This window comes from Acinetobacter sp. 24-47-39, assembly GCF_056783825.1.
Genome location: NZ_JBWYIP010000005.1, coordinates 57,672 through 173,014, shown reverse-complemented (window position 1 = coordinate 173,014; position 115,343 = coordinate 57,672). Strand labels below are relative to the sequence as shown.

107 protein-coding genes and 1 tRNA gene (2 of these 108 cut by a window edge) are annotated in these 115,343 nt (G+C 38.6%); 38 read left to right on the top strand and 70 right to left on the bottom strand.

Going from position 1 to position 115,343, the window contains the following annotated elements:
* Positions 1 to 310, top strand: partial view of a DUF1615 domain-containing protein gene (locus AC1M9C_RS06730; RefSeq protein ID WP_481587803.1) — the 3' portion only. 896 nt of this gene lie to the left of the window's left edge; 310 of the gene's 1,206 nt are visible here — the last part of the coding sequence; the start codon falls outside the window, past its left edge; the stop codon is at positions 308 to 310.
* Complete coding sequence (locus AC1M9C_RS06725; RefSeq protein ID WP_481587802.1) at positions 277 to 924, top strand: HAD-IB family hydrolase; 648 nt, start codon at positions 277 to 279, stop codon at positions 922 to 924. The genes AC1M9C_RS06730 and AC1M9C_RS06725 overlap by 34 nt, the downstream gene beginning before the upstream one ends.
* A gap of 23 nt (positions 925 to 947) precedes the next feature.
* On the opposite strand, the gene proB is transcribed toward AC1M9C_RS06725, so the two are convergent.
* Entirely contained in the window at positions 948 to 2,081 is a 1,134-nt protein-coding gene (gene proB / locus AC1M9C_RS06720; protein ID WP_035265485.1) for a glutamate 5-kinase, read from the bottom strand.
* A 28-nt stretch (positions 2,082 to 2,109) separates the two neighbouring features.
* Positions 2,110 to 3,321: an Obg family GTPase CgtA gene (gene cgtA, locus AC1M9C_RS06715; protein WP_092767039.1), complete on the bottom strand. Its 1,212-nt coding sequence runs from the start codon at positions 3,319 to 3,321 to the stop codon at positions 2,110 to 2,112.
* 257 nt (positions 3,322 to 3,578) lie between these two features.
* On the opposite strand from cgtA, the gene AC1M9C_RS06710 reads away from it, so the two are divergent.
* Complete coding sequence (locus tag AC1M9C_RS06710) at positions 3,579 to 4,760, top strand: MFS transporter (RefSeq protein WP_481587801.1); 1,182 nt, start codon at positions 3,579 to 3,581, stop codon at positions 4,758 to 4,760.
* 55 nt (positions 4,761 to 4,815) lie between these two features.
* Here AC1M9C_RS06710 and AC1M9C_RS06705 read toward each other — a convergent pair whose 3' ends face one another.
* Positions 4,816 to 5,190: a winged helix-turn-helix transcriptional regulator gene (locus tag AC1M9C_RS06705; protein WP_179997917.1), complete on the bottom strand. Its 375-nt coding sequence runs from the start codon at positions 5,188 to 5,190 to the stop codon at positions 4,816 to 4,818.
* A gap of 117 nt (positions 5,191 to 5,307) precedes the next feature.
* Here AC1M9C_RS06705 and AC1M9C_RS06700 point away from each other — a divergent pair, with 117 nt between their 5' ends.
* Positions 5,308 to 6,171 (top strand): SDR family oxidoreductase, encoded by an 864-nt coding sequence (locus tag AC1M9C_RS06700; RefSeq protein ID WP_481587800.1) that lies wholly within the window; start codon positions 5,308 to 5,310, stop codon positions 6,169 to 6,171.
* 28 nt (positions 6,172 to 6,199) lie between these two features.
* Here AC1M9C_RS06700 and AC1M9C_RS06695 read toward each other — a convergent pair whose 3' ends face one another.
* The 7 genes from AC1M9C_RS06695 to uvrB all read right to left on the bottom strand — a co-directional run bounded on the left by AC1M9C_RS06695 (position 6,200) and on the right by uvrB (position 15,210).
* On the bottom strand, positions 6,200 to 6,880 hold the full coding sequence (locus AC1M9C_RS06695) for a hypothetical protein (RefSeq protein ID WP_481587799.1): 681 nt from the start codon (positions 6,878 to 6,880) through the stop codon (positions 6,200 to 6,202).
* An 11-nt stretch (positions 6,881 to 6,891) separates the two neighbouring features.
* The gene (locus AC1M9C_RS06690) at positions 6,892 to 7,650 is read right to left on the bottom strand and encodes an MFS transporter (RefSeq protein ID WP_481587798.1); all 759 of its coding nucleotides are present in this window, start codon (positions 7,648 to 7,650) and stop codon (positions 6,892 to 6,894) included.
* 189 nt (positions 7,651 to 7,839) lie between these two features.
* Positions 7,840 to 9,297, bottom strand: coding sequence for a glyceraldehyde-3-phosphate dehydrogenase (locus tag AC1M9C_RS06685; RefSeq protein ID WP_180028420.1), 1,458 nt, complete (start codon positions 9,295 to 9,297; stop codon positions 7,840 to 7,842).
* Positions 9,298 to 9,542: 245 nt separating this feature from the next.
* Entirely contained in the window at positions 9,543 to 11,255 is a 1,713-nt protein-coding gene (locus tag AC1M9C_RS06680; protein WP_481587797.1) for a hypothetical protein, read from the bottom strand.
* A gap of 157 nt (positions 11,256 to 11,412) precedes the next feature.
* On the bottom strand, positions 11,413 to 12,357 hold the full coding sequence (gene rarD, locus AC1M9C_RS06675; protein ID WP_481587796.1) for an EamA family transporter RarD: 945 nt from the start codon (positions 12,355 to 12,357) through the stop codon (positions 11,413 to 11,415).
* Positions 12,358 to 12,463: 106 nt separating this feature from the next.
* Positions 12,464 to 13,066, bottom strand: coding sequence for a lipocalin family protein (locus tag AC1M9C_RS06670; RefSeq protein ID WP_179997910.1), 603 nt, complete (start codon positions 13,064 to 13,066; stop codon positions 12,464 to 12,466).
* A gap of 122 nt (positions 13,067 to 13,188) precedes the next feature.
* Positions 13,189 to 15,210, bottom strand: coding sequence for an excinuclease ABC subunit UvrB (gene uvrB, locus AC1M9C_RS06665; protein WP_180028424.1), 2,022 nt, complete (start codon positions 15,208 to 15,210; stop codon positions 13,189 to 13,191).
* Between the two features lie 190 nt (positions 15,211 to 15,400).
* Here uvrB and AC1M9C_RS06660 point away from each other — a divergent pair, with 190 nt between their 5' ends.
* The 4 genes from AC1M9C_RS06660 (at position 15,401) to AC1M9C_RS06645 (ending at position 22,423) form a co-directional block, all read left to right on the top strand.
* Positions 15,401 to 16,186 (top strand): A1S_2505 family phage non-structural protein, encoded by a 786-nt coding sequence (locus AC1M9C_RS06660; RefSeq protein WP_092767050.1) that lies wholly within the window; start codon positions 15,401 to 15,403, stop codon positions 16,184 to 16,186.
* 76 nt (positions 16,187 to 16,262) lie between these two features.
* Complete coding sequence (locus AC1M9C_RS06655) at positions 16,263 to 17,678, top strand: sensor domain-containing diguanylate cyclase (protein ID WP_092767051.1); 1,416 nt, start codon at positions 16,263 to 16,265, stop codon at positions 17,676 to 17,678.
* A 146-nt stretch (positions 17,679 to 17,824) separates the two neighbouring features.
* Positions 17,825 to 19,267 carry a sensor domain-containing diguanylate cyclase gene (locus tag AC1M9C_RS06650; protein ID WP_481590307.1) on the top strand — a complete coding sequence of 481 codons (1,443 nt, stop codon included), beginning with the start codon at positions 17,825 to 17,827 and terminating at the stop codon, positions 19,265 to 19,267.
* 261 nt (positions 19,268 to 19,528) lie between these two features.
* Positions 19,529 to 22,423 carry a calcium-binding protein gene (locus tag AC1M9C_RS06645; protein WP_481953413.1) on the top strand — a complete coding sequence of 965 codons (2,895 nt, stop codon included), beginning with the start codon at positions 19,529 to 19,531 and terminating at the stop codon, positions 22,421 to 22,423.
* Positions 22,424 to 22,464: 41 nt separating this feature from the next.
* Here the strand turns inward: AC1M9C_RS06645 and AC1M9C_RS06640 are convergent, their stop codons facing one another.
* The gene (locus AC1M9C_RS06640) at positions 22,465 to 22,647 is read right to left on the bottom strand and encodes a hypothetical protein (protein WP_179997905.1); all 183 of its coding nucleotides are present in this window, start codon (positions 22,645 to 22,647) and stop codon (positions 22,465 to 22,467) included.
* A gap of 215 nt (positions 22,648 to 22,862) precedes the next feature.
* Between AC1M9C_RS06640 and AC1M9C_RS06635 the strand changes: the two genes are divergently transcribed.
* Positions 22,863 to 24,089, top strand: a complete 1,227-nt coding sequence (locus tag AC1M9C_RS06635; RefSeq protein WP_481953412.1) for a pyridoxal phosphate-dependent aminotransferase — start codon at positions 22,863 to 22,865, stop codon at positions 24,087 to 24,089.
* Positions 24,090 to 24,594: 505 nt separating this feature from the next.
* On the opposite strand, the gene AC1M9C_RS06630 is transcribed toward AC1M9C_RS06635, so the two are convergent.
* Entirely contained in the window at positions 24,595 to 25,038 is a 444-nt protein-coding gene (locus tag AC1M9C_RS06630) for a hypothetical protein (RefSeq protein WP_481953411.1), read from the bottom strand.
* 239 nt (positions 25,039 to 25,277) lie between these two features.
* Here AC1M9C_RS06630 and AC1M9C_RS06625 point away from each other — a divergent pair.
* Positions 25,278 to 25,353: transfer RNA gene (locus AC1M9C_RS06625), tRNA-Asn, on the top strand.
* Positions 25,354 to 25,440: 87 nt separating this feature from the next.
* Here the strand turns inward: AC1M9C_RS06625 and AC1M9C_RS06620 are convergent.
* The 11 genes from AC1M9C_RS06620 to AC1M9C_RS06570 form a co-directional block, all read right to left on the bottom strand.
* Positions 25,441 to 26,094 (bottom strand): MiaE family protein, encoded by a 654-nt coding sequence (locus tag AC1M9C_RS06620; protein ID WP_180028430.1) that lies wholly within the window; start codon positions 26,092 to 26,094, stop codon positions 25,441 to 25,443.
* Between the two features lie 14 nt (positions 26,095 to 26,108).
* Positions 26,109 to 26,834, bottom strand: coding sequence for a pyridoxine 5'-phosphate synthase (gene pdxJ / locus AC1M9C_RS06615; protein WP_035267175.1), 726 nt, complete (start codon positions 26,832 to 26,834; stop codon positions 26,109 to 26,111).
* A 9-nt stretch (positions 26,835 to 26,843) separates the two neighbouring features.
* Positions 26,844 to 27,557, bottom strand: a complete 714-nt coding sequence (gene recO, locus AC1M9C_RS06610; RefSeq protein WP_092767057.1) for a DNA repair protein RecO — start codon at positions 27,555 to 27,557, stop codon at positions 26,844 to 26,846.
* Positions 27,558 to 27,569: 12 nt separating this feature from the next.
* Positions 27,570 to 27,761, bottom strand: coding sequence for an NF038104 family lipoprotein (locus AC1M9C_RS06605; protein WP_180028433.1), 192 nt, complete (start codon positions 27,759 to 27,761; stop codon positions 27,570 to 27,572).
* Positions 27,762 to 27,784: 23 nt separating this feature from the next.
* The gene (era, locus tag AC1M9C_RS06600; protein WP_035267178.1) at positions 27,785 to 28,813 is read right to left on the bottom strand and encodes a GTPase Era; all 1,029 of its coding nucleotides are present in this window, start codon (positions 28,811 to 28,813) and stop codon (positions 27,785 to 27,787) included.
* Positions 28,810 to 29,511, bottom strand: coding sequence for a ribonuclease III (gene rnc / locus AC1M9C_RS06595; protein ID WP_035267179.1), 702 nt, complete (start codon positions 29,509 to 29,511; stop codon positions 28,810 to 28,812). Before rnc ends, era begins: the two co-directional genes overlap by 4 nt.
* Positions 29,483 to 29,857, bottom strand: a complete 375-nt coding sequence (locus AC1M9C_RS06590; protein WP_035267180.1) for a DUF4845 domain-containing protein — start codon at positions 29,855 to 29,857, stop codon at positions 29,483 to 29,485. Before AC1M9C_RS06590 ends, rnc begins: the two co-directional genes overlap by 29 nt.
* A 25-nt stretch (positions 29,858 to 29,882) precedes the next feature.
* On the bottom strand, positions 29,883 to 30,737 hold the full coding sequence (gene lepB / locus AC1M9C_RS06585) for a signal peptidase I (RefSeq protein ID WP_481591419.1): 855 nt from the start codon (positions 30,735 to 30,737) through the stop codon (positions 29,883 to 29,885).
* A 16-nt stretch (positions 30,738 to 30,753) separates the two neighbouring features.
* Positions 30,754 to 32,571: a translation elongation factor 4 gene (gene lepA / locus AC1M9C_RS06580; RefSeq protein WP_035267184.1), complete on the bottom strand. Its 1,818-nt coding sequence runs from the start codon at positions 32,569 to 32,571 to the stop codon at positions 30,754 to 30,756.
* A gap of 163 nt (positions 32,572 to 32,734) precedes the next feature.
* Positions 32,735 to 33,196 carry an acyl-CoA thioesterase gene (locus AC1M9C_RS06575; protein ID WP_481953410.1) on the bottom strand — a complete coding sequence of 154 codons (462 nt, stop codon included), beginning with the start codon at positions 33,194 to 33,196 and terminating at the stop codon, positions 32,735 to 32,737.
* A gap of 112 nt (positions 33,197 to 33,308) precedes the next feature.
* The gene (locus tag AC1M9C_RS06570) at positions 33,309 to 34,694 is read right to left on the bottom strand and encodes a Do family serine endopeptidase (RefSeq protein ID WP_481953409.1); all 1,386 of its coding nucleotides are present in this window, start codon (positions 34,692 to 34,694) and stop codon (positions 33,309 to 33,311) included.
* Between the two features lie 234 nt (positions 34,695 to 34,928).
* On the opposite strand from AC1M9C_RS06570, the gene nadB reads away from it, so the two are divergent.
* On the top strand, positions 34,929 to 36,560 hold the full coding sequence (gene nadB / locus AC1M9C_RS06565) for an L-aspartate oxidase (protein WP_481597361.1): 1,632 nt from the start codon (positions 34,929 to 34,931) through the stop codon (positions 36,558 to 36,560).
* A gap of 35 nt (positions 36,561 to 36,595) precedes the next feature.
* Here nadB and AC1M9C_RS06560 read toward each other — a convergent pair whose 3' ends face one another.
* From AC1M9C_RS06560 to pabC, 4 genes are all read right to left on the bottom strand, one after another.
* On the bottom strand, positions 36,596 to 37,015 hold the full coding sequence (locus AC1M9C_RS06560; RefSeq protein ID WP_481953408.1) for a PaaI family thioesterase: 420 nt from the start codon (positions 37,013 to 37,015) through the stop codon (positions 36,596 to 36,598).
* A 62-nt stretch (positions 37,016 to 37,077) separates the two neighbouring features.
* A complete protein-coding gene (gene tmk, locus AC1M9C_RS06555) occupies positions 37,078 to 37,701 on the bottom strand; it encodes a dTMP kinase (RefSeq protein WP_035267194.1) in 624 nt (207 codons plus the stop codon).
* A gap of 14 nt (positions 37,702 to 37,715) precedes the next feature.
* Positions 37,716 to 38,765: an endolytic transglycosylase MltG gene (gene mltG, locus AC1M9C_RS06550; RefSeq protein ID WP_481953407.1), complete on the bottom strand. Its 1,050-nt coding sequence runs from the start codon at positions 38,763 to 38,765 to the stop codon at positions 37,716 to 37,718.
* A gap of 5 nt (positions 38,766 to 38,770) precedes the next feature.
* Positions 38,771 to 39,580 carry an aminodeoxychorismate lyase gene (pabC, locus tag AC1M9C_RS06545; RefSeq protein ID WP_481953421.1) on the bottom strand — a complete coding sequence of 270 codons (810 nt, stop codon included), beginning with the start codon at positions 39,578 to 39,580 and terminating at the stop codon, positions 38,771 to 38,773.
* 156 nt (positions 39,581 to 39,736) lie between these two features.
* Between pabC and AC1M9C_RS06540 the strand changes: the two genes are divergently transcribed.
* The 7 genes from AC1M9C_RS06540 (at position 39,737) to AC1M9C_RS06510 (ending at position 46,418) form a co-directional block, all read left to right on the top strand.
* A complete protein-coding gene (locus AC1M9C_RS06540) occupies positions 39,737 to 40,741 on the top strand; it encodes a sulfate ABC transporter substrate-binding protein (RefSeq protein ID WP_481953406.1) in 1,005 nt (334 codons plus the stop codon).
* 175 nt (positions 40,742 to 40,916) lie between these two features.
* Positions 40,917 to 41,933 carry a sulfate ABC transporter substrate-binding protein gene (locus tag AC1M9C_RS06535; protein WP_481953405.1) on the top strand — a complete coding sequence of 339 codons (1,017 nt, stop codon included), beginning with the start codon at positions 40,917 to 40,919 and terminating at the stop codon, positions 41,931 to 41,933.
* Between the two features lie 15 nt (positions 41,934 to 41,948).
* The gene (locus tag AC1M9C_RS06530; RefSeq protein ID WP_481587784.1) at positions 41,949 to 42,554 is read left to right on the top strand and encodes an alpha/beta hydrolase; all 606 of its coding nucleotides are present in this window, start codon (positions 41,949 to 41,951) and stop codon (positions 42,552 to 42,554) included.
* A gap of 84 nt (positions 42,555 to 42,638) precedes the next feature.
* Positions 42,639 to 43,472 (top strand): sulfate ABC transporter permease subunit CysT, encoded by an 834-nt coding sequence (cysT, locus tag AC1M9C_RS06525; protein ID WP_035267202.1) that lies wholly within the window; start codon positions 42,639 to 42,641, stop codon positions 43,470 to 43,472.
* Positions 43,469 to 44,359, top strand: a complete 891-nt coding sequence (gene cysW / locus AC1M9C_RS06520; protein ID WP_481589027.1) for a sulfate ABC transporter permease subunit CysW — start codon at positions 43,469 to 43,471, stop codon at positions 44,357 to 44,359. The genes cysT and cysW overlap by 4 nt, the downstream gene beginning before the upstream one ends.
* Before the next feature lie 12 nt (positions 44,360 to 44,371).
* A complete protein-coding gene (locus AC1M9C_RS06515; protein ID WP_035267206.1) occupies positions 44,372 to 45,433 on the top strand; it encodes a sulfate/molybdate ABC transporter ATP-binding protein in 1,062 nt (353 codons plus the stop codon).
* A 55-nt stretch (positions 45,434 to 45,488) separates the two neighbouring features.
* Positions 45,489 to 46,418 (top strand): CysB family HTH-type transcriptional regulator, encoded by a 930-nt coding sequence (locus AC1M9C_RS06510; protein WP_092767071.1) that lies wholly within the window; start codon positions 45,489 to 45,491, stop codon positions 46,416 to 46,418.
* A gap of 94 nt (positions 46,419 to 46,512) precedes the next feature.
* Here the strand turns inward: AC1M9C_RS06510 and carO are convergent, their stop codons facing one another.
* Positions 46,513 to 47,256, bottom strand: coding sequence for an ornithine uptake porin CarO (carO, locus tag AC1M9C_RS06505; RefSeq protein WP_179997890.1), 744 nt, complete (start codon positions 47,254 to 47,256; stop codon positions 46,513 to 46,515).
* Positions 47,257 to 47,554: 298 nt separating this feature from the next.
* On the opposite strand from carO, the gene dapD reads away from it, so the two are divergent.
* Positions 47,555 to 48,376: a 2,3,4,5-tetrahydropyridine-2,6-dicarboxylate N-succinyltransferase gene (gene dapD / locus AC1M9C_RS06500; RefSeq protein WP_179997889.1), complete on the top strand. Its 822-nt coding sequence runs from the start codon at positions 47,555 to 47,557 to the stop codon at positions 48,374 to 48,376.
* 111 nt (positions 48,377 to 48,487) lie between these two features.
* Complete coding sequence (queE, locus tag AC1M9C_RS06495; protein WP_481587783.1) at positions 48,488 to 49,198, top strand: 7-carboxy-7-deazaguanine synthase QueE; 711 nt, start codon at positions 48,488 to 48,490, stop codon at positions 49,196 to 49,198.
* A 72-nt stretch (positions 49,199 to 49,270) separates the two neighbouring features.
* Here the strand turns inward: queE and filA are convergent, their stop codons facing one another.
* The gene (filA, locus tag AC1M9C_RS06490; protein WP_481587782.1) at positions 49,271 to 50,146 is read right to left on the bottom strand and encodes a putative pilus system protein FilA; all 876 of its coding nucleotides are present in this window, start codon (positions 50,144 to 50,146) and stop codon (positions 49,271 to 49,273) included.
* A gap of 289 nt (positions 50,147 to 50,435) precedes the next feature.
* Here filA and queC point away from each other — a divergent pair, with 289 nt between their 5' ends.
* The 3 genes from queC (at position 50,436) to AC1M9C_RS06475 (ending at position 52,089) form a co-directional block, all read left to right on the top strand.
* On the top strand, positions 50,436 to 51,104 hold the full coding sequence (gene queC, locus AC1M9C_RS06485) for a 7-cyano-7-deazaguanine synthase QueC (protein ID WP_180028449.1): 669 nt from the start codon (positions 50,436 to 50,438) through the stop codon (positions 51,102 to 51,104).
* A 16-nt stretch (positions 51,105 to 51,120) separates the two neighbouring features.
* A complete protein-coding gene (locus AC1M9C_RS06480) occupies positions 51,121 to 51,534 on the top strand; it encodes a hypothetical protein (RefSeq protein WP_481587781.1) in 414 nt (137 codons plus the stop codon).
* A 93-nt stretch (positions 51,535 to 51,627) separates the two neighbouring features.
* On the top strand, positions 51,628 to 52,089 hold the full coding sequence (locus AC1M9C_RS06475) for a peroxiredoxin (RefSeq protein WP_481587780.1): 462 nt from the start codon (positions 51,628 to 51,630) through the stop codon (positions 52,087 to 52,089).
* A 57-nt stretch (positions 52,090 to 52,146) separates the two neighbouring features.
* Here the strand turns inward: AC1M9C_RS06475 and AC1M9C_RS06470 are convergent, their stop codons facing one another.
* Both AC1M9C_RS06470 and AC1M9C_RS06465 read right to left on the bottom strand, forming a co-directional pair.
* Positions 52,147 to 54,267, bottom strand: a complete 2,121-nt coding sequence (locus tag AC1M9C_RS06470) for a TonB-dependent receptor (RefSeq protein WP_481953404.1) — start codon at positions 54,265 to 54,267, stop codon at positions 52,147 to 52,149.
* Between the two features lie 392 nt (positions 54,268 to 54,659).
* Positions 54,660 to 55,262 carry a LysE/ArgO family amino acid transporter gene (locus tag AC1M9C_RS06465; protein WP_481587778.1) on the bottom strand — a complete coding sequence of 201 codons (603 nt, stop codon included), beginning with the start codon at positions 55,260 to 55,262 and terminating at the stop codon, positions 54,660 to 54,662.
* A 101-nt stretch (positions 55,263 to 55,363) separates the two neighbouring features.
* Between AC1M9C_RS06465 and AC1M9C_RS06460 the strand changes: the two genes are divergently transcribed.
* Positions 55,364 to 56,245 (top strand): LysR family transcriptional regulator ArgP, encoded by an 882-nt coding sequence (locus AC1M9C_RS06460; RefSeq protein WP_481587822.1) that lies wholly within the window; start codon positions 55,364 to 55,366, stop codon positions 56,243 to 56,245.
* A 27-nt stretch (positions 56,246 to 56,272) separates the two neighbouring features.
* Here the strand turns inward: AC1M9C_RS06460 and AC1M9C_RS06455 are convergent, their stop codons facing one another.
* Both AC1M9C_RS06455 and AC1M9C_RS06450 read right to left on the bottom strand, forming a co-directional pair.
* The gene (locus AC1M9C_RS06455; RefSeq protein WP_481587777.1) at positions 56,273 to 56,830 is read right to left on the bottom strand and encodes a YceI family protein; all 558 of its coding nucleotides are present in this window, start codon (positions 56,828 to 56,830) and stop codon (positions 56,273 to 56,275) included.
* A gap of 32 nt (positions 56,831 to 56,862) precedes the next feature.
* Complete coding sequence (locus AC1M9C_RS06450) at positions 56,863 to 57,444, bottom strand: nicotinate-nicotinamide nucleotide adenylyltransferase (RefSeq protein WP_481587776.1); 582 nt, start codon at positions 57,442 to 57,444, stop codon at positions 56,863 to 56,865.
* 103 nt (positions 57,445 to 57,547) lie between these two features.
* Between AC1M9C_RS06450 and AC1M9C_RS06445 the strand changes: the two genes are divergently transcribed.
* The 4 genes from AC1M9C_RS06445 (at position 57,548) to AC1M9C_RS06430 (ending at position 61,581) form a co-directional block, all read left to right on the top strand.
* Positions 57,548 to 58,348 (top strand): enoyl-CoA hydratase-related protein, encoded by an 801-nt coding sequence (locus tag AC1M9C_RS06445; RefSeq protein WP_481587775.1) that lies wholly within the window; start codon positions 57,548 to 57,550, stop codon positions 58,346 to 58,348.
* 56 nt (positions 58,349 to 58,404) lie between these two features.
* Positions 58,405 to 59,154, top strand: a complete 750-nt coding sequence (locus AC1M9C_RS06440) for a nitroreductase family protein (RefSeq protein WP_481953403.1) — start codon at positions 58,405 to 58,407, stop codon at positions 59,152 to 59,154.
* A gap of 159 nt (positions 59,155 to 59,313) precedes the next feature.
* Complete coding sequence (locus AC1M9C_RS06435; RefSeq protein ID WP_481587773.1) at positions 59,314 to 60,330, top strand: DUF6670 family protein; 1,017 nt, start codon at positions 59,314 to 59,316, stop codon at positions 60,328 to 60,330.
* Between the two features lie 180 nt (positions 60,331 to 60,510).
* The gene (locus AC1M9C_RS06430) at positions 60,511 to 61,581 is read left to right on the top strand and encodes a helix-turn-helix domain-containing protein (RefSeq protein WP_481587772.1); all 1,071 of its coding nucleotides are present in this window, start codon (positions 60,511 to 60,513) and stop codon (positions 61,579 to 61,581) included.
* Here AC1M9C_RS06430 and AC1M9C_RS06425 read toward each other — a convergent pair.
* Both AC1M9C_RS06425 and AC1M9C_RS06420 read right to left on the bottom strand, forming a co-directional pair.
* Positions 61,530 to 61,847, bottom strand: coding sequence for an NGG1p interacting factor NIF3 (locus AC1M9C_RS06425; RefSeq protein WP_481587771.1), 318 nt, complete (start codon positions 61,845 to 61,847; stop codon positions 61,530 to 61,532). The two genes, AC1M9C_RS06430 and AC1M9C_RS06425, sit on opposite strands and share 52 nt — an antisense overlap.
* Positions 61,840 to 62,748, bottom strand: a complete 909-nt coding sequence (locus AC1M9C_RS06420) for a LysR family transcriptional regulator (protein ID WP_481587770.1) — start codon at positions 62,746 to 62,748, stop codon at positions 61,840 to 61,842. The genes AC1M9C_RS06425 and AC1M9C_RS06420 overlap by 8 nt, the downstream gene beginning before the upstream one ends.
* 159 nt (positions 62,749 to 62,907) lie before the next feature.
* On the opposite strand from AC1M9C_RS06420, the gene AC1M9C_RS06415 reads away from it, so the two are divergent.
* Positions 62,908 to 64,650: an FAD-dependent monooxygenase gene (locus AC1M9C_RS06415; protein WP_481587769.1), complete on the top strand. Its 1,743-nt coding sequence runs from the start codon at positions 62,908 to 62,910 to the stop codon at positions 64,648 to 64,650.
* 122 nt (positions 64,651 to 64,772) lie between these two features.
* Here the strand turns inward: AC1M9C_RS06415 and AC1M9C_RS06410 are convergent, their stop codons facing one another.
* A complete protein-coding gene (locus AC1M9C_RS06410; RefSeq protein WP_481587768.1) occupies positions 64,773 to 64,994 on the bottom strand; it encodes a hypothetical protein in 222 nt (73 codons plus the stop codon).
* 700 nt (positions 64,995 to 65,694) lie between these two features.
* On the opposite strand from AC1M9C_RS06410, the gene AC1M9C_RS06405 reads away from it, so the two are divergent.
* Complete coding sequence (locus tag AC1M9C_RS06405) at positions 65,695 to 66,171, top strand: hypothetical protein (RefSeq protein ID WP_481953402.1); 477 nt, start codon at positions 65,695 to 65,697, stop codon at positions 66,169 to 66,171.
* An 87-nt stretch (positions 66,172 to 66,258) separates the two neighbouring features.
* Here AC1M9C_RS06405 and AC1M9C_RS06400 read toward each other — a convergent pair whose 3' ends face one another.
* Both AC1M9C_RS06400 and AC1M9C_RS06395 read right to left on the bottom strand, forming a co-directional pair.
* The gene (locus AC1M9C_RS06400; protein ID WP_373687177.1) at positions 66,259 to 66,366 is read right to left on the bottom strand and encodes a KGW motif small protein; all 108 of its coding nucleotides are present in this window, start codon (positions 66,364 to 66,366) and stop codon (positions 66,259 to 66,261) included.
* 280 nt (positions 66,367 to 66,646) lie between these two features.
* Positions 66,647 to 67,084 carry a hypothetical protein gene (locus tag AC1M9C_RS06395; protein ID WP_481953401.1) on the bottom strand — a complete coding sequence of 146 codons (438 nt, stop codon included), beginning with the start codon at positions 67,082 to 67,084 and terminating at the stop codon, positions 66,647 to 66,649.
* A gap of 226 nt (positions 67,085 to 67,310) precedes the next feature.
* On the opposite strand from AC1M9C_RS06395, the gene AC1M9C_RS06390 reads away from it, so the two are divergent.
* Complete coding sequence (locus AC1M9C_RS06390) at positions 67,311 to 67,946, top strand: hypothetical protein (RefSeq protein WP_481953400.1); 636 nt, start codon at positions 67,311 to 67,313, stop codon at positions 67,944 to 67,946.
* A 44-nt stretch (positions 67,947 to 67,990) separates the two neighbouring features.
* Here AC1M9C_RS06390 and purL read toward each other — a convergent pair whose 3' ends face one another.
* The 15 genes from purL to hcaE all read right to left on the bottom strand — a co-directional run bounded on the left by purL (position 67,991) and on the right by hcaE (position 88,030).
* Positions 67,991 to 71,824: a phosphoribosylformylglycinamidine synthase gene (gene purL, locus AC1M9C_RS06385; RefSeq protein WP_481953399.1), complete on the bottom strand. Its 3,834-nt coding sequence runs from the start codon at positions 71,822 to 71,824 to the stop codon at positions 67,991 to 67,993.
* Positions 71,825 to 72,054: 230 nt separating this feature from the next.
* Positions 72,055 to 73,101 carry a M20/M25/M40 family metallo-hydrolase gene (locus AC1M9C_RS06380; protein ID WP_481586385.1) on the bottom strand — a complete coding sequence of 349 codons (1,047 nt, stop codon included), beginning with the start codon at positions 73,099 to 73,101 and terminating at the stop codon, positions 72,055 to 72,057.
* A 116-nt stretch (positions 73,102 to 73,217) separates the two neighbouring features.
* On the bottom strand, positions 73,218 to 74,141 hold the full coding sequence (pstB, locus tag AC1M9C_RS06375) for a phosphate ABC transporter ATP-binding protein PstB (protein WP_035267112.1): 924 nt from the start codon (positions 74,139 to 74,141) through the stop codon (positions 73,218 to 73,220).
* A gap of 12 nt (positions 74,142 to 74,153) precedes the next feature.
* Positions 74,154 to 75,542, bottom strand: a complete 1,389-nt coding sequence (gene pstA, locus AC1M9C_RS06370; protein WP_481586386.1) for a phosphate ABC transporter permease PstA — start codon at positions 75,540 to 75,542, stop codon at positions 74,154 to 74,156.
* Positions 75,542 to 76,921, bottom strand: a complete 1,380-nt coding sequence (gene pstC, locus AC1M9C_RS06365) for a phosphate ABC transporter permease subunit PstC (RefSeq protein WP_035267115.1) — start codon at positions 76,919 to 76,921, stop codon at positions 75,542 to 75,544. The genes pstA and pstC overlap by 1 nt, the downstream gene beginning before the upstream one ends.
* A 99-nt stretch (positions 76,922 to 77,020) precedes the next feature.
* Entirely contained in the window at positions 77,021 to 78,046 is a 1,026-nt protein-coding gene (locus AC1M9C_RS06360) for a substrate-binding domain-containing protein (protein ID WP_035267165.1), read from the bottom strand.
* 353 nt (positions 78,047 to 78,399) lie between these two features.
* Positions 78,400 to 79,932, bottom strand: a complete 1,533-nt coding sequence (locus AC1M9C_RS06355) for a pyridoxal phosphate-dependent decarboxylase family protein (protein WP_481586387.1) — start codon at positions 79,930 to 79,932, stop codon at positions 78,400 to 78,402.
* A 3-nt stretch (positions 79,933 to 79,935) separates the two neighbouring features.
* Positions 79,936 to 81,309: a diaminobutyrate--2-oxoglutarate transaminase gene (locus AC1M9C_RS06350; RefSeq protein WP_035267118.1), complete on the bottom strand. Its 1,374-nt coding sequence runs from the start codon at positions 81,307 to 81,309 to the stop codon at positions 79,936 to 79,938.
* 432 nt (positions 81,310 to 81,741) lie between these two features.
* On the bottom strand, positions 81,742 to 82,647 hold the full coding sequence (locus tag AC1M9C_RS06345; RefSeq protein ID WP_481953398.1) for a DMT family transporter: 906 nt from the start codon (positions 82,645 to 82,647) through the stop codon (positions 81,742 to 81,744).
* 88 nt (positions 82,648 to 82,735) lie between these two features.
* Positions 82,736 to 83,965: a 3-phenylpropionate/cinnamic acid dioxygenase ferredoxin--NAD(+) reductase subunit gene (gene hcaD / locus AC1M9C_RS06340; protein WP_481953397.1), complete on the bottom strand. Its 1,230-nt coding sequence runs from the start codon at positions 83,963 to 83,965 to the stop codon at positions 82,736 to 82,738.
* 4 nt (positions 83,966 to 83,969) lie between these two features.
* Positions 83,970 to 84,935, bottom strand: a complete 966-nt coding sequence (locus AC1M9C_RS06335; protein ID WP_481591390.1) for a 3-carboxyethylcatechol 2,3-dioxygenase — start codon at positions 84,933 to 84,935, stop codon at positions 83,970 to 83,972.
* A 68-nt stretch (positions 84,936 to 85,003) separates the two neighbouring features.
* Positions 85,004 to 85,819, bottom strand: a complete 816-nt coding sequence (gene hcaB, locus AC1M9C_RS06330; protein ID WP_481586390.1) for a 3-phenylpropionate-dihydrodiol/cinnamic acid-dihydrodiol dehydrogenase — start codon at positions 85,817 to 85,819, stop codon at positions 85,004 to 85,006.
* A gap of 2 nt (positions 85,820 to 85,821) precedes the next feature.
* Positions 85,822 to 86,148 (bottom strand): 3-phenylpropionate/cinnamic acid dioxygenase ferredoxin subunit, encoded by a 327-nt coding sequence (gene hcaC / locus AC1M9C_RS06325; RefSeq protein WP_005181999.1) that lies wholly within the window; start codon positions 86,146 to 86,148, stop codon positions 85,822 to 85,824.
* Entirely contained in the window at positions 86,148 to 86,666 is a 519-nt protein-coding gene (hcaF, locus tag AC1M9C_RS06320; RefSeq protein WP_035267127.1) for a 3-phenylpropionate/cinnamic acid dioxygenase subunit beta, read from the bottom strand. The genes hcaC and hcaF overlap by 1 nt, the downstream gene beginning before the upstream one ends.
* A complete protein-coding gene (gene hcaE, locus AC1M9C_RS06315; RefSeq protein WP_035267128.1) occupies positions 86,663 to 88,030 on the bottom strand; it encodes a 3-phenylpropionate/cinnamic acid dioxygenase subunit alpha in 1,368 nt (455 codons plus the stop codon). Before hcaE ends, hcaF begins: the two co-directional genes overlap by 4 nt.
* Positions 88,031 to 88,312: 282 nt before the next feature.
* Here hcaE and hcaR point away from each other — a divergent pair, with 282 nt between their 5' ends.
* Positions 88,313 to 89,212 (top strand): DNA-binding transcriptional regulator HcaR, encoded by a 900-nt coding sequence (hcaR, locus tag AC1M9C_RS06310; RefSeq protein WP_035267131.1) that lies wholly within the window; start codon positions 88,313 to 88,315, stop codon positions 89,210 to 89,212.
* A gap of 332 nt (positions 89,213 to 89,544) precedes the next feature.
* Here hcaR and AC1M9C_RS06305 read toward each other — a convergent pair whose 3' ends face one another.
* The 5 genes from AC1M9C_RS06305 to AC1M9C_RS06285 all read right to left on the bottom strand — a co-directional run bounded on the left by AC1M9C_RS06305 (position 89,545) and on the right by AC1M9C_RS06285 (position 95,108).
* Positions 89,545 to 90,405 carry an alpha/beta fold hydrolase gene (locus AC1M9C_RS06305; RefSeq protein ID WP_035267132.1) on the bottom strand — a complete coding sequence of 287 codons (861 nt, stop codon included), beginning with the start codon at positions 90,403 to 90,405 and terminating at the stop codon, positions 89,545 to 89,547.
* Between the two features lie 262 nt (positions 90,406 to 90,667).
* Entirely contained in the window at positions 90,668 to 91,960 is a 1,293-nt protein-coding gene (locus AC1M9C_RS06300) for an OprD family outer membrane porin (RefSeq protein ID WP_481953396.1), read from the bottom strand.
* 397 nt (positions 91,961 to 92,357) lie between these two features.
* A complete protein-coding gene (gene dmpG, locus AC1M9C_RS06295; RefSeq protein ID WP_092767099.1) occupies positions 92,358 to 93,377 on the bottom strand; it encodes a 4-hydroxy-2-oxovalerate aldolase in 1,020 nt (339 codons plus the stop codon).
* A gap of 11 nt (positions 93,378 to 93,388) precedes the next feature.
* Positions 93,389 to 94,285 (bottom strand): acetaldehyde dehydrogenase (acetylating), encoded by an 897-nt coding sequence (locus AC1M9C_RS06290; RefSeq protein WP_481953395.1) that lies wholly within the window; start codon positions 94,283 to 94,285, stop codon positions 93,389 to 93,391.
* A 25-nt stretch (positions 94,286 to 94,310) separates the two neighbouring features.
* The gene (locus AC1M9C_RS06285; protein ID WP_180028836.1) at positions 94,311 to 95,108 is read right to left on the bottom strand and encodes a 2-keto-4-pentenoate hydratase; all 798 of its coding nucleotides are present in this window, start codon (positions 95,106 to 95,108) and stop codon (positions 94,311 to 94,313) included.
* A 542-nt stretch (positions 95,109 to 95,650) separates the two neighbouring features.
* On the opposite strand from AC1M9C_RS06285, the gene AC1M9C_RS06280 reads away from it, so the two are divergent.
* Entirely contained in the window at positions 95,651 to 96,352 is a 702-nt protein-coding gene (locus tag AC1M9C_RS06280; RefSeq protein ID WP_481953394.1) for an SIMPL domain-containing protein, read from the top strand.
* A 50-nt stretch (positions 96,353 to 96,402) separates the two neighbouring features.
* Here the strand turns inward: AC1M9C_RS06280 and AC1M9C_RS06275 are convergent, their stop codons facing one another.
* Both AC1M9C_RS06275 and AC1M9C_RS06270 read right to left on the bottom strand, forming a co-directional pair.
* Complete coding sequence (locus AC1M9C_RS06275; RefSeq protein WP_035267144.1) at positions 96,403 to 97,497, bottom strand: fatty acid desaturase family protein; 1,095 nt, start codon at positions 97,495 to 97,497, stop codon at positions 96,403 to 96,405.
* A 12-nt stretch (positions 97,498 to 97,509) separates the two neighbouring features.
* Positions 97,510 to 98,580, bottom strand: a complete 1,071-nt coding sequence (locus AC1M9C_RS06270) for a flavin reductase family protein (protein WP_481953393.1) — start codon at positions 98,578 to 98,580, stop codon at positions 97,510 to 97,512.
* A gap of 139 nt (positions 98,581 to 98,719) precedes the next feature.
* Between AC1M9C_RS06270 and fabR the strand changes: the two genes are divergently transcribed.
* A complete protein-coding gene (gene fabR / locus AC1M9C_RS06265) occupies positions 98,720 to 99,400 on the top strand; it encodes an HTH-type transcriptional repressor FabR (protein ID WP_035267148.1) in 681 nt (226 codons plus the stop codon).
* A 43-nt stretch (positions 99,401 to 99,443) separates the two neighbouring features.
* On the opposite strand, the gene AC1M9C_RS06260 is transcribed toward fabR, so the two are convergent.
* A complete protein-coding gene (locus AC1M9C_RS06260; RefSeq protein ID WP_481953392.1) occupies positions 99,444 to 101,150 on the bottom strand; it encodes an AMP-binding protein in 1,707 nt (568 codons plus the stop codon).
* 318 nt (positions 101,151 to 101,468) lie between these two features.
* On the opposite strand from AC1M9C_RS06260, the gene AC1M9C_RS06255 reads away from it, so the two are divergent.
* Both AC1M9C_RS06255 and AC1M9C_RS06250 read left to right on the top strand, forming a co-directional pair.
* A complete protein-coding gene (locus AC1M9C_RS06255) occupies positions 101,469 to 102,671 on the top strand; it encodes an iron-containing alcohol dehydrogenase (RefSeq protein ID WP_481953391.1) in 1,203 nt (400 codons plus the stop codon).
* 79 nt (positions 102,672 to 102,750) lie between these two features.
* Positions 102,751 to 103,554, top strand: coding sequence for an enoyl-CoA hydratase-related protein (locus tag AC1M9C_RS06250; protein ID WP_481953390.1), 804 nt, complete (start codon positions 102,751 to 102,753; stop codon positions 103,552 to 103,554).
* Between the two features lie 29 nt (positions 103,555 to 103,583).
* On the opposite strand, the gene rapA is transcribed toward AC1M9C_RS06250, so the two are convergent.
* The 8 genes from rapA to AC1M9C_RS06210 all read right to left on the bottom strand — a co-directional run bounded on the left by rapA (position 103,584) and on the right by AC1M9C_RS06210 (position 112,458).
* Positions 103,584 to 106,421 carry an RNA polymerase-associated protein RapA gene (gene rapA, locus AC1M9C_RS06245; RefSeq protein ID WP_481586399.1) on the bottom strand — a complete coding sequence of 946 codons (2,838 nt, stop codon included), beginning with the start codon at positions 106,419 to 106,421 and terminating at the stop codon, positions 103,584 to 103,586.
* A gap of 202 nt (positions 106,422 to 106,623) precedes the next feature.
* Positions 106,624 to 107,268 (bottom strand): RluA family pseudouridine synthase, encoded by a 645-nt coding sequence (locus AC1M9C_RS06240; RefSeq protein WP_481586400.1) that lies wholly within the window; start codon positions 107,266 to 107,268, stop codon positions 106,624 to 106,626.
* Between the two features lie 160 nt (positions 107,269 to 107,428).
* A complete protein-coding gene (locus AC1M9C_RS06235) occupies positions 107,429 to 108,145 on the bottom strand; it encodes an acyl carrier protein (RefSeq protein WP_481953389.1) in 717 nt (238 codons plus the stop codon).
* Position 108,146: 1 nt separating this feature from the next.
* On the bottom strand, positions 108,147 to 108,563 hold the full coding sequence (locus AC1M9C_RS06230) for a GlcG/HbpS family heme-binding protein (protein ID WP_035267160.1): 417 nt from the start codon (positions 108,561 to 108,563) through the stop codon (positions 108,147 to 108,149).
* Between the two features lie 89 nt (positions 108,564 to 108,652).
* On the bottom strand, positions 108,653 to 109,951 hold the full coding sequence (gene hemL / locus AC1M9C_RS06225; RefSeq protein WP_481953388.1) for a glutamate-1-semialdehyde 2,1-aminomutase: 1,299 nt from the start codon (positions 109,949 to 109,951) through the stop codon (positions 108,653 to 108,655).
* Positions 109,952 to 109,982: 31 nt separating this feature from the next.
* Positions 109,983 to 110,603: a thiamine phosphate synthase gene (thiE, locus tag AC1M9C_RS06220; RefSeq protein WP_481953387.1), complete on the bottom strand. Its 621-nt coding sequence runs from the start codon at positions 110,601 to 110,603 to the stop codon at positions 109,983 to 109,985.
* A 502-nt stretch (positions 110,604 to 111,105) separates the two neighbouring features.
* Positions 111,106 to 111,780 carry an HAD family hydrolase gene (locus tag AC1M9C_RS06215; protein ID WP_481953386.1) on the bottom strand — a complete coding sequence of 225 codons (675 nt, stop codon included), beginning with the start codon at positions 111,778 to 111,780 and terminating at the stop codon, positions 111,106 to 111,108.
* Positions 111,781 to 112,077: 297 nt separating this feature from the next.
* Positions 112,078 to 112,458 carry an Mpo1-like protein gene (locus AC1M9C_RS06210; RefSeq protein ID WP_035268687.1) on the bottom strand — a complete coding sequence of 127 codons (381 nt, stop codon included), beginning with the start codon at positions 112,456 to 112,458 and terminating at the stop codon, positions 112,078 to 112,080.
* Between the two features lie 216 nt (positions 112,459 to 112,674).
* On the opposite strand from AC1M9C_RS06210, the gene AC1M9C_RS06205 reads away from it, so the two are divergent.
* Positions 112,675 to 114,141 carry a CYTH domain-containing protein gene (locus AC1M9C_RS06205; protein WP_481953385.1) on the top strand — a complete coding sequence of 489 codons (1,467 nt, stop codon included), beginning with the start codon at positions 112,675 to 112,677 and terminating at the stop codon, positions 114,139 to 114,141.
* Between the two features lie 39 nt (positions 114,142 to 114,180).
* Here the strand turns inward: AC1M9C_RS06205 and AC1M9C_RS06200 are convergent, their stop codons facing one another.
* Positions 114,181 to 114,828 carry a TetR/AcrR family transcriptional regulator gene (locus AC1M9C_RS06200; RefSeq protein ID WP_481953384.1) on the bottom strand — a complete coding sequence of 216 codons (648 nt, stop codon included), beginning with the start codon at positions 114,826 to 114,828 and terminating at the stop codon, positions 114,181 to 114,183.
* Between the two features lie 117 nt (positions 114,829 to 114,945).
* Between AC1M9C_RS06200 and AC1M9C_RS06195 the strand changes: the two genes are divergently transcribed.
* Positions 114,946 to 115,343 carry the 5' portion of an MFS transporter gene (locus AC1M9C_RS06195; RefSeq protein ID WP_481953383.1) on the top strand. 841 nt of this gene lie beyond the right edge of the window, so 398 of the gene's 1,239 nt are visible here — the first part of the coding sequence; its start codon is at positions 114,946 to 114,948; its stop codon lies beyond the right edge, outside the window.

The following is a 115,343-nucleotide window of genomic DNA, read 5'->3' as shown; positions in this document are numbered from 1 at the left end:
TGAAAAGAGTCAATCTGAACAAGAACTTATCAATGTATTTGCCGCAAATAATGTATTTATTACACCTCGTCAAATTCGAGCTGATTTAAAGAAAGAAAAAGAGAAAAAGTTTGAAGATACGCAAACCTATAAAGCTGTGACTGAGCTTTACGAAAAGAAAATTGGAAAAGAAAAATTTTATGCCATTATGCCTGAAGTGGTTATTTCAGGTCCTAAGCTTAGTCGCGACTACAATACCAACTGGTTTGCTACGCGAGTTAACGGTCGATATCAAACATGTATGCAGAAAGCAAAAAGAATCAAAACCTAGCGTTATTTGATTTTGATGGAACACTGTGTGAAAAAGATAGTTTTACGAGCTTTATCTTTTACGCCTTATCAAAACGACATATTGTTAAGCAAGGACTAAAAACCCTGCCTTGGATTCAAGCCTATTTTTTAAATATTTACCCCGCGCACGCAATGCGCCCTAAGCTATTCAAGGCAATGTTTACTGGATTTTCTAGGTCTGATGCAGATCCGATTGCACTTGAATACGCCCATTCATTACAACAACACTTAAACTCACCCATTTATGAACAATTGATCAAGCATCAACTCCGTGGTGACCGCATTGCGATTGTCTCTGCATCCATTGATATTTATTTAAAACCCATTTCTCAGATTTTAAATGTAGATTTGATTTGTACTGAAACTGAAGTGCTCAATCAGTTTTATACGGGTCATTATTCTTCTCCTGATTGTAGTGGCGAAGAAAAAAGACAGCGCATACTCAAGCAATATGATGTAGACCAATTTCAATCAATTTATGCTTATGGAAATTCTTATGAGGATCAAGCGATGTTAGACATGGCTGATTATCCTTATATGGTCGGATCATCTCATCAATTACCCGATCTTGACCCACAAAAAAAGCTCGCCTAAGCGAGCTTTTATTAAATAAGAAATTAATAGATCGCCATATGATTGCGATGGATCATTTCTAATGAACGTGCTTCACCTAAAACTTGGTGTACCTTATCTGAGGGTAAGCCTTTGACAATTTCAGCGCTACGTGAACTAAAGTTGACACGACCAACTGCGACGCGATGCCGTTGCTGATCCACACACTCCACCACATCACCACGCTCGAAATGCCCTTCAACTGCTTTCACACCTACAGGCAATAAACTCCGATGATTTTCTTTGATCGCTTTCACAGCACCATCATCAATCACCAATCGCCCTGCAGTCTGCAAATGCGCAGCTAACCATTGTTGGTGAGCAGTGATTCGATCATTATCAGTGATAAACAACGTACCTAGCATCTCACCCGACATTAATCGAGTTAACACATGATTACTGTCTCCACTGGCAATCAGTGTAGGACATCCTGATTTCGCAGCTAAACGAGCAGCACGTACTTTGGTCAGCATTCCACCTCGACCAAACTTACCACCACCACCTGCCATATCAAACAAACTTTCATCTAATGCGCGAACTGTATGAAACAACTTCGCATTAGGATTTGAGCGAGGATCTGAATCAAACATCCCCTCTTGGTCTGTCAAAATAATCAATAAATCAGCATGAACTTGGCCTGCAACCATTGCAGCTAAAGTATCATTGTCTCCGAATCGAATCTCATCAGTAGATACAGTGTCATTTTCATTAATCACTGGAATCACTTTCCAATCGATTAAATGTTGTAAAGCATCACAAGAATTCAAATAACGGCGACGGTCAGCCAAGTCATCATGAGTCAATAAAACTTGTGCAGACTGAATATTGTGATTCAACAATACACTAGACCAAGTTTGTATCAGCCCCATTTGACCAATAGCAGCACAAGCTTGAAGACTGGGTAGATCCGTGGGTCGATTCTCAAGTTTCATTCGAACCATACCTTCAGCCACAGCACCGGAAGACACGAGAATAATCTCATGCCCTGCATTGTGTAGATCTGCAATTTGCCCCGCCCAATGCGAGATTGCATCTATATCTAAACCTTTTCCGTTTGCTGTGAGTAAAGATGATCCGATTTTAACAACGATTCTTTTGCAACCCTTGAGCTGACGTTGCCCATCTACCACTTCTATCATCTTGTCCTCTGTCTCTTATATAAAGAGATTAACGTACGTAGTACACTTCCATTTCGCCATCATCTTCATCATCGTCAAAATCGTCATCCTCTTGACTGGCAAGACGTTGTTTACGACGCATTTCACGATAAGCCTCTTTAGCTGCAATGGTTTGTTCACGTGTTTCAGCTTCAAGCTGATCACGGAATGCTTGCATTTCTGCTGCATACTCTGGATCTTCAACTTCGCGTTCGCGCTGTTGTTCAATTTGATCCATTAAATAATAAACGACTTCTTTGGTTCCCTCAGACATCAAGCCTGAAGTCTTAAATACTGGACCCTCCCATTTCAACTCTTCAAGGATGTGATTGCACCACTCATCTCTTGAGTCTTCAGGCAACTGATCTACTTTATTTAAAACCAACACCACTGGGAGTTTTGACAATGTTGGAGAGAACTTTAAAAGTTCATTTAAAATTGCCTTAGCATTATAAGCTGGATCTGATCCATCAATTGGCTGTACATCCACGATATGTAGAAGAATACGAGTACGCGCCAAATGTTTTAAGAAGCGAATACCAAGACCTGCACCTTCTGCAGCACCTTCGATCAAACCTGGAATATCAGCCATTACAAATGAACGGTGACGATCTGCATCTACAACACCAAGATTAGGTACCATAGTTGTAAATGGGTAATCTGCTACTTTTGGTTTTGCTGCAGAGACAGCACGAATAAATGTTGATTTGCCCGCATTTGGCATACCTAATAAGCCAACATCTGCCAAAACTTTCAGCTCTAGGCGAATTTCGCGGAACTCACCTTTGTTACCATGTGTACATTTACGTGGAGCACGGTTCGTTGATGACTTAAAGTGAGTGTTACCTAAACCACCGTCACCACCTTGAGCAACAAGAACACGTTGACCATTTTCAATTAAATCACCAATGATGTCGCCAGACTCAGTATCTACAATTGTTGTTCCTACTGGAACATATAGTGTTACGGATTCACCACCGCGACCTGCACAGTTTGCGCCAGCACCATTTTTACCACGTTCAGCACGAAATCTACGGGTATAACGATAATCTACAAGCGTACTGGTGTTGTCATCAGCTTGAATATATACGCTGCCACCACGACCACCATCACCACCATCTGGACCACCAAATGGTACGAATTTTTCACGGCGAAAACTGGCTACGCCATTGCCACCGTCGCCAGCCTCTACGGTAATGACTGCTTCATCAACAAAGCGCATAATGCCAATCCTCTAAAAACTTTAAAACCGCCTATTCTGCCATATTTTAAATTATTTCTCGACTATATTTATGCTGGTTGAGAATAAGTTAGCGACTTTTTTCATAAATTGAGTCTTTAATATTTTGGTGTATCACTGCATTAAATTTGATTTATTCATTACTCATTGTTTTATCAAATAACATCATTGGTTTTATTTATTTCTGAAACCACAAAATAATGCCTATAGTGCATTAAATTGCACTCTAAGATTTTGACATGGATCGCTCTGCTACCCCTTTATCCTCACAATTCGTGCTTATTATGGCTTTGGCCTGTGGTGTCTGTGCAGGTTCAGCCTATTTCAATCAACCACTGATTTATTCAATCGAAAGAAGTTTAGAAATTTCGACCAGCCAAGCTGGATTTACCGTGGTTATCGCTCAAGTGGGTTATATGCTCGGACTCATGCTTTTGGTACCCCTTGGAGATTTTTTTAATAAACGAAAACTCATTGTGAGTTTAATGATATTTGCGGCAATTTCGCAGATCCTTTTGTCTTTCAGCTCAGATATTAGCACTTTATATATCTTTACCCTTTGTGCAACATTTGGAGCCATATCAGCACAAGTATTAATTCCATTTGCTTCTTCCATTAGCCCACCAGAATTAAGCTCGGCAGTTGTAGGTAAACTCATGAGCGGATTGGTCATGGGGATTATTTTATCTAGGACATTTGCCGGCTTTGTTTCAACTTATTGGTCTTGGGAAAGCGTTTATTTCATTAGTGGTATTTTGACTTTATGTTTTGCATGTTTAATGTGGAAAAAACTCCCCAACACTCAACCTGCTTCGCATTTACAAGTCACCGATATTTACAAATCACTTTGGAGCATCTCAAAGCATAATCCGCATCTCATACGCCGTGCCTGCGCGGGTGCTCTAGGATTTGGCATTCTCTCAATGGTGTTTACATCGATGACTTTTGTTTTAGGGAGTGCCCCATATCAATTTACTGATTTTCAAATTGGTCTATTTGGTCTGTTAGGTATTATCGGAATTTATTCCTCGAGTTGGTCTGGTAAAACAGTTGGCAAAGGGAAAGAAGAATTTGTCGCTCAATTATGTATCACCTTGATGCTGTTCTCTTGTATTCCATTATATTTCGCGCAACAGAACATCTTCATTTATGCACTTGGCGTATTGATGAGCTATTTTGGTCTCACTGCATTTCATGTTTTGAATCAAAATCTAGTCTATCGTATTGATGGTCAAGCACGCTCACGAATTAATGCTGTATATATGACCATTTACTTTTCAGGCGCTGCATTAGGTTCTTTAGGTGCTGTCTATGCTTGGGAACATTATGCATGGATTGGTTGCGTTGCTTTGGGACTGTTTTTCTCAATTTTAATTTTATGTATTGATCGTTATGATTTTAAGATCATGAAAACCATATAAACATCTCGCTCAGCACACACTTTAAACTGAGCGATAACGAAATGATGAAGTATAACTATCGCGTAATAAGTGCCTTACTTTCCAAAATTTCGGGTAAATTTCGCTCAATCCAATGGATCAACTCATTTAATTTCATCGCTGCATTTGAACCCAATACAGTGAGTTGATACTCCACCTTTGGAGGAACTACTGGATAAACAGTGCGCAAAATAAAACCATCTTTTTCTAAGGTTTTTAGTGTCTGAGCCAACATTTTTTCGCTCACCCCCTCAATTCTTTGTTTTAGCTCACTAAAACGATGCACACCATCACTCAAGCAACTTAGGACGAGAACTGACCATTTACTGGTGAGATGCTCCAAAATTTCACGAGAAGGACATTCACTGGATAAAACTTGACCTAATAAATCACTATGCGCATATGTATTCATCATTTTTCTCTTAACAGTTAATAACTTACTTTTAGGTACGTACTTTCATTAAGTAAGTTAACAGATTAATATGCCTGCATCAAGTTTATTTTTTAGCCACAATGAGAGGAAATTAAAATGAAAATTGCGATTACAGGTGCAACTGGTGAATTAGGTCGTTTAGTCGTTCAAGAACTTGAAAAACTTCATAGCGAGCATGAAATTATTGCTTTGGTTCGCAACCCAGAAAAAGCTAAAATTTTATTTTCTGAAGATATTCTAGTACGCAAATTTGATTATGATCAGCCAGATGATCTCGCAAATTCCTTTCAAGATGTTGATAAACTCCTGCTCATTTCTGCCAATGAGATTGGTCGTCGTACTCCACAACACAAGGCTGTTATTGATGCTGCGATTCAAGCTAGAGTTCCTCACTTGATCTATACCAGCTTACTGAATGCAGATCACTCTCCGCTTGGCTTAGCCAATGAACATCGAGAAACAGAAAAACTAATACGAGAAAGTTCTATTACCTACACCTTTTTAAGAAATAATTGGTATAGCGAAAACTATTTATCTGCCCTCACCCATCAAATAGAAACAGGCATGGTATACGGAGCTGCTCAAGATGGTTTAATTAGTTCAGCTTCTCGTTTGGATTATGCCACTGCTGCAGCTCAAATATTAAATGTTGAATCAGCTCAACATTTGAACAAAATTTACGAGCTTGCTGGTAGCGAAAGCTTTAGCTTAAATGATTTTGCAACCCTACTTTCTGAGTTTTCACAACAGCCTGTGAAATATCAAAACTTATCCCCAGAAGATTATCGTCAAGGATTAATTCAAGCTGGTTTACCACTAGGTCTCATTGACGTTATTGTAGATGCAGATATTCACACTGCCCATGGTGCGATGTACAGTGTACGCAAAGATCTTGAACATTTAATTGGTCGAAAAACCACATCGATTCGTGAAAGCATTCAGCAAGCCCTGAATGCTTAGAGAATAGACTCCCCTTAAAGGGGAGTTTTTACTTTTTAATATTGCGCAGAGGTAAATCCAAGTTCATATCTAAATTTGCTTTTGTTTCACGCTCCAAGTTGTACATTGTTGCTCTAAAACTAGATACATCCTTCATCAAAATTGGATCATTTAAATGTAATACCGGTTTAAAAACATGATCAATATCCACATCAAGCTGCTCATGCAAATCTAAATACACAGGACCATCAAAATCAATCGTAATCGGAACCTGATAAGTACGCTTTAAATGAAATGGAACTTCAAGCTGAATAGGCAAATCTAAATTTAACGGAAATTTAGGTAAAAATCGTGTTTTATACACCAAATCTGTTGTTGCACTAATTGGAATCGTTTGATCGATTTTTACTTTCGTTTGATAATCCACACTCACAGAAACAGGGACTTCGACTTTAAACTTGAGATTGGTTTTGTATTTACCTTGCAAATCTAAATCAATATTTTCCTGCACTTTAATTTCTGTATTTAATGCGCCAATCGCTTGTACCTCAAGATAATTCCCAACATCAATTTTGGTCGGCAATGATTCTGACAACTGTACACTTGCATTCTTCGCACTGACATGAACAGATGCTTGAATATTGAGATATAGCCAAAAACCTACGGCGACAATGCTTGCCACGATAATAAATAAGAGCGAACCATATCCCACGATTTTTTTAGCACTCATGCTTCTCGAGCTCACTGGGCTTTTACCGATTCAGCAGATTGATCATCCTTCTGAACTTTAATGGATGATGCTACTTCCACTTTTTGATTTTTTTGTAATGTTAAGGTATTGAGTGGGATAACCAACTCACCTTTTTGTATTTTTATTGGCAAAGTATTTTGTACTTCGACTGAAGCCTCTAGTGCAGTTTTAATGGGTGCATTCAAGTGACCTTGTACTGGTATATCCACATCTAAATCCGTTTTTAATGGGATGCGTAGATTCTCTTTTAAATCAGCTTGAACAGGTGCTTGAAATTTCAAGTGAACCATTTGATCTAAGGGAACATCCATTTCAACAGGTACATCAAGTTTAATTGGAATCGTCCCTTTCAATGGCAATGTAATATCTTTGCCCAAAATGCGAACCTTAACTTTAGTATCTACTGCTAAATTTTGATCTACAATCAAATTTTCACGGACTGGAATAACCGTTTTAATTGGTACTTGATTGTCGAAATGAACCATAGGATTCAATGTCTGTTGTACAGGAATAGAAAGATTTTCACGTATTGGAATGGTCGTTTTAACACGACCTGTCACATTTACATCCAAAGCATCATGGATTTGAACTTTCGCTTGCAATGGCTCCTGAAGATCAATATTCACGGCTTGATCTTCAAGTGGAATGTAAATTTTAAAATGTTGAAAAACCCATAAGGCAATTGCTATACCACTCGCGGCAGCCAAAGCAATCAGCACGAAGCCAATGACAAGATATTTGATGCGCAAAAATATAATCCTTTAACACTTATTTTTTTAATCACCTGCTCACAATCCATATTTTATGTGAACAAATACGCAATTTTTCAATATTAAACCACTTATTTCGAAGAAACCATATTGCTCTAAAGTCTTAATTACGTAAATTTAGGCAAATAAAAAAGAGCCTCGAAAGAGGCTCTTTTTATGCTTTACAAATTATGCATTTGTTTCAGCAGGTACTTTTGGATAGCTTACGCCGCCCATTTGTTCAGCGATACGCAGAACTTGGCAGCTATAACCAACTTCGTTGTCGTACCATACATATGCTGTTAAACGGTTACCAGACGTAATTGTTGCTTGTGCATCAAAAACACCTGCAGTGCGTGAACCGATAAAGTCAGATGATACAACTTCAGTAGAGTTTGTATAACCAATTTGACCTTGGAGATTAGAGTTAATAGAAATTTGACGAATATATTCGTTCACTTCATCACGATCAACTTCTTTATCTAAAGTCAGGTTAAGGATTGCTAAAGACACGTTAGGTGTTGGTACACGTACAGAGTTACCAGTTAATTTGCCTTTAAGCGCTGGAAGTGCTTTAGCAACTGCTTTAGCAGCACCCGTTTCAGTGATCACCATATTCAATGTTGCAGCACGGCCACGACGGTCAGCTTTATGATAGTTGTCGATCAAGTTTTGGTCGTTCGTGAACGAGTGAACTGTTTCAACGTGACCATTAATCACTGTATATTTGTCATGAAGTACTTTCAACGTCGGTGTGATCGCGTTAGTAGTACAGCTTGCAGCAGAGATGATTGTGTCTTCATCAAGAATGTCAGCTTGGTTTACACCAAACACAACGTTCTTCATGTCACCTTTACCAGGTGCAGTTAAGATTACACGTGCAGCGCCTGGGCATTTAAGGTGCTGAGCAAGACCTTCAGCATCACGCCATTTACCAGTGTTATCAATCACCAATGCATTTTCGATACCATATGCAGTGTAATCCACTTCTGATGGGTTCGATGCATAAATCACTTTGATGAATTGACCATTCGCAATAATTGCTTCGTTCTCTTCATCTACAGAAATCGTACCTGCAAATGGACCATGAATAGAGTCACGACGAAGTAAAGAAGCACGTTTCTCTAAATCACCATCAGATGATTTACGAACAACAATCGCTTTAAGGTTTAGACCACGACCAAGACCAGACTGACCAATCATAAGACGTGCAAGGATACGACCAATACGACCAAAACCATAAAGCACAACATCTTTATGCTCAACAGATGCAGCATTTCCTTGTAGTGATTTAACAGCGTCAGCAACGAATGCATCTACATCGCCACCTTTTGCTTTAAATTCTACAGCAAGTTTGCCTAAATCGATTTCAGCTGTGCCGATATTTTGTACCTTAACCAATGCTTCAAGGATTGGGAAAGTATCTACAGCAGAAAGTTCAACGTCTAAAACACGTGTACGACGGTGAGCTTTAAGAATTTGGATAACCGAGCGGTTAATTAAAGAGCGACCGTATACTGTAGCTACGATGTTTTTTTCACGGTATAACTGACCAACAAGGGCAATCATACGTTCCGCGAGTTCTTCACGGTTTTTCCAGCGACCTTGGTGCTCTGCATGTAGGGCAACGATAGTGTCTTTGCTCACAGATACGTCCTCTAATTAATTGTAAATCTAAGCATAAATTTCAAAACCCCATAATTGTAAAGGAATTAACTCAGAGTTGAAATGAAAACTCGGTTTATTTTTTACTAAAGCAATTTTCTCTTTGTAAAAAATATATTTTAGCCATTGAATTACAATATAATTTTTTGGGTAAATGATTTCATTTAGATATCAAATACTGATCATTAAGCCTACAAATCCAATTTCGTCACTGAGTTGCAGTCAGTTCAACTAAATAAAGGGGAAGCCGAAATATCCTGACTCAACATCATATTTAAATCTTCTAAATTAAAATCTTCTAAGTTTTCTGGGAGTTTGACCAATACTGGAAGCTTAGTTAAACCATTTTGCCCCGAGGGGAATGCATAATGTCGCTCAAACTCACTTGTAGCTGAAAAACTTTCAAATTCAATAAATACACTATATTTACGGTAGTTCTTAGGCACACTTAAAATATCTAGATAAGCCTGCTTCTTGATTTTCACCATGGCCAATGAAGTTTGTTGAAGTTCTTTTTCTAACTTTTCTCCAGCCACCATTCTTTTTAAAAATGAGCCTTGAACTTCAGCATAATCTCGTTTCAAACGCATCGTATGAGACAGCATTTCTCGGTAATCTTGAATATGTTGGCTTAAATCTTCTTGTAATGCATTTAACGGTTTCTTGGAGCGCTCATGCATGACTCCACGCTCATACATATTCAATGGTACAAATATTTCATCTTTACGCTTTTCAAGTAGTTTTAAATAGGCTAACAACTTGTATTCAAACAATTGGACTGAGGAATTAAAAAATAATGAAGGCTGTTGTTTAAAATCTTTATAATTCGCCAGAATATCTGAAAATATGCGATGCACACTTTTAAACAGATGCTCATATTCTTCAATATGTGATAAATGCTGTTCTAAAGCCACCACGAGAGGTTGTAGCAATTCGACAGTCAATGCTTGCTCAATCTTCCGTAAATGCTGTTTGGCTACAAAATCACTATTACTTCCAGCCATCCCTAAATTTTGTGTCAAAAGCGGTAATATCTTCTGTTCAGCAACATCTTCAAATTCTTGCACAATTTGAATGACATCTTTATGGACTTGATGCTGAATAGTAACCATCATCTGCACGTGTTCCATAAACTGTTTGATATACCCCTCTTCATTGTAACGGCGCATATCCAAAACCAACCCATTGAGATAAATTTGCTGGTTGTATTCCATTCGATCTTCAAATAAAAAACGACGGATCGAAAATGGATTTTGTTCAAACTGACTGGTTGGTGCGATGACGAATAGAAATTCAGAGGTTTTAACAATATCAAAGTGTCGAATGGACTGTTCTTTCAGCAACCATTGTGCAAAAAAAGGATGCTCCATGATCGATGAGTTTCTAGGTAGAAGGGGTTTAAACCAATACCCCAATAATTGTTGCTTAATAAATACCTCTATCATAAAGCTCTTAATCTGAGCTGAAGTTAACTGACGAGCTCCAACTGGTGTTTCAAGATTTAATTCACGAATTAACTTAGCAACATCTTGCAAAAAAACCCGACGCATTAACATTTTTTCGCGTTGTAATTTTAAATTGTCCTCAACAGCAATTAGGTCAATTTGATACAGCGCATTTTCTAAATAGTCTGCCACTTGTACGCAAGCCGTCATCTCCTTCAACCATTGGATAGATTGACATAACTTTGCTGCAATGGAGCGCATTCTTTCACTAGAAAAACTATGCTTTAAAATTCCCAGCGACGTCGTGACTTTATATTCGAATGTGTTATTCACACGATTCCAAAATATATCTTTAGGTTTGAGAATTTGACGATCAATTTCTTCGCGAACGTCACTATCTGAATGTTGAAATATACGCTCTAAGAGTCTTTGCCAGTTTAAATCCAGACTAGGCTCCATCTGTAATAATGCTGCTCTTGTTTGGTACTGAATCATGATTGTTAAATTAGAATTATTATTGATTTAACAAATTTACCACATTTTTATGTTTTAGTTAATTATGTCACAAATATTTTTAAAGAATAAGTAATTATTCTTATCATTCAGTCAAAAACTCTTATGTACAACTCATGCTTATGTAATGATATGAAACTTAGTGCTCATCTTTTTTGGCTAGACGCGATTGTAGTTTCTTATGTTGATATTGAAGTAACTTTTCAGTTCTTCTTTGACGATAGAGATAAATTGTACCTTCCAAAATAAGGAGCAATACAGCAAACCAAATTGGAATATAAGTCAACCATTCTCCTGCTTCCACGCGTTCACCCATTGCTATTGATGCTCCTGCCAACAAAATCGGCTCTAAATAACTCAATAACCCAAAAATCACAAATGGAAGATATCTGCTCGCCAATATGTAACTTCCAAGCCCTAAGGCACTTAAGCAACCTAGACCTAGTACGGCTAAAATGAGATATTTAAACTCAATGATCAGGGGCAATGTGTTTGAATAAAAAAATGCTAGAAAAACAGCAACTGGAATAACCAGCAATAAATCCCACCAGAATCCACCTAAATGATCTGTTCCAAATTTTCTTCTTAAAAAAAAGTAGATCGGATAAGCCACAGCAACATACATGGTTTCCCATGCCACAGTACCGATGCGCCAGATTTCATGGCTAACACCAAGAATTGCAAAAAACACTGCTGCAATTTGCCACTTTGAGAGCTTTTCTTTGTAAAGAACGCAACCAAAGAGAACCATCACCAGAGGCAACAAAAAATATCCTAAAGAAACCTCAAGCCCCCGACCATTGATTGGCCCCCACAAAAATAACCAGAGTTGAGTTGTACACAAAAATGAACTGATCAAGAGCCAAATTAAAATAGATGGTTGTTTGCAAATTTTATTATAAATTTCTCGAACATATTTTAGATCACCCGACCACCACATAAACAGCGTTAAGAAAGGTAACGTGGCTAACATTCGCCAAGCAAAGGTTTGCTCGCTGTCTAGTGGTCTAAGAAAATACGTATAAAAATATAGCACCCCAAATGTCACTGATGCCATAACTGACAATGCTATACCTTTTAACATATCTGAACCTAAATTTTACCAAACGATATTATAGCTAGAATTCGTAGCAATAGATGTTGATGCATAAAAAAACCACGCCTTAGCGTGGTTCTGATCATTTTCAACATTATTTTGTTGAACCAGGTGCTTGACCCGTTTGCTTTGTACGTATCACATCGCTTAAGTCATAACCAACGGATTTAGCATAATCAAGATACTCATTCACAACTGCTTGATCAGGATTATGCGTGCGAGAAAGCACCCACATATACTTACGTTTAGGCTCACCCACAAGTACAGTTTGATAATCCTCATCCAGTTTCAGCACCCAATAATCGCCACGACCAACTGGTAACCATCGAATAGCACTCGGCAAGAAACTAACTTTCAATTTTGTATTAAATGGCTGATTTTGTACAAATGCCTCACCCACTGACTGAGTAACTTTACCGTCAGCAGTAAAACAACGGTTATCAACATTGACATTACCATTTTCATTTAATGTATATGTCGCAGTTACATCACGATCACACTTGTTTTGGAAATAAAGTGGCTTACGTGCTACTTCATACCAAACACCTAAGTATTTATCGAGTTCAACTTTTTCAACAGTATTGAGTGGCTTGTCCTGAGCATAAACCATCGTTGCTGCCCCTAAACCAACCAATAAGGCACCACCCAATACAATCTTGCTAACATTGAAACCAGCAGATGGGAGACTCTTGATCATCTAAATAACCCCTATTTATTGAATTTGTTTGTGAGTATTCATTTACTCTTCAACAATAACGGTTATTTTTCGGCTTAATGTTACGTTATGTGATGATTTTACAGTGTTTTCTGTAAATTAAATCACTGAATTAACTGTGCTTTTAAACGCACGATCTCATCACGGAAACGCGCTGCTTGCTCAAACTGAAGCTCTTTCGAAGCTTTGAGCATTTCCTTCTCTAATTTAGCCAAATGTTTTGCCAATAGTTTTGGATCGGAAACTATATGGCGCTCATCCGCACTTAATGCACGTGCTTGTCCCGATACACTCTCATCAATTGACTCATCATCATACTCTTCACCAGTATCAATTTCTTTGATGACTTGGCGGACTGCTGAACGCGGAGTGATGCCATGTTCTAAGTTAAAATTAATTTGTTTGGTACGGCGACGCTCCGTTTCATCAATTGCTTTTTGCATTGAATCCGTAATCCGATCTGCATATAAAATAGCCTTTCCTTCAACATTTCGAGCAGCACGACCAATGGTTTGGATAAGTGAACGTTCTGAGCGTAAAAAGCCTTCTTTGTCGGCATCTAAAATTGCGACTAAAGATACCTCTGGCATGTCTAAACCTTCACGGAGTAAGTTAATTCCAATCAATGCATCGTAGACACCTGTTCGTAATTCATGAATGATCTTCACACGTTCAACAGTATCGATATCAGAGTGCAGATAAGCCACTTTGATCCCGTACTCTTTTAAATATGACGTCAAATCTTCAGCCATGCGTTTGGTTAACGTTGTGACCAAGACACGTTCATTTTTATCTTTACGTTGATTAATCTCCGAAAGGACATCGTCCACCTGAGTCAATACTGGACGAATCTCAATAACGGGGTCAATCAAACCTGTTGGACGCACCACCTGCTCGGCAATTTGTTCTGATTTTTCTAATTCATAATTGGCAGGCGTCGCACTGACATAAATTGTAGTAGGAATAATACGTTCCCACTCTTCAAACTTCATTGGTCGATTATCCAATGCACTTGGCAAGCGGAAACCATAATTCACTAGATTTTCTTTACGTGATCGATCGCCTTTATACATCGCACCAATTTGAGGAACCGTAACATGCGATTCATCAATAATAAGTAATGCATCCTCAGGCAGGTAGTCGAAAAGCGTTGGCGGGGCCTCTCCAGCTGGTCGACCTGATAAATGTCTCGAGTAATTCTCAATACCATTGGTATAACCAAGCTGTTGCATCATCTCAAGGTCATATCGAGTACGCTGTTCAATACGTTGAGCTTCAAGCAATTTATCTTCAGCTCTGAAATATGCCAAGCGCTCTTTGAGTTCTTCACGAATCGTTTCGATGGCACGCTGCAAGTTATCTTTAGGCGTCACATAGTGACTTTTTGGATAAATCGTAATTCGTGGGACTTTACGAATCATTTTTCCAGTCAAGGGATCAAACCAGCGGATCGAATCCACTTCATCATCAAATAGCTCAATCCGCACTGCATTTTGTTCTGACTCTGCGGGGAAAATATCAAGAATTTCTCCACGAATTCGATAAGTACCTCGTAAAAATTCGAGTTCATTACGCGTATATTGCATTTCTACCAATCGACGAATCAACTCATCACGGCTGACTCGATCACCTGTCACAATATGTAAGAGCATATTCATATATGCGTTAGGATCACCTAAACCATAAATGGCGGACACCGAAGCAACGATAATGGCATCCTTACGCTCAAGCAAAGCACGCGTTGCGGACAACCGCATCTGATCGATGTGATCATTAATAGCAGAATCCTTTTCAATAAAAGTATCAGATGACGGTACGTATGCTTCTGGCTGATAGTAATCGTAATAACTTACAAAATACTCAACAGCATTATGTGGAAAAAAAGCTTTAAATTCTCCATAGAGTTGAGCCGCAAGGGTTTTGTTGTGTGCCATTACAATAGTAGGACGTTGTAATTGCATAATCACATTCGCCATCGTATAGGTCTTACCAGAGCCTGTTACCCCTAATAACAATTGATCCTTAAAACCTTGTTCTACTCCTTTAACAAGTTTCTCAATCGCTTGAGGTTGATCACCTGCAGGCTCGTAATTAGTTACTAATTCAAATGGACGACTGTCACTCACTCGATAATTCTCGCTATACAGATGATGAAAATATGCAATAACACTGGTAATGCATGGCTTGCTTGCTCAAATCTTTATGATTTACTCATCTGATGATGAGGGTGAAAACCATAAATTCAATCAATTTTACTTGACCCTTACAGCAATCAATTGCACCATGAACTTAAATTGCATGTTGATGAAAAAAACTATGACTTACCAATATCACGATGAAACGATTATCAACAGTTTAAATGAAGATACAGTATTTGTATTTGGTAGTAATTTAGCAGGCACGCATGCAGGTGGTGCTGCAAAAATTGCACTTCAACATTTCGGTGCGATTAAAGGTGCTGGCCGCGGCTGGGCTGGACAGAGCTATGCAATACCCACCATGAATGAGCATTTGCAACAAATGCCTCTATCTCAGATTGAACACTACATCAATGATTTTAAGATCTATACAAAAAACCACCCCAAGATTAAGTATTTTATTACAGCCGTTGGTTGTGGTGTAGCAGGTTACAAAGTTGCTGAAATAGCCCCCATGTTCAAAGGTATATCAAAAAATGTGATTTTCCCGATTTCGTTTAAACCTTTCGTTGAACGAACCTTTCCTAAATTAAACCAACCTTTATTACATGCCATTTTTTCTTCTGAACTGCTGTTCGCGGATTCTTTAGAAACGGCATTTGAGCAACTTAATTTAAATGAATCTGAAAAGAAACTAGCCAATATTTTGATCGAAACGCCGATGTTCCCCGTGGACAGTAATGGACGTGAACGCATATTTGAAATCGAAGATATCCTCTATCATCTAAAAGATCAAACCTTCCAATATGAACCGAAGTCCGATCGTGCATTCATGATGGGTGGTGTGGTATTGGCTTTACTTGAACTCTACCAAATTAATGAACAAGATTTTGTTGATGTTTGGCAAGGGCTTAAGTCAATTTCTGCGCCAAAACCTGAGCATCGAGCAAAAAAATCAGTTTAATAAGATGTTGATTTTATAAGATTCATTCACTTATATTGTATAAATGAATGAATTTTAAACACCAAGGCTCGCATCTATGGATCATTTAGATCTGACCATCTTTGATTTATCTCCAATTGCGATGTGGCTACAAGACTTCAGCGGTGTTAAACAAATTTTCGAACAATGGACTGCTGAAGGTATTGAAGATATTGAAGCATATTTAATGGAGGATCACAGTCGTCTCCACCTTTGCTTGAGTACGATTCATACCTTACGTGTTAACCAAAGTACGCTTAAACTGTATGAAGCAAAAAACTTAGAAGAAATTTTAGAAAGTTTTCAGAAGTTCCTTCATCCTGAAGTCAGCACTTTCCAAATCCAATTTTTTGTATCACTTTGGAAGAATACTGAACATCATATTCCAGTGATCAATTATACGACCAATGGAAAGCGTTTAGATGTTCAATTACGCGGTATGAAATTAAAAGGTTATGAGGATAATTGGAAATGCCTACTCATGACCACCGAAGATATTTCCCAATATCAAAAAGCACGTCATTTTGCCGAATCTTTATTTACTTATAATCCAACAGCACTATGGATCATGGATTTTAGCCAAATTAAAAAAAGATTTGAGCTGCTCCGTTTGCAAAACATTGAGAATTTAGACCAACACATTCATCAACATCCAGAATTTGTTGTGGAATGCTTTGAGCAAATAAATTTCATTGATGTCAATGAAGCGGCGCTCAAACTTTTTGCTGTGAAAGATAAATCTCAATTTTTACATCATTCTCATGATTTATTTGATATTAAACGTTTGGAAAATTTTAAAAGCCAGTTACTACAATTGTGGAATCATGAAGAATATCAACAGCGAGAAAGTAGTTTCTACAACGCGAATGGAGAACAAATCTTCGTTTTAGAACAATTAAATATTTTTCCACATAATTTAGATGATTGGGCGGTGATACAAGTCGCCCTTACAGATATCACTGAGCGAAAAAAATTAGAAAATCACTTACATTATTTGGGTCAACATGACATTTTAACTGATTTACATAACAGAACTTATTTTAATGAAGAAATTGAACGGATTGAGCAACTTGATCTCTATCCAGTGTCTTGTATTTACATTGACATGAACGGTTTAAAAATCATCAATGATCAGTTCGGACATGATGTCGGTGATCAGTATCTAAAAAACTTTGCCGAAATTCTTCAATTTGTCACTCACAAAAAAGATTTTTCAATTTCTAGAATAGGTGGCGATGAATTTGTATTATTGATGCCTCATGCCGATGTTGAGCAAGTTAAAATCCTTGTTCATGATCTTGAAACTCAAATACATCAACATAATCTAGATCACCCTCATCTTTCTATCAGCGTTTCACTCGGACATGCTACAAGACTTAAAGGCGAAACCTTAGAAGATATGTTACGCCGTGCAGATAAATGCATGTATATTAACAAGCATCATTTTTATCAAAATAAAAATCTAACGAATTGAGCTTAGGATTTAGCTCAACGTTAGCTTAGCTTAAAAAAGTGTCTTAAATCACGTAAATAATAAAAAAATTTGAATTTTATATCAAAATAATTTAGTGCTATATTATCCACAATTTATTGTTTTAAAAGAAAAGTTCAAGGATAGTTATGGAGATACTTGATTCATCAATTTTTGATTTATCTCCTATCCCAATGTGGTTGGAAGATTTTAGTGCCATTCAAACCATCTTTAACCAATGGCGTAGTGATGGGGTTACTGATTTAGCTTTACATCTTCAGCAAAATCCAGATCTTGTGACTTTATGCGCACATCAAATTAAGATTGTTAAAGTAAATCAAAAAACACTCGATCTTTTTGAAGCACAAAGCCTTAAACATCTCACTCAAAATTTAAGCACCATTTTCCAACATCAAATGTTTGATGCACATGTAGCGGAATTAGTTGCACTTTGGAAGGGTGAATTAGAGTTTACAAGTACAACCACTAATTTCACCTTGAGTGGTCAACCCTTAGACATAAAACTGCGAGCTGTCGTTTTACCTGGTTCAGAACAAAGTTTAGACCGTATTTTGCTTACTACAGAAGATATTAGTGGTTATATGCAAGCTCGGCGTTTAGAAGAAAAAAATCGTCGATTAGCTGAAGCAAGATTTAGTTATTCACCCACATCATTATGGGTTGAAGACTTTAGTCGCATTAAATTAAGACTCGATCATCTTAAATCAATTGGTATTGATGATTTCAGAACTTTTTTAGATGTGCATCAAGATTTCGTACAACAATGCATTGAAGACATTGTATTACTAGACGTCAATCAAGCAACATTGGATTTATTCAAGGCATCGACGAAATCTGATTTATTTCAAAATCTAAAAAAGGTTTTCTCAAAAGAAATGCATCAAACTTTTAAGGAACAATTGATCGAACTATGGAATGGGAAAATTCATCATAGTCGTGAAGCAATCAACTACGCTTTAGATGGTTCAATTCGCTATGTTCTACTTCAATTCACTGTGTTTCCAGGTTATGAAGAAGATTGGGGACTTGTACAACTTGCCCTAACGGACATTACAGCGCGAAAAAAAGCTGAGAGCTATTTAGAATATTTAGGTAAACACGACGTTTTAACAAAACTCAAAAATCGCTCGTTCTACACTGAAGAAATCCATCGATTGGAACGCGCACTTATTCGTCCAGTTTCTGCAATTTTTCTAGATATGAATGGCCTTAAACCGATTAATGATCACTTTGGTCATGATGCAGGTGATGAGATTTTACGCAGAATGGGTAATATCTTAAGTAGAACGATTCACAATACCAGTTATACAGCCTCTCGAATTGGAGGTGATGAATTTGTTATCCTGATGCAAGGTGCAAATGAAACTACCGTTCAGTCGACGATTTTGACCATTCAAGAATTATTGAATATCGATAATCAATATTATTCTAACCATATCATCAGTGCATCAATGGGATTTGCTACAAGCCTTGAGAATGAAACAATTGAGGATATGTTAAAGCGTGCAGATCAATCCATGTATGATCATAAGAGACAATACTACAAATATTTATCAAATAAAAATCAATAATTTATAATATTTTTTTATTTTTAGATCATACATTTTATTTGTTCTTAAAACACCAGTACTTGCACTGGTGTTTTTTTAAAAAAATCAATCTTATTCAGCTCTCATATAAGCTTTACTATATTTTTCATTAAATTATGACAAAAAATTCATGTTCTTGTCTAACAAAAGCAATTGATTTTAAATTAATAAAATGTGATCCTCATCACACTTTAATCACTAACAATGATTAAAAACACTTTATTTTTATAAGAGACTATAACAATGGCTTTGTTCAATTATAAATCATTCGATTACTTACCTAACTTTAAATTAAGTTCAGTTCTCTCAATTCCAGCTCAACTCGTTGGTAATGGTCTAATCGCTGCCACCAATGCTGTAAATACTGTTCTTGATGTAGTTTCTCCTATTGGTTTAGCAGGTAATGCTTTACTTGGCAAACCTTTCGAAGCAGTGCACGAACTTGGTGATAAAATTATTGATGCAGCTTCAGATGCAGTGAATTCAGTAGGTAAAGCACTTGGTGCAACCATCGAACCGAATGACACTCATCATAAAAATGAGTGGGAAGACAAAGAACTCAGCTTAGATAACATTTTAAGCCTTCCTGGGGATTTAATTGGAAACACCATTATCGGTGCAACCAATATTGCCAATGATATTCTTGATGCTGCTGCACCGATTGCTATTGCAGGAAATACGCTTATCCCTGGTTTTGATGTTGTTCATAAAGCAGGTGATACGATTATTGATGCTGTCTCTGATGTGGCTCATGACATTGGCTCAGCGATTGGCGGGACAATTGAACCTAAAGATACGCATTATGATAATGAATGGTCTCAAGAGCTTCCATCAGCAACTGAAAACCTAAAATCAATTGTGAATACAGTTGCAAATCAAGTTGAAAATGCACTTGAACCTATTTTCGATTATGTTCCTGATTTCAAATTTAGCTCAGTACTTTCTATTCCAGCTCAGTTACTAGGTAATGGTTTAGTCACGACAGCAAATTTAGTCAATACAGTTTTAGATGTGGCTTCGCCTATTGGCCTAGCAGGTAATGCTCTACTTGGTAAACCATTTGAAGTTGTTCATGAGTTAGGTGACCGCATTATCGATGCAGCATCGAATTTACTCAGTGGTGCTGGTGAAGCCCTCGGCTCAAATGTAGAAGCAAAAGATACACACCACAAAAATGAATGGAAAGATGGCGAACTTAACCTTGATTCAATTTTAAAAATTCCAAGTGAGCTGGTTGGTAATTTGATCATCGGCAAAGATGGCATCGTGAATGATTTATTAGATAGCGTTGCGCCATTGGTTAAAGTTGGTGATAAATTCATTCCTGGTTTTGAAGAAATTCATAAAGCTGGTGATGCGATTATCGATCAAATTTCAGACATTATCGTAAATATTGGTAAGGATATTGGTGCCACTCTTCCACCTTCAGACTCACATTTTGATCGAGAATGGGGGCAACCAAAACAACCAGATCAATCTAATCCATCAGATGACGGTCGTCCTAAATTCTACAAAATTGACAATCAATTCAGTTACCGCGTAAGTGAATCTGCATTTAAACAAGTTCAAGAACTATATAACAAGTTTATCTCAACTGGTTCTTTACAAGGTAAAAATTTCTGGCGCCCTATTTATACCGTGATCAAAGAAGATTTAGCATCAAATGACGCAGTTGATCAGGGTACTAAAAACTGGTTAAAAGTTGCTGAAGCTGTTGCAATAGCTGATCCTCAGAGCTTCCTTTATCAATATGTTCGCTTAGGAACAGGTAAATCACTCGCAGATAAAGGCATCTATATTACGGATGAACAATTCTGGCAAGCATCAAATGTATTGATCAAAACTTTAGCTGACAATTTCTTGAATGGCGTTAAAAATGCTGATGGCGAGACTGTTGTTCCAGCAGGATATTTACCAAGCTCTGATGGTAAGTTTGGATTGGTAATTATGGATGCAACGCAAGCTCTTGAAAACTTGGGTGGCGAGCTAGGTGATTGGACAGGTATCACACCATTAAGTATTCTTGATCACTATTTAGGTGTTGATACTTCACAATTGAATGGTGGTGATAGCCGTCCGTTTACTTGGTATTTAGAGCTATTGGGTGATGTAGTTAAAGCGAACTTAAAAGCTGGTGCGAGTATCTTTGATGTTGTGAATCAAATCGTGACTGAGGGCTTAAACTTCGTTGGACAATTCATCAAAGGTGAAGTACTTGACGATGGCTTCTCTTCACGTGATCAACTTGTGAATACATTGACTCAACTTGCTTATGCATATGCAGGTGATTTGGCTGGCTCTGTAGCAGTAGCGACAAACTTATTTAACCCTAATACCAACATTATCAGCACTTACTCTGTTTTCGGACGCACCTTAAACGGTAAAGATGGTAATGACATCATTAAAGGCGGTGTCGGCAACGATACGCTTGTAGGTGGTAAAGGTGATGACTTGCTCTTTGGTGGTTGGGGCAATGACATTCTAAAAGGTGGTGAAGGCATCAATGTCCTCGTAGGTGGTCGTGGTGACGATACCTATTATGTACAATCAAAATATGACTTCGTACTTGAACACAACTATGAAGGTACAGACACTGTCATTAGTTCTGCAGATCAGTATCAATTAACCGAAAATGTTGAAAACCTTACGCTGATCAATCCAATCAAAGAACTTTTGATTGCTGGATCAGAAATTCAACAAAGTGGTACGGGTAATCAATCTGACAACATTATCACAGGTAGCAAATTCGTAAATAACGAATTAAAAGGCCTCGCTGGAGATGACACCTTAATCGCAAATGGTGGTCTAATTAACATTTTAAATGGTGGTATTGGTAACGATAAATTGTATGGCGATCTCGGTAACGAGACATACTATTTTGATCAAGGCTTTGGAGTAGATACAATCTATGAAAAAGGTGGTCAAGATACCATTCAATTTGGTGCTGGTATCTCAATTGATGATTTACTCGTTCAAGACTCTGGGAATGATCGTATCATCAAACTTAAAGATTCTGCTGATCAAATCACTATTAAAGATTGGGCAAAAGGTGAAGCACATCAAGTTGAATCAATCGTATTTAAAGATGGTTCTACATTCAACTTACTGACTCTAGATCAAAACTTAAGTTACGTGTAATTCTTCCCCGCAAAAAAATAGGTGCTTAAAGCACCTATTTTTTATCTTTTACCCATTGAGCGACGTGTACCACGTGGCGGCATCCATGTGCGATCAGCATAGCGCTGAGGCTTTGGACGTAGATCTTCGATTTCTTCATCAGCTTGCTTTGCGTCATTCACTTGCTTGATAGGAAATGGAAGATTCACTACAGGCTTCTTTTTGGGAGAATTTTCCGAACTCATTTGAGACTACTCATTTCAATCTAACGCTATTGTACGGAAATTTGTTTTTTTATGCGACCCACGTTGTTTAATGTGGATATGTATCATTGCATTAAAATTCGGTGAATTTCGTGATTTTTTGCTAATTTGCCTAGATATTGGACGACTAAAACATTCAATTTAAGCTAAGATAGTGTGCTTTTTATTTTTTAATCCCTATAAGAAGGAATACTGCCGTGGACGTACGTCTCTCTGATCGTGTCAATGCCATCAAACCGTCCCCAACGCTTGCTGTGACCAATAAAGCTGCAGAACTTAAAGCTGCTGGTAAAAACGTTATTGGTTTAGGTGCAGGTGAACCGGATTTCGATACACCACAACACATCAAAGATGCAGCAATTGCAGCGATTAAAAACGGTTTCACTAAATACACCGCAGTTGACGGTACGCCAGGTCTTAAAAAAGCAATTATCGCTAAATTAAAACGTGATAATAACCTTGATTATGCTGCTAACCAGATTCTCGTTTCTTGTGGCGGTAAGCAATCATTCTTTAACCTTGCGCTTGCATTGTTAAATAAAGGCGATGAAGTAATCATCCCTGCTCCATTCTGGGTAAGCTATCCAGATATGGTGATCATCGCAGAAGGTGTGCCAGTTATTGTTAAATGTGGTGAAGAACAACGTTTCAAAATCACACCAGCTCAATTAGAAGCTGCAATTACTGATAAAACTCGCCTAGTTGTTTTAAACAGCCCTTCTAACCCAACAGGTATGATTTATACCAAAGAAGAATTAGAAGCATTAGCTGAAGTTCTTCGTAAATATCCTGAAGTATATGTTGCTTCTGATGATATGTACGAACCAATTCGTTGGGACGACGAGTTTTATAACATTGCTACAGTTGCACCAGATCTTTACGATCGCGTAATCGTTCTCAACGGTGTATCTAAAGCATATGCAATGACAGGTTGGCGTATCGGCTATGCAGCAGGTCCTGCTAAATTAATCGGCGCAATGAAGAAAATTCAATCACAATCTACTTCTAACCCAACTTCAATTTCGCAAGTTGCGGCAGAAGCTGCATTGAATGGTCCTCAAGATGTACTTAAACCAATGATTGAAGCTTTCAAACGCCGTCATGATTTAGTTGTTAATGGCTTGAATGATATCAAAGGCATTACATGCTTACCTGCTGACGGTGCATTCTATGCTTATGCAAACATTCGTCCATTGATCCGTGCAAAAGGTTTAAAATCTTGCACAGAATTCTCTGCATGGTTATTGGAAGAAACTGGTGTTGCGGTTGTTCCTGGTGATGCATTCGGTTTAGGCGGCTATATGCGTATTTCATATGCAACAGCAGATGAAGTATTGGTTGATGCGCTTGCACGTATAAAAAAAGCAGCTGACTCAATCGAAGGCGTAGATGCAGCAATTGCTTCTATCGCAGCTGAAAAATAATCTGATAAATTAATCAGATCAAAAACCCGCGATTTTCGCGGGTTTTTTTTATTAAATCTAAACCCCTTCATGCACCTACATAACCCAATACGCAACATAAAACCTTTTGGTTAATTTGCTCGCTCACTGAAGCGAAAAAAGTGTGCTTTTAGGATTGGATAAAAGTCAGAGATTTTTTTAAAAAGCAACTCAAACATGATCCAGCAGTTGTCTAAGTAGCCCGCTGATAAATTAAGCTTTATACACTATTCATAGTATCGATAGCCCAATCTGAAACATCATATTTATCACTGAAAAATCCCATTTATAGATATGCTTTGCACCATCATATAGAAGTTGGAACTGATCTAAGTAACCATAATATGGGATTTAATTAATGAAAAATAAGTTCTAGAAACACCAATTCACCCTACTAAAGAAGATAAAATGACACAGGCTAACTTGGACTATATTTAAAAAAAATCAATTCATTCAACAATTTCAGATTTAACTTGTGAAAATTTGCCTAAACCGCAAGCTGTTTATTAAACAAATGCTTTGAAGGACGAGAACAACTTAGGCATTCAACATAATATTTAAGTGGTGACTTTAATAAAATCTCGCTCACCGCATTCGACTCATTTAACCAAGCAAGCGATTTATTCGTGCCAAGAATAGCATTCCCTTTTATGGAGTAGATATAGACTTTATTTAAGTTAGCTTTTAAGTCATTTGCTGCCAAATATTGTTCAAGCGTGAATGATTGATCGTGATCAATAGACCATTTTTCAGAAAACCACAACTGCAATAACTCTCCCAAAACCAGATGATGTTTTTTAAAAGGAAATACATCAACTATCGCGCCCTCGACTTCAGTGAAATAAGAACTAGGCGAATTTAAGATAGACAGGTAATTTTGTTTATAGAATTCAAGATTAGAAAAGATCTGAGAAATGGTAAGCGTATTCATTCGCTTTCTCCTATTTTAGCCATTTAGTGCTGGCAAGTTGGTATAAATCCACACTGCTTAAAACTCTGTTTCAAGCGCTCTGTTGTTAAATAAATCTAACAAGCTCATTCTAAATTGGCAAGTAAATTAAAAAAAAACATTTTATTTGAGCAAATAAACAACATGCGGCTCAAAAGTGACTATTGTATGGCAATTTACACTTGACCCAATCTTAAATCCCCTTATAATCGCATTCAGATTCTCCAATAGCTCAGTCGGTAGAGCGACGGACTGTTAATCCGCAGGTCCCTGGTTCGAGCCCAGGTTGGAGAGCCAAATACTAAAAAGCCCAAGCATTTAAGACTTGGGCTTTTTTTTATGTCAAAAAAATCCCCCACTTGGGAGGATTTTCTCAACCATATTTTAAGCTGCTTTTGCTGGAACTCCACTGTGAAAACGGAAGGTTTCATCAGGTGTTAAGATGAGTTGCTTTTCAACTTCACGAATGTGCTCTATACGACTTTGAATATCCTCCTCAGGATCTTTCAATTTCGCAGTTTTAGCCACATCCAGAGCTAGAGCCAAATAATCCTCATAATGGCGTGATTCAGATTTTAGTAAGTAGCGATAATAGCGCCCTAATTCCTCATCGACTCTAGGCGCTAATGCATAAAAACGTTCACATGAGCGTGCTTCCACAAACGCACCAATAATTAAAACGTCAATTAGCGCTTCTGGTTCATACGTCCGAATTTCTTTGCGTAAGCCACCCGCATAACGCCCAGCACTTAAACCGACCCATTGCTGCCCGCGCTTGTTCATAAACTCTAAAACCTGCTCATAATGCAGCATTTCCTCACGCACTAATTGAGCGAGCTTAACTTGTAAATCTACAAAAAAGCTGTATCTAAACATGAGATTCATGGCTGTACTGGCTGCTTTCTTTTCACAGTTCGCATGATCTTGCATCAAAATATCAAGATTATTTACAGCCTCATCTAACCAAGCTTGTGGAGTTTCGCAACCAAGGAAGCTTATGACAGGCTTCATTAATTCATCATAATCAATATTTGACATAGTACTCATCAATCTTATCGTGCAGCTTTGATTGCTGCTTTCATATCTTGAACTGCTTGCGTAAGTCCTTTGAAAACAGCATCGGCAATCAGAGAATGTCCAATATTCAATTCGTGTATTTGAGGAATTGCTGCAATAGGAGCAACATTGTCAAGATTAAGTCCATGCCCAGCATTTACGACCAAACCTTTAGCAGCAGCGTATTCTGTTCCACGGATAATACGTTGTAACTCTACCTGCTGTGCTTCTTCTGTTTCAGCATCTGCATAAGCACCTGTATGAATCTCAATAGTTGGCGCACCACAGGCAATTGCAGCATCAATTTGTTCAATATCAGCATCGATAAATAACGATACATCACATCCAATCGCTGCTAATTCCTGTGTAGCAGACTTAACAGCCTCAAAATTACCAACAACATCTAAGCCACCTTCGGTCGTGACTTCTTGACGCTTTTCAGGCACAAAACACACGTGATGCGGCTTTATTTCTTTAGCAAATGCCACCATCTCATCTGTCACTGCCATTTCAAGGTTCATGCGTGTTTTAAGTACAGGGCGCATGCGACGGACATCATCATCATGAATATGACGACGATCCTCACGTAAATGTAATGTAATGCCTTCAGCCCCTGCCTCTTCACAAATTAGTGCTGCCTGTACTGGATCCGGGTAGCGTGTGCCTCGAGCCTGTCTTAGAGTTGCAACATGATCAATGTTCACACCAAGCAATGCAGCCATAACATTTTCCTAATTTGATTTTGATTGAGCGTTTTGAATCCACAATTGACGACTTTTTAGTGGGCGATCACCCAATAATGAAGTAATCATTTGACGATATAATTTATTCAACAATTGTAACTGTTCAGCGTTGAAATCTGTACCATTTTCATAATTTATCATGCTGCGAATTTGCTCACCTGTCAGTGTAGCGGCACTTGAATACTGAACTGGTATGAAGCCTTCGTTTAATTGAAATTGATATTTTTGTGAAGTTAAAATTTCATTTTGGTGTGCATCTATCGAGTAATCAATCGCATAACCAAGCTCTTCTAGAAGTACGTATTCAAATTGACGAAGAATTTGCTTCAAGAATTCGTTAGGATTTGAATGTTGAGCTAATTTTTGTAAACTTTCTAATGTCTTGTGGTACTGTGCAAAAGTATCTGGCATTGCCTCTTCTAATGGACATAATCTCAATAAGATTTCATTTAAATAAAATCCTGAAAAGAATGCATCTCCATGAAAAAAAATAGGATGATTAACAATTTCTAATTTTGTGAAATTTTTTAATTCAGACTTACCTGTCGCTTGGAGTGCGATAGGCTGATATTGCGGTGGTGGAGGTTGTCTTAGTATGCCGTCAACTCGTCCATACTCTTCAGTGAATAAATGGACAATATGACTCCGCTCTCGATACTTTCGATGATGGATTAAGTATCCATGCAAAAGTTCATTTCGCATCGACTAATCTTATTATTTATCTTTCTTTAGTTCTTTTTCATCATCGTCATCACCATCGGGAATAACAGCCCCAACTACTGCTGCAGTACCTTTGACGACTCCTTTGGTGGTTTTATACGCAACTTTTACAGGAACTGTGACAACTTTATGAATGCAACCTTGTAAAACCAAAGCACATACAATTATCGCAACCATCTTCATCATCAGCTCCTATAACCGTTTAATCCTTAGATATCACTATACCCTAGGCTTTTTAATGCACGCTCATCATCAGACCAACCGCCTTTGACTTTAACCCAAAGGGTGAGCATGATCTTTTCTTCGAACATTTTTTCCATATCAGCACGTGCATCCATACCAATTTTTTTCAACTTTGATCCTTTTTCACCGATGACAATGGCTTTTTGCCCAGGGCGATCAACAAAAATCGTAGCATCAATATAGGTACAAGCAGGCTTCATACGACCAGTTTTCTCATTTAAAGTCGCTTCTTCTGTTTTAAACGATTCAATTTGAACCGTTAAATCATATGGAAGCTCTTCACCCAGTTGACGCATGATTTTTTCACGAATAATTTCAGAAGCTAAGAAGCGTTCAGAACGATCTGTGAGTTGATCTAGTGCATACAATGGTGGTTGAAACGGTAAGTATTTTTCGATCGTATCTCGAAGATGATCAAGGTTAGCGCCACGCAATGCCGATACCGGAACGATCTCAGCAAAATTCATTAATTTAGTACGTTCTTGAATTAGTGGTAATGCCTGATTTTTATTCTCAAATGTGTCCAATTTATTAATGACCAAGATGACAGGCATTTCGGCATTTTTGAGCTTCTCAAGGACTAACTCATCATTTTGAGTCCATTTGTCAGCGTCTACAACAAATAGTACAAGATTTACATCACGCAAGGCTGAATGAGCTGCACGATTCATCATTTTATTGATAGCACGGACTTCTTTCTTATGCATTCCAGGGGTGTCAACAAATACTGCCTGAGATTTCTCACGCGTATCAATACCCACAATCTTGTGTCGAGTTGTTTGAGGCTTACGAGACGTAATCGAAAGCTTCTGACCCAAAATATGGTTCATTAATGTAGATTTACCTACATTCGGACGACCTACAATTGCTACAAAGCCACTTTTGTAGTCTGAGGGAATTGTAGTACCTTGAGAACTAAAAAATTGATTGATTAAATCATTGCCGCTGTCTTGCGACTCGTGATCAGCATCGATGTGATCGGAATGAGTAGTCATGAAGACTTTTGCTCCAAAAATTTTAAAATTTCCGCCGCTACTGCTTGCTCAGCAAAACGACGACTTGAACCCTCACCCATACATTTTGGCAAGCCTTCAACCATACACTCCACTTTAAAATGTTGGTTTGGTGCATCACCCTGAATATCAACAACCTCATACACTGGGAGAGGTTTTTTACGAGCTTGAAGATACTCTTGTAAACGGGACTTAGGATCTTTCAATTGATCTGTTGGTTCAATATGATCTAAATAAGGTTCATACCATTTCAACACAATTGATTCTAACAACTTTAAATCTTGGCTATCAGTATAAATTGCACCAATAATCGCTTCGACTGTGTCAGCGAGTATCGACTCTCTATGATGACCACCAGATTTTAATTCACCAGTACTGAGTATTAAACTCTGACTAAGTTTCAAATCTGTTGCAATTTTGCCTAACGCTTCTTGTCGAACCAAAGTAGCTCGCATACGCGTCAGACGACCTTCGTTTTCATGTGGATAAGCATGATAAAGGTAATTGGCAATAATCATACCTAACAATGAATCGCCTAGAAACTCTAGGCGTTCATAGTTATGTTTATGGCTAACCGATCGGTGTGTCAATGCAAGTTGAAGTAATTCAATTTTCTTAAACTGATAACCGATGCGACTCAGTAAGCGAGAATCACTTACTTTGAACTGACCTTTGATCAAAACTTTTCTCGAATGTGAGGACTAAATCAATATTAAATAAGAATGGCTTTCTTACTTCATATTTCTTTGTCACTTGTAAACCTTGTTTAGATTTGACAGTCGCAATATCTTTAAACTCAATGTCACGGATATTGTTCATGCTAAATTTCTGCCCCATTGTTGAAGCAAACTGTTGTGGTGTTGTCGCCTTTGAGCTGATTGCAACTTGCTCTTCAATCAATTGATTGATTAGTCGGTCATCCCAATAAGGCTGCCACAATGCTACGAGCACTTTAAGTCCAAATGCCGCAACAATTACCCCTAATAAAATCGCTGTATACGATGCACCACGTTGAGTGTTACGCATTTTTTATTATCCATATATTTGAAGATTACTGAATTTGACCATTACGACTGAATGATGGCAATTTCAAACCAGCTTCTTTATGCATCCATACATAAATTGCTTGTCCTGTTAAATTTGCCTCAGGTACGAATCCCCAGATTCGACTATCAGCACTCTGATCACGGTTGTCACCCATGGCAAAGTAATATCCTTTCGGAACAGTTACTTCCCAGCTTTGACCATTTGTTCTTACAAAGCGATCATTCGCAGTGGCAACATAAGGAAGATCTTGTTTGGTTTGTGCATAATTAAAATGCGCAATAATCGGGTTTTGACCTTCCAAATTACGAACCAAATACTTATGATCACCTAAAGTTTCATAATGATAAATTGAATTTGGCGTGTCTGAAACATCTTTTTCACGATTAAATTCAGTCGATTCCGTTACAACTTTTTCACCATTGATGGTTAATTGATTATTCTCAAAAACGATATGATCACCAGGTAAACCAATAATACGCTTAATATAGCTAATTGATGGGTTTGGTGGATATCTAAATACCGCCACATCACCACGTTCAGGCTCATTGACATTCAATACTTTGGTGTTGCTAATCGGTAAACGAACACCATATTGATATTTGTTCACCAAGATATAATCACCCGTTTCCAATGCCGGAACCATGGATTCAGAAGGAATATTATAAGGTTCAAAGAAGAATGAACGCAGCACTAACACAACTGCAAGTACAGGCCAAAAATCATATGCCCATGTAATAATGAAATTTTCATTCCCTTTTCCTTTGGTTGCTCTTTGTTTGAGCACCAATTTATCCAGCAACCATAATCCAAAAAAGATTAGGGTTGCAGGTACGAGAATGAGGTTAAAATCAAAATCCATGGGATATTCCTTGTTGTTATCGCTCTACTTTTAAAACAGCTAAGAAAGCTTCTTGTGGGATCTCTACACTACCCACCTGTTTCATACGTTTCTTACCTTCTTTCTGTTTAGCGAGAAGTTTCTTCTTACGTGAAACGTCACCACCATAACATTTTGCCAATACGTTCTTACGCATTGCTTTTACTGTTGAACGCGCGATAATTTGAGCACCAATCGCAGCTTGAATCGCCACATCAAACATTTGACGAGGAATCAAATCTTTCATTTTTTCTACAAGTGCAATACCACGATGACGCGCATCTTGACGGTGACAAATCATTGCCAATGCATCAACTTTTTCACCATTGATCAAGACATCTACTTTTACAAGAGAAGAAGACTCAAAACGGATGAAGTTATAATCTAATGATGCAAAACCACGTGAACATGATTTCAATTTATCAAAGAAATCCATCACGACTTCAGCCATTGGTATCTCAAATGTAATGGCTACTTGGTTTGCCATAAACTTCATATCTTTTTGAACACCACGTCGTTCAACACACAACGTCATTACATTACCAAGATATTCTTGTGGCACAAGGATATTACATTCTGCGATCGGCTCACGAAGGTCTTCTACAGTAGATCCATCTGGCATTTTTGATGGACTGTCGATATAAACTGTCTCACCACTCTTCATGACAGCTTCGTAAATTACAGTCGGTGCCGATGAAATCAGGTCTAGATCATATTCACGCTCTAAACGCTCTTGAACAATCTCCATGTGCAGCATACCCAAGAAACCGCAACGGAAACCAAATCCTAATGCATCTGAACTTTCAGGTTCAAAGAATAATGCTGAATCGTTAATTTGCAGTTTTTGTAATGCTTCACGGAAAGGTTCAAATTCACTCGAATCAATTGGGAATAAACCAGCATATACCTGTGGTTTAACTTTTTTGAACCCAGGTAAAGTTTCTACTTCCGGCGTTGTAGCAAGTGTAATCGTATCACCAACTGGCGCACCAAAAATATCTTTGATACCAGCAATCACAAAGCCGACTTCACCTGCTTCTAAAATATCAGTTTCTGTATGTTTAGGATTGAAAATACCGACAGAGGTAATGATGTGCGTTTGACCTGTTGATTTCATCAACATTTTATCGCCTTTACGCACACGACCTTGCTTAATACGAACTAAGGATACAACACCTAGATAGTTGTCAAACCATGAGTCAATAATTAAAGCTTGAAGCGGCGCTTCACGGTCACCCGTCGGAGCAGGAATGGTATTCACAAGTGTTTCTAAAACACCTTCGATTCCTAATCCAGTTTTAGCTGAACACGTAGGTGCTTCAGTTGCTTCAATTCCGATAATGTCTTCAATTTCTTGAATAACACGCTCTGGTTCAGCTTGAGGTAAATCAATTTTATTGAGTACTGGAAGAACCTCAAGACCTTGCTCAATAGCTGTATAACAGTTTGCAACTGACTGAGCTTCAACACCCTGAGCTGCGTCTACAACTAAAAGTGCACCTTCACAAGCAGCAAGCGAGCGCGAAACTTCATATGAGAAGTCAACGTGCCCAGGTGTATCAATAAAGTTCAGTTGATATTCTTCGCCATTTGGGTGTGTATAATAAAGCGTCACAGATGCAGCTTTAATGGTAATCCCGCGCTCACGCTCAAGCTCCATTGAGTCTAGAACTTGCGCTTGCATTTCGCGATCTTGCAAACCACCACAGGTCTGAATAAAACGGTCAGCTAAAGTTGACTTCCCGTGATCAATGTGAGCAATGATCGAAAAGTTACGTATATTTTTGATATTTACGGATTTTTTAGCTTGCGCCATGGGTTACCTTGAACAATAAATTGCGCTATGCATGAAATAAAAACTACATAGCAAAAGCTGTTTAACAAATTGCGGACGATTATAGCAGATGGATTTTTCAAAGTATTCATAATAATGAACACCATGTGGTGAAATATTTAATTCGTCCGACTCAAGCAATTCTTTAGACAGCGGATAAAGAATAATCTTGAGTGAAATCCAAAGGATTTAATACCTCAGAAATAGGCTGATAAGCTTGAGTAAATGTTGGAGATAATCGTTTAGGTCTGCCTGTCGCAATCTCTACACAGGCCCATTTGGTATTTCCCATAAATAATAATGATTGGTCTGAAGGTCTAAAAAAAGCGTACTGACGGAATGAATACATCGCATTCAAATCATTAAGCCAAGTTCTTAAAATAATTTCATCATTTTCAAAACACGCCTTTCTGTAATTCATGTGATGCTCAACTGCAACCATGGCATGTTTGAGTTCTAGATATTGCTCAACCCCTAAACCCAGTTGTTCAATATGTGCTGTTGCAACATCTTGCATCCATTTTACATACACCACATTATTCACATGACCTAAAATATCAATGTCTTGTGCTGTTGCTTTTATTTTAAGGTCAAAGATTGTACTCACTGTATTCCCTTGTATTGCGTATTCATCATCAACATTCGAAAAGATTTTAATATAATTTTAGGGTTAAATAAAAAAGACCTTGCTATCGCAAGGCCTTTTATTCAATTCATGTTTACTTGATTCTCAATCCGATCATGGCATTTCGCCCTTCACGGATGATACCCACTCGTGCAACTGTATTCGTTTTAAGATTAGCCACCGCTTCCACAAAATCTTGTGTTGTACTTACATTCTTACCATTAATCGAGGTGATCACATCACCAGCCATAATACGAGATTGTGCCGCCAAACCTCCGCGAACAACCTCTTGAATGTAGACACCACCTTTAACACCAAGACGTGTTTTTTCAACAGGTGCAAGTTCGCGAATCGCAACACCTAGTGTAGGTCCGCGTTTTTTGGCTTCACTTACATTTTGCGCTTGTGCTGGTGTTTCATCTGGTGCTGATCCAAGTGTTGCTGTAATCGTACGTACACGTTCATCACGCAATATTTCTAACTGAATTTTTTGATTTGGCTGTGTTCTATTTAAGTAATTTAATAGCTCACTCGTTCTTGAAATTGCAGTTCCGTTGTACTTCAAAATAATATCATTTTGCTTTAAGCCAGCGCGCTCTGCTGGGGAATTTGGCGCAATTTCTGTAATTAAAGCACCTTCAGGTTTCGGTAGCTTATAAGCTTCTGCAAGGTTACGATCAATCTCTTGTAAATGAACACCAAGATATGAGCGACTGACTTTACCATTTTTCTTTAATTGATCCGCTACATCCATCGCCACATCGATTGGAATGGAGAAAGACAATCCCATATATCCGCCAGTACCACTGAAAATACGAGAGTTCACACCAATCACTTGACCTTGTTGATTAAATAATGGTCCCCCAGAGTTACCAGGGTTTAATGCGACATCGGTTTGAATAAACGGAACTGATGTTTCACCCAACATATTTCGTGATTTGGCACTGACAATCCCCGCAGATGCCGAGTATTCAAAACCAAACGGTGAGCCAATGGCTAGAACAGGTTCTCCAACTCTTAATTGGTCGATATTCCCCGTTGAAAGTGCTGGGTAGTTCGTACCTTCAACTTTAAGTAATGCCACATCAGTACGTTCATCACTACCAATAACTTTGGCATCAATCTCGCGACGATCATTTAACATGATGGTGATTTGTGAAGCATTTTCTACAACATGATGGTTGGTAATCAGGTAACCATCACGGCTAATAAAAAATGCACTCCCAAAACCCGTTTTCTCTTGAGGAGCTTGGCGCTGCGGAATAATAATTTGATTGCCGAAGAATCGTTTCAGTAGTTCAGGTACTTGTTGTTGAAGAATTTCTTCTTGTGTCATTTTCTTAACGACATTCACGCTGACGACACCCGGACTTACTCGCTCTACAAGATTTGAAAAGTCAACGGTAGCCGCCGCTTGAGTTTGCACTGCCGCAGTAAAGACTGCAACAAAAAGTCCTGATGCTATAACGCGATTTTTCATGTTAAGTGAACTCTCATTTATGATTCTTGGATAAAATAATTTTTAGCACAATCAAAATTCTCTGTGCGTAAATAAATGTTTCTATATTAATAGAAAACAATACTTTACTTAAAATATGATTAAAAACTAATAGTTCAAGTGCATAAAAAAAAATTTGATCAATCAAACTCTTGAATTTTGCTTTGAAAAAGAGCCATATTAACGCACTTTTTAAAATTCAGTTTGCGAATGGAAATGCCGAAAAATACAAGTGCGCATCAATTTGATGTGATTATTGTGGGCAGTGGTGGTGCGGGTTTAAGTCTAGCACTCTCATTACCTGATCATTTTAATATCGCAGTGTTAGCAAAATCTCATTTGAAAGATGCCAGTACGTATTATGCACAAGGCGGTGTTGCAGCTGTTCTTGATGAGGCTGATTCTATTCAACAGCATATTGATGACACGCTCATTGCAGGTGCTTATCTCTGTGAAAAACAAGCTGTTCAACACACCGTTGAAGGGGGAAAACCCTCTGTTGATTTTTTACTGAAACAAGGTGTTAAATTCACACTAGATGATGAAGATAACTTGCATCTCACACGTGAAGGTGGTCATTCTCAGCGCCGCATTATTCATTCTGCCGATGCAACAGGGAAAGCAATTTCAACCACTTTAGTTGAACGGGCACAAGAAAAAAACAATATTCACATCTTTGAAAATTACATTGCGATTGACCTCATTACAGCGCATAAGCTGGGGCATTTGAATCAGGAAAATCGTGCTTTAGGCTTATATGCTTTAGATGAGCAAACCGAGCAAGTGCATACTTTCTTAGCACCATTTACTGCACTGGCATGTGGCGGTGCCATGAAAGCATATTTATATACCTCTAACCCTGATATCGCTACAGGCGATGGTATTGCAATGGCATATCGTGCTGGATGCCGCGTCGCTAATATGGAATTTAATCAATTCCACCCAACCTGTTTATATCATCCTCAAGCACGTTCCTTCTTAATTACTGAGGCAATGCGTGGTGAAGGCGCTTATCTTCGTTTACCTGATGGCGAACGCTTCATGCTTCGTTTCGATGAACGTGCAGAGTTAGCACCACGTGATATTGTAGCTCGAGCTATCGACTACGAAATTAAAAGATTGGGTATACGACATGTATGGCTAGATATTACCCACAAATCTCCTGAGTTTATTAAAGAGCACTTCCCTACGTTGTATGCTCGCCTACTCGAGCTGGGTATTGATATCACCAAAGATATGATCCCAGTTGTGCCAGCAGCGCACTACACCTGTGGTGGTGTCGTAGTCGATGAACATAGTCAAACGGACATTCAAGGTCTATATGCGATTGGTGAGACGTCTTATACGGGTTTACACGGCGCCAACCGTATGGCAAGTAACTCACTTTTAGAATGTTTTGTTTATGGCATGAGTGCAGCAAAGCATATTCAAGATCAACATCAAAATATTATAGATCACTATGAAGTTCCTGAATGGGATGCTTCTCAAGTCATGAATCCTGATGAAGACGTTGTCATTTTACAAAACTGGGATGAGTTACGTCAGACCATGTGGAATTATGTAGGTATTGTACGAACGACCAAACGATTAGAGCGTGCATTACATCGTGTTGAAATGCTCAAACATGAAATCACCGAATATTATCAAGATTATCATGTCAGTAAAAATCTAATTGAGCTTCGTAACCTTGTACTCGTTTCTGAGATGATTATTCGTTGTGCGATGCAAAGAAAAGAATCACGCGGATTACATTACACTTTGGACTATCCTGAGCCTTCGCAAGAATTACGGAAAACCGTACTCACCCCGCCAAACTTTGAAGTGGAAACACCTTTAGTTGAGGTTTAAGTTCAACATAAAAAAGCGAGTTTGAACTCGCTTTTTTATGTCCTTTTGGGAGGAATTGAGTAAGTCCCAGTAACGTGCGCTATAGGCTCATCGTCCCCTACAGAGTACAAGTAAACCTCTCCGACAACTAGAGCTTTGCCAACTTTCATTAATTTACAAACACCCTTGATGTCACAACCACCTTTGGGTTTTCTAAGAAAGTTAATATTCATATTGGTTGTCACTGTAAGACCTACAATACCAATTTCTCCCAGTATTGCGATATACAACCCATAATCGGCAGCTGTCATCATGGTCGGACCTGAAACTGTCCTTCCAGGTCTTAAATCATTTTCATCAACATGATAAATGACTGTAGCACCACGTGGCTCTACCGATACTATTTCACATTTTTGGAGACTTTGTGGAAATTCGGTTTGTAGGAATTTGAGTATTTCTTCTTTATTACTGATCATATTGAGTCTAATCGTTTTTCCATAAACAATGACTCAATATAAATCATATTTGCATCTTTTAATTAGCATTTATGCTCAGCTTTCCATGAACTAATTCGTTCAATTGCATCATTAAATACTTGCTCAGGACTTTGTGTTGCATCAATACGCTTAACACGATTGGGTTCTAACTGATGTAATTCAGCAAATCCTGCGCGTACTTTTTCAAAAAAAGCTGCTTTTTCTTGTTCAAACCGATCCAATGCTCCACGCGCACGCGCTCGTTGCATTCCGAGTTCAGTCGGAGCATCCAACCAAAATGTTAGGTCAGGCATTTTTAGAACAAAGTTTTGGTTTAAAAGCGCTAATTTTTCACGGCTTAACCCACGACCTGCACACTGATACGCGAAACTGCTATCACAAAAACGGTCGCATAACACGATCGAACTATTTTCAAGTGCAGGCATTATGACTTGTTGCAAATGTTGCGCTCGAGCTGCGTACATTAATAATAGTTCAGTATCATTACTCATTCTTTCTTCATGATTCACTGTCAGAAGTACGGAACGAATTTGCTCAGCGAGCGGAGTACCACCTGGTTCACGAGTTAGAACAACTTGCTTTGATTGCTCAAGGAAGTAGTCACGAATTTTATGAATCAATGTCGTTTTACCAACACCTTCTGTGCCTTCAAAGCTAATAAACACGTCTATTTTACCCCTTATTTTTTAGATCGAATCACAGCAAGATATTCTTGAACAGCGCGATTATGGTCATCTAGATTGGTACTGAATTTGTGACCTCCATTACCAGTCGCCACAAAATAAATATAGTCAGAATGATCTGGATGCATTGCCGCTTCGATCGCTTTATCACTTGGTAATGCGATCGGTGTTGGTGGCAATCCGTAAATCGTATACGTGTTATATGGTGTTGGCGTTCTTAAATCTTTACGGGTAATGTTACCCGTATATTGATCGCCCATACCATAAATGACGGTTGGATCAGTTTGTAAACGCATACCAATTTTTAATCTACGAACGAATACGCCCGACACTTTATCTAACTCATGATCAACATTGGTTTCTTTCTCAATGATTGATGCCATGATCAGCGCTTCATATTTATTTTTATAAGGTAAATCAGAAGCTCGATTTTCCCAGGCTTTATCTAGCGCCTTCATCTGATGTTGATACAAATCAGTTAAAATTTTACGATCTGTTTCACCCTTTGCAAAAAAATAAGTATTTGGCGCAAATAAACCTTCTGGATGTGAAAATGGAATATTCAATTCCTTTAATATTTCTGCATCGCTCAAATGAACCAGCTCTTTCGTCACCAATTCATCATTTTTAAGTGCATTTTTTAACTGCTTAAATGTTGTACCCTCAATGACCAAAATTCGATTCAATTGTGCATTTTCAGAATTTGAAATCATGTCTAGAACTTGACGAACACTCATTCCCGCTTTGACCTCATAGACTCCAGCTTTCATGCTGTCATGAATCATGAATCGTTGATAAACCTTTAAAATAATGGGAAATGAAACTTGCTTATTTTGAGCTAAACGATCAATAAATTGTGAGTAAGTATCACCATGATTAATCGCGAGCATTTGCTTTTTACCCTCTACAGGATAATCCTTCCATAGACTTGTAGATAGAATCATGGTTGCAAGCAACATTAGGCCTGCAATAATGAGTAAAAGCGCTTTAGGTTTAAAGGATGTCTTGCTGTTCTTTTTCTTTGTTGATTTCTGAGGAGAGGACATAAGCTTTAAATCTGATTAAGTTGAAGGTGGTGAAAAAGATCAATACACGCTTGTGTATCTAATCGACGATCATCAAGGCAAGAGGCGATTTTCATTGGGTGGAGCGCATTACAATAAAATACACTTTGAATGTGAGGAAGCTCATTCAAATCAATTACTCTTTTTTGGAACGTTATACCATAATGATTCATGCGCTCCAAAATTTCAGCACGCATCACCCCATGAACGCCATTATAACGAAGTTCAGGGCAAATCCACGTATCAATCAATCGTATAAAGCAGTTGCTGCTGATTCCTTCAACAATATAGCCTTGCACATCTGTAACTAAGGCTTCTTGAAAACCCTTCTCATCAGCTTCCTGCTTTAGTAACACTTGTTCTAACCGATTCAGTGATTTAATTCCCACCAATTGTGGCATGGTTAAACCCATCGCTCGCTCAAGTAAACCACTCACAATGACTTCATAGTGATGATCAGTCACGTTTTGCGGATAATAATACAACCAAAGATCTGCTGAATGATGAGGTAAACTGTATCCTCGTTGCCCCTCGCCTCGACTCAGTACAATTTTAATGGTCCCGTTTAATTGATCATACTTTTGCTGTAAATACTGGATAGACTCAGAAATATAGTCAAGATTAGCTTGAAGTGACAATCGCTCAATGGCGGTATTCAATCTTTTTAAATGACGTTCAAATAATTCAATTTTATTATTTCGAATTCTCGCCGTGGTAAAACAGCCATCTCCATAATGGAAGCCTCGATCAAAAATAGATATTGCATCCATTGGCTTGGCATTTTTTAAACAGATCATTTCAAGCAACCTCATTCCGTTCTCATAGTGTAAAAAGTCACTCACAAAATGAATAGCTGTTTTGATCATAACTTTTTCATTTCTTCTTATTTTTTTATTTTAAAAAATTTCCCTATGCTCAAATCATCAAAAAACGACAAACACATAGGAATAATGATGCGTTCTTTTAATATTGGGGTCATTGCAGCTTTACTTTCAGTCACTTCTGTTTCTACACTCGCAAAAGATTTTTTAAATGTTTCATATGATCCAACTCGCGAACTTTATGACAACTTTAATAAAGAGTTTGGAGCATATTGGAAAAAGCAGACTGGTCAAGATTTGAATTTTAAACAATCCCATGGTGGATCTGGTAAACAAGCGCGTGCGGTCATTGATGGCCTAGATGCAGACGTCGTGACTCTCGCACTCGCAGCAGATATTGATGCGATTGCTGAAAAAACCAATTTATTACCAAAAGACTGGCAGAAAAAATTCCCACAGAACTCTACACCCTATACCTCAACCATCGTGTTTTTAGTCAAAAAAGGCAATCCCAAAGGGATCAAAGACTGGGGAGACTTGATTAAAAATGATGTGGGAATTATTACGCCAAACCCTAAGACGTCAGGTGGTGCACGTTGGAATTACTTAGCAGCATGGGCTTGGGCAAAACACCAACCCGGCGGTAACGATGCTAAAGCACAAGAATTTGTACGACAAATTTATAAAAATACTAAAGTGCTAGACTCTGGTGCACGTGGTGCAACAACAACTTTTGCAGAGCGTGGCATTGGAGATGTACTCCTAGCTTGGGAGAATGAAGCGCATTTAGCACTTCGTGAACAACCTGGAAAATTTGAAATCATTACACCAACACTTTCCATTCTTGCTGAGCCCCCTGTAGCAATTGTTGAGAAAAATGCGCAAAAAGATGGCAACCTCAATGTAGCAAAAGCCTATTTGAATTATCTGTATTCGCCAGCTGGTCAAACCATTGCTGCCAAAAACTTTTATCGACCACGAAATGCAACGGTACTTTCAAAATATCAATCCGTGTTTAAACCTTTAAAATTAGTCACGATTGATAAAGAGTTTGGAGGTTGGACAAAAGTCCAAAAACAACATTTTGATAATGGCGGGATATTCGATCAAATTGTCAAAGCAAACAGTAATAAATAAATTAAGATTTAAGCTTTAACTAATGGCTTGCCGATCATATTCATGATCGGCATTTTTTTAACAACACAACTAAATCTTTTTTTTTCATATAAAATTCATTTTTAATTATTTTTTATGCATAAAGATTAGATTTATTCTAGCGCCATGTAACAGAATATTTTCTTTTGAGGTTGCCATGCGCTTTTCAGCTAAATTAAAACTTGGGGTTATCGCAGCTTTTGTTTCAGCTGCTTCGCTTAGCGCTTCCGCTAAAGATTTATTAAACGTCTCTTACGATCCTACTCGTGAACTCTACGTAGAAGTAAATAAAGAATTTGGTACGTATTGGAAATCTCGGACTGGACAAAACATCAACTTTCGTCAGTCACATGGCGGCTCAGGTAAACAAGCGCGTGCAGTCATTGATGGTTTAGATGCAGATGTTGTGACTCTCGCACTTGCAGCTGACATTGATGCGATTGCTGAAAAAACCAATTTATTACCAAAGGATTGGCAGAAGAAATTCCCACATAACTCGACACCCTACACTTCCACAATTGTTTTCCTCGTCAAAAAAGGAAATCCAAAAAATATTAATGACTGGGGTGATTTAGTAAAACCGGGTGTGGAAATTATTACACCAAACCCTAAGACGTCAGGTGGTGCACGTTGGAATTATTTAGCGGCTTGGGCGTGGGCTAAACACCAACCAGGTGGAAATGACGCCAAAGCACAACAATTTGTTCAACAAATTTATAAACAAACCAAGGTCTTAGATTCGGGCGCTCGTGGCTCAACTACAACTTTTGCTGAACGTGGTATTGGCGATGTTTTGCTTGCTTGGGAAAATGAAGCTCATTTAGCACTGCGTGAACAACCAGGTAAATTTGAAATTGTGACGCCAACACTTTCTATACTTGCTGAACCACCTGTAGCGATCGTTGAAAAAAATGCAGAAAAATCAGGCAATAAATATTTGGCGCAAGGTTATTTGAATTTCCTTTATTCTCCTAAAGGACAACATATTGCCGCGAAGAATTTCTATCGTCCGCGTAATCAAGCTGTATTAAAACAATATTCATCAACATTTAAGCCACTTAAATTGGTCACAATTGATCAAGAGTTTGGTGGCTGGGCGAAAGTACAAAAAGCTCATTTTGAGAATAATGGTATTTTTGACCAAATTACCAAAGCCAATAACACAAAAAAATAATCAGTGGAGCGTGACATGATACATACACTCATTGTACCCGGCGTCGGCGGAAGTGATGAAAATCATTGGCAATCATGGTTGCAACGTCAAGTCATGCCATGCTCACGTGTTCAACAAGATGATTGGAACTTTCCCTTACTTTCAGATTGGATTAATCGTTTTGTAGAAAAAATTTCGCAGATAGATGCACCCGTACAGATTGTTGCACATAGTTTTGGCTGTTTAACGTCAGTCGCTGCTCTGCATCAGCACCCAGAAATAGCACAGAAAGTTAAACAACTGGTTTTAGTTGCACCAGCCAATCCAAGTCGTTTTGGTGAAAATGGTTTTGCTCGTTTGAGTTTGACTGATTATAGTTTTTACTTTCATCAAATTAAGATTAGCGTTCCCACAAAAATGCTCATCAGTGAAAATGATCCGTGGTTAGGTTTTGAGGATGCAAAAAAATTAGCAAAATCATGGGGTGTAAAACCGATTAACTTAGGTCAAGTCGGTCATATTAATGTTGATTCAGGATTTGGACCATTTCCAGAGATCTTCGATTTTATGATTCATGAAAAGCTGTCGAACTATATCAATAGTATTGATAATGGCAAGTTGTATTACAAATTTGCAATTTAAAGTTCGCCACTTATTCTTGATAAATTTTTCAATTCAATTGCTTATTGATTTCGGTAAGCTTTTTCTCTCATTTGAGGAGTAGTCATGTCGCAGCGATCCCGAGTGCTGCCAGGATTTGGTCTATCTCTAGGCTTTACCCTAGCGTATTTATCTTTAATTGTGCTCATACCCTTGTCGGCTGTTTTTATTAAGTCTTTAGGTATTGGCTGGGAAGGTTTATGGGAGATTTTAAGTTCTGAGCGTATCTTAAAATCATTACAACTAAGTTTCAGTGCTGCACTCATTGCTGCCTTCATTAATGTTGTATTTGGCTTATTACTCGCTTGGTGTCTCGTGCGCTATAGTTTTCCTGGTAAACGAATTGTTGATGCATTGGTTGATTTACCCTTTGCGTTACCAACTGCTGTTGCTGGGATTGCATTAACGTCTTTATATGCACCTACAGGCTGGATTGGTCAATATCTTGAACCCTTAGGAATAAAAGTCGCTTATAGCCCTATTGGGATTACATTAGCGCTGATATTTATCGGCTTACCTTTTGTGGTACGTACAGTACAACCTGTACTAAGTGACTTAGAGACTGAACTTGAAGAAGCAGCTTCAGCATTGGGTGCAAATCGACTGCAAATTGTAACCAAAGTGATTTTACCAATTCTTTTCCCTGCTTTAATCACAGGATTTGCTCTCGCATTTGCCCGTGGCGTGGGTGAATATGGTTCAGTTATCTTTATTGCAGGTAACCAACCCTTCGAAACTGAAATTGCGCCATTAATGATTATTTCTCGATTGGAAGAATATGACTATGCAGGTGCAACGACGATCGCCGTTGTCATGCTCCTTATTTCATTCGCTATCTTGTTCTTGATTAACTTGTTACAAGCATGGGCGAGTCGTCGTACAGGGAGAACTGCACAATGAGTTTGAATACAAATAGCAATGCTTTAGCTGAAAAATTGCAATCTCGTGATGCGACGCGAGAACCGACTTGGGTTCGTTATACACTCATTGTCATTGCCATGATTTTCTTCCTCAGTTGCTTAATCCTGCCTTTGATTTTAGTTTTTGTTGAAGCATTCAAACAGGGTATCGGCGTTTATGCGCAAGCTTTAGTTCATCCAGACACGTTGTCGGCTGTAAAGCTCACCTTACTAACAGCTGCAATTGCTGTACCGCTCAACGTAGTATTTGGTGTGGCGGCGGCTTGGTCTGTTGCGAAATTTAATTTCCGTGGTAAATCCATATTAACCACGATTATTGATATGCCTTTCTCAGTATCACCTGTAATCGCAGGTTTGATGTTGGTATTGATGTTTGGTACTCAAGGTTGGTTCGGCGGATGGCTGATGGATAACGACATTAAGATTCTATATGCCGTTCCAGCAATTGTACTAGCAACCATCTTTATTACAGTTCCTTTTGTGGCACGTGAGCTCATTCCACTGATGGAAGCTCAAGGTACAGAAGAAGAGGAAGCGGCAATCGTTTTGGGTGCTTCAGGCTGGCAAACTTTTTGGAAAATCACGATTCCAAATATTAAATGGGGCTTGATATACGGGGTTATTCTTTGTAACGCACGTGCAATGGGTGAATTCGGGGCAGTCTCTGTAGTATCGGGTCATATTCGTGGAGAGACCAATACATTGCCACTGCATGTAGAGATTCTCTACAACGAATATACCTTTAGTGCAGCATTTGCTGTTTCATCCCTCTTGGCTTTATTGGCGATTGTGACATTGATTCTTAAAACATGGGTCGAAATTCGCCAAGAGAAATTAAGCAAACGTAATGAAGATTCTACAGTTTAAAGGAAGTATCCGATGAGTATTCAAGTTAAAAATATTGAAAAACACTTTGGTGCTTTCCATGCACTAAACAATATCTCCCTAGATTTTCCTGATGGTCAACTCGTGGCATTGTTAGGACCTTCAGGCTGCGGTAAAACGACTTTACTTCGCATTATTGCTGGTCTTGAATCTGCCGACAGCGGTCAAGTGATCCTTGAAGGTCAAGACTCAACAAATGTTCATGTTCGTGAACGTCAAGTCGGCTTCGTATTCCAACATTATGCTTTATTCCGTCATATGACAGTATTTGACAATATTGCTTTTGGTTTACGTGTTCGTCCACGTTCAACACGCCCTTCAGAATCTGAAATCAAAAAACGGGTTACACGACTACTTGATTTAGTTCAATTAGGATTCTTAGCAGATCGTTATCCAGCACAATTGTCAGGTGGACAGCGTCAACGTATTGCGCTTGCACGTGCGCTTGCAGTTGAACCTCGTGTACTACTTCTGGATGAGCCATTTGGCGCACTTGATGCAAAAGTTCGTAAAGAGTTACGTCGCTGGCTGAGAACTTTACATGATGAACTCCACATCACCTCGATTTTTGTAACCCACGATCAAGAAGAAGCGCTTGAAGTTGCAGATCAAATCATTGTAATGAATAAAGGTAATGTTGAACAAATTGGCTCACCTCGTGAAGTTTATGAAAAACCAGCAACGCCTTTTGTATTTGACTTCTTAGGTCAAGCCAATAAGTTCGAAGGTCATAATCAAGCGGGAATCGTACAGATCGGAAATGATCGCATTCAACTGCCTTTAGCTAAAGATGCACCTGAAGGTAAAGTGATTGCCTTCATTCGACCAGATGAGTTTCAAATTCACGCTCAACCTACAGACAATGCAATTCAAGCAACGTTCTTACGTGAAGTTTGGATTGCAGGAAAAGTGGTTGCCGAACTTCAAGGTCAAGATGGCAATCTCATCGAAATTCTACTCACTCCAGATGAAGCTAAACTGCATCAATTCCGCCCAAATCAATCGGTTTGGTTAACGACTAATACATTGCACTTATTTGCACAAGAAAACGCATAAAAATGTGTAGATGGGGCTTTTATATAGCCCCATCATTTTAAAGGTAACAAAGACTATGAACTTTCAACAATTAAGAATTATTCGAGAAACCGTCAGACAAAATTTTAATTTAACGGAAGCTTCCGCTGCCCTTTACACGTCTCAATCAGGCGTAAGTAAACATATTAAAGATTTAGAAGATGAATTAGGTGTTCAACTATTTATCCGAAAAGGTAAACGCTTATTAGGGTTAACTGAACCTGGTCAAGCTTTGCTCGGTATTGTGGAGCGAATGCTGGTCGATGCAGACAATATTAAAAGATTAGCCGATGATTTTAATCGTGTAGATGAAGGTACATTAACCATCGCAACCACTCATACTCAAGCGCGATATGTATTACCACCAATTGTAAATTCATTCAAAAAATTATTTCCGAAAGTTCATTTGATTTTGCAACAAGCAAGCCCAACTGAAATCACTGAAATGTTACTTTTAGGCGATGCAGATATTGGTATTGCTACTGAGAATCTGACTACTGAAGAAAACTTAGCAAGTGTTCCTTTTTATAACTGGAAACACAGTATTATTACGCCTCAAGGTCATCCACTTACTCAAATAGCAGCGCGAGAGATTAGCTTAGAACATTTGGCAGAGTATCCGATTATTACCTATCACGGTGGTTTTACGGGACGTTCAAAGATTGATAAAGCCTTTGAAGACTCAGGACTTGATGTTGATTTAGTGATGTCTGCGCTTGATGCTGATGTAATCAAAACTTATGTGGAGTTAGGTATGGGTGTCGGGATTGTCAACGATGTAGCCTACGATACAGAACGAGATCATCGCTTAAAACAAATTGATACTGATTTATTCGGGGTGAATACCACTTGGATTGCTGTTCGTAAAGGTCATTTATTACGTGGATACGGTTACGAGTTTATTTCGCTATGTGCACCTAGTGCTGATATCAAAGCGTTAAAGCGTGTGGCTTATCCTGAAGATTAATAAGCTACAAATAATAAAGGTGCCTATAGCGCCTTTATTATTTGCATTAACTTGCATAAAAAAACGAGCCGAAGCTCGTTTTTTTAATTGGATCTTACCAGTGGAAGCTCACACCCACTTTACCGACTGGAAGCCACTCATATTTGTCTTTAGATTCAATTTTCGCTTCTAAAGCTTCAGCTGCATCAGCACCAGTACCAGTACCACCAACTTCAGCTAAACCTACTGAAGTAATATTTGCAGAAGGGTTACCAGTGTAATAAGCACCTACTTCACCAAATACACCGAAGTTTTTATTGATTTTAGGAGCAAAACCAAAACCTACGTATGGAGCAAAGTCATTTTTGTATGACATTTTACCATCGATGAAACCTTGACCAGATGGAGCGTTGTAATTTTTGCCATCAATCTTAACAACATCATTCGTATTGTTTAAGCGCTTAGTAACATCGTATTCATTATCGATATATGCTACACCAGCAGCCATATATAGACCTTGAGCCCATGGATTTTGACTCGCGCCCCAAGGACGAATCTCAGCATTTAAGTATGCCAAACTATTATCCATATCTAAATCGTACTTAGTACCGTCAATAGATAAATCATCAGACCAAGAGATATCACCACCGTTGTAACCTAAAGCAAGACCAACGTATGGGTTAGCAGTCCAAAGTAATGCACCACCGTAACCAGTTGTACCAACTTCAGCACGAACACCAGTAGGGATTAATTGATTAGCTTCAAATACATTACCTGTACGTACTACTTGAGTGTCCGCCATAGCGAAGCCTGAAACAGATAATGCTGTTGTAACAGCGAGTAATTTTAACACTTTCATTTTTTTCTCCTCAAAGAAATGAGTTGTTCTTTAATCATTAATGTGTTCGACTCGGAAGCATCTTAATGGAGATTTCAAAGCTGGTTAATATTCAAATTGATGCTTTTTTGTTATTTTTTGATACAATTTTGATTTAGTTGTTGTTTTATAAATAATTTGCACTTAAGTCTTTTATTAACTTTTATTAACATACTTATAAAGAATAGTCATTATTGTCGGACATTTTTTCAGGATTAATTGTAATTTTTATAATCAATTTAGTGTAAAATCTTGGAAATTTTTTTTGGAAGAGAAGATTATGTCTCAGCTTTCGTCAATCATCGAACAAGCGTTTGAAGATCGTGCAAACTTCACAGCTACAGATTGCCCTGCTGAAATTCGCCAAGCAGTCGAGGAAGCAATTGCTGGCTTAGATAATGGTTCATTACGTGTTGCTGAAAAGATTGATGGTGAATGGGTTGTTCATCAATGGTTAAAAAAAGCTGTTCTATTGTCATTCAAACTTAATGATAATAAACCAATCGAATCATGCGATCTCCAATTCTATGACAAAGTAGACACTAAATTTACAGGTTGGACTGAAGAGCAATTTAAAGCAGCTGGTGTACGTGTTGTACCGCCTGCAGTTGCACGCAAAGGTTCTTATCAAGCTAAGAATGTTGTACTTATGCCATCTTATGTCAACATTGGCGCTTATGTTGATGAAGGTACAATGGTTGATACATGGGCGACTGTAGGTTCATGTGCGCAAATTGGTAAAAATGTTCACCTTTCTGGTGGTGTTGGGATTGGCGGTGTACTTGAGCCTCTTCAAGCGAACCCTACGATCATTGAAGACAATTGTTTTATCGGTGCACGTTCTGAAATCGTTGAAGGTGTAATCGTTGAAGAAGGTTCAGTGATTTCAATGGGTGTTTACATTGGTCAATCAACTAAGATTTATGACCGTGAAACAGGCGAAATTCACTACGGCCGTGTTCCAGCAGGTTCAGTTGTTGTTTCTGGTAGCCTTCCTTCAAAATGCGGTAAATACAGCTTGTATGCTGCAATCATCGTGAAAAAAGTCGATGCTCAGACTCGTGCTAAAACAAGTTTGAACGACTTATTACGCGCTGACTAATTTTTTTAATATTTTATAGTATTTGGAGTTACACTCCACATCTCTACGGTTAGTAATAATCGTAGAGATTTTTCTTTTATATAATCTCTATTTTAGTTTGGTTTTGTCGATATGAGTAATTTGCGATCTTCCGCTATTCCTGTTTCTGATCCGTCTGCGGGGTTACGTATTACGGAGATCTTCTATTCATTACAAGGTGAAGCCAACACTTCAGGCTTACCTACAGTGTTTATACGCTTAACAGGTTGCCCACTGCGTTGTACATATTGTGATACCACCTATTCTTTTGAAGGTGGTCAACGACACTCTTTAGAGGATATTATCCAAACCACCCTTGATTTTAAGACACCTTATATTTGTGTTACTGGTGGTGAACCATTAGCCCAACCCAATGCGTTACCGCTCATGGAGCGTCTAGCAGATTTAGGTTGTGAAGTTTCCCTTGAAACGAGTGGAGCGCTAGATGTTTCAAAAGTGGATCGTAGAGTTTCTAAAGTCCTAGATTTAAAAACACCAACTTCAGGTGAAGACTCACGTAATTTAATGAGTAATTTAGACCATTTAACTCAACATGATCAGATTAAATTTGTCATATGCAATCGTGAAGATTATGAATGGTCTAAACAACAAGTGAATCAATATGAGTTGCACAAGCGTGTAAGTACAGTTTGGTTCTCACCTGCTTTTGCTGTTGAAAAAGGCGCTGCGAAGTTACCACAACTTGCGCGTGATTTAGCACAATGGATCTTAGAGGATCACTTACCAGTTCGTTTCCAGCTTCAATTACATAAGTTGCTCTGGAATGACGAAACAGGTCGTTAAAACCTAAAAAAATAGCTCAAATTAAAACAGTACAGCACTTTTCTGTACTGTAGTTTGAGACAAAATGATCTTTTAGTGTGCTGACACTTTAATGGTCGTGCCATTCAAATTAATCCCTTTCATTGAAATATCCCCAATCTTATTATTTATTGTTGATGCATCTCCAACGCCTACTCCCCATAACATTGCATTAAAACCATTTTGATCTCCGAGACGGTTTATTTTGAGTTCCAGTCCATCTGTACGTATCGAACCTGCAACATCAAAATCAAGATTATTGATGCCAAAACGCCCTGGTTGAGTATTTTTTAAATTAATAAATTCTATTCCGAATGCGCCACCACCATCATGATCGTGGACTTTGAAGCCCTCTAAACGTAAGCCATCTTTAAATATTCCATTCAGTTTTAAAAGACTGCCTTGAGGTGCTGAACCGAGCTGAATATTGGTAGAGAGATTGGATACATAAAATTTCATATTATCCATAATTTTAACGGGATCACTATAGCCTCTTCCGGTTGGACTAACTTGACCCGATTTACCCACCCAAATATCACCGGTATTAATAATAATATCTTCAGGAACAAATACACCTAAATTCAGAAAAGGCCCTGTAGTACTACTCCCTCCTTGAGCATCGATTTTTAAGGTAATACTAATATCTGCCGAACCAGAAGAAAGTGATAATGGATTCTTACTACGTCCATTCGCTGTACCGAAAATTAAGGCACCTGCTTTTGTGTTTCCTTCGTTGTAATCTGGCCCGAATCCACTGTTATCGTGCCAAATCAAATCAGCTTGAATGGGTCCACCTGGTAAAAGGCTAATCGTAATACCATCTTGTGCTGCATATGTTGACAATTCTTGATCTGAAAGCTCCTCAAATGCAAAAGAATTTGTACTGATCAACGCAGCAGTGGTTAAAATTAAAGTATTAATTTGATTCATTTTCATTCCGTAAAAATTATTTTTGTAAGTTTTAATCAAGTATTTGTTAAATTATATTTAATATTTAAACAAAAACAACAACTGTTTAAACTTTATTCGACTCAAAAGAGAGTTTTATTACATCTTGTAAAATGAATTCTAAAACGAACATTTCACTTTCTTTATAATGATCTAATTTAGTTTTGTGACTTCTGCAGATCTATATATTCAAAAAATTTATACCCCATTATTCTTTATATAATCAGTTATAATTCATTTTTTATTTACTTTAATTTTTTGGAGTTCTCCTATGCGCCCTCGTGCCATTGTATTGTTATCAGGTGGTTTAGACTCAACGACTTGCTTGGCTTGGGCGCAAGCGCGCTATGAATGTATCGCTTTAAGTTTTATGTATGGTCAACGCTCAACAACTGAATTGGATGCTGCACGTAAACTGACACAACAAGCAGGCGTTGAACATCGCGTGATTAATATAGATTTGGGTAATTTAGGTGGTTCTGCATTAACTGATCATTCCATTGATGTTCCTGATCAAGAACAAGAAGGAATCCCTGTCACTTATGTTCCAGCACGTAATACGATTTTCCTGTCTTATGCACTTGCAGCAGCAGAAGTGTTTGACGCAGAAGCCATCGTAATTGGAATTAATGCGGTGGATTATTCAGGTTATCCAGATTGTCGACCAGAATTTATTGAAGCATTTGCTAATATGGCAAGATTAGCGACAAAAGTAGGTGTGGAAGGAAAACCTCTTAAATTTGAAACACCTTTACTACAATTATCCAAAGCAAATATTATTCGCTTAGGCATCGAACATGGCGTAGACTACAGTCAAACGGTGTCATGCTATCAAGCAGATGACCAAGGACGAGCTTGTGGAAAATGCGACAGCTGTCGTTTGCGTAAACAAGGTTTTGCAGATGCTGGCGTTGAAGACCCAACTCGTTATATACCGTAATAACAGGGTGCCATATATGAAAAATTTAAAATCAAACATTATTCTTTCAGCCATTGTTTCTGCTGCAGCACTTTTCGGTTCTGCTGCTCAAGCAAATGAGCCGAATAATAAAATGCAGCAAGCCTACAAAAGTACTAACGTAAAATCTGCACTGATTAATGTTTGTAAGGAAGAAACTGCTAAAGGGAATAAGCTTTCTGCTGCTGAAGTCAGCAAATATTGTACTTGTGCAATTGAAGCAGACGGCAAGCTCACTAATGCTCAAAAATGGGAAATCCAAAGTGCGATTAACCAAAAGAAAAGCCCTTCTAGTTTAGCTATCGTGAAGAAACAGAATACTGATCTTCAAGCATGCTTCGGCCCACAGTTAACGTCTAAGCTACAGTCGTTAACAGAGGAAGCAATGAAAGCAGCACAAGCTAAAAAATAATTGCAGCTTGTATAAGGTCTAAGATAGCCACCTCGTGTGGCTATTTTTTTGAATTCCCCTATAAATGTAGTGACAACTTTTGAGGAAATTATAATGTCAACGGAAACAATTAGTTTACCCAATCAAACATTCCCAACGACTACAGGTTCTGTGAATTTAACTGAGTTGAATACAGATTGGCTCATCATTTATTTTTATCCAAAAGATTCAACACCTGGGTGTACAACGCAAGCTGTTGGTTTTTCATGTTTGAAAGATCAGTTTGATGCGCTTCATACCACTATTTTCGGTGTTTCTAGAGACTCAGTAAAAGCCCATCAAAACTTCACCGAAAAGCAAGCTTTAACAATTGACTTGATTAGCGATAAAGAAGAAGTGCTTTGCCAACACTTTGATGTGATTAAAGAGAAAAATATGTATGGAAAAAAAGTGATGGGGATTGAGCGCTCAACTTTTATTTTTCATCAAGGCAAACTCGTTAAAGAATATCGTAAAGTCAAAGCTGCAGGGCATGCTGAACAAGTGCTTGAAGATTTAAAAGCTTTGCAGAACTAATGAAAAAACCCACGATTGACGTGGGTTTCATCTACTTATAATTCTTTTTGACTACAATTAGAAATCAAAGCTTACGCCAAGTTTATAGGTACGTCCTGCACCCAATGTTGTAAAGCCACTGTTAAATACACCCGCCCAATATTTTTCATCTGTGACATTGTCAATATTGGCACGGAAAGTCGTATCTACACCGCCAAGATTGGTTGTGTATTTCGCACCGATATCGAGTAACGTATAGTCAGGAAGTTCGAGCGTATTGGTATTGTTGAGATATTGGTTATCCACATAGTTAGCACGTGCATTCACACTTAAACCATCCACCGGGAGTTTATACTCAATGCCAAGCCCTGCTGTGAACTCAGGTTGACCTTCTACTGTATTTCCCGAAAGCTTAACTTTTCCACTCATACCTTTGGTATATTCAGCATCAATATAAGCCAAGTTACCCCAAACAATCACATCATCTGTGACATTGCCTGAGAATCCATACTCAAGTCCTTTCGAGGTAGTTTCACCACCATCGGTCGTAATCTGAGTCGATCCATTGATCGGGGTGGCATAATACTCTGTAATTGTACTTGGTTTTTCAATTTGATATGCAGCAAGGGTATGTAACCAAGAACCATGTTGATATTTTGCGCCCACCTCATACTGTTTAGTTTGGAATGGTGCGAATGTTTTTCCAAAATTCACATCTGTTTCCGTCGTTACAGTATTGCCTTGAGACAACCCTTCTACATAACTTGCATAAAGCGAGATATCTTCACCCCAAGGTTTCACCACGATCCCTAAACTTGGTGACACTTTATCTTCGCTATATTCAACGCCAGTCAATGGATTTTTGATGTCCATATCTTGGTAACGTGCACCTAAAATGAATTGTAATTTATTATCAAGCACGGAAATTTGATCAGTGAATGAATAACTGATGAAATCATTATCGGCCTGTTTAAATATTTCAGGCGCCTGCTCTGGCATATGACCTTCGTGGCTTGGATCGTAGAGATTGGTGACAAATGGGACAGCTGTAGATCCTTGTCCTTTATGTTTCACTGTTTCAATATTTAAGTAGTCTGCACGTAAACCAATTTTATGTTCAATTGATCCAGTATTAAATGCACCCTCTAAACCTAAGTTTGCTGAGGTATTATTTTGCTTTAATTTTACATGATAATATTGAGAGTTCGCGTCACCTGCATCATTGATTACGATCATGCGTGTACCAAAAAGATGCCCTTGATATTTTTGTTCTGCAGTACCAACGCCAGCAATGACTTTTAAATTATCTAGTAATTTATATTCACCTGACAATCCAACATATTGTGCTGATTGTTTACCATGGATATTCGGGAAAAAGTTACTACGACCGTCAGGTGCATCTAAGACTTTGCCAAGCTGTGCAAATGAAACCATCGCAGGCGAACCACCTTCACGTTTATCATCCGTCACATAAGCATCAAAATTCACTTTTGCTTTATCAGTGGTCCAATCTAATGCTAATACGGCTGAGGTACTTTCATCTTCTAGGCCATCAACAACATGTTCACCTTGTCCATAATTGGCACTTAAGCGAGCACCAAACTGTTGATCTTGACCAAAGCGGCGTGCAACATCAAAGCCAGATTTATAAAAACCTTCTTCTTCGAAATTCGCGGTGACACGGGTAAGTTCTTTGTCTGCACGTTTCGTATTTGCAACGATTACACCGCCAACGCTTCCACCCGGTGCCATCCCTGCAACAAGTGCATTCGGTCCTTTGAGCACCGTCACTGAATTGAGAATATCTGTGGTCACACGCCCCGTAGGTGCCATGCCATAAGTACCATTTAAATTGTAATCTTCCCAATTCACACCAAAACCACGAATACTAAAGTTTTCATTGAGATGCCCACTATTGGTCGTGGTACGAATACTTGGGTCGATCTTTAAGACATCCATAATGGTATGCGCGTGTGCATCTTGAATGGCTTGATCGCTGTAGTTACGGATGGTAAACGGCGTGTCTAACACATCCTTTTCACCTAAAATATTCAGTGTAGCTTTTTTTTTCAGTTTACCTGTGACATCGGTTTCTTGTGAGTCTGCTTTTACTACAATGGTTGCCAATTGTGTTGGTTCTTGCGCAACTGCAAAACATGGTATAGAAATTAAAGACAAAAATAATAGATTTCTTTTCACGTGGCTGCCCTCTTATATACGGTTTTGGGCACATCATACACAATTTAAATGATAATGATTTTTATTTATAATTAATTTATCATTAATATTTACTTTTGTTTTTAACTAATTCACAGTTATATTCGATCATATTACAACCTTAGAAAAGTATCTCGTCCAACTTATTCAGAGCGACTTAGTTTGAAAATTTAAGTAAGCATAAATATCAAGTTATCGATCGAAGCACAGTGAATCTAGACATGAATAATCTAAGACATTATTTATTAAAATTTTAAATATGATCAAAAATTATGAGGTAGCTCTTAGAGTTACAGATGCTGTGATCAAACATTTGGAAAATAAAAGTTGTCTTTTAAAAGGTTTTTTGCACAACTCCATGCTTTAATTTCTAGTTAACTAATTAAGTTATAGGCGATGTACCACATGATTAAAGCAATCAAAATATCCAAGACTTGCCATGCGCGGGGATTGTGAAAGTAAGCGGATAGATATTGCGCACCAAAACCCAAACTAAAGAAAAATAACCATGATGCCGTAATCGCACCGATAGCAAACGATAATAAGTGATCTTCAAATTGCGTCGATATCGCACCTACAAGCACGACAGTATCTAAATACACATGAGGATTCAGCCATGTAAATGCCAAGCAAATGAGAATAATTTTAAACCATGAAACAGCCGTATGATGATCAAGACACATCGATTTTTTGGTCGAAAATGCTTGATAAAAATGATGTAAACCATATACCACTAGAAATATAGCCCCACCCCATTGTGCATATGTCATCACTTGTGGATGGCCTGAGATAAACTGCCCAAATCCAAATACACCAGCCAAAATTAAAAGTGAGTCTGAAAAGGCGCAAATGATGCAAATAGACAGAACATATTCTTTTTTTAAGCCCTGTTTAAGCACAAAAGCATTCTGAGCACCTATCGCCATAATCAAACTTAAACTCGTTACAAAGCCATTAAACAGTACGGATAAAGACATAAAACACCTAATATTTATCATTAGGCGGATTATGAACAATTCAATCTTAAATTGAGTATTATTAAATTAATATTAAGTTCATTAAGTTTTATTAAATCATGATTTTCAATTATAAAGACTGTGTCGCGTTTATCACCGTGGCGGAAACTGGAAGTTTTGATCTGGCTGCTAGAAAGCTTTGTCTCTCTGCGGCTGCAATTACTCTTCGAATCCAACAATTGGAACGTCAGATTGGTCAAACATTAATCCTGAGAGAACGACCTTGCCGTGTGACACATTCAGGTGAAATATTGCTTGAACATTTATTACGGCAAAAGCGTCAAGAAGAAAATGTTTTGCAGCTTATTCAGGGAAAAAATCAAAATTCTGAGTTTTATAAAATTATCATTGGAACGAATGCAGATTCATTAGAAACATGGCTCTTGCCTGCGATTGCTGAACAGTTAATAGAGCAAAAAATCACAATACAACTTCGAATAGATGATCAGGATCATACGCATCAATTAATGGAATCAGGCTATGTAAATGCGTGTATAAGCGCTGAATCCCAACCTATGACAGGTTGCCACTCAGAATTTTTGTTCACGATGCGTTATCAAATGGTATGTACGCCAGAATTCAAAATAACATGGTTTAAAAACGGACTAAATCGCGATTCCTTTCGCCGTGCGCCTGCGGTCATCTTTAATGATAAAGATCATTTACATGAAACGGTTCTACTGAATCAATTTGGATTACCGCAATCTAGTTATCCATATCATTATGTCCCCTCTTCTAAGTCATTTGTCGATGCAATCCAACTCGGCTTAGGCTATGGCATGGTGCCTGAACTGCAAATTCAAGACTTACTCGACCAAGGAGTATTAATTTGTTTGTTGCCTGAGGCAACACAAGACGTTGATCTATATTGGCATCATTGGAAACAGCAGTCCCCACAACTCAAACATATTACAGACATACTCATGACATTAAAAAAGCAGTGAGTGAATCACTGCTTTCTTTTCATCGATTTAGTTGGCTTTCCACTGCCCTTCAAGCTTGATATTCACTTTTTCACCAATTCCACCAATCGCTTTGCGCATACCGAAATCACTACGATTGATGACTGTTGTAGATTGTACATTCAACACATTTGGATTCGATGCATTTGGAGTTAAAATTGTATCAAATGAAACTGGGCGTGTCACACCACGCATGGTGAGTTGACCATCAAATTTGTATTTATTATTTCCTAAAGCACGAATTTGATTACTTTGAAAGGTCACAGTTTTATATTTGCTTGCATGAAAGAAACTGTCACCAAAGACCATATCCTTTAAAGAGTTTTTGCTCAGTTTAAGGCTATTCACATCCATCACAAATTTAGCTGAACCTTGATTAGGCTGTGCCGGATCAAAATTCATCTGTGATTGATACTTTTGAAATTGCCCATTTACAATCGACATTCCTGCAGATCGGATATCAAAGCTGATCTTACTGCTAGGTGATAGTATCCATGTTTGCGCTTGAGCAAAAACAGAAGCAGATAACAGCACTGTGGCCAAACTCATTTGTGTAATAGTACGCACGATTTCCCTCGGTTTTCTTGTGTTAAACACAATCATTCAATTGATTCACTCAAACTTGTACTGTCTTGACGTTGGTATTTAGTTTTCAGTTGTTGGTAAATTTCTGAATTTTGAAACGCTTGTAAAAATTGAATCGTTCCGTGGGGAAGTTCTTTTTCCATAATTTCCCCCCGATAGTATGCTTCACGAAGTGGTGTTGCAGAAATTGCACCTTTTAAACTATCGAGCTCCAACATCTCCCATTCTGGGAAAAATTTGAGGTAATAGGATGAGTCATCTTTAAAGTGACCGATTAAGCCGACTTGATCACTTGGCTGTACTACACCCGCCACTAAAGATTTGACCAATTTTTGCCATTTTTCATCATTATAAACATCAATGACGTGTACAAATTTGATTCTTGCCTGTTGATCAGCAGAAAAGTTAGACAAAATCATCTGTTCACGTTCAATGGCTAAAAATGGATTTTTTATATTCCGCTCTAATTGAGCAGAACCAAGCGCTAAAATAACGTTCTGGCTATGCGTCAGCGCAATTTTAATGGTTTCCATATGTGCCAAATGAAAAGGCTGAAAACGTCCGATATAAACCAAATAATCAAATTTATAATTCATCGCCAAGTCACGTTTATGAACTGATCAGTTATGTCACTCTTCGCCAGAATACGACATAATAGATTTCATAAAATCTATATTAATTGAAAGCAAGGATAGTACGATGTCATTAAGTTGTATTCAACAACCTCATGAGCATTTAAATGCAAAATTAGAAGATGGTGTGCTGACCTTGGCGATTAATCGTCCTAAAGCCAAAAATGCATTATACGGCGAATTATACCTCTGGATCGCCAAAGCCCTTGATGAAGCAGACAAAGATCAAGCTGTTCGTGTGGTCATTTTACGTGGCGAAGATGCAGATTTCAGTGCTGGTAATGATATGCAAGACTTCATGAAATCTGCGGCGATGAAAGATCAAATTCGTCCAGAAGATGGTCCTCCTTTTGTGCTTTTAAAATCTGCTGCTAAATTTTCTAAACCACTGATTGCTGCGGTACGTGGTGTCGCAATTGGTATTGGCGTAACGATCTTATTGCATTGCGACTTAGTTTATGCAGATAACACTGCTTTGTTCCAAATTCCATTTGTAAGCTTAGGTCTTTCACCTGAAGGCGCATCTAGTAAATTACTAGCACGTCAAGCAGGTCATGTGAAAGCAGCAGAACTTTTATTAACTGCTGATAAATTCGACAGTAAAAAAGCATTGGCTGCAAACTTGATCAACAGTATTGAATCTGACGTTTATGCAACTGCCGCTCAAAAAGCCACACAACTGGCTTCACTACCACTTGCTTCTCTCGTGCAATCTAAAGCCTTAATGAAACATGATGTTGATGAGATCGTGTCCTGGATTGATCATGAAGCAGTAATCTTTATGGGGCGCGTCGGCTCTCCAGAAATGATGGAAGCTGTACAAGCTTTTATGCAAAAACGTAAACCTGATTTCACACAATTTAATTAAGCTAAAAGATCCGAGTCTCACGACTCGGTGAATACTCTCTATCTAAGGAATGGATCATGACGACTGAAAAAAAACGCTACTACGAACCTGCACCACAAGACATTGATGTTGAAAATTTCAAAAAGGTCGTGACCAGTCGTCGATCTGTTCGGAAGTTTACAGAAAAACCTATACCGTCTGATATCCTCGATCAATGTTTAGATTTAGCACTCTTGGCCCCTAATTCATCTAACTTACAACCTTGGACTTTTTATGTTGTCCAAAATCCTGAAAAGAAAAAAAAGATTGTAAAAGCGTGTTTAAATCAATGGGCTGCGCGCACAGCGGCTGAATTGATTGTCTGTGTCGCACGTACAGATCGAATTAATGAAATGGCAAAACTGAATATTCAAGAATTTCCATTTCCTGAGATTCCTCCACTCGTCAAAAAATATTATACCTATATTCCACTGAATTATAAAACGGGTTACTTAAATGCAATTGGTAACTTTAAGAAAGTAACTTTCAAAGTAGCACGTAATTTTGACAAACAAATGCCTGTTACCGCTTTTACACCTGCGGATGCCAAACTTTGGGCAGCGAAGACAACAGCTTTAGCCTGCGAAAATCTTGTACTTGCGCTCAGAGCTTATGGATTCGACAGTTGTATGATGGAAGGTTTTGATGAACCTTTAGTATGTAAAACATTGGGGCTCAATGCTAAAGAGTTTCCAATTATGGTCATTGGTGCGGGAGAGCGTGCTGAAGATGGTGTGTTCTTCCCACAATATCGTTTCGATCGAGACTTATTTATTCAAAAAGTTTAAATGTAATATCACACATTTTTGATGACTTATTTTTCGTGTTGACACTTCAAACAATTGCTTACTGTTTGTAGTGTCAATTTTTTTATTTTATCTCGATTTATATTTTTGATCGTATTTTTTCAAAAATGATTTTAAGCCAAAATATTAATTGAGAATAAGATGAAAATTAAACTTCCCTCAAGCATTGTTAAACATATAGATTATTCATCTCTTGTAAATGGTCAAGCTTTTGATCCAAACACTGCGACACACACACCTGTCGGGAAATATACCTGTGTACACTACGGGATCATGATTCCTAATCTACCTGCCCCATTCAACTTTTTAAATATGATTGTGGTTGCAGGACAACCTCTCGTTAAAATATTCAGAAATTCTCATTTAATAAAAACTTCAGATTTAGATACCGCAAATCTATTAATTGGTACTGCTGCAACACAGCCTAATTTATTTTCTGGATATAGTATACAGCATGAATGTTTACTGGCGACTAATGGTCAATATCTCAAATTCGGTAATGACTTAGTTATAGAGGCTAACTACCCAGACATTAAAGCAACTCGCCAAGGTCACGCTTTCAATTATGAACTTGAATTGAAAGCAACTGATAAAATCGCACATTTCGTTAAACTTGCAGGAAGCATGTATGAACATTGGTCACTGCTTTGTGAGTACCAAGGATATTTAGAACTCGATGGGCAGAAAACTCAGGTTCAAGGTCTATGCACCTTCGAATATGCACGTGGTGTCAATATCAACATTCCCATTCGATTTTTTACTTATCAAATCTTAAATATTAATAACCACACTCAAGTCTTATTTGTGGACACTCATGGTCCAATGGGCTTAGTTTTGCAAAGTCGTGTTTACGTTCGTTCTGTAGATCATCATGGAGGAATATACGAACGAGGGCTTGAATCTGTGGTGCATGAATATGAGCCTGAACCTGTAACTACACCAAATGGCATTAAAATGCGTTTACCTCGAGTCTTTGAATGGCAAGTCAATGATGATCAAGGAAATCTTCTGATTTCTATTTATGGCAAGGCTAATGGCGACTTTAAATATGGTATGGCTGGCGGTTATGCAGGTAGTTACCAATATTCAGGTCAATTCAAAGGTCAGCATATTCAGGGTCGAGGTTATATTGAGTATATTGATCCTATAAGCAATTAAGCGCTTCAAAATAAACTTTCAATAATTAAGCCTCATGAGATGGGGCTTTGACATTTAAAGACATGTTCATTCATTCAAATTATTTCTAAACTCATTTCAACATTATAATTTCAGCATTTTAAACTGAGGATAGAGCATCCTTAGTTTTTCCAATGCATGACTTGAGTCTTGAATATCGGTATGAGCGCAAGAAAAAGTAAAATTAGAACCGATGCTGGTATTTTTCCAAGCATGGTATACGAGACACTGCAAAATATGGGCGTTGATGTGGATTTAATATTTTCGCAATTAAATGCGTTACAACATCCAATCGACTATCCTCAACGCGATTTAAGATATGACAATCGTGTTCAAAAAAAATTCTGGGAACTCACAGAAGTTATTACACAAAATTCCAATATTGGTTTAACTGTCGGTCACCATCTCCCCACTTTTCGTGGTCAACTTTTTGAATACATTTTTTTAAGTAGTGCAAATTTTGGCGATGCATTAAAAATAGCAATGAAATACTATCAATATTTCACTACAGGATTGGATATTGAACTTCACATAGAAGATGACACCGTTACCCTAAAAGGTTTTCATCACCCTGTCCGTCATTATTTAGAATGTACGATTACCATTGTTTTATCTTTTTTTGATTATATCAGTCAGGGAAAATTTCAAGCACAAGAAATTTGGCTCAGCTACGACAATACAGAATTTCTGGACTTATATCATGAGCTATGGCATTGCCCAGTTTATTTTAATCAGCCTTATGGTTGTATAAAATTCAAAGCAGAAATTCTAGAATATGCCTCTCCGTCTGCTCAGCCTGATTTATTTCTGTTACATCAAGCTATCATTGAGAAGCACATTGAACTTGTAGATAAACATGAACTAGTCATTAAAATTGAAGAGGCTTTAGGCGAACAACTAAAATTAAGACAATTCGCTCTAGAAGATATCGCAAGAATTCTTAAACTCTCCCCGCGTAAAATCCAAATTTCACTCAAAGATATTGGAACGAATTACGAGAATGTTCTAACGTCATTAAGACAAAAACTTGCTCGTCAGTTACTAGCGAAAACCGCACTCAAACATGATGAAATTGTCTATTTAACAGGGTTTTCAGAGCCATCAGCTTTTTCTCGAGCCTTCAAATATTGGACAGGAGAATCTCCATCCTCGTATCGTCAGCGCATACAAAATTCAACCGATCATGGGTCAATAGAGATAATGTGTAAGAATTCAAAAGCTGGTTCTTCATAAGGATGACTGGCTTTTAATGCACGTGCCACTTCTATGGCTTTATCTTCAGGCACAATAGTTTCTACACGCCACTCTTCAACTTGTTCAAGCTCTCCGACTCGACCTATAAATGGTTGAGCCCCATTGACAGGTTTAAATTGACCTAAGCCCTTGACCTGCCAAGCGCATTGCTCATAATCACCGATCCCGCCTGCACCTGCTTCAAATACTGCCTGTTTCGTCAACTCTAGATGTGATTCTGGTACAAAATAGATCAGTTTAAGCATGAATAACCTCTTCCACTCTTTTCCGCTCTGTTGTCATTTGCATAAGGGCTTCGGTAATCATTTTCAATGCAATATTGTTTGAATGACGATGATAATTCGCATATAGACCAAGCTGTGGTAATTGCTCATCTGTTTTCACAATTTTGATATTATGATTTAAAAACTTCAGGAGGTATTCGGGAGCAAAACTAAAGCCCATTCCCAAATTAATCAGATTGATATGCTGTAATACATTAGTCACCCACAGCATTTGATCATCCATCTTTTCGAAGGGAACTAGAACATTTAATTTGTCATAGAATATTGGTGAAGCATTTTGTTCACACATAATCACTGATGAATTTTTTAACTCTTGTAGTTTCAATGTCCGTTCTGAAGGATGAAGATTGTCCGCAGCCACCAAATAAATTTGTTCTGTCAGAATATGGATATCTTCATAATCTGAATGATCCATTTTGTATCGAGTAAAACATATATCAAGTTCAGCATTTCTAAGTTTTTGTATTTGCTCAGTACAAGTCAAACTGTGTAAATGAATTTTAAGATTAGGAATATTCTTTCTTAACTGCGCCAGAATGCTAGGCATCAGTTTCAGTTCAGCCACATTCAAAAATCCAATGTGAATCTGATTATTCTTTTGCTGAGCGACCTGTCTAGCTGCAGCTACAGCTTGCTTGGCATTGTCCAGCGTCAAAGCTGCGTATTTTAAAAATGCTTCCCCCTCATCAGTCAGTTTGACTTTACGAGTGGTCCGATCAAATAAAGTAACACCGACTTCCTGTTCAAGATCTTTAATTTGCTGACTGAGTGATGGTTGTGCGGTATAGAGCTTTTCGGCAGCTTTAGTAAAGCTTTGCTCTTGAGCAACAGTCATAAAATACCGTAAATGTCGTAATTCCATATCTCAATCAGCCCATCGTGCATAAGTGCACTTTCATTACTTTGAATTTTATATAGATCGATAGTTTATATGAATACGACTATAGATCACTGCACTTTTTTTCTAGACTGACTCAATTCAAAAACTTTCCCCATGTATTCAATTCATTTAGGAAAAAGCATGTCTCAACATTTTGACACTGATGTTCTTGTCATTGGTACTGGTCCTGCTGGTTCAACTCTGGGGCTTGCCCTTGCCAATTATGGCGTCAAAGTTCAATTGTTTACCCAGTTTAATTGGTTAGCCAACAGTCCTCGTGCACATATTACTAATCAACGTGCCATGGAAGTCCTCCGTGATTTAGGTATCGAAGAACAGGTGAAGGAAATCGCAACACCTTGGGAACACATGGGTGAAAGTCTCATCACAACCAGTTTAGTCGGTGAAGAAATTGCTCGTATCAGTGCTTGGGGCACAGGCGATGAACGTCATGGCGATTATATCAAAGGAAGTCCATGCCCTTTAGTAGATCTTATCCAACCTAAAATGGAAGCGCTACTCGTTAAAAATGCGGCTAAGCGAGGCGCTATTTTTAACTTCAATACTGAATATTTATCTCACGTACAAGATGAACACGGTGTGACTGCGACTTTCCTCAATCGGATAACCAGTACCGAATTCAATTTACGCGCCAAATACTTGGTGGGAATGGACGGTGCACGTTCAAAAGTTGTCGAACAATTGGGATTACCACTTGAAGGCGTTATGGCGCGAGCTGGTACAGTGTATGTGACCTTTAAGGCGGACTTATCTAAATATGTTCAGCACCGCCCTGCGATTTTGCAATGGATAGTCAATCCTGAAGCAAGTTTTGGTGATTTAGGTATGGGGCTATTGCGTGCCATCACCCCATGGAATGAGTGGATTATGGGTTGGGGCTTCGATATTTCTAAGGGCGAGCCTCAAGTGACTGCAGAGCAAGTTCGTGCACGTTTAGATGCTTTCGTTGGTGAGCATGTTGAAGATGTTGAAATTCAAAAATTGTCTTATTGGTACGTGAACCAAACATGGGCAACTGAATATTCGAAAGGTCGTGTATTCTGTGGTGGTGATGCAGTGCATCGTCACCCACCATCAAGTGGTCTAGGCTCAAACACCTGCATGCAAGATGCCTTTAATCTCGGTTGGAAACTTGCATATGCAGTTAAAGGTTGGTCTCAACCTACGCTTCTCGATTCTTATACCGTTGAACGTGCGCCTGTAGGTAAGCAAATTGTTGCACGTGCCAACCAATCACGATTTGATTATAAACACCTCAAAGAAGTTTTTGGTTTTGATCAAGGTGTAACAACCCAAAAGCAAATGCTGGAGCGTATTTTTGCTGAAAATGAACAAGGCGCTGAAATACGTACAAAACTCTACAATGCATTAGCAATTAAAAATTTTGAATTTAATGCTCAAGGTGTTGAACTGAATCAGCGTTATAGCTCAAATGCGGTCATCTCTGAATCAGAACCTGAAGTATTTAAACAAGATGATCAACTTTACCTACAAGCCACTACACGCCCTGGAGCAAAAGTACCGCATACTTGGCTCATCAATGCTAAAGGTCAAAAAGTTTCAACTCTAGATATTACGGGCAAAGGGCATTTTACCTTACTCACAGGCCTCTCAGGCAAAGGCTGGAAACAAGCTGCTGAAAAACTTAATCTTGGGTATTTAGATGTCATTCAAATCGGTTCAAGAGATTATCGTGATGTCTATGGTACATGGAATGCGAAGTCTGAAATTCATGAATCTGGTGCTGTTTTAGTACGTCCAGATGGCTATGTTGCTTGGCGTTATCAAGACAGTACCAATGAATCTTTTGATTTTGAAAATACTTTGAGAGCAGTTCTGAAACAGATCCAACTTACTGTTTAAACGAATAAAGCCACCGTTAGGTGGCTTTATTCTGCTGAATTTTTTGGCTAACGTCAGGATTAATAAACAAAGTGTCTTATGATCATGGTCGAAATTTGTTAGATATGTTTATTTGACTTCCTTCATCCTATATACACACAGCTTAACTTGGTATTTCCCTGAGGTGTTTCATCCAAGCTCAGCTCACTAATCCACTTCTCGCCAAAGTATTTTTTCAGTTGATAAAGTACAGTCGATGGGTGACCTTGAAAAATAAAATAATAAGCGCCTGATTCACTCTCTGAAGTTTTAATTGCTTGAAATGCAATTTTGATGACTCGCACACCATACTTTTTAAAGTTCACAGCAAAATCATCTTGAACCATATGTTTGGTTTTATAATTTTGATAAGCATAGATTCCCTGATAAACATCATGGGCTAATTTAACTTCCTGTTTCGTCTAATTTACCTTAATTCCACGCTTTTTTGTTCATTAAGATCATTTGAAATTTGAAAGATTTGCGCTGACGCTTGACAGTTTAAAGAATTTAAATTCATCAGTTTATCAACTGTAATATTTGTTGGATAAGCATGACTGCACATAAGTGCCAAGCCTGTTAAGATCAATATTTTTTTCATAGTGACTATTCTAAAATCTAAAATTTATAAAACATTAAAACCACGAACAATCTGATGACTCGATTGAGTTTTAAAGTTAAATAATAGTTACTCAGTTTAATTAGGTATTTTTTAGCTCCAAATATATTATTCATATAAATTCTACAATTTAAAAATAATTTTACTCTACAAAATGCTTTATTTAATTGTTTATTGAAATAGTAGAATTAACTTATAGAGGGCTTTTGATAAAAATCTGCCTCACTACTTGTGAGTGACTGTTTGGATATATTCCGTTATTGAACAAAATAGTCATTATTAAGTTTTATTTATACAAATTATCATTAAAGCAAAAAAAATTAGCTGAGTATTCAAAGGATTGTCACATTTCTTTCATATCATGACATGGTTCAATTATGAACATATTATAATGAAAGGAGTTTAAAATGAATAAGTTAATTTTATCATCCCTACTTTTAGGTTTGTCTGTTCCAGCGCTCGCTGACTTTAATTGTAACGGTGTAATTAAGAATAAAACCATTGATGACAATATAAAAGTGAAACAACCATGTACGCTTGATCAAGTTACGGTCAAAGGCAATGTAATGCTCTATTCAAATACGCAAGCAACTATTTTAAATAGCACGATTGATGGTAACCTCGAATCTAAAGGAAATTTTGGTCAAGTGACGGCTAAAAACAATAGCATTGACGGCAATATTCAACTTGAAAAAGGTAAAACGATCCAACTGCACAATAACCGTGTAGATGGCAATATTGAACTTAAAGAAAATCGTTCAAGCATTCAGGTTACTGCAAAGCAGGTCGATGGTAATTTAAAATGTGAGTCAAATAGCCAAACTCCAAAAGGCGGACAAAACCGCGTTAAGGGTGACAAAGAAGGACAATGTCGTAGCTTGTAATCATTTATTCGATCAGCATCAACTTAAAGATTCATTAACTGAGCTTTAAATTCGAATTTAAAGAAAGCCACCTTACGGTGGCTTTTTTTACGCTGTTAAGAAATAACCTGCAATTAAAAATAGGATTTGAAGACTGGCCACAAAAGCGAATAGCTTCCAGCCTTTTTGCCTCAACTCGTGTTTGTTCAGTATCATCATTGTTTTGGTCATATCGTCATCTCATACCTGAGTTAAAAACGAACCGCATTAAATTCTTACTTATTATGGTTAGCTATATGTCCAATAAACACTCTTGTCCTAACCTCTATATAAAAGCAAAAACCAAACCAAGTCCAGTGGGAGAAAGATTTTGAAACCAAATCTATAAAAACAAAAAACCACCAAAATGGTGGCTGAATATCGCTATGTTATCGAAAATAAATATATTTTTCCATATAGTAAATTTATCATATTTTTTTAAAGATAATTTTATATATTACTTATCACAATAATCATCGCTTGGCATGGTCATAGATGTGCCATCTAAGGCTTGAGAAAATGCTAATTTTTCGCGAAAGCGTGGTTTGGTATTCGCCGTCATCGCGCCAATACTCTTTGACACATTGGCTGCAACAAAATCCTCTACAGGAAAGACATCGTAAATACAGGAAATCGCACGGGCGATTTCGAAGTTCAACTGTCGCACCCGAATCATTTCGGTTTTATCCACTAACAACACCGCTTGTGAATGATAGGCATATTGTTGAACTGCCCTGCGCTGTTCAGGCTGATGAAAAGTTTGCTGAATATAGGCATCCATATCATCACGAATGCCATTTTTATTCAGGTCAGGTCCTGCGATGTCTGGATCATGATTGAGCTTTGGCAATTGTCCTTGTGCTAGATCAATACGGTCGAGGTTCATCCGCCACATATACCATTCACAGCCAGATAGAATCGATACCATGCAGATCAGTGTGATTTTAGTGATTATCTTTCGCATCAATTAAGTTTGAGTCTTCTATGTTTATTTATTGATCATAACGAAATCACGCCAAAGGTAATAGAGTGCAATATTTGAATATTTATATAACCGTATTCCGCAAGGGCATGATTTTATGTATAAATATGGAATAAAAACTTAGGAACTGATGCAAATCATGTCTAAAAATAAGCAAAATACCGCGAATATACTTTTAACAACAGCAGAAAACCTATCCGATGAAATCTTGTTTAAAACAGCAAATTCTTTTTTAGAAGATGTTATTAAATCAGTTCCATTCGCATCTCTCATTACCAATTCAATAGATACATATACGCAGTTTAAAATAGTAAAAGAGCAAAAACAGCTTTTAGCTTTTATTCAAGAAACTGAAGCTAGTAGCCCTGCTTTTGTTGAAAAATTTTTCAAAGATAAAAGTAATATAGAGCTCGGTTTAGAGATTTTAGGAATTCTTGATCAAACATACTTAGAGCATCACGCAAGAATGATAGGACGTACCGCCGTGCTACTCAAAAATAAAGATATCTCAAAAGAAAAATTTGACAGATACGCCTATATTATTACTAAGCTTAACAATCATATTATTTTAAAAATCGAAGAATTAAATTCGTTAAGTTTAGCTGGCAAGAATTCAGTACCTTTTCAACTCACGGAATTTTTGAGTTTTGAATTTGTAGAGCGAAATCTTGAACCAACTTTTGGTGATCAAGATTTATTGGACGATTTCAAGAATCATGAATATAAAATTTTGGATAATTTCCATGATTTTTATAAGAATATTTTTAAAGATTAATAAAAAAGCCACCCTAAGGTGGCTTTTTCAATCTATTGATTTAATCAACCAATAAACTTACGAGCATTACGGAACATACGTAACCATGCACCATCTTGATCCCAATCTTCAGGTTTCCAAGAGTGCTGAATCGCACGGAAATTACGCTCTGGATGAGGCATCATAATCGTTGCACGACCATCAGTTGAAGTCACACCTGTAATTGCTTCAGGTGAGCCGTTCGGGTTCAATGGGTAATGTTGAGTTGGATTACCTTGGCTATCAACATAACGTAAAGTCACTTGATTACCCGCATTCAATGCAGCAATAGAGCTGTCCGCTGCAACAACGCGACCTTCACCATGCGCCACAGCAATTGGTAAAATCGAACCTTCCATACCTTCTAACAGTACAGATTTAGATTTTTCAACACGAACGTTTACAGCTCGCGCTTCAAACATTTCTGATACGTTACGATGGAAACGTGGCCAGTTTTCAGCACCTGGAATGAGTGGAGCCAATTGAGACAACATTTGGCAACCGTTACAGATACCGAGTGAGAATGTTTCTTGACGGTTAAAGAATTTCTCAAATTGATCACGAAGTTTAGGATTGAACAATACTGACTTCGCCCAACCACCACCAGCGCCTAAAACGTCACCGTAAGAGAAACCACCACATGCCACTAAACCTTCAAATTCATCAAGGCTTACACGACCAGCGAGTAGGTCACTCATATGGACATCGATCGTATTGAAACCGACTTTGTCGAATGCAGCTGCCATCTCGACATGACCGTTTACACCCTGCTCACGCAAGATTGCCATATTCGGACGACGTGTATTGATATACGGTGCTTCAATTTCTTCATTCAAATCGAATGTCGCTTTTGCAATAAGACCTTTATGATCTTTATTCGCAATTAAACTATATTCTTGATCTGCAGTTTCCACGTTGTCACGTAAACGTTGAATCTGATGTGACACTTCAGTCCACGCTTGTTGCAGTTCAACACGATCAAGCGTTAAACCATTGATCGTTAGCGTATCAGTAGTATTCACTGTACCAACGACACTGATCGCATCTTTTAAGCTTGATGCTGAAACTTCAGTCTGTAGTGCCTCCCAATCAGCTTTAGCAATTTGTAATACTGCACCAATTTCTTCAGCAAATAAGCTTGCTACAGATTGATCTTCTAATGCCACACCTAAGCGTGAAGCGAACATCATCTCTGCAACAGTTGCGATTAAACCACCATCACCGATGTCATGGTAAGCCTTGATTAAGCCACGGTTGTTCCAATCTTGCACCAATGCAAAGAATGCTTTGAAGTCATCGAAGCTATCTACGTCAGGCGTTACAGAACCAATTGCTTTATACACTTGCGCAAGGATCGAACCACCTAGACGGAATTGACCTTTAGACAAATCAATACGTACAAGTACTGAATCTAAGTTTTTCAATTCTGGTGTTAATGTCTTACGCACATCAGTCACTGGTGCAAATGCTGTGATCACACCTGACATTGGAGAAGTTACAGACTTAACTTCACCTTCGTCATTCCAAGTCGTACGCATCGATAAAGAATCTTTACCTACAGGAATTGCGATACCAAGCGCAGGACACATTTCCATACCGATGGCTTTTACACCTTCGAATAATGCTTGATCTTCGCCTACTTGACCTGCTGCTGCCATCCAGTTCGCAGACAATTTAATGTCGCTGATTTTCTCGATTTTTGCAGACATGATGTTGGTGATTGACTCAGCCACTGCTAAACGTGCAGATGCCGCAGGATTTAACAATGCTACAGGTGGACGTTCACCCATTGCCATTGCTTCGCCTGTGTAGCCCACTAAACTTGTTGTTGTTACCGCAGCATCTGCTACAGGCACTTGCCATGGACCAACCATTTGGTCACGTGCAACCATACCTGTAATTGAACGGTCACCAATGGTAATTAAGAATGATTTAGACGCAACTGTTGGGTTCTTAATCACACGGTAAATCGCATCTTTAAGATCAGTCACTTTAGCCGCATTAAAGTCATCACCGTGACGTTCGATACAGTCATAGGCGCGGCTCATACGTGGCGTACCACCTAAGATCACTTGCATTGGTACATCAACTGGGTTGTTACCAAACAAAGGATCTTCAACCGTTAAATGACGCGCTTCAGTCGCTTCACCTAATACGGCAAACGGACAACGTTCACGCGCACAGATTGATTCAAATAATTCTAATGAAGATGGACGGATCGCCAATACATAACGCTCTTGCGCTTCATTTGACCAAATTTCCATTGGCGCCATACCTGGCTCCAATGATGGTACTTTACGAAGATCAAGTTTTGCACCTAATTCGTGGTCATTTACCAGTTCAGGCATCGCATTTGAAATACCACCAGCACCTACGTCATGTACAGACACGATTGGGTTGTGGTCTTCCATACGCCAGCAAGTATCAATGACTTCTTGGCAACGGCGTTCCATTTCTGGGTTTTCACGTTGTACAGAAGCAAAGTCTAAGCTTTCGCCCATTGTACCGCTATCTACAGAAGAAGCAGCGCCACCACCAAGACCGATGAGCATTGCAGGACCACCAAGCACGATCAATAAATCGCCCGGTTGGATCGCATCTTTTTCAACGTGGTCAGGACGGATGTTACCGTAACCACCAGCAATCATAATTGGCTTATGGAAACCTTTTACATCACCATTTACATTTTGCTCAAATGTACGGAAGTAACCATTTAACGCAGGACGACCAAATTCGTTGTTAAATGCAGCACCACCCAATGGACCTTCAATCATAATTTGAAGTGGAGATGCCATACGAGATGGTTTACCGTAGTTTTCTTCCCATGGCTGTTCAAAGCCTGGAATATTCAAGTTAGATGTAGTGAAACCTGTTAAGCCTGCTTTTGGCTTACCACCACGACCTGTTGCACCTTCATCACGGATTTCACCGCCCGAACCTGTTGCCGCACCTGCAAATGGTGCAATCGCTGTAGGATGGTTGTGGGTTTCCACTTTCATTAAGATGTGGGCAGCTTGGCTCTTGTATTTATAAACATAATGACCATTTTCATCTTTTTTTGGATAAAAACGTTGCGTATCAAAACCAACAATCACTGAAGCATTGTCTTTATATGCTGACAATACATCTGTAGGTGATTCTTTATAGGTATTTTTAATCATTTGGAACAATGACAATGGTTGGACTTCTCCATCAATTGTCCATTCTGAACCAAAGATTTTATGACGACAATGCTCAGAGTTCGCTTGTGCAAACATCATGAGTTCAATGTCATGCGGATTGCGACCTAACTTGATAAATGCATCAGTTAAGTAATCAATTTCTTCATCCGATAAAGCAAAACCAAATTCAGAGTTTGCTTTTACGAGCGCTTCTTTACCTTGACCTAAAATATCAATCGAGTTCAGCGGTTTTGGCTCAGTTTCAGTGAATAAAGCAGCAGCATCTTCAATTTGATTGAAAACACTTTCTGTCATTCGGTCATGCAGAATTTGCTTAATTTCATTTGAAACGTCTTTTACACCCTTCAAAGTAAACAAAACACCGCGTTCAAGACGATGAACCGGTGTGTTGCAGTTCGCGAAAATATCGGTCGCTTTTGAAGACCACGGCGAAATTGTGCCTACGCGTGGAGTGACTAAGATTTGAATCTCATCTGTGGCTGCTTGGCGTAATTCAAATGACGCACCATCATTTAGAAGCTGTAAAGCTGATTGCTGTTGTTGCTCGTTGAGCGCTTGGTCGAATAAATAAACCCATTGACTTTCTATTGATTGAACCGAACTAATTGACTGTAAACGAGTTAATAGTTGCGTTTGCTTAAAAGAAGAGTGTGCTGGTGCACCGGCCACGATAAACATGCTGATTTTGGCTCCACGGGATGGTCTTTTGAACCATGCCACAATGTGACTTGAAGAGAGCGCATATTCTACTGTGTATTGCAAAATTCAGCTAGATAGCAAAACTGCTTTAAGACATATTTTCGATCGAGTTTACGAATAAATCTTTTTTATTCAGTAAAAAAAATTGAATTGCACCCTATGATGCAATTCAAATGAGATACGCCTAAATAATTCTTCAGTCATCTCAACTATTGAGTGTTGGTGACTTTTAACAGATGTTGAATCGCCTCTAGAGCCATAATCATAGATTTTGGATCAACTAAATCCTTGGTATCACAAGCTTGGTGATAACATGGCGCAAAATCTAAAATTATCTCCCCCTCGTTTGCACCTGGACGTTCTTGTTCATTAAATAAAATGATCGATGTGACCGGCACTTTTCCTAGAAATGGTGATGTGTCGCTTGCTGTTAAAGTGGTGATGTCTTCTTTGATCGTTAAGTTCTTTGCTTTAAAGAATGATTTTAAATGTTCTTCAAGCGCAGTATCTTCTGGATGACTAGGTAAAGACTTTAAGCCATCAATCATTGGTTTATAGTCAGATTCAGATAATCCAGCAGACTTAAACTGGGCTTCTAAATCTTTTAATGAAGATTTATCTACATCAGCAACCAAAATATTCGGATTTTTTGTACCGACCATATCAACATTGATATAAGCCTTTATTCCCTTCAGCTGTTCAGGTGTCATTTTAGCAACAAAATCTTGCGAACCTCCGATACCATCTTCTTCAGAATCCCAAAATGCAAGGTAAATTGTATTTTGAGGATGATTTTCAGATTTTGAATAATGTTGTAATAGCTCTAATAGAACGGCTACACCTGTACCATTATCATTGATCCCAGGCCCTGTGGTCACAGAATCATAATGTGCACCGATTATCGTAGCTAAATCAGGATTTTTACCTTTGATTTCGATAATAATATTCTGACCTACGAGCTTATTACGATTTTCAAACGGCAACATCTGAGCGTGCAAACCAGCTTTTTTTGCCTCTTCAATAATATAGGTTGCAGTTGCCTTACCACCATCCGTTCCAACTGCGCGATTACCGCCATGAGCTGCTGCAATATCTTCTAAGGCACTAAGATGACTCATGAGACGTTGTTCGATCAAATTCGAAGTATTGATTTGCGTGGTTACTTGTTGATTTTGATTTGGTGTATGTGAGCAAGCACTCAACATAAAAATACTGGTCATTAATGCTGTTAAACAAAGTATTTTTTTCATTGTCATGTGGATATCAGTTTATTAAGAATTCCATTTTAGAGAAAAACCTTATTCCATCCACAGATTTTTGTAATAAAAAAAGAGCCCGAAGACTCTTTTTATTTATGTTTCTAAATTTTTAATTAACCAAATCGACCCGTAATATATGCCTCAGTCAATTGATGATCAGGTTGAGTAAATACTTTTTCTGTCGAATTCACTTCAATCAAATCACCTAAATGGAAATAGGCAGTACGGTCTGATACACGTGCAGCTTGTTGCATTGAGTGCGTAACGATTGCAATAGTATATTGTGTTGAAAGCTCAGCGATTAACTCTTCAACTTTAGCCGTAGCAATTGGGTCAAGTGCTGAACAAGGTTCGTCCATTAAAATCACTTCTGGCGAAACTGCAATAGTTCGAGCAATACATAGACGTTGCTGTTGACCGCCTGATAAACCAGTTCCAGGCTGATTCAAACGATCCTTAACTTCATCCCACAAGCCCGCTTTACGTAAACTATTTTCAACGATCTCTTCTAAATCATATTTGTCACGTGCTAAACCATGAAGTTTAGGTCCGTATGCAACGTTTTCAAAAATTGATTTTGGGAATGGGTTTGGCTTTTGGAACACCATACCCACTTGCGCACGCAGTAATACTACGTCGAGATTAGGATCATAGATATCTTGATTATCCAACATGACTTTACCCGTCACACGACAACTATCAATCGTGTCGTTCATACGATTTAAAGTACGTAGGAATGTTGACTTACCACATCCAGATGGACCAATAAAAGCAATCACTTCATTTTGGTAAATATTAAGATCAATGCCTTTAATCGCTTCAGATTCACCATAATAAACATGAACATCAGTTGTGCTCAATTTTACAACATCCGATTTTGCTTCTTTTTTATTTTCGCTTTGCGTGTCAAATTGTGAAACAAACGAAGTTGACGTTTTTTGATTTGCATCTTGAGATGTAAATTGTGTTTGATCTGAATTCACTGATTGATCCTTTTTTAAGGAATTTTGAGTTACTTGCGAAGTTACTGTATTCATATTTTGCTCCGACTACCAACGGACTTCAAATTTCTTACGTAACCAGATCGCTAAACTATTTAAGCTAATCATCATCGCAAGGAGAACAATAATGGCTGCAGCAGTACGACCTTCGAAGAAGTTACGAAGTTCATTACCCTGCCACAAGAAAATCTGTACAGGCAGCGCTGTAGATTGATCGAATGGGCTTGCTGGAACACTGGCTACAAAAGCACTCATACCAATCAGCAATAACGGCGCTGTCTCACCCAATGCTTGAGCCACACCAATAATCGCACCTGTTAAAATACCTGGTAATGCCAAAGGCAGGACGTGATGAAAAACAGTTTGCAGTCTTGATGCACCCAATCCTAATGCAGCTTGGCGAATCGAAGGTGGAACGGCTTTTAAAGAAGCTCGTGTCGTAATAATCACCGTTGGCAATGTCATTAAACTTAACACAAGACCACCTACCAAAGGGGCAGATAATGGTAAATGCATCCAACCAATAAAAATTGCAGCACCAAGTAAACCGAATACAATCGATGGAACAGCAGCCAAATTATTGATATTGACTTCTACAATATCTGTAATCCAGTTCTTTGGTGCGAACTCTTCAAGATAGATCGCAGATGCAACGCCGATTGGAATCGAAATAAAGATTACAATTAACATCATGAACAATGAGCCCATGAATGCACCAGCTAAACCAGATGTCGCTGGTGAACTACGAGAGTCAGGACTCGTGAAAATATTCGTGTTAAATGAATTTTCGATGACACCTTTAGCCTTGAGTTCATCGGCAATTTGACGAATCTCAGGACTAAGTTGTTGCTGTTCATCTGGCAATGAGCGATCAATATTACCTGCAAGCCACACATCAATATTTGCGTCAGCAAGGATTTTTACATCGACTGTTTTACCAACCAAGCTTGGATCATTCATCACCATATCACGGATACGATATGCTTCAGAGCTCGTATAGATATAGCTTAAATCATCACGTTCTGCTTCGAGTTGAGGATCTTGTTTGATCATGGCATTGATGATCAATGCATCCCAATCCACCATGCCAACTTCAGTCTGCCACTCAATAAAGCGTTCTTCATACTGAGCTGGATTCTCACCTTCAGCTAGTACAGGCTTTGGACCAACTTCAACAATCTTTGGATCGAAATAGATTGGCAAATTCATGCTACTTTGCCAAAAAGCAGGCAAGCCTTTCGCTAAAATACTACCGAATAGCAATACTACGAAGAATAAGCCAGCAATCACTGCTGAAAAACCGAAGAAACGGAACGTCTTTTCTTTACGATGACGTTTAGCTAAAGAATTCTGAATAGTCTTCTTACGCTTTTCTCTAAGCTGCTCAGCTGTTGCTGAATCAACTGTCTCGAGAGTATTAGGATTAGAAGTACTCATTAGTCGTATTGCTCACGGTATTTACGCACGATGTAAAGTGCAACAATGTTCAAACCTAAAGTAATCACAAACAATGTAAGTCCTAGTGCGAAAGCGACTAATGCTTGCGGACTTGCAAAGTCAGTATCACCTGTTAATTGATTAACAATCGTAATCGTTACGGTCGAAACAGCTTCTAATGGATTTGCGTGTAAAAGAGGACTGTTACCAGCTGCTAGAACTACGATCATAGTTTCGCCAATTGCACGGGAAGCAGCCAATAAAAATGCACCAATAATGCCAGGCAACGCTGCTGGAATGACCACTTTACGAATCGTTTCAGATTTGGTCGCCCCTAATCCTAAAGATCCATCACGTAATGCTCGAGGCACTTGAGTAATAATGTCATCAGATAAAGATGACACAAAAGGAATGATCATGATTCCCATGACAAAACCTGCAGTGAGCGCACTCGTTGCGTTGATATCAATACCAACCATTGCCCCTACAGTTTTAATAAATGGGCCAATAATCATAAGCGCGAATACACCATAAACGATCGTTGGAATACCCGCTAACACTTCAATGGTCGGTTTTGCCCAAGAGCGGAAGCGTGGAGAAGCATATTCAGCCAAATAAATCGCGATCATTAAACCTACTGGTACAGCAACCAATAGTGCGATCCCACTGACCATGAGCGTACCCCACAACAATGGAAGTAAACCATAGCTACCCTCTGCACTTCCCGAAGTACTGAAACCTGGGTTCCACTCTGTACCAAAGAAGAAATCAAAAGGATTGACGAAACTGAAGAAACGCATCGCCTCTCCAAACATCGACATTACAATCCCTAGTGTTGTAAGAATCGCGACACCAGAACATAAAGCTAAGCCAACATTGATGACTTTCTCGACTTGATTACGCGCTCTAAAATCTTGGCTAATTCTTTTTTTAGCCCATACCAAACCTGCCAATGCAGCGCAAATAACAACTGCTAATTTTGCAAAAGAGCCAATAGTTGAAAATTTACTCAGTTGCTCTGCAGCAGCAACTTCATATGCCGTTGCCGTGTCACTGACACCAAATCCGGACGCAATTGCTTGAACACGGTCAACAACTACGTTTAGGCTTGCTGGATCTAGACTTGCTTTAATATCCTGTGGCAAATGATTAAGCACCACCTGCTCCAAGATCGTTGGCTCAACCAAGTTCCAAACAATCAAAATTAAAAATGCAGGGATACCACACCACAACGCAACTAATGCCCCATAGTAACCAGGACGTGAATGCAAAGCGGCAGAGTTATTTCCCTGACCTGCTAAGTTACGGCTTTTGCGTAATCCGATTTGATAGGCAATGGCGATGATCGCCAATAACACACCTATAAGTAGCAGATTCATGTATTCTCCACTGTCTTTTCAATTTTCATGGTTTGAAAAAAATTTTTTCAATGAAAAAACCAATGGCAGGATAATTCCTGCCATTAGTTTGTCGTTTGATTACTTAACAGCTTTACCTGCTTTAAAGTTTGCCAAAATTGCTGCGCGTTCTTTGTCAGAGAGTGAAATTAATCCCGCTTTTTCTAACTTAGAACCTTTACCTGAAACACGCTTGTTTAAGAAATATTCAGTAAACTGTGGTAAACCTTTGATTGATTTCAAATGCTCACCTTTTACGTAGAAGAATAAAGGGCGTGATACAGGGTAAGAACCATTTAAAATCGTGTTTTCAGACGGTGCCACATTGTTCACAGTTGCAACGCGTAAACGGTCACGGTTTTGATCATAGAAACCTAAACCAAACACACCAACAGCGCTCGGAGAAGTTTTTAAACGTGCAAGTGTTTCTGTATAGTCACCCGCAATTTCGACAACACGACCATCTTTACGGAATGTTGTACAAGCTTTCTTTTTCGCATCTTTATCTAAAGCTTTAATAGCAGCATACGATTCACAACCAGCGTCCACCATTTTCTCCTGGAAGACTTCACGTGTACCATGATTCGAAGCAGGGATTACAAGCGTGATAGGCTCATTTGGTAATGATTTATCAATTTGATTCCAACGTGTATATGGGTTTTTTACCATTTTACCGTTTGAAGGTAATTCAGCTGCCAAAGCTGCAAATACATGTTGCGGACGTAATTTATAAGCTGCTTTGTTAGCATTTGAAGCAAATACGATACCGTCGTAACCGATTTTTATTTCTAATACTTGGTTAACGCCATTTTTCTTACATTCGGCTAATTCGCTCGATTTGATTGCACGAGATGAGTTAGCAATATCGATTGTGTTGTCACCAACACCATTACAAAATTGTTTTAGACCACCAGACGAACCGCCTGAACCAACTACTGGTGTTTTGAATTGAGGGAAATTATTACCGAATTCTTCAGCCACAATACTTGCATATGGCAATACTGTAGAAGAACCCGCAATTTGAATTGTGTCACGTGCTGCATTTGCGGTTGTTGCTACAGCTGCCCCAGAAAGTGCTAATGCAATTGCAATATTTGTAAAGCGCATCATGTTATCTCTCAATTTATGCAAATTTGGAGTACGCTACTTTTTATTGAAGTATTGTACTTATTTCGATACATGCATTTTGATTTGATAATATGACAATAAGGTTACAGCTTTATTACGATTTTATTATTTTTATTACACCAACCTACTTATTTATTTTTTAATTATATTTCAATAATTTATAATAATTACGATTAAATACTGATATTTTTATTACATACTTATTCTTTAATAATTATCCCCCCCTAATTCTGCATAAAGGTTCTTTAATCATGATCTAAAAATATGTCAAAGTTATGAATTTTTGATATCAAAAAAGCGCTCAATTGAGCGCTTTTTTCACAAACAATCTATTAATCGATTGGTGGCGTATATGTACCATCAGCAATTGAAGCTTTGATACGATCAGACTCAGCCAGTACAAGCGCAAGCAAGTTCTTCACATTGTCTAAAGTTGCCACTGGACTTAAAGTTGTCATTTTCAATGATTGAACCTGACCGACTTTAGTCACCCCAATATTCGCTTCACCACGTGCAAACAATTCATCCGCAACGTTTTGATTCAGTGTATCGAGTAATTCTGTTGGATAACCTTCAGGAATTACACGGAACAAGACTGATGCAAATTGTGGCTCAACCAATAACTCTAAACCGTCCGATGCTTTAATATAATCTGCAACATCGCGCGTTAAAGTTACACCGTGGTCAATCATAGAACCGTAAAGTTCTTCACCGAGTGCTTCAATCGTCATCCACAATTTCAACGCATCAAAACGACGTGTTGTTTGTAGCGATTTAGACACTAAGTTTGGTACACCATGCTCTTCATCATAAGCAGAGTTTAAGTATTCCGCTTCATAATGCATAAAGCGATAGTTCGCTTCATCTTTAAGTAAGAATGCACCACAAGAAATCGTTTGGAAATAGTGCTTATGGAAATCAAGTGTGATTGAGTCAGAAAGCTCGATACCATCTAACAAATCACGGTGATTATTAGATAGGATTAAAGCACCGCCCCATGCTGCATCGATATGCATCCACGCGCCGTACTTGTTGGTGATTTCACGGACTTTCTTCAATGGATCAATTGCACCCGCATCGGTAGTACCTGCAGTTGCAACCACACATGCCACAATTTTACCTTCATTTTGAAGGTGTGCCATGGTTTTCTCTAGTGCATCCATGTCCATTCGCGCATTTTCGTCGACAGGCACAGTCACTACAGATTGGAATCCCATTCCCATCATCGCCATGTTCTTTTGCACAGAAAAGTGAGCATTTTCAGAACAAATGACTTTAACGTTACGCATCGCTTCCGCAGGTACGCCATCACGCTGAACAGACCACGGATTGCCGTTTTCGTCTTTCCAGTTTTTCGCGATACATGCATCACGTGCAAGCAATACACCCATCAAGTTTGACTGCGTACCGCCAGAGGTGAACACACCTGCTTGACCTGCACCATAACCAACTTTTTGACGAAGCCAATCGATCAACTGAACTTCCATCAATGAACCTGCAGGGCTTTGATCCCATGAGTCCATCGATTGGTTAGTTGCGTTAATGAGAACTTCTGCGATTTGGCTAGTGACCATAGTAGGACAATGCAAATGTGCCAAAGAATGAGGATGATGTACTTTTAAGCTTTTGTTGAGGAATAACTCAACCATACGCTCTAATGACTTTTCTACACCCAATCCTTCTTTAGAAGGATTAAATGCAATTGCACTGCGAAGCTCTTTAATGCTACCGCCTGTGTACATTTTGTCATTTTGTAACCAAGCTGCTACTGCTTGAGTTGCCTGATCCATTGCTGACGTATAGTCAGCAATGGATGCAGCATCATTACAGAGCAAAGCTTTACGGTGTTCTGCAAAATCTACCATGAATTAAGCGCCTCGTACCGCAACTAAAGCTTCAGAAATTGCTTTCTTAAAGCGCACAATTACTTCTTCACATTCAGCTTGGTTAATAATTAATGGGCAAAGTAGACGAATCACTGTACCGTTACGTCCACCCTTTTCTAACAACAATTTGTTGTTGAAACACGCTGCTTGGATTGCAGCAGCCAATTGACCATCTGCAGGAAGTGAACCCATATGGTCAGCAGGTTTACGCTCATCAACGATTTCGATACCGATCATTAAACCGCGGCCACGTACATTACCGATACATGGGAATTCTGCAGCTAATTTCTTCAATTCAGCTTGAAGGAAATCACCACGCTCTTGTGCGTTTTGCGCAAGATTTTGTTCTTTGATCGTTTTGATCGTAGCAAGACCAGTACCCATAGCCAATTGGTTACCACGGAAAGTACCCGTGTGACCTGCAGGCTGCCAAGCATCAAACTTACGCTTAATACCAAGTACCGCAAGTGGTAAGCTTCCACCTACTGCTTTCGACATCACTACAACATCAGGTTCGATACCCGCGTGTTCAAAGGCAAACATTTTTCCTGAACGCGCGAAACCAGCTTGTACTTCATCAAGAATTAAAACGATGTTGTGCTTTTCAGTCACTTCACGAATTTTTTTCAACCATTTCACAGGTGCTGTAACCACACCACCCTCACCTTGAATGGCTTCAAGAATAACTGCAGCAGGCTTAGTCACACCGCTTTCAACATCTTCGATGAAGTTTTCAAAGAAATAAGTAAGCGCGTCAACCCCAGCTTCACCGCCTAAACCTAGCGGGCAACGGTATTCATGTGGATACGGCATGAATTGAACGCCTGGCATTAAACCATTAACAGCGTTTTTAGCAGACAAATTACCTGTCATTGCTAATGAGCCATGAGTCATACCATGGTAGCCACCAGAGAAGCTAATCACAGTGCCACGGCCAGTATATGTTTTTGCAAGTTTAATTGCTGCTTCTGTACCATCTGCACCAGATGGACCACAGAACTGTAGGCAGTACTCTTCTTTACCACCCGGTAATTCAGCAAGTAAAGCTTCAGTAAAAGCATCTTTTAAAGGTGTCGTTAAATCCAAAGTATGTAATGGAAGACCACTCGCTAAAGTGTCTTGAATACTTTGAATGACCGCAGGATGATTATGGCCCAAAGCCAATGTTCCTGCCCCAGCTAAACAATCGAGGTACTCTGTACCTTCAACATCAGTAACCCAGCAACCTTGTGCTTTTGCTATCGCTAACGGCAATTTACGTGGATAGCTACGAACATTAGATTCCATCTGACTTTGGCGAGTCAAATAGTATTCGTTAGTAGAATTAGGTGCAGGATTTACAGAAGAAACGCTCATATCGAATTACCATCTCTGATATGGGTTAATAGAAATAAGTCGGGTGACTTGCGGTCCTTTGACTCGGTGCTTTATAGAGTTCTAGTTAGCCTATTGTGTAGAGTTATAACTAGAGGGCGCGATGATAACGAATTTTGAAATAAAATAAATAGATTTCTATCGTTTTCACCAGCAGATTCTAAAATATTAATGTGACAAATTGATAACTTGTATAGATTTCAAACTGTACCACTTCTATTTTAGATAAGTTTGAACTTGAGCTAAAGTAAAACAGTCCAAATTATGCAAAAAATGTTCAATTTTTTTGCTGATTTGAACTGACTTTTTCAGTATTCCTAAATTCGAGCTTGGGCTAAAGCATACTTTTGTAACATTATGAATCTTATATATTCATGTAGTTGTACGTGTGTGATTAAAACCACTTTTTTTCACTCATTTTTTTAAGAATAGTTTCAAGAGCTCTCGATTAAAATACATCAGCAAACCCATCATCACAACGACAATCCCCCACAAGGCTTCATTATGAATAATTTCATTATTTAAGGATGCCCCCAAAATTAGGGCGATGACTGGCGTCATGACATTACTCAAAGACACTGTCGACGCTGCTAAACGGCGGATTAACCAAAAATAGCACAGCATCGCAACAATTGATGACATGATCATTGTGAATAAAAAACCCACCATCGCTTGCGTACTTGGTAGCACAGTTGGGATTTGTTGCCAAATGAATGGAATGATTAAGAGTGATCCTAAAGCTGAAAAGATTAAGGAACCTGTCGCCTGACTCATGGGGCTTAAAGGTGCATTAATTTGTTTGACCCAAAAAATCGAACTGATATACGACACCATACTGATCAGCATCAAAACCACACCCCAAGGATTGACTCGCTCATCTGCAGATTCTGCGAAAACAAATGTGAGACCTAATACGGCAATGACCATTCCACTCCATTGTAAAATAGACAACTTATGTGTTTTTAGGATGAGATGCCCAATGAGACCTGCAATCAATGGCGAAAATCCGAAGATCAGTGCCATTAAGCCTGAAGTTAAATAATTCGCTGCCAAGTAGATAAATAACTGCGCACCTATTAAATTTAGGCTACCAGCCACATAACTTTTCAGCGATACATGATCAAACGGGAGTGGATCACGCATCATTTTGAGCAACGCCAAAGCAATTATAGATGCACCAATGTATCGAATGATGAGCACCCACATTGGATGAATTTCTGCAACACTCCATACAATGGCAAGTGGCGTTGCAGCCCATATCAATACCAATAAGGCAAATATACTCGCAACGACCATTATATTCGCGGAACTAGAATTCATAATTTGCTCAAAATTAAATCAATATTTTCTTAGGCACATAAAAAACAGACCTAAGTTACCCTAGGTCTGTTGCACAATCATGCCGAGTTTACTTCACAAGTTTACGAAGGTCTTGGCTAAGATCTAAATATTTATCTGCTTCAAATGCAGCTTGCTTGCTAATCAATTTTTTAAGATGACGCATTTCTTTGGCCGCATTTACAGTGATGCCACCCACGATGATGCCATCAGTCACACCGAACAATACAAATGATGATTCAGCGCGAAGCTCAGGTTTAATCTCACCACGAACGAGCCATTCAGCCGCTGCCATATCACCTACGAATTGGTAGTTGATATCCAACTGATCTGTCCAGAACCATGCTGGATTAGGAGTAGGATGTTCTACACCCATCACATGGCGTGCAAAGATACCTGCTTGAAGATTGGCATTTTCCCAAGTCTCAACACGTCGGTGGTTACCACAGTCACGAAGTTGAGTTGCCACATCACCTGCCGCATAAATGTCAGCATTCGAGGTTTGGCAATTTTCATTTACTTTGATCGCGAGATCAACGTCAAGACCAGCGTCAACTGCCAACTGCGCATTTGGCACAATACCGATACCGTAAACCACAGCATCCGCACGAAGTTCTTCGCCATCGGCTAAAATCACCACGATTTCTTCGCCATCAAGCTTGCACTCTGCAATTGAAGTTGAAAGACGCACATCCACACCCGCCAATTTTTGCTGTTCAAGCAAGAATTCACTCAAGATGCGTGGCGATGAACGCCCCATCACCATTGGACCCATTTCAATGACAGTGACTTCACATTCTTTGAAACGTGCAGATGATGCAAGCTCAAGACCGATTACACCACCACCAATCAGGATGATACGCTGACCTTTTTGTAACACTGCTACAAGGGCTTGTGAATCTTCAAGATTACGCAGCGTGTAAACGTGTTTGCCTAATGCATCGAAGTTTGGAAGACGACGTGCTGCACCGCCAGTTGCAATCAGCAATTTGTCATAAGCAACAACATCACCATTTTGAAGTTCGACAGTTTTGGCTTCAGCGTTGATTTTAACGACACCATTACCACGAATTGCTGTCACACCAAGATCTGCTAATTTCTCTTCAGATAAAATTTCAATCTTGGTTTCTTCAGGTTTTAAAATGACATCTTTTGATAAGGGTGGACGCTCGTAAGGAAGATGCGTTTCATCACCAATTAATGTGATTTTACCTTCATATTTGTTTGCACGAAGCTCAAGGATCGCACTTGCGCCTGCTTGACCCGCACCAACGATGACGATGTTGTTTACATTGCTCATGGGATTAACCTTTTAATTCCGCAGATACGATACCGAAGCCCGCAATCCACTCACTAATGTCTTCATAGCAGTGAGTTGTCATTTCATACTCACCAACTTCGCTCAGTGCAGCAAATGCTGCCATCCAGCAACGCACTTCTTGACCACCACGACCACCTTCGACACGAATTTCTGCCTCAGTCATCGCTTCCATTGCAGCAAAATCTGCTTGTTTGAATTTCTCAAGCAATGCAATATCCCACTCAGGGCTCAGCGGTACTGCAACTGATGTATCTCCAGCAGCGAGTTTCTGACCAACTGCAATAATTTTCGCTTGACGCGCATTACGTGCTTCTTCAGTTGGATTACGACCAGCAATTAAAAACTCTTCAACTTCTGGTGGCACTGAACCCATTTGAGGTGTTGGTGGATCATGAGACAAACCGCCTGTACCCAATACAAGTACACGCTCATTTTCAAGATTAAGTGACTTAATATATTGTCCAACCGCACGACCTAAAGCAATGGTACGCTTTGTGGTTGGCATTGGTGCGGCAGCGCCATTAATAAATATTGGAATCGTTTTATAACGATCAAGTTTACCATCACAAAGGAAGTGTAATGGTTGAGTCACACCATGGTCAGCCTGCATACGATATGAGTATGCAACATCAACACCCTCATCTAGAACTTGACGCACAAGCGCCAAAGCCTTGTCTTCAGGAACATCGATTTTATTGTCAATTTTACCGTAATCCCAGTCACCAGCAGCCGTAGCACGGATACCGACACAGAAACTTGGCATAAGGTCGTAGAAAAAACCGTTAAAATGGTCTGGACCAAAAGTAATGATCAGTGTTGGATCGTAAGCTTTTACTTCAGCAGATAATTGTTCAAAAGCAGCACGTACTTTTTGCTCTTTTGACTGATCTTGAGGTGAAGCAAATTCCATTAAAGGACTGTGCGAAGCACAAATAAGTTTAACGGCCATGAGAGACTCCTTAAAAGGAAGGCAGCCTTAGAACAGGCTGCCGATAAGTCCATTTTTTAGACTAGATTTTATTCGTCAAAGAAACCAGCACGTGGTTGACGTAGACCACGAATACCCAAACCACATTCTGCGTTGATCAGAACTCCAGTTAAAGGTCGGTTATTTTGACGAGATGCCAAGAGCACATATGAACCTGTCATTTCTTCAGGCTCAGGTAAGAAGTTCAAAGGCATACCACGCGCGATTTTCTCAGGATCACGCGCATCTAAAAGACCTAAATTTTCTTGGCCTAATGATGCAGCACCTTTAATGTTTACATTCATACCTGATGGCGCAACAGCATTCACACGAACTTTCGGTGCAAGCTCATACGCCAATTCCTTCATGATGCCTACGCCAGCATGCTTAGACGCTGTGTAAACAGGACCACCACCCGCAGAATATAATGCTGAGTTAGATAATGTGAAGACAATTGAGCCTTCAGATTTAACCAACTCATCAAGTGCAGCTTTTGCACCTAGAATTAATGCTTTCGTATTAATTCCCATGATTTCGTCAAACGCTTTATCAAGTTGCTCACCTGAAGTATTGACGATATCTGCGTAGTGATCCCAGATTCCTGCATTACCAATAAAGCAATCAAGCTTACCAAAACGCTCAACAGTTGCTTTTACAGCACGGACATTGTCTTCATAGTTGGCAACATCACCAGCGATTGCAACAATTTGATCACCAAAGCGTTCTTTTAAAGCATCGACTTTAGATTGTGAACGTTGTAACACACCAACGTGTGCACCTTCTTCAAGGAAGCGTTCAACTAAAGCCCAACCTAAACCAGAACCACCACCTGTGATCAGTGCAACTTCGCCTTTAAGCCAACCCATGATTACTCTCCTGCCATCTCAACGTATAACGCACCATCTTCAACAATCACTGGGAAAGTTTGAATTGGATCTGTCGCTGGTAAACATAATGCTTGACCGGTTTTTAAACAGAAGCGAGCTGAATGCAATGGGCATTCGACAGTGCCATCGTCTTCAAGATAACCTTCTGACATTGAAGCATTACCATGAGAACAACGGTCATTCATTGCGAAGAACTCACCACCATTGTTAAACACTGCAAGCGCATCGATACCGTTAACGCCGCAATCTACTTTCAACGCTTCGCCTTCGTCTAATTCGTCAACTTGGCAAACAAAAATCTTATTCATTAGAAGAATACACTCAGGTTGTGAGAGTTATAGGTAACTTGATCAAGCGTGATCTTACGGTTGAAAATTTGGAAGCCTAGGCCACCTTCAACTTTACGGATCTTGTCATGACGTTTACCACAGTAAATCGTGACATCTTTCTCTTTTTGTGTACGGTACAAAAGATATGTAACGTATACATCGTATTCGCCTTCCACTTCAGTAGCTTCTACGATCACGTTACTCACCATATGAGTTGTACGTGATGGAGGCTCTTCAGCCCAAGCCATACCTGTTTCAAGACGAGCAACACGACGCTCTAAAAGATCTTTCGTATCATTGAACACCCAAGTTGTAGGTGGTTCAATTGAACGACGACGGTCACGTGTTTGAGCATTTGGTGTTGTACGTAGCGTGTAAGAAATATCTTCAGCTAACGTATCTAACCAGTCGCGGAATTTCCAATCGTCAAGCAATTTCGCTTCACGATAGAGGAATTGGCTAATTTGATGGTGAAGTTCTAAACTCACTTGACTCATTTCATAAGCTCCTTCTCATATTCGTCAGCTGCTTTCTCAACATCTTCCCATTTTTCATGGATTAGCAAGTCTGCCCAACGACGGTACATGCCGCGTGCCGCAGTTTCTGAGAAAATGTAGTTGGTGATACCAGGGATACCATCTTCACGAATTTTCTCGTTGCCAAGACCCATTTCCATAATGAGTTTGTTTTGACGCGCTTTGTAACCACGTAATACTTTTTGAATTTCGATCCAGTTTTCAGAGTCATCTTGCTCTAAGAAACCAGCTGGACCAAATGCACGTGTCGCAGAACGTTCAAACGCTTCTTTCACTTCTTGTGACGCTTCAGCATCCGCAATACAGAACGCCCATACTTCAGTTTTGTTTGGACCACGTGGGTGCCATACGCGAAGTGTTGCTGTACCGTTTAACCAAGACAATGTTGGGAACATAGTGTTATGACCAGCAAGACGTAACGCACGAATTTCACCAAGACGCTCTTTAACTTCTTCGTAAGTTTCGCGGAAATAGTTTGCTACTTCACCATCAACCCATACGTTTGCATCTGGTTTCTCTGTAAAGAAGAAGCCTGAACCGTGACCACGTGAACCATATTGGATCGCGTCTTTCGCAGTTTCCCATACCGGACGTGCAGTTTGCGCAGCACCTAGTTTCTTCGAAGATTCGTCATCAGGTTTAGCACCTAATACTTGAATCGCAGATGCGTGAGAGAACAATGCATGATATTGGTCAGATGCAAACTGTTCAGCCGCAAATTTCCAGTTACATTCGATTTCCCACTTATGAACACCACCGATGATCTCAGTACCACCTGGACGACGATCTAATACACCATCTAAGTACCAAGCAATATCACCCATGTATTCTTCAAGGTCTGGAGTTGTTTCATCCCAGCAACCGAAGATTAAGCCTTTATAAGACTTCACACGGTTTACTTCGATCAAACTCCACTTCTCTTTACATGCGCCTTGAGGGAATGCACGATCTTCAAGAGGAATATCTTTAAGAGAGCCGTCTACGCCATAAGACCAACCATGGTATGGACATGTAAACGCACGAGTGTTACCGCAGTCAGCAAAGCTCACGCGCATTGAACGGTGACGACATTGGTTTAACAATGCTTTGATTGAACCGTCTTTTTGACGTACCACGATGATCGGATCTTCACCCATATAGGTATTGAAGAAATCACCAGCCTTTGGAATTTGGCTTTCATGGCAAAGGAATAACCATGTACGACCGAACACACGTTCAAGTTCTAGTTCATAGATATCTGGATCTGTATAAATAGATGGCGTGATACGTCCATTTTGTGCATCGACTAAAGCATCGATTTCGCGCACATCAATTTTCCCACTCATGAAAAGCTCTCCTGTGACTAAATTAGACACAAACTAATAGACTCAACTTTGCAGAGATAATGAGTTTTGAACGAGTTTTGGGGAAATATTTTTTTTGTTTGAATCAAGATGTTTTATCGATAAATTAATCAATCGCTCAATACGTGAATTTTACCACATTTTAATAATAACGTTGATATTTCAATATGCTCAGCCCCACTTCACCGAATATCCATTTGTGAACTATACTCGCACTTGATCATATTTAGACATTATATGAATCAATCTTTGGATGATTTTTTTATGGAACTACGACACCTACGATATTTCATTGCTGTGGCAGAAGAACTCAACTTCACCAAAGCAGCCTTGCGCCTTTATACTGCTCAGCCATCATTGAGCCAGCAGATTAAAGATCTTGAAGATGAAATTGGCGTCCCTTTGCTTTATCGTACAAAACGTAAGGTAGAACTCACTGAGGAGGGGCAAGTCTTCCTTGAACAAGCTCGCCTCACGATAGCCCAAGCAGACAAAGCAGTCGCAATGACTCGTCAGATTGCCAAATCTAAACAGCAATTGTTACGTATCGGCTTTGTTCCTGTCGTTGAAATGAAAATTTTTCCTTACGTTCTCCCTAATCTTCGTGTTCAAAACCGGGATTTAAAGATTGAATTGTTAAGCTTAAACAATTCGGATCAGTCAAAAATGTTAAAAAAAGGCGAAATTGATATCGCTTTTACTCGTCAAAATCTATTTAGTGATGAAATCGAAAGTCAATTTGTTTTACGAGAACCTTTGATTTTCTTACTACCCAAAGATCACCCACTCGCTAAATACGATCGCATTCCAGTAAAAGAGCTCGATGGAATCGATTTCATTATTCCTTCTGAACAGCAATCTCAAACCCTAAATAAGATCATTCTAGACTTTGCAAAATACCATCAAATCAACTTAAATATTGTTCAAACTGCAGACAATATCCTCTTTAACATTAATTCTATTGGCATGAACCTGGGCTGTACTTTTCTACCTGGATATATCGCACCGCTGACGATGAACAACACTGTGATTCGCCCGTTAGACGTGGAATTACCTTCAATCGATTTATTTGCGAGCTATAGAAAAAGTACTAACTCAGAAGGCGTCAAAAAATTTATGGACTTACTGAGCTCTGTTTTTTATCTTGATATTAATCGTAATTAATCAATTTTTTCAAATTAATGATCACCGTTAGAAATAGCGGTGATTTTTATATTTTATTTTAACTGCCCACCTTAGACTTTAGTCTAATAAAGTTTTACAAATATCATCATAAATTCTATGAATTCAGGCTTTAGATTAGACTATTTTTTAAACAACCCATCAACTAACTAGACTTGCTCTACCACTTAAGTCTAATGCATTAAAACAGATCAATGCTCAATATTGATTATCAATATGCAGATTTAAACGTATTAAACACATGTTCTGTATTTTCAGTTTTAAAAAAGAGGATGATTAATTCATCCTCTTTTTTAGTTTTTTAGGATCTTAAATTATTTAACACCATGAACTGCTAGATAATTTTTGATCACCGTATTAAATTCTTCTGCTTTTTCAACTTGCGACCAGTGACCGCACTGACTGAAAATATGTGCATCAGCATTAGGAACGATATTTAAAATGTCCCAAGTACGAGACACAGGAATCACCACATCTTGAGTACCATGAATCAATAATACAGGAACTGTAATATCTTTCATTTTTTCAAAGTCTAATGGGAACTCGAAACGATCACGGTCACGTGCACCCACAACATCCATTAAACGATCAGATGCGTAGTCATTCGCTGCAGAATCAAAACGTACTTTTACCAGCTCATCTGTAATTAAGTCTTTATTTACAACGAACATTGAAAGTGTTTTACGAATACCTTCTTCTGTTAAAACTGGGTTTGCATGCGCTTTTAGGGCTGCAGTTTGTTTTGCACCACCTGTACCCATTGAAACAATACCGAGTACACGCTCTGGATAATCAAGTGCCAATTGGAATGCTAACCAACCACCTAGAGAATTACCTACTAACCATGTTTTTTCAATACCAAGTGCATCAAGAGTACGAATTGCATGATCAACCCATGCACGGATACCGTATTGAGTTCCTGGTGCAACGACAGTTTGACCATAACCAATGGTATCAATTGCGATACAACGCGCTTGCTCACCAATTGCAGGTAAATTCAACCACCAGTTAGCAGCTGCTGATACACCAGTACCAGAACCATGAAGGAATAAAATAGGCGTGCCTTCACCAATTTCATGATAATGGGTTAACTCACCTTCAGCAGTTTCGATCCATTTATCTTCTAAACCAAAGAATGAATCCGTTTTATATTCTGGAATTTGAACAGTGCTCATCATAGTCCTCTAACTGTCTATAACTGATCATATATTTGTGAAACAATCATCAGTTGATGTTTACAAATGATAGTTTTACAGGCTTATATTAACTGCTCTGTACCTTTCAACTGATACAAATTTACGATTGCATCCATCTTTTTACCAATTAAATAAATTACTGTTTTTCCTTATTTTTTTAAAATCAATATTCACCCTCTGAATATGACTTAATAAGATCTCGATATAATCCCTACTCATCATATCGAGATCAATTTCATTTTTAGAATTTATAACTATAACTTAACGCCACACGATGCTCTTCTAAATCACTCAAGGTGCCTGGAACATTGATGTTGTTATAATTAGTATCAATGAACATATAGTTGAAACCAAGACCTTTATACTTACCTTCTGGCACAACATAGTTCACGATGATGTTATTTTCATTCTCGCGACCTCGACCTGGTGTTGCCGTATCAATATTCCAACCTTGGAAATGACGTACAGTGGCAGATAATCCTGGTACACCCATTTCTTTAAAATTATAGGTATAACCCACACTCCAAGATTTCTCATCCTTACGGATAAAACTCGCGACTGACCAGTTATCTAAATAAGGTTGTGGCACCCAACCACCCAATGTTGGGAATAGTGTCGCTTTATCTCCATGCTCGCCAAACATCTCTTGATAACCCAATTGAACGGTATGCATACCATGGTTGACTTTCGCCCCCATAGAAATTGCTTGGCTATCAATTTTACCAAAAAGTTTATCACCAGTTTCACTGTTATCGAAGTAACGAATATGTGCATCTAAATTCGTTTTTTCATCAAGTTTAGTTTTATAGCTTGCAGCAACATAATGTTGCTTGAAGATGTCAGTTAAATCAGCGAACCAATAACTACCACCAATCTTTGATGTAAACTGGTGATCAACACCAACAATATACATTCCATCATCAGTTGTGAGACCTTGAGCTTCTGCCTTCGCAAAATCATTGTTTGGGAATAAGGTCAAATCTTGATACTGATTATCGTAACGCGCACTAATACCATCAATATATGCCAAGGTTAATTTAGTATCCTGAATATCTTTCGACTCAAACCATGCACCACTATAAGTAGTTAATAATTGGCGTGATGGATCGAAGAAAATAACTGGTGACATCGGCAATAAATCACCTACTTTAAGTTCAGTTTCAGAAACTTTAACTTTTAAAGTCGCACCAATTTTAGCATTATCACGTTCTGTACGACCTTGACTGTTATCATATGGCATATGAATGTCATTTACAGAATCACGCGATTTCAATCCAATTGCATATTGAGCCAAGAGATCTGCACCAACTTGAATGCCTGCACCAATATCGTGATAACCCGATTTAGCATCTAAAGTAATTGCTTGCGTCCAGTTACCATAATCTAGATTTGGTGCTGTATCGTAATTACGTTCTAAATAGAAATTTTTAAATTTAAGCTGAACATTTGAATCAGCCACAAAATTCGCGTGAGCAGCAGTTGTCCCTAGAGTTGTTGCAGCAATCATTGCTAGCCATAATTTTTGATGACGCATGGCTTCATCCTATACTCAAATCAGCGTTGATGAGCATATTGCTAAATTGTGCACTCTGAAGAAATCAGACTAGAGTCTAAAAAAAATTTAGACTTTTCCGATGAAAAACAATACTTTAAAAACTCTCATTGTTATAAACAATTAATAATAGCTCAGTAACTAAGCAAATTAACTTTTACTATGGATAATTTATTATATTTTAATATCTTACAAATTAACCCAGAAGCATTTTGCCATTTTATTTAATAGTTTTTAAGTTTAACAATCACGATACGCTCTACACCAAATCACTCAATATAAGCACCCAAACATCTCACGCAATTGTTTTTTTATATGTATCTTTTCTAAATTCATAAAAAAAGCACTCCTAAGAGTGCTCTTTCAAATCACTTTTAAATTATGCGTTAAGTTCTTTTGCTTTAGCCATAGTCAAAGCTAGATCTTCAATCATGTCTTCCTGACCACCAACAGTACCACGGCGACCAAGCTCCATTAAGATTTCACGCGCAGATACGCCATATTTCGCTTCAGCACGTTTAGCGAACAATAGGAATGAAGAGTAAACACCCGCATAACCTAAAGTAGCTGCATCACGGTCTGCACGAATTGGGTTGTGCATCATTGGAATCACGAGATCTTCAGCAACATCTTGTACTTTGAACAAGTCAACGCCTGTGTCCATACCCATACGATTTGCAACAGCAATAAACAATTCAAGTGGTGTGTTACCTGCACCCGCACCGAGACCTGCAGATGCCAAGTCAACACGTACCGCGCCTGCTTCAACAGCAGCAACAGTATTTGATACACCCATACCTAAGTTGTGGTGACCGTGGAAACCCAACTCAATGCTTGGGTCCAAGTGTTGACGTAAGTGTCCAACGCGATCAATTACATCTTGAGGAAGCATGTAACCTGCTGAGTCAGTCACATAAATACAGTTTGCACCGTAAGACACCATCTTCTTCGCTTCTTCTAAAAGACGCTCTGGAGATGCCATGTGAGCCAACATTAAGAAGCCCACTGTGTCCATTTCTAATTTACGCGCAGCGGTGATGTGCTGTTCAGAACAGTCAGCTTCAGTACAGTGAGTTGCAACACGAATCGTTGATACACCGATTTCATGTGCCATTTTCAAGTGGTCAACCGTACCGATACCAGGAAGAAGAAGTGCAGAAACTTTTGCATTCTTCATACGCGGTACAACAGCAGACAAGTATTCTTCGTCAGTCGCAGCAGCAAAACCGTAGTTTACTGATGAACCACCAAGGCCGTCACCGTGAGTGACTTCAATTAATGGTACGCCTGCATCATCAAGTGCTGTTGAAATTGCAATCATTTGCTCAACAGTCGTTTGATGGCGCTGCGGATGCATACCATCACGTAAAGTCATATCATGAACAATAATCTTAGACATGCGGTTGCTCCTTAAGCTTCTTCTTTGTTGAATACGTGTTCAGCAAACATTTCTGCTGTACGAGCAGCTGCAGCTGTCATAATGTCGAGGTTACCTGCATATTTCGGCAAGAAATCACCCAAACCTTCTACTTCCAAGAAGATAGAAACACGGTTACCATCAAAAATTGGACCATTTACAAGTTTGTAACCTGGTACATATTTTTGCACTTCTTTAATCATCGCGTGAACTGATTCAGTGATCGCAGCTTGATCTGGCTCACCTTCAACAAGACAGTGTACTGTGTCACGCATCATAAGTGGTGGCTCAGCAGGGTTAATGATGATGATCGCTTTACCTTTTTTCGCACCACCAACTTTCTCAATAGCACCCGCAGTTGTACGTGTGAATTCGTCGATGTTTTTACGTGTGCCAGGACCTACAGATTTTGTAGACACAGTCGCGATGATCTCACCATATTCAACAGGTTGAACACGTGAAACTGCTGCAACCATAGGAATTGTCGCCTGACCACCACACGTTACCATATTCACGTTAGGCACTTCACCTTCTGCAAGTAAAGCTTCTAAGTTCACAGGTGGAACACAGAAAGGACCAATTGCAGCAGGTGTTAAGTCAATCATCAGTACACCAAGTTCATTTAACTTGCGGCTGTTTTCAGCATGTACATATGCAGACGTTGCATCAAAAGCAATTTTGATATCATCTTCAATGACGTAAGGAAGAAGACCATCAACCCCTTCTGCAGTGGTTTTTAAACCCATTTTCGCAGCACGAGCAAGACCTTCAGAAGTAGGATCGATACCCACCATCCAAACTGGCTCTAACCATTCGCTACGTTGAAGTTTGTAAAGCAAATCAGTACCAATGTTACCTGGTCCGATCATTGCACATTTAATCTTTTTCATTAACGTACTCTCTCAAAATTCCGACTTATTCAGCAGCGAAAGCAGCAGTCACTGAACCAAAGCCTTCAATCTCAACTTTGAATTCATCACCTGGGTTTGCTACAACCATAGGGCCTAATGCACCTGTTAAAATAATGTCACCAGCTAACAATGGACGACCACGACGTACCATTTCATCAGCAAGCCAGACAGCTGCATTTAAAGGGTTTGCTAAGCAAGCCTTACCAACACCTTGAGACACGACTTCTTCACCACGTGTCATGATCATTTTACAATTCACTAGATCAAGGTTATCGAGTTTTACAGGACGTGAACCCAATACAAATGCAGCTGAAGATGCATTATCTGCGACAGTGTCAATCAAACTGATCTTCCAGTTTTCAATTCGACTATCCACCACCTCAACAGCAGGAAGTGCATAATCAGTCGCGCTGATAATGTCAGCATAAGTGTGTTTTTCTTTCGTTAAATCTTGTTTGATCACCAAAGCGATTTCCGCTTCTACTTTAGGTTGGATCAATAGACCTGCAGGAATCGCCTCTCCATCACCATAAGCCATGTCTGCAAACAGCATACCGAAGTCAGGTTGATCTACACCGAGTTGTGCTTGAACCACTTTTGATGTCAAACCGATTTTACGCCCAACTAAACGACGACCTTCTGATAAGGCACGCGCTGTATTCACTTCTTGTACAGCGTAAGCGATATCTACATCAGCAGCTTCACCACCCAACGTTGGGCGAATTGGTGCGATTGCACTTTGTGATAATTCAGCAGTTCGTAACGCTTGTGCTACTGATTCAACTACAGCAGAATTAGACATCAAGACTTCCTTCAACTTCATTCGATGATCTATTTGACCTTAGGAAATTGCTTGAAAACAACCTTCTAAAGGACAAATTCTTTTAGAGAGATACCTGCATCTCTGATGAGAGCTAGAATGGAAAAATCTTGACCTATATGCCAATACTTATTTTCTTTATGACAATAGTTTCAGACTATAAATAATTTATCAAATGAAGACTCTATCTTATTGTTTTACATGTTTTTAAAATTTTATTATTTAAATATACAGAATGTTTAATCTATTTCTAATACTACTTGTTAGACCATTGATAATAGAATTATCTATGGATTACAAATTATTAATCACTAATTCAAAGACAAGTTATATTCTTTTATTGTTCAACTACAATTCAATTTAAATACATTTTAAAAGCCTTGTTAAGCCGACTTAAGTCGTAAAATTTGTGTTAAATATTACAATTGCTACTATCTCATCACCAAATAATCACATTTTCTCTCCATCAAAAAAGATTAGAATATTCTGTAGAATATTCATCAGGTGAAGATACAGAGATAACAATGAAATTATTAAAACTGCCACTATTGATCTTAGCTACCGGGATTAGCTTTTCGGTACTTGCTGACACAGAACCTAAAACTAATATTATTAATCTTCAAGCAGACGCTTCTAAACAAGTCTCTAATGATGAAATGCACGCCATTTTATTTATTGAAAAAAGTAATAAACAGCCTGCACAACTTTCAACACAAATGACTCAATTGATGAATCAGGCCATCAACATCAGTAAAAAATTCCCCCAAGTAAAGGTCGAAACGGGTTCTCAGACCACTTATCCTGTCTATGACAACAACAATTCAACAAAACTGAAGGAATGGCGTGGCCGTGCTGAAGTGAATATTGAAAGCAAAGATTTTAAAGCAGCGAGCCAATTAATTAGCGAGTTACAACAAGATTTTCAAACACAATCGATTAATTTCACTGTTTCCACTGAAAAACGAAAGCAGGTTGAAAATGAGTTATTGACTGAAGCCACGCAAAATTTCCAACAGCGTGCTCAGGTTCTCACTAAAGCTTGGAATCGTTCTAGTTATAACTTGGTTAACTTGAATATGAACACCAATAATTATTCACCAAGACCATTAGCCATGGCACGTGCCGCAATGGTTGTAGAGAGTGCACCCGTTGCAGACTCACAAAATATGGCTGCTGGAGAATCAACAATCACAGTCAATGCAAATGGATCAATTCAATTAAAATAGTTTGCTATTAAAATTCAAAAAGCCACTCAATGAGTGGCTTTTTTTGTTTCTTACTTTTTAAATGGGAAAGCATATTTCACAATACGTCCCAAAACCTGACCATATTGTTTAAATAAACTCGCATTATTGTAATTCAAGCCGTATTTTTCACACACCGCTTTCACTTTAGGCCCCATTTGACGGTAACGTCGAGCAGGAATATCTGGATAAAGATGATGCTCAATCTGATGACTCAAATGCCCCGTCAAAATATGGAATCCTTCAGAACCTGTCAGGTTAGAAGACCCACGAATTTGACGCATATACCAATGGCCACGGCTTTCATTTTCTAAAACTGACTTCGGAAAAACTTCCACATCTTTGGTGAAGTGACCACAGAAAATGATACTGAATGTCCAAATATTACGAATACCATTAGCGACTAAATTACCTGTGAAAACGGGTAATGCTGCAGGACCAGCGATGAGTGGGAAGAAAACATAATCTTTAAATAACTGTTTCCCCATTTTCTTTTTCATCGGGTTCAAACGTTGTTGAAATTCTTCTTTGGTCATGCGCCCTTTTAAGCGCTTACCAATTTCTAAGTTCTGAATCGCTACACCCCACTGGAATAACAAACAAAACGGAATACTGTAAAGTGGTTGTAATAAATATCCTTTTTTCCAACGTTGCTCTGGGAACAAACGAAGAATCCCATAACCAATATCATCATCCATACCTTTAATATTGGTATAAGTATGATGTTTGTAGTTGTGGGTTTGGCGCCAATCATCAGATGTGCCTACGATATCCCATTCATAAGTTGTCCCTTTAAATTTAGGGTCATTCATCCAGTCATATTGACCATGCATCACATTATGGCCCAATTCCATGTTTTCCATGATTTTGGCAAAACCAAGCAAGCCTGTGCCTAAAAGCCATGCTGGAGGAAACCATCCAGCGAATAAGCATGCACGTCCAAGTATTGAACTGTAGCGAATCGCTGCATACACTCGCTTAATATACTTTTCGTCTTTTTCACCTAAATCATCAAGAACTTCCTGCTTAATTGCATCAAGTTCACGTGCGAGTTCATCAAGTTGTGCATCAGTGAGTTCACGATTTTTTGGGTTTTTGAAATATTGTGCTTGAACTGGCATATTCATGATTATTCTCGCTTATAGGTCGATAGTGAGATCAGACTGAGCTGAATTGATACAGATTTTGAGCAGATTTCCAGGCTCAGTATTTTCTGCACCATTGACGAGGTTTTTAGTTGCACCTTGCGCTTTATGGCATGCACATTTATTACATACCCCCATGCGGCAACCGTGCTGTGGGCGAATATTTTGTTGCTCTAAACTTGCAAGTATTGATTGTCCCTTTGGAATCGTGACGACCTTATTTGATTTCGTAAGTGTGACCTGAATAAAACCAGTTTCATCACTAATGAATGGTTCAACACTGAATGCTTCACCTTTAAATTTATGAACACGAGTATCAGTTAGTTGTTCAGCAACTTGCACAAATCCTGCTGGACCGCATGCATAAACCGTATATTGATCTAAGGATTCGATAGCCGTTAAATGAGAATCTTCTAAGCGGGAATCAGCTACTTCATCTTGAGTGGCAAAAAATTCAACATTAAAATTTGAGTGTTGATTCGCCAAAGCAATCAACTCTGTTTGAAATGCTAAATCTTCTGTTTTTTTTGCCCAGTACATCAATTTAACTGGCTGAGCTAATTTTTTTTCTTGCTGCAATAATGCCTTGATCAAGCTGTACATTGGAGTAATACCACTCCCTGCGGCCAGCATTAATAAAGGTGTATTTACACTTTCAAGTGTCATATCTCCATAGGGTGCACCAAACTCAACAATATCGCCTACCTCAGCTATATCGTTAATCCAAGAACTGACTACACCCTGATCGACTTTCTTAGCAGTCAACAATACATGTTGAGTGTCGATTTTGGTCAGACTATAGGTACGTTCAAAACAACGACCTCGTGTCGTGACAATAACTGGATGATGTTGCCCTGCTTCACCAAACTGAAATTTTCGATTAACCGCAATTTTTAAGCTGACCGTATCATTTGCAACTTGTGTACGTTCAACAATTTTGCCTAATGATTGATTCACCGACCAAGTTGGATCGATCTTTTGCAACCAAAAATTGGCAGCATTTGGATCAAATACAGCATTTACAGCGGATTTAATCAAATTTCTAGGTGGCTTAACTGCTTGCATCATGGGCTCATCACAGTGGGTTTAGAATTATTATACACATGTATATATATTTGTATAGACACTTGTATATCATCTATTGATTTCCATATCCTGACTCAGAGCGATATAATGCAACTCTAACTGTAAACTTCTGATATTTATGAGCAGCTCTACGATTACTCTTTCTCCTCTGCATGCCAGTGAATCCGCATCCATTTTGGAGCATCCAACTGCACGTACAGTCGGAAGAAAAGCCACAATCACGAAAGAAGAATTATTCCAAGCTGCTCTCAATCTTATCGGACCTCAAAAAAGCATCGCATCTTTAAGCTTACGCGAAGTTGCTCGTGAAGCAGGAATCGCTCCAAACAGTTTTTATAGACATTTTAAAGATATCGATGAACTTGCCATTGAATTGATTGATCGCTCAGGTATTGTTTTACGTCAAATCTTGCATCAAGCTCGATTAAAAGCAGTTCGCAATTCAAGTATTGTGCGTAGTTCAGTTGAAGTATTTATTGAACAGTTAGATGCTGACGAAGGTAATCTGAGCCTATTGTTACGTGAAGGTTATACTGGTTCTGCCTCTTATAAAGAGGCGGTTGAAAAACAGCTCAATTATTTTCAGCAAGAACTCATGGATGATCTTGTTCGTCTTGAGCAAAATAACCCTCATAAAATCAAGCATCCAGAATTGGCTGCAAAAGCGATTACTCAATTGGTATTCACTATGGGTGCTAAATTAATCAACATGCCACACGATGAAAGAAAAGTTGTAGCTGAACAAACGATGACGATGATCCGAATGATTTTAGAAGGCGCACGTCATCTGAAAGAATGAATATTGAGTGTCAAAAAAGCCCTTCAGTTGAAGGGCTTTTTTATTACTTTTCCCAAATTACTTCTTTATTTTGAGCAACCCAAGTTGGAATAAGTGCTTCGTACTTCGCCTCAATTTTATTACGCTTAATCTTCATAGTCGGCGTCAACATATCGTTATCCATCGTCCACAAATCCATGATGACCACAAAGAATGCAATTTTTTCATGCGGTTCAAGCTTTTCATTAATTTCATTCTTCAACTCAATTAATTTTGCTTCGATATCATCACGTTTATTATCTTGCTGTAATTTATTGCGAATTTCTTCTGCCAACATCACAAAGGCGATCGGCTGTTTATGGCTTGCACCACCAACACAGACAGATTCAATCATTTGGTTATTACCAATCTTTTGTTCAATTGGTACAGGCATTACATACTTACCTTTCTGAGTTTTAAAGATGTCCTTTACACGTCCAGTAATTTTTAGACGGCCAGTCGCATCAATTTCACCCATGTCACCTGTTCTTAAATAGCCATCCTCAGTCAAATCTTCAGCTGTTTTTTCTGGGTTTTTGTAATAACCCAACATGGTTCCTGGGCTTCTGACTAAAATCTCACCATTTTCATCAATCTTGCAGTCTACTCGTGCTTGAACATGTCCGACATATCCACTCATATATTCACCCATACGTGTGATATGCGAGTATCCACAGTTTTCTGTCATTCCATAAACTTCAAGCAACTCTAAGCCCAAATTACGATACCATTTAATAATATCTACGGGTAAAGGTGCAGAACCCGTTAAAGCATAACGAACATGATTCAAACCCAATTTTGCCAAGAGTTTTTGCTTAATCTTATTGCCCAAGAATGGGATTTTAAACAACACGTTTTGTACATTAAGTGGAATTTTTTCATTAATCCCCAAATAAAATTTGGTCCATAAACGTGGCACAGAAAAGAAGATCGTTGGTTTTGCACGATTAAGATCTTCAATAAATGTATCTAATGAATTGGCAAAATAAACGGTAAAACCACAAATCATCACGGATGATTGAATAAATACACGCTCTGCAACATGAGCTAGCGGCAAGTAAGATAAAGCACGATCTTTTTCTGAAACACCAAACGTAGATTTCAGCTCACTCGCAGGTGAGAGTAAGGTCTTATAACTTTGCATAACGCCCTTAGGTAGACCTGTACTGCCCGAGGTATAAATAATGGTCGCAAGCTCATCCTCGTTTGGAAAATAAGGCTCACTGGTTGGTGCTGTTTTCGCAGTGATTTCATCCCATGTCGGCGCATTATAGTCAGGCGCCAATGGCAATTTAATACAATGCATATCTCGCGGGATGATTTGTTTTACATCGTTCCAACTATCTCCAATGCCATCCAACTTACCGATAAACAGAGCCTTAGTTTCACTATGATCTAGAACATATTTGGTGCCTTCACCATTGAGAGTCGTATATAAGGGAACCGACACGTGCCCTGCCATCCAAATGGCTAGATCTGCCATGATCCAATGCGCACTATTTTTACCAAAAATTGCAATCTGTGAGCGGCCTGGCAAATTCAGAAATTGTAAATAAGCAGCCATTTTTTTGACTTGACTGGCCACTTCTCCCCAGGTGTATTTAATCACCTGACCATTTGGTAAAGGCTGAACCAAGAAATCTTGGTTTGGCGATTTCTTTTCCCAATACATTAAGTAGTGAATATGAGTCGGTAAAAACTCAAATTGGTTGTTGTGCTGATTTACTTCCATGTGAAATGACTCCCAATAACGCATCATTGTTGTTATGTAATGACTCATAACCGAAAGCTGATTTAATCGTTTTAAACTCGTCCTGAGTTCCTGATTGCCGAGTAAAAACTACAGCTTTACGATTTAAATTTTCGAATTATTTTCTAATTTCTATCATGAATTCTGATCAAAATCCAACCATTATTTTGCTCAGTTTAATTGCGCTATATTTTTGATAAAATTGTAATTTAAGACCAATGTGTTGATGATTATCGCCAATGTACTTGGACAATGATTATCCTATAACTAAATCAAACTCATGGATAGAGATTGATCATTATGGCTCAGATTGCCACTATTTTACGTGCAAAAACTCAACTCATGGCTGTCAAAGCCCTCACCCTTGCAATCCCAGTATCACATCCTCTCGTATTTGCGGGTGAGGATTCATCAATGCAATTGTGTGGCAATATTGCTCAGCTCGGCATGAAAAAAGTGATGATTGTGACTGATGCAGTATTAGTCAAATTAGGTGTCATACAACCCATTCAAGATCAATTACAGCACAATGGGATTGAAGTTGTTATTTTCTCTGATGTAAAACCTGATCCAACTTGTGAAATTGTCGAAAAATCTCTAGCACTGTTTAAAAATACCGGATGCGATAGCGTATTGGGTATAGGGGGTGGTTCGACGATTGATACAGCAAAAGTATTAGCGCTCGCAGCCGCAAACCATAAATCGCCTAAACAACTTTTTGGAATTTTAAAAAGCCGTAAACCTGCATATCCATTGTTCGTGATTCCGACCACCGCAGGTACAGGTTCTGAAGTTACCATTGCCGCAGTTATTTCAGACAGTGAAACTCATATTAAAGGCTTAGTTATTGATCCCAAAGTCGTTCCATTAGCAACTGCTTTAGATCCCGTCATCATGAAAGGCATGCCACCTGCTATCACTGCTGACACTGGTATCGATGCCCTTACTCATGCAATTGAATCGTGGGTAAGCGGATTCGCCAACAAACAATCAGATTATTACGCCAGTGCAGCCATGAAATTGATCATGGAAAATTTAAAAACTGCATTTGAAGATGGTCAGAATATTGCAGCACGTGAAGCAATGGCGCTCGGTTCTCATTATGCTGGTTTGGCAATGAATAGCGCTGGAATTGGCTATGTACATGCTTTGGCACATCAATTAGGGACTCAATATCAAATCCCACACGGACGCGCTAATGCCATTATCTTGCCTCATGTTCTAGAATTTAATCGTAAAGCATCAGAAAAACGCTTAGCACTAGCAGCGAAGAAAATTGGTTTAAGCTCGTCACACACTTCAGATGAACAAGCCGCAAATATATTCATTCAAAGCGTAAAGCAATTACTCAAAGATTTGAAAATCGATACTGAGATTCCGAATTTAAAAAAGCAAGATTTCCCAGAGATGATTAAATCTGCTTTTACTGAAGCCCATGGAATTTATGCCGTACCAAAATACATGAATTATTCAGATGCTGAGCAAATTTTAAATCGACTTTAATGCCAATAAGGCACGAATAAAAGCTCAGTATACAATCGTGTCTACTGAGCTTTTTTAATTTGCGACAAGGAATGCCGCCATGTTAAAAAATTTAGATTCACTAAACCCTTTTATTCATGTCACGATTGAGAATAGAATCCTGACCATCAAAATTGATCACCCCGAGCAAAAAAATGCTTTAACTGGGGAAATGTACAATGACATTGCAAAAATATTGGATGCAGCAAATCAATCTCAACAAGTGAATGTTGTGATTTTACAGGGTAACGAACATGATTTTACCGCAGGAAATGATCTGAAAGATTTTATGTCTGCCGCTCAAAAATATGTTGGTTTAGCCGCTGATGCTACACCACCCTTTGTCTTCCTAAAAGCGATCGCAAGATTTTCTAAACCTATTATTGCTGCGGTACGTGGCTGCACTATAGGCGTTGGCGTCACTATGCTATTTCACTGTGACATGGTATACGCTCACCCCGATACAGAATTTCAAATTCCATTTGTAAGTTTGGGATTATCTGTAGAAGGTGGCACCAGCCTTCTTTTCACTGAGTTGGCTGGTTATCATATGGCTGCCGAATTATTGCTCACAGGTCGAAAATTTTCAGCGGAAGAGGCGCTAAAATGTCGAATCATCAATCAGATTTGCGAGCAACCTGAACAATTAGCTTTGCAGCGAGCTCAACAGATGAGTCAACTGCCAATGACCACGCTAAAAATTATTAAAAAACAAATTCGACCCGAGCAAGATCAAATTCTGAATTGTATTGTTCAGGAAGCTGAGGTTGTTGCAGAACGTTTAACATCACCTGAAATGATTGAAGCCGTGATGGCTTTCTTACAAAAAAGAAAACCTGACTTCAATCAATTTCTGCAGTCCTAAAAAAAGCACCCTAGGGTGCTTTTTTTATTTTATGGCTTTACCACCACCAAGACTCGAATCGCTTCAGGCGTTACAGCTAAACCTTCTAAAAGGCTTAAGCCTTCTTTTTGAAGCTTCTGCAAACGTGCAATTTCATCTTCGCGAATACTTGGGTTAAATTGTTTCAAATAACTTAAACGATCAATTTCATATTGCCATTTATTGCTATAGATTTCTTTCGCTTGCTGTTTTAATTCAGGCAAAGCACCTTTTGCAATGTCTAAAGCTTGTGCATAACGTTGTTCAACGACATCACGACGTGCTTTCACCACTTGGCGACAACTATTACCATCAAGATGATGTAAGTATGGTTTCAAAATATCTGGTGCAATTTTAGCTGATAAATCTTGGCCTTTTTCACTTAATAACACACGAATCAATTGTGTTGGTAAACTCGCTGGCAAGTTCAATGCTTTCGGTGCAATCACATCCACTTTGAACCACACCTCAACTAAAACTGAACCTTGTGGTAAAGCTGCAGATTTCAATAACGCCACATTGGTACTACCAAACGATTGCGTATTGATCATTTCCATGACACTTTCAGTGAAAGGATGCTCAAGCGTTATGTATTGCGCATCTTCACGGATCTGAGCCTGATCACGATAGAACGTCACGGTCATGCCTTCCTCATCCAAAGTCAGACCTTGGACTTGCATTTGATCAGTAGGCTTAATAATCACCGTGCCATTACTTTGCTCATCAAAATCAATATTGGTTGACGCCATGAAGCGTTTCATAAACATTGGCAAAGTCGTATTGTCATCATACTCTTCAAGCGCTTGCACAATTTCTTGCGCAACCATTGGGCGACAAGAATTGTATTCCAATAAACGATCACGTCCTGCTTGTAGCTCTTGCTCTAAAGCTTCACGTTGCACACTCACGGCTTCAAGCAAATCTTCAAAGGCTTGACCTTTATCAGCCAACAAGCAATCTTTAAGATCAACAATAAAATTTTCTTGTAAGGTTTGCGCAGTTGGAGAAATATTGCTGAAAATATTTAATGCTTCATTGTACCAACGGAACATACGCTCTTGTGCAGTGCCCACTAAATATGGCACATGAATCTGAATACGGTTTTCTTGACCAATACGATCAAGTCGACCAATACGCTGTTCAAGAACATCAGGGTTCGCTGGCAAATCAAATAGGATTAAATCTGAAGCAAACTGGAAGTTACGACCTTCTGAACCAATTTCTGAACACAATAAAATCTGAGCACCATATGAATCTTCTGCAAAATAAGCAGCTGCTTGGTCACGCTCTAATAGACTCATGCCTTCATGGAACATTGCTGTACGGATCCCTGCATGGATACGTAATGCATTTTCTAAAGCTTCAACTACAGGCCCACTACGCGCAATGAGTAAGACTTTTTTATGCTTTAACTGAGTACGGAGCATTTCCATAATCCACGTTACACGCGGATCAGTTTCCATCCAAGCACCGTCCAATTGCGCTTCTTCTGGCCACATTTGTTCACGAAGTTTACCATCCATCGACCATCCTTCTGGCGCAGGTAATGGTGCAGGCTGACAATCGCGACCAGGGAAGCCTTGAATCGCTTCACGTGTATTACGGAATAGTACACGCCCCGTACCGTGACGATCTAACAATTCATGAATTGCACGGAAACGCTGTTCTGGATCATCTTCAATCTTGTGACCCAGTAACTGCTCAATCGCTTGGAAATGATCAGCTTCAAGAGCCTGATCCGACATCAGCACTTCTGCAATTTGAGCTGTTTGCTGATATTTTTCCTCTTCATCTAAGAAACGATCAAGCGAACTAAAACGTTGTGGATCGAGTAAACGTAAACGGGCAAAATGAGACTCGACACCTAACTGTTCAGGCGTTGCAGTCAGTAAAAGTACCCCTGCTGTTTTTTCAGCAAATTCTTCAACAAGGTCATAGCGGTCATTACCACCTTCTTCTTCTGACCACATTAAGTGATGTGCTTCATCCACCACAAGCAAATCAAAACCGGCTTCAAGTGCTTGCTCACGTAAATCTTCGTGGTCGATCATGAGATCAACAGATGCAATGATGCACTGTTCAGTTAAGAACGGATTCAATTCTGGATCATGTTCTTTGATCGAAGCAGTACGCGTTAAATCAAATAGCGAGAAATTCAAATTGAAACGGCGACGCATTTCAATCATCCACTGATATTGCAGCGAATCAGGAACTAAAACCAGGATGCGTTCAGAACGTCCTGTTTTAAGTTGCTGGTGTATGATTAAACCTGCTTCAATGGTTTTACCTAGACCAACTTCATCCGCCAATAAGACACGTGGAGCAAAGCGCTTACCTACTTCATGCGCGATATAAAATTGGTGAGGAATCAATCCAACACGAGCACCCACCATGCCACGTAATGGACTATTTTGCATATTAGCTTGCATTTGTAATGCTTCAATACGCAGGTCATACCATTCTTTATAATCAATTTGGCTTGCCAGTAAACGATCAAGTGGTTTAGACAATTGAATCGTCGCACCAACACGGGTTTCATTTAATGATTTGCGTTCATCAGTACCATCTTGTAACTGACGAATGACGTTATAACGAATAACGCCACCACGCTCTTCTAATGATTCGACTTTCCAGACGATGCCCTCTTGGTCTTGAAGCTCATCATTCACATTGAACACAATTCGAGATAAAGGTGCGTTACTACGTGCATAGACACGGGTTTCGTCACTTTTAGGAAAGAGGATACTAATTGATCGTTCATTTACATCAATCAAAACCCCTAAACCTAACTCTGTCTCTGTGTCTGATAACCAACGTTGACCAATAGCAAACTGCTGCAATTTTTCCACCTTATCTCAAGTTAGGACTGAAAACTTATGCTCAAACAGGAGATGATTTGAGCAAAATTTAACGTCTATAAGCAATATATTTTGACATAAAGCCCACCAAAAAGTGAGCAATATTTAGCACCGATCTATTTAATTGATCATAACCAAGATTTCATTATGATCAGATCATAAAATATTCGTATGCTGATTTAAAAATGTGTATTTAGAACGGCACTGGACAATGAAAGTTCAGTCGTTCACCGGTAACAGGATGATTGAAACTTAACTGCTCTGCATGCAAACAGAGTCGATCTTTCAAAGCTTGTTGCGCTGGTGTTGCATACAAAGTATCCCCTACGATGGGATGCCCTAAATGCTGCATATGAACGCGAAGTTGATGTGCTCGACCTGTGATTGGCGTTAATATTACGCGTGTCACCCACTGATCTTGAATTTGAAATTTTTCAACTGCTTCCCAATGCGTTAACGCTGCTTTATTGTGATGCTCATCTACGATATGCAATGGCGGACGCGATGGGTCGTAAATCACAGGAATATCTACAGTTCCTTGACCTTCTACACATCCCGCGACTAGTGCTTGATAAGTTTTATCCGTTTCACGTTCTTGAAATTGGCGCGAAATCGATTTTTGACCTGTTTTGCTGAGTCCAAATACCAATAAGCCGGATGTATCACGATCTAAACGATGAATAAGAAGTGTACGCGGTTCTTCTTGAAGAAGACGATTGATAACGCAATCTTGAAGGTCAGGCGTTTTGCCCGGAACAGAAAGTAATCCAGCTGGTTTGTGAATCACCATAAAATCTTGATCACGATGAATGAGATGTTCCTGAAGAAAATGACTCAAATTTCTATTCCTAGCAGATCGTGAAAACAAGGCGGCAATAATAGAAAGCTTAGCGATAAATTACAATCTTGAAATGGACAAACAGTGACGATTTTTCCGATATCTGATAGAAATTAAATCAATCTAACGATTCAAATGAATTAAGTTTTGTTTGTGACATCTAGCTGTCTTTTCTCAGGATAGGAAGCAATTGAGAAAGTGTGCAATTTTGCCCAAATGATTCAAAATCTATATGTGCGCCATTGGCTCTCCACAAGCCAATCAAACTCACCATTGCGACCGAATCTAAGCCATAGCGCCTTAAATCTTGAAATGGATCAATTTCTAAAATATCGAATTCAAGGTATTCAGCAATAGACAGCAATATACCCTTTTCAGAAAGAATAAATGAGGTCGGCGCACTCAATTCCAGCATTCGAATCATGGAAGATGTATTCATATGATGAATACCTTGTTCTACACAGTTCTGAATCCACTGTAAATGTTGGCTCTTCGTTTCTACATGAACAGCATCGTTCACCACACAAATTTGAGGAGTAATCGAAATGATATGCTGTAAAAGTTGCTTTATAGGTGAATTGATCATGCCAGACACAATGAGTTGTTTCTTTTCTGCGAGTAATTCACCCAACTGCGCTACTTTAGAAAATGATTGCTGCTCTTCAATTTCAATCACTTCAATATCTAAAGCCTGAGCTTTTTTAATTAAGCGATTTAAATGAATTAATAATTCTTGATGTTGGTCATTGCTATATTCAGCTAAACGTTGAAATCCAAAAACCACCAAGACGCATTGTTCAGCTTCAATGGACCACTTTGCCAAACTCCCGCTGAGTTCAATTTTTTTGGGTGGTGTATAAAAATATGACATTGCCACTTTAATCAGCTAAAGCCAAGAAAACTTCTATGGCATGCAGCGCAATTTCAGCATCTTCAAAAGATTTAGCACCTGAAACTCCCACAGCTCCCACCAATTGCCCTTGATAAATAATGGGTTCTGCACCTTCTAACATTCCCGACAATGAGTGAACAGTCAGAAAACCCAATTGCCCATCTTTGATCAGCTCTTCAAAAATTTGAGATGGGTGGCGGCTCAAAGCTGAACATTTTGCTTTTTCGGCTGACAAATTCGCAGTCATCGGAGAGGCACCATCCATGCGTTTCATTGCAAGTAAACTTCCAGTTTCATCTACAACAGAAATACTGACATTCAACTTTTTATCAATCGCATATTGTTGCGCACGCGTCAGTAAGAACTCCGCGTCTTCTAAAGTTAAATAATGTTTTAATTTCATTTCTATTTTAAGTCCGTGAATTTTATACGTGCAAAAAAGCCTACAGTATTTACACTGTAGGCTTATGTTAATAGATTTTCAAAAAAATTCTATTTTAAACGCGCAAATACATTCTTAGCTGCTTGAATAGTGAACGCAATATCTTCATCGGAATGCGCACTTGAGATAAAGCCGGCTTCAAAAGCAGAAGGCGCTAAATTTACACCTTCATCCAACATGCCATGGAAGAATTTACGGAACATTTCAACATCGCATTTCAACATTGAATCAAAGCTTGTGATGTCTTCTTGATCAGTGAAATACAATCCAAACATACCTCCAACCTGTTGAGTCTTAAATGGTATACCTGCTTCATCAGCGGCAGTCTGTAAACCAGTCAATAACTTTTCGAGCTGTGCGGTTAGATTTTCATAGAAACCTGGTTGACGAAGATGTTTAAACATCTCAATCCCAGCTCTCATTGCCAGCGGATTACCTGACAAAGTTCCTGCTTGGTAAACTTTACCTAGAGGTGCAATACATTCCATCACCTCGCGCTTACCACCAAATGCGCCTACAGGAAGACCTGCACCAATAATTTTACCTAGCGTAGTTAAATCAGGCGTAACACCGTAGTGTGCTTGAGCTCCACCTAATCCCACACGGAATCCAGTCATCACTTCATCAATAATGAAGACTGCACCATGCTCATCACACACATGTCGAATGGCTTGCAAGTATCCATCAATTGGTTTGACCAAGTTCATGTTACCTGCAACAGGTTCAACAATAACACCCGCAATTTCGGAACCAAACTTAGCAAAGCATTCTTTTAAAGTCGCAATATCATTGTATGGAAGCGTCAATGTATGTTTAGCAAAATCAGCAGGAACACCCGCTGATGTCGCCTCGCCTTCACCACTTGTGAGTAGACCAGAACCTGCTTTCACTAAAAGTGAATCTGAGTGTCCATGGTAACAACCCTCAAACTTAACGATCTTGTCACGACCTGTATACCCACGTGCAAGTCGAATCGCAGTCATTGTTGCTTCTGTCCCTGAGTTGGTCATACGTACCAATTCAATTGACGGCATAATTTCACAGATAATATCTGCCAATGTCGTTTCATGCACTGTAGGTGCACCAAAACTTAGACCATCAACAGCGGCTTCTTGAACAGCTTTAATGATCGCAGGGTGTGCATGTCCTAAAATCATTGGTCCCCATGAACCAACATAATCCACATAGCGTTTGCCATCTACATCGTACAGGTATGCACCTTGAGCTTTTTCAATAAATACTGGCGTACCACCTACACCATTGAAGGCACGTACTGGTGAATTCACACCACCAGGAATATGTTTGCTGGCTTGTTTAAATAATTGTTCTTGCTTAGGAGATAAACTCATGAAAATTACTCAACTCAAAAAAGTAAAAAATTTAAGCTTGTTTAGCAAATAGCTCTGACCAGTCGTAAACACGTTGACCAACAGTTGACATCGAACGACCCAATACATCGCTAATGACAGCACAAAGATCTGCTCCGGCAGCAATCACTTCAGCACCATTTTCAACCGTCAAACCACCAATCGCGCAAATAGGTACATTTAATTTTGCTTTTGCAGCTTTTAACGTTTCTAAACCAATATTGCCTGCTTCAGGTTTGGTTTCTGTCGCATAAATTGCACCAAATGCTACATAATTTGCGCCGTCTGCGATCGCTTGCTCAGCTAGTTCAATAGAATTATTACAACTACGTCCAATTAAGACGTTTTTTGGCAATCTTTCCACAGCCTCTTGGATTGAACCATCATCTTGACCAAGATGCACACCCACGCCATATTTGACTGCGGCCTCTAAATCATCATTGATGACAAAAGGAACCTTATATTGATTACACATATTCTTCATGTATTCAATTTCATAAGCTTGATCTTCTTTCGCAACGTTTTTACGACGATACTGAAGTACTGCAACTTCATAAGTTGCCATCGCTCCTTCAAGCTTTGCTAATAGAAGTTCAATAGGATCATCGTTGGTGATTAAATACAAACCGCGCATAAAGAATAACTCTAGGCAAACACTAAAAATTTAAAACATTATAGGACAAAGCCTTGGAAGAACACATTCATAATTAGTATGAAAACACCTTTTGGCATGTTATGTACAGTAAATGCTTAAAGGATTCCCTCTTCCATTAAAGTACAGTCAATAATTTTGTATAATCTCAATTATATTAAATAGATGCGTTTAATTATTTGATTCAGTACTTAATTCATGATGTTTGATAACTTCATCAATAATCAATCGTAAAACTTGCCGGCAACTAATGGACTTAAATAGCTTCATCAGAAAGTTTTTTAAAATTAACAATTTGATTGTTTTCTCTTTCAGAGATCTACTGAGGGTAACTCAGATTAAGCCTTTAATTTTCCTAGTTTTATTAGTTTAGTTAAAGCGCTCGGATAGTATGAAAATGAGTGAAGCACCAATATTATCAATACATTTTCTTAATTCATTCAATTTTATAAAACGTTTTCATATAAATTAATTTTATCATTCATCATAAGCCTCCATTATTTATTCTATTGATGGCTCGCTCTAATTCATCATAATGATGAATACTCTCATCTGTAATTGCTTTTTTTAGTATTTTATTTGGGTGAAAAAAAATAGTTTTCATACCAACATTTTTTGCACCTTCTATATCAGCTTTAGGATTGTCACCAATAAAAATACAATCAGAAGGTGTACAATTTAACTGGTTACAAGCGTAAGCAAATATTTTTTTATCGGGCTTTCTCAAGCCAATCGCTTCTGAAACTATGATAGTCGAGAAATATTCGGTAAGACCTAAAGCATAAAAATTATGTTCCTGAAATGGGCTTCTTCCATTGGAGACTAACCCAATCTTATATCCCTTTTGATAAAGATCTGAAATGACTTTTTGGACGTCATCAAAACCAATTGAAAATTTATTGAAATCAGTAATGTAAGAATTAAGTAATTCATCAACAGTAAATTTTTTTATATTAAAATCTTTGATTAATTGACTGTAAACGATATCTTTCCAAACATTTCCATTATCATCCAATTCAATAAATTTTTTTATAAATGCATCTTTTAGTTCTTGTGGTACTAATTGGAAAAAATTTACTTGCCAACTTATAAAACGAATAAGTGACTCATTCCTATTCAAAATAGTTTGATCCAAATCAAACAGAAGTATGTTTCGCATTAAAAATACTTACTCTCATAATAAAAGTTCTATATATAGTTCATCTTCTTTTTTTTTCAGTATTATTCAAATTAACATAATATGTATTATATGCGGTTTATCAGAATAATACCGTTAACTCATCTAACTGAATACGTTAATTTTTTTATTTAATCCCAATATTTATAATTTGGATTTATTCATTGGATGTTAAGCCTCTCCAGCTATCATATAATCATATATTTGTGTAGCTTTCTTAAAACATTTCATGACAAAAAAAGCCCAGAATCTGCTGAGCTTTTTTAACAATATATAAATTTAGCTATCAATTTTATCAAATTTACGATCTTTCAAACTCAAGTTTCCGCGCAAAATATCCGATAACATTCTCCAGTCTGAAATAAAGCTATACAACGGTTGTTTAAAGCTTGCTGGCTTATTTTTTTCAAAAACAAAATGCCCCACCCACGCGCATGCGTAGCCTGAAACTAATCCGTAGACTAGATATTTAGCTTTACGCTGACGAATCGCTTGAGTAAAAAAATAAATACCGATTGAGCTACCTGCTGCATGTAAACGACGACTCATAATGCTGCGGTGTTCAGTCAAATAAAAACGATAAAATTCTGAGTAATTCTTGATGGGTAATTGAAGTTTAGCTTCTTCTTGCGATGAAGACGGCTCTACATAAGCATTCATTGTTGTATTCCTGTCCTTTTTTTTGACCACCATAATTCAAAAAATCGCACTTGAAAAGCTTATCTTACAAATATTGTGATTAATCATTCATTCAATTAAATGTAAGTGAATTGTCAAGATTGTGGTTCTAACTGAATCAGTTACAATCCCCTTTAAATTAAAAGGCAATCAAATGTCTTACTTCTATGAAAATGATTGATCAATTAGGAAAATCACATGCTTGAAATTGAATTAAAGTTTCAGATCCCAGAATCTCGACGAAATGCGATTTTAAAAGCAATCGATCCGAAAAAGTCTGAACTCATTCAAATGCAAGCAAAGTACTATGACACTCCAGATCGCCTACTCTCTCAGCATGGCATAGCCATTCGACAACGTCTTGAAAATACCAAATGGGTTCAAACCTTAAAAGCGACGAAAAGTAAAAGTCATTTACACCGTTTCGAACATAATCATAATTTAGGTAATCTTGAAGCTGCACCGAATTTAGATCTATCTATTTATTCAGATGATTCCGAAGCTTATAAGGTCTTAAATGACGCATTAAAAGGTGATTTTGACCAATTAGTCTTGCAGTTTGAAACAGACATTCAACGTACAGTCCGAGTAATTAGCTTTGAGAATGCTGAAATTGAAGTGTGTCTAGATATTGGCGTTGTACGATCAGGTGATCGAGAACATGAGATTCATGAAGTAGAGTTTGAACTCAAACAAGGAAAAGTTGAAACATTACTAGCGTTTAGTTTTGAGTGGGTCAAAAAATATCAACTTTGGCTAGATGTTCGAAGTAAAGCTGAGTTTGGAAATTTATTGGTTTCAAATTTAGTTGTAAGCCCAGCGCGAACTGAAAAAGAATGGATCGTTGCAAAAAAAGAAAGCGCAGAAAAAACGATTCGAATGATGATCGGTCATCATATGCAACATTTGCTGCCGAATATTGCTGCGATTTCTGCGGAAGTGGCTGAACAGGAACACATCGAACAAGCACATATTGCTTTGAACTATTTGTTTTTAAGTCTATCTATTTTTAAAGACTGGACATCAAAGAGCACAGATAAATGGGCACATCAGTTATATGCATTTAAAAGTCATTTTGAAAACCTAAAACATTATGAGCATATGCAACACACCTTAGGTGCTATTCTGCAAAACCCTAAAACTGCTGAAATGCTCAGCAAAGATGTGCTCTACGCCCGAGAAAAATTAAACAACTTAGTCAAATCTACCCAAAACGTTCAACACTATCTTGAACTTTTGAGTTTTAGTTTAGGCAATTCTAAGAAGGTGCAAACCCAAGACCTCAAAACCTATGCTCAAAATACGCTTCAACAACAGTATAAAGTTTTACAGGAATGTCTAAATGAAGCTGATCCCTCTAACTTTGAAAGTCTTGACCAATTGGCAATACATTTAAGTGAATTAAGATTCAGTTTCCCAGTCTTAACACAAATTTTTGATGTGAAAAATTTACAAAAATACGGCAAGGCGCTTAATGATGCACATTATGCAGCTGAACAATATCAAGTATTATCTTCCTCATCATCCTACTTACAGCAAACAGAATTAGAAGCCAGTGACTGGTTCGCCTTAGGTTGGTTGACGGCAAAGCAAGAAATTTACGCTGAAAAACTTTTGGAAGCGACTGAACAATTCCTAGTCAGTCGAAAATTTATCAAGTCATAAAATTCAAGTCAGAACTTTTCGTCAATGAGAAGTTCTGACTTAAAAACAATCCCAAGTTTGCATCGCCATGTGTACAACACTTTCCAATTGTTCAAAAGTTGCTCCATCACGTGCTTGCAAGCTTAGCCCTTGTAAAATCGTCATATAATAATCTGTCATTGCCTGAATATTAGTTTGTGCACTAATTTCACCTGAGGCTTGGGCAGCTAATAATTTTTCTAGTAAATTCGATTTAGATAGCTGTCTTTTTTCCGAAATTGATTGTTGTATTTGTTGATTTTGAATCGAACAGTTCATTGTCGACACGACCAACATACATCCTTTTGGTTTGTCTTCTTGCACCAGTCGTTTTAGATTTTCAATCAAATAGAGTTCCATTGCTAATTTTATGGAGTATGCCTGTTTAAAAATCATTTCCATCGAGCATGATTCATGCTTGAGATAATAGTCAATGCAACGATTAAAGAGCTCAGATTTATCACCATACGTACTATAAAGACTAGGTGCAGTGATTCCCATGGCGAATGTTAAGTCACTCATTGACGTGGCTTCATAACCGTATTTCCAAAATAGTGTCATGGCTTTTTCAAGTGCGTGTTCTTCATTAAAACACTTAGGACGTCCACGCCCCTTAGATAGTGATTTGGCACTATCCATTTGATTTATTGGCTTTGAACTTTCCTGCATATTCAACCCAATTAATTTTATAATGATCATTAATAAATTAATTGACCCAGATCTTAAATTCAAATATTTTATTTTTATAACAATCATTATGAAATTATTTTCAAGGAGCGTTGGTCAATGAAATCTGAATCTCATCTGACTGAAACCGCTGTTCATTCTCCATCTCCTACAGAAAATCAAGGAAATTGGTTTGCTGTTATTACACTTTCCATCACCGCTTTTATATTAGTGACCAGTGAGTTTCTCCCTATTGGTGTGCTCAATGCAATCGCACTAGATCTCAACATTTCAGTCGGTACTGCTGGCCTGTTCATTACCCTTCCAGGCGTGATGGGTGCTTTCGCAGCACCGCTTATCTCAGTCTGGGTGAAGCAACTTGATCGACGCTATTTATTAATCGCACTCACAGCGGTCATGGTCATTGCAAATTTCATTACGAGCTATTCAGAAAGTTTCACTTTGATTCTATTGAGTCGCTTTTTCTTGGGTATCGCGATAGGCGGATTCTGGGCAAC

Coding starts and splice junctions, on each gene's coding strand:
- AC1M9C_RS06725 (WP_481587802.1), top strand. CDS start 277: ATGTATGCAGAAAGCAAAAAGAATCAAAACCTAGCGTTATTTGATTTT.
- proB (WP_035265485.1), bottom strand. CDS start 2,081: ATGATAGAAGTGGTAGATGGGCAACGTCAGCTCAAGGGTTGCAAAAGA.
- cgtA (WP_092767039.1), bottom strand. CDS start 3,321: ATGCGCTTTGTTGATGAAGCAGTCATTACCGTAGAGGCTGGCGACGGT.
- AC1M9C_RS06710 (WP_481587801.1), top strand. CDS start 3,579: ATGGATCGCTCTGCTACCCCTTTATCCTCACAATTCGTGCTTATTATG.
- AC1M9C_RS06705 (WP_179997917.1), bottom strand. CDS start 5,190: ATGAATACATATGCGCATAGTGATTTATTAGGTCAAGTTTTATCCAGT.
- AC1M9C_RS06700 (WP_481587800.1), top strand. CDS start 5,308: ATGAAAATTGCGATTACAGGTGCAACTGGTGAATTAGGTCGTTTAGTC.
- AC1M9C_RS06695 (WP_481587799.1), bottom strand. CDS start 6,880: ATGAGTGCTAAAAAAATCGTGGGATATGGTTCGCTCTTATTTATTATC.
- AC1M9C_RS06680 (WP_481587797.1), bottom strand. CDS start 11,255: ATGATTCAGTACCAAACAAGAGCAGCATTATTACAGATGGAGCCTAGT.
- rarD (WP_481587796.1), bottom strand. CDS start 12,357: ATGTTAAAAGGTATAGCATTGTCAGTTATGGCATCAGTGACATTTGGG.
- AC1M9C_RS06670 (WP_179997910.1), bottom strand. CDS start 13,066: ATGATCAAGAGTCTCCCATCTGCTGGTTTCAATGTTAGCAAGATTGTA.
- AC1M9C_RS06660 (WP_092767050.1), top strand. CDS start 15,401: ATGACTTACCAATATCACGATGAAACGATTATCAACAGTTTAAATGAA.
- AC1M9C_RS06655 (WP_092767051.1), top strand. CDS start 16,263: ATGGATCATTTAGATCTGACCATCTTTGATTTATCTCCAATTGCGATG.
- AC1M9C_RS06650 (WP_481590307.1), top strand. CDS start 17,825: ATGGAGATACTTGATTCATCAATTTTTGATTTATCTCCTATCCCAATG.
- AC1M9C_RS06645 (WP_481953413.1), top strand. CDS start 19,529: ATGGCTTTGTTCAATTATAAATCATTCGATTACTTACCTAACTTTAAA.
- AC1M9C_RS06640 (WP_179997905.1), bottom strand. CDS start 22,647: ATGAGTTCGGAAAATTCTCCCAAAAAGAAGCCTGTAGTGAATCTTCCA.
- AC1M9C_RS06630 (WP_481953411.1), bottom strand. CDS start 25,038: ATGAATACGCTTACCATTTCTCAGATCTTTTCTAATCTTGAATTCTAT.
- AC1M9C_RS06620 (WP_180028430.1), bottom strand. CDS start 26,094: ATGTCAAATATTGATTATGATGAATTAATGAAGCCTGTCATAAGCTTC.
- pdxJ (WP_035267175.1), bottom strand. CDS start 26,834: ATGGCTGCATTGCTTGGTGTGAACATTGATCATGTTGCAACTCTAAGA.
- recO (WP_092767057.1), bottom strand. CDS start 27,557: ATGCGAAATGAACTTTTGCATGGATACTTAATCCATCATCGAAAGTAT.
- AC1M9C_RS06605 (WP_180028433.1), bottom strand. CDS start 27,761: ATGATGAAGATGGTTGCGATAATTGTATGTGCTTTGGTTTTACAAGGT.
- era (WP_035267178.1), bottom strand. CDS start 28,813: ATGACTACTCATTCCGATCACATCGATGCTGATCACGAGTCGCAAGAC.
- AC1M9C_RS06590 (WP_035267180.1), bottom strand. CDS start 29,857: ATGCGTAACACTCAACGTGGTGCATCGTATACAGCGATTTTATTAGGG.
- lepB (WP_481591419.1), bottom strand. CDS start 30,737: ATGGATTTTGATTTTAACCTCATTCTCGTACCTGCAACCCTAATCTTT.
- lepA (WP_035267184.1), bottom strand. CDS start 32,571: ATGGCGCAAGCTAAAAAATCCGTAAATATCAAAAATATACGTAACTTT.
- AC1M9C_RS06570 (WP_481953409.1), bottom strand. CDS start 34,694: ATGAAAAATCGCGTTATAGCATCAGGACTTTTTGTTGCAGTCTTTACT.
- nadB (WP_481597361.1), top strand. CDS start 34,929: ATGCCGAAAAATACAAGTGCGCATCAATTTGATGTGATTATTGTGGGC.
- AC1M9C_RS06560 (WP_481953408.1), bottom strand. CDS start 37,015: ATGATCAGTAATAAAGAAGAAATACTCAAATTCCTACAAACCGAATTT.
- mltG (WP_481953407.1), bottom strand. CDS start 38,765: ATGTCCTCTCCTCAGAAATCAACAAAGAAAAAGAACAGCAAGACATCC.
- pabC (WP_481953421.1), bottom strand. CDS start 39,580: ATGATCTGTTTAAAAAATGCCAAGCCAATGGATGCAATATCTATTTTT.
- AC1M9C_RS06540 (WP_481953406.1), top strand. CDS start 39,737: ATGCGTTCTTTTAATATTGGGGTCATTGCAGCTTTACTTTCAGTCACT.
- AC1M9C_RS06535 (WP_481953405.1), top strand. CDS start 40,917: ATGCGCTTTTCAGCTAAATTAAAACTTGGGGTTATCGCAGCTTTTGTT.
- AC1M9C_RS06530 (WP_481587784.1), top strand. CDS start 41,949: ATGATACATACACTCATTGTACCCGGCGTCGGCGGAAGTGATGAAAAT.
- cysT (WP_035267202.1), top strand. CDS start 42,639: ATGTCGCAGCGATCCCGAGTGCTGCCAGGATTTGGTCTATCTCTAGGC.
- cysW (WP_481589027.1), top strand. CDS start 43,469: ATGAGTTTGAATACAAATAGCAATGCTTTAGCTGAAAAATTGCAATCT.
- AC1M9C_RS06515 (WP_035267206.1), top strand. CDS start 44,372: ATGAGTATTCAAGTTAAAAATATTGAAAAACACTTTGGTGCTTTCCAT.
- AC1M9C_RS06510 (WP_092767071.1), top strand. CDS start 45,489: ATGAACTTTCAACAATTAAGAATTATTCGAGAAACCGTCAGACAAAAT.
- carO (WP_179997890.1), bottom strand. CDS start 47,256: ATGAAAGTGTTAAAATTACTCGCTGTTACAACAGCATTATCTGTTTCA.
- dapD (WP_179997889.1), top strand. CDS start 47,555: ATGTCTCAGCTTTCGTCAATCATCGAACAAGCGTTTGAAGATCGTGCA.
- queE (WP_481587783.1), top strand. CDS start 48,488: ATGAGTAATTTGCGATCTTCCGCTATTCCTGTTTCTGATCCGTCTGCG.
- filA (WP_481587782.1), bottom strand. CDS start 50,146: ATGAATCAAATTAATACTTTAATTTTAACCACTGCTGCGTTGATCAGT.
- queC (WP_180028449.1), top strand. CDS start 50,436: ATGCGCCCTCGTGCCATTGTATTGTTATCAGGTGGTTTAGACTCAACG.
- AC1M9C_RS06480 (WP_481587781.1), top strand. CDS start 51,121: ATGAAAAATTTAAAATCAAACATTATTCTTTCAGCCATTGTTTCTGCT.
- AC1M9C_RS06475 (WP_481587780.1), top strand. CDS start 51,628: ATGTCAACGGAAACAATTAGTTTACCCAATCAAACATTCCCAACGACT.
- AC1M9C_RS06465 (WP_481587778.1), bottom strand. CDS start 55,262: ATGTCTTTATCCGTACTGTTTAATGGCTTTGTAACGAGTTTAAGTTTG.
- AC1M9C_RS06450 (WP_481587776.1), bottom strand. CDS start 57,444: ATGAATTATAAATTTGATTATTTGGTTTATATCGGACGTTTTCAGCCT.
- AC1M9C_RS06445 (WP_481587775.1), top strand. CDS start 57,548: ATGTCATTAAGTTGTATTCAACAACCTCATGAGCATTTAAATGCAAAA.
- AC1M9C_RS06440 (WP_481953403.1), top strand. CDS start 58,405: ATGACGACTGAAAAAAAACGCTACTACGAACCTGCACCACAAGACATT.
- AC1M9C_RS06435 (WP_481587773.1), top strand. CDS start 59,314: ATGAAAATTAAACTTCCCTCAAGCATTGTTAAACATATAGATTATTCA.
- AC1M9C_RS06430 (WP_481587772.1), top strand. CDS start 60,511: ATGAGCGCAAGAAAAAGTAAAATTAGAACCGATGCTGGTATTTTTCCA.
- AC1M9C_RS06425 (WP_481587771.1), bottom strand. CDS start 61,847: ATGCTTAAACTGATCTATTTTGTACCAGAATCACATCTAGAGTTGACG.
- AC1M9C_RS06420 (WP_481587770.1), bottom strand. CDS start 62,748: ATGGAATTACGACATTTACGGTATTTTATGACTGTTGCTCAAGAGCAA.
- AC1M9C_RS06415 (WP_481587769.1), top strand. CDS start 62,908: ATGTCTCAACATTTTGACACTGATGTTCTTGTCATTGGTACTGGTCCT.
- AC1M9C_RS06405 (WP_481953402.1), top strand. CDS start 65,695: ATGAATAAGTTAATTTTATCATCCCTACTTTTAGGTTTGTCTGTTCCA.
- AC1M9C_RS06400 (WP_373687177.1), bottom strand. CDS start 66,366: ATGATACTGAACAAACACGAGTTGAGGCAAAAAGGCTGGAAGCTATTC.
- AC1M9C_RS06395 (WP_481953401.1), bottom strand. CDS start 67,084: ATGTGGCGGATGAACCTCGACCGTATTGATCTAGCACAAGGACAATTG.
- AC1M9C_RS06390 (WP_481953400.1), top strand. CDS start 67,311: ATGTCTAAAAATAAGCAAAATACCGCGAATATACTTTTAACAACAGCA.
- purL (WP_481953399.1), bottom strand. CDS start 71,824: ATGTTTATCGTGGCCGGTGCACCAGCACACTCTTCTTTTAAGCAAACG.
- AC1M9C_RS06380 (WP_481586385.1), bottom strand. CDS start 73,101: ATGACAATGAAAAAAATACTTTGTTTAACAGCATTAATGACCAGTATT.
- pstB (WP_035267112.1), bottom strand. CDS start 74,141: ATGAATACAGTAACTTCGCAAGTAACTCAAAATTCCTTAAAAAAGGAT.
- pstA (WP_481586386.1), bottom strand. CDS start 75,542: ATGAGTACTTCTAATCCTAATACTCTCGAGACAGTTGATTCAGCAACA.
- pstC (WP_035267115.1), bottom strand. CDS start 76,921: ATGAATCTGCTACTTATAGGTGTGTTATTGGCGATCATCGCCATTGCC.
- AC1M9C_RS06360 (WP_035267165.1), bottom strand. CDS start 78,046: ATGCGCTTTACAAATATTGCAATTGCATTAGCACTTTCTGGGGCAGCT.
- AC1M9C_RS06355 (WP_481586387.1), bottom strand. CDS start 79,932: ATGGTAGATTTTGCAGAACACCGTAAAGCTTTGCTCTGTAATGATGCT.
- AC1M9C_RS06350 (WP_035267118.1), bottom strand. CDS start 81,309: ATGAGCGTTTCTTCTGTAAATCCTGCACCTAATTCTACTAACGAATAC.
- AC1M9C_RS06345 (WP_481953398.1), bottom strand. CDS start 82,647: ATGAATTCTAGTTCCGCGAATATAATGGTCGTTGCGAGTATATTTGCC.
- hcaD (WP_481953397.1), bottom strand. CDS start 83,965: ATGAGCAATGTAAACAACATCGTCATCGTTGGTGCGGGTCAAGCAGGC.
- AC1M9C_RS06335 (WP_481591390.1), bottom strand. CDS start 84,935: ATGGCCGTTAAACTTATTTGTGCTTCGCACAGTCCTTTAATGGAATTT.
- hcaB (WP_481586390.1), bottom strand. CDS start 85,819: ATGGGTTGGCTTAAAGGCGAAGTTGCACTGATCACAGGTGGTGGTTCT.
- hcaC (WP_005181999.1), bottom strand. CDS start 86,148: ATGAATAAGATTTTTGTTTGCCAAGTTGACGAATTAGACGAAGGCGAA.
- hcaF (WP_035267127.1), bottom strand. CDS start 86,666: ATGAGTCAAGTGAGTTTAGAACTTCACCATCAAATTAGCCAATTCCTC.
- hcaE (WP_035267128.1), bottom strand. CDS start 88,030: ATGAGTGGGAAAATTGATGTGCGCGAAATCGATGCTTTAGTCGATGCA.
- hcaR (WP_035267131.1), top strand. CDS start 88,313: ATGGAACTACGACACCTACGATATTTCATTGCTGTGGCAGAAGAACTC.
- AC1M9C_RS06305 (WP_035267132.1), bottom strand. CDS start 90,405: ATGAGCACTGTTCAAATTCCAGAATATAAAACGGATTCATTCTTTGGT.
- AC1M9C_RS06300 (WP_481953396.1), bottom strand. CDS start 91,960: ATGCGTCATCAAAAATTATGGCTAGCAATGATTGCTGCAACAACTCTA.
- dmpG (WP_092767099.1), bottom strand. CDS start 93,377: ATGTCTAAGATTATTGTTCATGATATGACTTTACGTGATGGTATGCAT.
- AC1M9C_RS06290 (WP_481953395.1), bottom strand. CDS start 94,285: ATGAAAAAGATTAAATGTGCAATGATCGGACCAGGTAACATTGGTACT.
- AC1M9C_RS06285 (WP_180028836.1), bottom strand. CDS start 95,108: ATGTCTAATTCTGCTGTAGTTGAATCAGTAGCACAAGCGTTACGAACT.
- AC1M9C_RS06280 (WP_481953394.1), top strand. CDS start 95,651: ATGAAATTATTAAAACTGCCACTATTGATCTTAGCTACCGGGATTAGC.
- AC1M9C_RS06275 (WP_035267144.1), bottom strand. CDS start 97,497: ATGAATATGCCAGTTCAAGCACAATATTTCAAAAACCCAAAAAATCGT.
- AC1M9C_RS06270 (WP_481953393.1), bottom strand. CDS start 98,580: ATGCAAGCAGTTAAGCCACCTAGAAATTTGATTAAATCCGCTGTAAAT.
- fabR (WP_035267148.1), top strand. CDS start 98,720: ATGAGCAGCTCTACGATTACTCTTTCTCCTCTGCATGCCAGTGAATCC.
- AC1M9C_RS06260 (WP_481953392.1), bottom strand. CDS start 101,150: ATGGAAGTAAATCAGCACAACAACCAATTTGAGTTTTTACCGACTCAT.
- AC1M9C_RS06255 (WP_481953391.1), top strand. CDS start 101,469: ATGGCTCAGATTGCCACTATTTTACGTGCAAAAACTCAACTCATGGCT.
- AC1M9C_RS06250 (WP_481953390.1), top strand. CDS start 102,751: ATGTTAAAAAATTTAGATTCACTAAACCCTTTTATTCATGTCACGATT.
- AC1M9C_RS06230 (WP_035267160.1), bottom strand. CDS start 108,563: ATGAAATTAAAACATTATTTAACTTTAGAAGACGCGGAGTTCTTACTG.
- hemL (WP_481953388.1), bottom strand. CDS start 109,951: ATGAGTTTATCTCCTAAGCAAGAACAATTATTTAAACAAGCCAGCAAA.
- thiE (WP_481953387.1), bottom strand. CDS start 110,603: ATGCGCGGTTTGTATTTAATCACCAACGATGATCCTATTGAACTTCTA.
- AC1M9C_RS06215 (WP_481953386.1), bottom strand. CDS start 111,780: ATGCGAAACATACTTCTGTTTGATTTGGATCAAACTATTTTGAATAGG.
- AC1M9C_RS06210 (WP_035268687.1), bottom strand. CDS start 112,458: ATGAATGCTTATGTAGAGCCGTCTTCATCGCAAGAAGAAGCTAAACTT.
- AC1M9C_RS06205 (WP_481953385.1), top strand. CDS start 112,675: ATGCTTGAAATTGAATTAAAGTTTCAGATCCCAGAATCTCGACGAAAT.
- AC1M9C_RS06200 (WP_481953384.1), bottom strand. CDS start 114,828: ATGCAGGAAAGTTCAAAGCCAATAAATCAAATGGATAGTGCCAAATCA.